The sequence below is a fragment of the Roseinatronobacter sp. NSM genome, from assembly GCF_052379845.1.
Lineage (GTDB): Bacteria > Pseudomonadota > Alphaproteobacteria > Rhodobacterales > Rhodobacteraceae > Roseinatronobacter.
Map to the genome: position 1 here is coordinate 55,884 of NZ_JBQTCF010000006.1, position 81,780 is coordinate 137,663.

Annotated in this window: 74 protein-coding genes and 2 tRNA genes (1 of these 76 cut by a window edge); 43 read left to right on the top strand and 33 right to left on the bottom strand. The window is 60.0% G+C overall.

Annotation, left to right across the window (positions count from 1 at the left end):
- From ACTZWY_RS04920 to ACTZWY_RS04940, 5 genes are all read left to right on the top strand, one after another.
- Positions 1-296, top strand: partial view of a hypothetical protein gene (locus tag ACTZWY_RS04920; RefSeq protein WP_444789577.1) — the end only. 364 nt of this gene lie to the left of the window's left edge; only the last 296 of its 660 coding nucleotides appear in the window; its start codon lies beyond the left edge, outside the window; the stop codon is at positions 294-296.
- 67 nt (positions 297-363) lie between these two features.
- Complete coding sequence (gene bcsA / locus ACTZWY_RS04925; RefSeq protein WP_444789646.1) at positions 364-2,757, top strand: UDP-forming cellulose synthase catalytic subunit; 2,394 nt, start codon at positions 364-366, stop codon at positions 2,755-2,757.
- Complete coding sequence (locus ACTZWY_RS04930) at positions 2,754-5,030, top strand: cellulose biosynthesis cyclic di-GMP-binding regulatory protein BcsB (protein ID WP_444789578.1); 2,277 nt, start codon at positions 2,754-2,756, stop codon at positions 5,028-5,030. The genes bcsA and ACTZWY_RS04930 overlap by 4 nt, the downstream gene beginning before the upstream one ends.
- On the top strand, positions 5,027-6,103 hold the full coding sequence (locus ACTZWY_RS04935; RefSeq protein ID WP_444789579.1) for a glycosyl hydrolase family 8: 1,077 nt from the start codon (positions 5,027-5,029) through the stop codon (positions 6,101-6,103). Before ACTZWY_RS04930 ends, ACTZWY_RS04935 begins: the two co-directional genes overlap by 4 nt.
- Entirely contained in the window at positions 6,100-7,515 is a 1,416-nt protein-coding gene (locus ACTZWY_RS04940; RefSeq protein ID WP_444789580.1) for a hypothetical protein, read from the top strand. Before ACTZWY_RS04935 ends, ACTZWY_RS04940 begins: the two co-directional genes overlap by 4 nt.
- 398 nt (positions 7,516-7,913) lie before the next feature.
- Here ACTZWY_RS04940 and phaZ read toward each other — a convergent pair whose 3' ends face one another.
- Positions 7,914-9,191 carry a polyhydroxyalkanoate depolymerase gene (gene phaZ, locus ACTZWY_RS04945; protein WP_444789581.1) on the bottom strand — a complete coding sequence of 426 codons (1,278 nt, stop codon included), beginning with the start codon at positions 9,189-9,191 and terminating at the stop codon, positions 7,914-7,916.
- Between the two features lie 114 nt (positions 9,192-9,305).
- Between phaZ and phaC the strand changes: the two genes are divergently transcribed.
- The 3 genes from phaC (at position 9,306) to phaR (ending at position 12,385) form a co-directional block, all read left to right on the top strand.
- Positions 9,306-11,108, top strand: coding sequence for a class I poly(R)-hydroxyalkanoic acid synthase (gene phaC / locus ACTZWY_RS04950; protein WP_444789582.1), 1,803 nt, complete (start codon positions 9,306-9,308; stop codon positions 11,106-11,108).
- Positions 11,109-11,249: 141 nt separating this feature from the next.
- A complete protein-coding gene (locus ACTZWY_RS04955) occupies positions 11,250-11,693 on the top strand; it encodes a phasin, PhaP (protein WP_444789583.1) in 444 nt (147 codons plus the stop codon).
- A gap of 140 nt (positions 11,694-11,833) precedes the next feature.
- A complete protein-coding gene (gene phaR / locus ACTZWY_RS04960; RefSeq protein WP_444789584.1) occupies positions 11,834-12,385 on the top strand; it encodes a polyhydroxyalkanoate synthesis repressor PhaR in 552 nt (183 codons plus the stop codon).
- On the opposite strand, the gene ACTZWY_RS04965 is transcribed toward phaR, so the two are convergent.
- The 9 genes from ACTZWY_RS04965 to rpsU form a co-directional block, all read right to left on the bottom strand.
- A complete protein-coding gene (locus ACTZWY_RS04965; protein WP_444789647.1) occupies positions 12,386-13,681 on the bottom strand; it encodes an NAD(P)/FAD-dependent oxidoreductase in 1,296 nt (431 codons plus the stop codon).
- Positions 13,678-15,033, bottom strand: coding sequence for a glutamine synthetase family protein (locus tag ACTZWY_RS04970; protein ID WP_444789585.1), 1,356 nt, complete (start codon positions 15,031-15,033; stop codon positions 13,678-13,680). Before ACTZWY_RS04970 ends, ACTZWY_RS04965 begins: the two co-directional genes overlap by 4 nt.
- 19 nt (positions 15,034-15,052) lie before the next feature.
- Complete coding sequence (locus tag ACTZWY_RS04975) at positions 15,053-15,757, bottom strand: type 1 glutamine amidotransferase (protein ID WP_444789586.1); 705 nt, start codon at positions 15,755-15,757, stop codon at positions 15,053-15,055.
- 63 nt (positions 15,758-15,820) lie between these two features.
- Entirely contained in the window at positions 15,821-17,140 is a 1,320-nt protein-coding gene (locus ACTZWY_RS04980; protein WP_444789587.1) for a glutamine synthetase family protein, read from the bottom strand.
- A gap of 3 nt (positions 17,141-17,143) precedes the next feature.
- Positions 17,144-17,995: an ABC transporter permease gene (locus ACTZWY_RS04985; protein ID WP_444789588.1), complete on the bottom strand. Its 852-nt coding sequence runs from the start codon at positions 17,993-17,995 to the stop codon at positions 17,144-17,146.
- Positions 17,992-18,873: an ABC transporter permease gene (locus ACTZWY_RS04990; protein WP_444789589.1), complete on the bottom strand. Its 882-nt coding sequence runs from the start codon at positions 18,871-18,873 to the stop codon at positions 17,992-17,994. The genes ACTZWY_RS04985 and ACTZWY_RS04990 overlap by 4 nt, the downstream gene beginning before the upstream one ends.
- A gap of 51 nt (positions 18,874-18,924) precedes the next feature.
- A complete protein-coding gene (locus tag ACTZWY_RS04995) occupies positions 18,925-19,662 on the bottom strand; it encodes a transporter substrate-binding domain-containing protein (protein WP_444789590.1) in 738 nt (245 codons plus the stop codon).
- Between the two features lie 28 nt (positions 19,663-19,690).
- Positions 19,691-20,464 (bottom strand): ABC transporter ATP-binding protein, encoded by a 774-nt coding sequence (locus ACTZWY_RS05000; RefSeq protein WP_444789591.1) that lies wholly within the window; start codon positions 20,462-20,464, stop codon positions 19,691-19,693.
- A gap of 224 nt (positions 20,465-20,688) precedes the next feature.
- Positions 20,689-20,895 (bottom strand): 30S ribosomal protein S21, encoded by a 207-nt coding sequence (gene rpsU, locus ACTZWY_RS05005; RefSeq protein ID WP_444789648.1) that lies wholly within the window; start codon positions 20,893-20,895, stop codon positions 20,689-20,691.
- A 119-nt stretch (positions 20,896-21,014) separates the two neighbouring features.
- Between rpsU and ACTZWY_RS05010 the strand changes: the two genes are divergently transcribed.
- The 7 genes from ACTZWY_RS05010 to ACTZWY_RS05040 all read left to right on the top strand — a co-directional run bounded on the left by ACTZWY_RS05010 (position 21,015) and on the right by ACTZWY_RS05040 (position 27,958).
- The gene (locus tag ACTZWY_RS05010) at positions 21,015-21,710 is read left to right on the top strand and encodes a COQ9 family protein (RefSeq protein WP_444789592.1); all 696 of its coding nucleotides are present in this window, start codon (positions 21,015-21,017) and stop codon (positions 21,708-21,710) included.
- A gap of 58 nt (positions 21,711-21,768) precedes the next feature.
- A complete protein-coding gene (locus tag ACTZWY_RS05015; RefSeq protein ID WP_444789593.1) occupies positions 21,769-22,632 on the top strand; it encodes a branched-chain amino acid aminotransferase in 864 nt (287 codons plus the stop codon).
- Between the two features lie 81 nt (positions 22,633-22,713).
- Positions 22,714-23,700 carry an NAD(P)H-quinone oxidoreductase gene (locus tag ACTZWY_RS05020; protein WP_444789594.1) on the top strand — a complete coding sequence of 329 codons (987 nt, stop codon included), beginning with the start codon at positions 22,714-22,716 and terminating at the stop codon, positions 23,698-23,700.
- A 198-nt stretch (positions 23,701-23,898) separates the two neighbouring features.
- Positions 23,899-25,008 (top strand): polyamine ABC transporter substrate-binding protein, encoded by a 1,110-nt coding sequence (locus ACTZWY_RS05025; RefSeq protein ID WP_444789595.1) that lies wholly within the window; start codon positions 23,899-23,901, stop codon positions 25,006-25,008.
- 72 nt (positions 25,009-25,080) lie between these two features.
- Positions 25,081-26,214 (top strand): ABC transporter ATP-binding protein, encoded by a 1,134-nt coding sequence (locus tag ACTZWY_RS05030; RefSeq protein WP_444789596.1) that lies wholly within the window; start codon positions 25,081-25,083, stop codon positions 26,212-26,214.
- A gap of 53 nt (positions 26,215-26,267) precedes the next feature.
- On the top strand, positions 26,268-27,158 hold the full coding sequence (locus tag ACTZWY_RS05035; RefSeq protein ID WP_444789649.1) for an ABC transporter permease subunit: 891 nt from the start codon (positions 26,268-26,270) through the stop codon (positions 27,156-27,158).
- Positions 27,158-27,958, top strand: a complete 801-nt coding sequence (locus tag ACTZWY_RS05040) for an ABC transporter permease subunit (RefSeq protein WP_444789597.1) — start codon at positions 27,158-27,160, stop codon at positions 27,956-27,958. The genes ACTZWY_RS05035 and ACTZWY_RS05040 overlap by 1 nt, the downstream gene beginning before the upstream one ends.
- A gap of 270 nt (positions 27,959-28,228) precedes the next feature.
- Here the strand turns inward: ACTZWY_RS05040 and ACTZWY_RS05045 are convergent, their stop codons facing one another.
- From ACTZWY_RS05045 to gltX, 5 genes are all read right to left on the bottom strand, one after another.
- On the bottom strand, positions 28,229-28,864 hold the full coding sequence (locus tag ACTZWY_RS05045) for a DUF1638 domain-containing protein (RefSeq protein ID WP_444789598.1): 636 nt from the start codon (positions 28,862-28,864) through the stop codon (positions 28,229-28,231).
- Complete coding sequence (mazG, locus tag ACTZWY_RS05050; RefSeq protein ID WP_444789599.1) at positions 28,851-29,681, bottom strand: nucleoside triphosphate pyrophosphohydrolase; 831 nt, start codon at positions 29,679-29,681, stop codon at positions 28,851-28,853. The genes ACTZWY_RS05045 and mazG overlap by 14 nt, the downstream gene beginning before the upstream one ends.
- Positions 29,682-29,714: 33 nt before the next feature.
- Positions 29,715-30,437, bottom strand: coding sequence for a hypothetical protein (locus ACTZWY_RS05055; protein WP_444789600.1), 723 nt, complete (start codon positions 30,435-30,437; stop codon positions 29,715-29,717).
- 96 nt (positions 30,438-30,533) lie between these two features.
- Complete coding sequence (gene gltA, locus ACTZWY_RS05060) at positions 30,534-31,829, bottom strand: citrate synthase (RefSeq protein WP_444789601.1); 1,296 nt, start codon at positions 31,827-31,829, stop codon at positions 30,534-30,536.
- Between the two features lie 87 nt (positions 31,830-31,916).
- Positions 31,917-33,320 (bottom strand): glutamate--tRNA ligase, encoded by a 1,404-nt coding sequence (gene gltX, locus ACTZWY_RS05065; RefSeq protein ID WP_444789602.1) that lies wholly within the window; start codon positions 33,318-33,320, stop codon positions 31,917-31,919.
- Between the two features lie 77 nt (positions 33,321-33,397).
- Between gltX and ACTZWY_RS05070 the strand changes: the two genes are divergently transcribed.
- On the top strand, positions 33,398-35,494 hold the full coding sequence (locus ACTZWY_RS05070) for a ComEC/Rec2 family competence protein (protein ID WP_444789603.1): 2,097 nt from the start codon (positions 33,398-33,400) through the stop codon (positions 35,492-35,494).
- 99 nt (positions 35,495-35,593) lie between these two features.
- On the opposite strand, the gene grxD is transcribed toward ACTZWY_RS05070, so the two are convergent.
- The 4 genes from grxD to ACTZWY_RS05090 form a co-directional block, all read right to left on the bottom strand.
- Positions 35,594-35,953: a Grx4 family monothiol glutaredoxin gene (gene grxD / locus ACTZWY_RS05075; protein WP_439561027.1), complete on the bottom strand. Its 360-nt coding sequence runs from the start codon at positions 35,951-35,953 to the stop codon at positions 35,594-35,596.
- Between the two features lie 24 nt (positions 35,954-35,977).
- A complete protein-coding gene (locus tag ACTZWY_RS05080; protein WP_444789604.1) occupies positions 35,978-36,220 on the bottom strand; it encodes a BolA/IbaG family iron-sulfur metabolism protein in 243 nt (80 codons plus the stop codon).
- A gap of 51 nt (positions 36,221-36,271) precedes the next feature.
- Positions 36,272-38,437 carry a phosphoribosylformylglycinamidine synthase subunit PurL gene (gene purL, locus ACTZWY_RS05085; protein ID WP_444789605.1) on the bottom strand — a complete coding sequence of 722 codons (2,166 nt, stop codon included), beginning with the start codon at positions 38,435-38,437 and terminating at the stop codon, positions 36,272-36,274.
- Positions 38,438-38,945: 508 nt separating this feature from the next.
- The gene (locus ACTZWY_RS05090) at positions 38,946-39,839 is read right to left on the bottom strand and encodes a LysR family transcriptional regulator (protein ID WP_444789606.1); all 894 of its coding nucleotides are present in this window, start codon (positions 39,837-39,839) and stop codon (positions 38,946-38,948) included.
- Positions 39,840-39,995: 156 nt separating this feature from the next.
- Here ACTZWY_RS05090 and ACTZWY_RS05095 point away from each other — a divergent pair, with 156 nt between their 5' ends.
- From ACTZWY_RS05095 to ccmE, 4 genes are all read left to right on the top strand, one after another.
- Positions 39,996-43,412: an indolepyruvate ferredoxin oxidoreductase family protein gene (locus tag ACTZWY_RS05095; protein ID WP_444789607.1), complete on the top strand. Its 3,417-nt coding sequence runs from the start codon at positions 39,996-39,998 to the stop codon at positions 43,410-43,412.
- 71 nt (positions 43,413-43,483) lie between these two features.
- Positions 43,484-44,296 (top strand): glutamate racemase, encoded by an 813-nt coding sequence (locus tag ACTZWY_RS05100; protein ID WP_444789608.1) that lies wholly within the window; start codon positions 43,484-43,486, stop codon positions 44,294-44,296.
- A 98-nt stretch (positions 44,297-44,394) separates the two neighbouring features.
- Complete coding sequence (gene argC, locus ACTZWY_RS05105) at positions 44,395-45,423, top strand: N-acetyl-gamma-glutamyl-phosphate reductase (RefSeq protein ID WP_444789609.1); 1,029 nt, start codon at positions 44,395-44,397, stop codon at positions 45,421-45,423.
- Between the two features lie 13 nt (positions 45,424-45,436).
- Positions 45,437-45,886 carry a cytochrome c maturation protein CcmE gene (ccmE, locus tag ACTZWY_RS05110; RefSeq protein ID WP_444789610.1) on the top strand — a complete coding sequence of 150 codons (450 nt, stop codon included), beginning with the start codon at positions 45,437-45,439 and terminating at the stop codon, positions 45,884-45,886.
- Between the two features lie 351 nt (positions 45,887-46,237).
- Here ccmE and ACTZWY_RS05115 read toward each other — a convergent pair whose 3' ends face one another.
- The 3 genes from ACTZWY_RS05115 to ACTZWY_RS05125 all read right to left on the bottom strand — a co-directional run bounded on the left by ACTZWY_RS05115 (position 46,238) and on the right by ACTZWY_RS05125 (position 49,521).
- Positions 46,238-47,017 carry an enoyl-CoA hydratase-related protein gene (locus ACTZWY_RS05115; protein WP_444789611.1) on the bottom strand — a complete coding sequence of 260 codons (780 nt, stop codon included), beginning with the start codon at positions 47,015-47,017 and terminating at the stop codon, positions 46,238-46,240.
- Positions 47,018-47,086: 69 nt separating this feature from the next.
- Positions 47,087-47,545 carry a cytochrome c-type biogenesis protein gene (locus tag ACTZWY_RS05120; protein ID WP_444789650.1) on the bottom strand — a complete coding sequence of 153 codons (459 nt, stop codon included), beginning with the start codon at positions 47,543-47,545 and terminating at the stop codon, positions 47,087-47,089.
- A gap of 2 nt (positions 47,546-47,547) precedes the next feature.
- A complete protein-coding gene (locus ACTZWY_RS05125) occupies positions 47,548-49,521 on the bottom strand; it encodes a heme lyase CcmF/NrfE family subunit (protein WP_444789612.1) in 1,974 nt (657 codons plus the stop codon).
- A gap of 188 nt (positions 49,522-49,709) precedes the next feature.
- Here ACTZWY_RS05125 and ACTZWY_RS05130 point away from each other — a divergent pair, with 188 nt between their 5' ends.
- The 4 genes from ACTZWY_RS05130 (at position 49,710) to thpR (ending at position 52,885) form a co-directional block, all read left to right on the top strand.
- Complete coding sequence (locus ACTZWY_RS05130; protein ID WP_444789613.1) at positions 49,710-50,624, top strand: AAA family ATPase; 915 nt, start codon at positions 49,710-49,712, stop codon at positions 50,622-50,624.
- 77 nt (positions 50,625-50,701) lie between these two features.
- Positions 50,702-51,961 carry a vWA domain-containing protein gene (locus ACTZWY_RS05135; RefSeq protein ID WP_444789614.1) on the top strand — a complete coding sequence of 420 codons (1,260 nt, stop codon included), beginning with the start codon at positions 50,702-50,704 and terminating at the stop codon, positions 51,959-51,961.
- Positions 51,962-52,007: 46 nt separating this feature from the next.
- On the top strand, positions 52,008-52,349 hold the full coding sequence (locus ACTZWY_RS05140) for an antibiotic biosynthesis monooxygenase family protein (RefSeq protein WP_444789615.1): 342 nt from the start codon (positions 52,008-52,010) through the stop codon (positions 52,347-52,349).
- Positions 52,346-52,885, top strand: a complete 540-nt coding sequence (gene thpR, locus ACTZWY_RS05145; protein ID WP_444789616.1) for an RNA 2',3'-cyclic phosphodiesterase — start codon at positions 52,346-52,348, stop codon at positions 52,883-52,885. The genes ACTZWY_RS05140 and thpR overlap by 4 nt, the downstream gene beginning before the upstream one ends.
- A 15-nt stretch (positions 52,886-52,900) precedes the next feature.
- Here the strand turns inward: thpR and ACTZWY_RS05150 are convergent, their stop codons facing one another.
- On the bottom strand, positions 52,901-53,626 hold the full coding sequence (locus ACTZWY_RS05150) for a M48 family metallopeptidase (protein ID WP_444789617.1): 726 nt from the start codon (positions 53,624-53,626) through the stop codon (positions 52,901-52,903).
- A gap of 121 nt (positions 53,627-53,747) precedes the next feature.
- Between ACTZWY_RS05150 and ACTZWY_RS05155 the strand changes: the two genes are divergently transcribed.
- The 6 genes from ACTZWY_RS05155 (at position 53,748) to ACTZWY_RS05180 (ending at position 59,707) form a co-directional block, all read left to right on the top strand.
- Positions 53,748-54,056 (top strand): TIGR02300 family protein, encoded by a 309-nt coding sequence (locus tag ACTZWY_RS05155; protein ID WP_444789618.1) that lies wholly within the window; start codon positions 53,748-53,750, stop codon positions 54,054-54,056.
- Positions 54,057-54,150: 94 nt separating this feature from the next.
- Positions 54,151-54,226: transfer RNA gene (locus ACTZWY_RS05160), tRNA-Ala, on the top strand.
- Between the two features lie 359 nt (positions 54,227-54,585).
- Entirely contained in the window at positions 54,586-55,836 is a 1,251-nt protein-coding gene (locus ACTZWY_RS05165; RefSeq protein ID WP_444789619.1) for a sarcosine oxidase subunit beta family protein, read from the top strand.
- 82 nt (positions 55,837-55,918) lie between these two features.
- Positions 55,919-56,206: a sarcosine oxidase subunit delta gene (locus ACTZWY_RS05170; protein WP_444789620.1), complete on the top strand. Its 288-nt coding sequence runs from the start codon at positions 55,919-55,921 to the stop codon at positions 56,204-56,206.
- Positions 56,203-59,154, top strand: coding sequence for a sarcosine oxidase subunit alpha family protein (locus ACTZWY_RS05175; protein WP_444789621.1), 2,952 nt, complete (start codon positions 56,203-56,205; stop codon positions 59,152-59,154). The genes ACTZWY_RS05170 and ACTZWY_RS05175 overlap by 4 nt, the downstream gene beginning before the upstream one ends.
- The gene (locus ACTZWY_RS05180; protein WP_444789622.1) at positions 59,147-59,707 is read left to right on the top strand and encodes a sarcosine oxidase subunit gamma; all 561 of its coding nucleotides are present in this window, start codon (positions 59,147-59,149) and stop codon (positions 59,705-59,707) included. Before ACTZWY_RS05175 ends, ACTZWY_RS05180 begins: the two co-directional genes overlap by 8 nt.
- A 7-nt stretch (positions 59,708-59,714) precedes the next feature.
- Here ACTZWY_RS05180 and ACTZWY_RS05185 read toward each other — a convergent pair whose 3' ends face one another.
- Positions 59,715-60,752, bottom strand: coding sequence for a GlxA family transcriptional regulator (locus tag ACTZWY_RS05185; RefSeq protein ID WP_444789623.1), 1,038 nt, complete (start codon positions 60,750-60,752; stop codon positions 59,715-59,717).
- Between the two features lie 62 nt (positions 60,753-60,814).
- On the opposite strand from ACTZWY_RS05185, the gene ACTZWY_RS05190 reads away from it, so the two are divergent.
- The 5 genes from ACTZWY_RS05190 (at position 60,815) to glnT (ending at position 65,967) form a co-directional block, all read left to right on the top strand.
- Entirely contained in the window at positions 60,815-61,474 is a 660-nt protein-coding gene (locus ACTZWY_RS05190) for a helix-turn-helix domain-containing protein (protein ID WP_444789624.1), read from the top strand.
- A gap of 146 nt (positions 61,475-61,620) precedes the next feature.
- Positions 61,621-62,517: a class II glutamine amidotransferase gene (locus tag ACTZWY_RS05195; RefSeq protein ID WP_444789625.1), complete on the top strand. Its 897-nt coding sequence runs from the start codon at positions 61,621-61,623 to the stop codon at positions 62,515-62,517.
- A 2-nt stretch (positions 62,518-62,519) separates the two neighbouring features.
- Positions 62,520-63,203, top strand: coding sequence for a GltB/FmdC/FwdC-like GXGXG domain-containing protein (locus ACTZWY_RS05200; protein ID WP_444789626.1), 684 nt, complete (start codon positions 62,520-62,522; stop codon positions 63,201-63,203).
- Positions 63,204-63,214: 11 nt separating this feature from the next.
- A complete protein-coding gene (locus ACTZWY_RS05205) occupies positions 63,215-64,558 on the top strand; it encodes an FMN-binding glutamate synthase family protein (RefSeq protein ID WP_444789627.1) in 1,344 nt (447 codons plus the stop codon).
- A 77-nt stretch (positions 64,559-64,635) separates the two neighbouring features.
- On the top strand, positions 64,636-65,967 hold the full coding sequence (gene glnT / locus ACTZWY_RS05210; RefSeq protein WP_444789628.1) for a type III glutamate--ammonia ligase: 1,332 nt from the start codon (positions 64,636-64,638) through the stop codon (positions 65,965-65,967).
- A 132-nt stretch (positions 65,968-66,099) separates the two neighbouring features.
- Here glnT and ACTZWY_RS05215 read toward each other — a convergent pair whose 3' ends face one another.
- From ACTZWY_RS05215 to hisF, 3 genes are all read right to left on the bottom strand, one after another.
- Positions 66,100-67,002, bottom strand: a complete 903-nt coding sequence (locus ACTZWY_RS05215) for an EamA family transporter (protein WP_444789629.1) — start codon at positions 67,000-67,002, stop codon at positions 66,100-66,102.
- Between the two features lie 62 nt (positions 67,003-67,064).
- Entirely contained in the window at positions 67,065-67,379 is a 315-nt protein-coding gene (locus tag ACTZWY_RS05220) for a phosphoribosyl-ATP diphosphatase (RefSeq protein ID WP_444789630.1), read from the bottom strand.
- Positions 67,376-68,137, bottom strand: a complete 762-nt coding sequence (gene hisF, locus ACTZWY_RS05225; RefSeq protein ID WP_444789631.1) for an imidazole glycerol phosphate synthase subunit HisF — start codon at positions 68,135-68,137, stop codon at positions 67,376-67,378. Before hisF ends, ACTZWY_RS05220 begins: the two co-directional genes overlap by 4 nt.
- A 111-nt stretch (positions 68,138-68,248) precedes the next feature.
- Between hisF and ACTZWY_RS05230 the strand changes: the two genes are divergently transcribed.
- A complete protein-coding gene (locus ACTZWY_RS05230; RefSeq protein WP_444789632.1) occupies positions 68,249-68,575 on the top strand; it encodes a TraR/DksA family transcriptional regulator in 327 nt (108 codons plus the stop codon).
- Between the two features lie 42 nt (positions 68,576-68,617).
- Positions 68,618-70,225, top strand: a complete 1,608-nt coding sequence (locus tag ACTZWY_RS05235) for a peptide chain release factor 3 (RefSeq protein WP_444789633.1) — start codon at positions 68,618-68,620, stop codon at positions 70,223-70,225.
- 101 nt (positions 70,226-70,326) lie between these two features.
- On the opposite strand, the gene lexA is transcribed toward ACTZWY_RS05235, so the two are convergent.
- The 6 genes from lexA to ACTZWY_RS05265 all read right to left on the bottom strand — a co-directional run bounded on the left by lexA (position 70,327) and on the right by ACTZWY_RS05265 (position 75,170).
- Positions 70,327-71,019: a transcriptional repressor LexA gene (gene lexA / locus ACTZWY_RS05240; RefSeq protein WP_444789634.1), complete on the bottom strand. Its 693-nt coding sequence runs from the start codon at positions 71,017-71,019 to the stop codon at positions 70,327-70,329.
- A 77-nt stretch (positions 71,020-71,096) separates the two neighbouring features.
- Entirely contained in the window at positions 71,097-72,269 is a 1,173-nt protein-coding gene (locus ACTZWY_RS05245) for a molybdopterin molybdotransferase MoeA (protein ID WP_444789635.1), read from the bottom strand.
- Entirely contained in the window at positions 72,266-72,745 is a 480-nt protein-coding gene (gene moaC / locus ACTZWY_RS05250) for a cyclic pyranopterin monophosphate synthase MoaC (RefSeq protein ID WP_444789636.1), read from the bottom strand. Before moaC ends, ACTZWY_RS05245 begins: the two co-directional genes overlap by 4 nt.
- 1 nt (position 72,746) lies before the next feature.
- Positions 72,747-73,553, bottom strand: a complete 807-nt coding sequence (trpC, locus tag ACTZWY_RS05255) for an indole-3-glycerol phosphate synthase TrpC (protein WP_444789637.1) — start codon at positions 73,551-73,553, stop codon at positions 72,747-72,749.
- A 16-nt stretch (positions 73,554-73,569) separates the two neighbouring features.
- Positions 73,570-74,592, bottom strand: a complete 1,023-nt coding sequence (gene trpD / locus ACTZWY_RS05260) for an anthranilate phosphoribosyltransferase (RefSeq protein WP_444789638.1) — start codon at positions 74,590-74,592, stop codon at positions 73,570-73,572.
- A complete protein-coding gene (locus tag ACTZWY_RS05265) occupies positions 74,589-75,170 on the bottom strand; it encodes an anthranilate synthase component II (RefSeq protein ID WP_444789639.1) in 582 nt (193 codons plus the stop codon). The genes trpD and ACTZWY_RS05265 overlap by 4 nt, the downstream gene beginning before the upstream one ends.
- A gap of 226 nt (positions 75,171-75,396) precedes the next feature.
- Between ACTZWY_RS05265 and ACTZWY_RS05270 the strand changes: the two genes are divergently transcribed.
- The 6 genes from ACTZWY_RS05270 to ACTZWY_RS05295 form a co-directional block, all read left to right on the top strand.
- Entirely contained in the window at positions 75,397-77,007 is a 1,611-nt protein-coding gene (locus ACTZWY_RS05270; protein WP_444789640.1) for a divergent polysaccharide deacetylase family protein, read from the top strand.
- Between the two features lie 128 nt (positions 77,008-77,135).
- A tRNA-Leu gene (locus ACTZWY_RS05275) sits at positions 77,136-77,222 on the top strand.
- Positions 77,223-77,568: 346 nt separating this feature from the next.
- Entirely contained in the window at positions 77,569-78,153 is a 585-nt protein-coding gene (locus ACTZWY_RS05280) for an alginate O-acetyltransferase AlgF (RefSeq protein WP_444789641.1), read from the top strand.
- A gap of 155 nt (positions 78,154-78,308) precedes the next feature.
- Entirely contained in the window at positions 78,309-79,544 is a 1,236-nt protein-coding gene (locus tag ACTZWY_RS05285; protein WP_444789642.1) for an MBOAT family O-acyltransferase, read from the top strand.
- An 11-nt stretch (positions 79,545-79,555) separates the two neighbouring features.
- Entirely contained in the window at positions 79,556-80,611 is a 1,056-nt protein-coding gene (locus ACTZWY_RS05290) for an alginate O-acetyltransferase AlgX-related protein (RefSeq protein ID WP_444789643.1), read from the top strand.
- Positions 80,608-81,780 (top strand): alginate O-acetyltransferase AlgX-related protein (locus ACTZWY_RS05295; RefSeq protein WP_444789644.1); only part of this gene is annotated, 1,173 nt, incomplete at its 3' end. The genes ACTZWY_RS05290 and ACTZWY_RS05295, both read left to right, overlap by 4 nt.

An 81,780-nucleotide genomic window follows, 5' to 3' on the forward strand; every position in this document is an offset into this window, starting at 1 on the left:
TGGAAGATGTGCTGCGCCAGTTCGGGGGCGCGCCTGCGCCTTTTGATGCCGTGACCGACAGTGGCTTGACCGCAGTTTCAGACCAGTATGGCGATATTACATATACCACGCGCGCGCCGGGTGGAGATGTGACATGTGTTCTGGCCTTCCGGCGCACCCAGATCGGGGCGCGCGCGCTGCCGCGCGGCGCGTCCGCGCTTGATATCATGCTTAGGAATTGTATTTCCGGCCCGACCGAACGCGCCCTTGCCCCGATAGGGCCGGGGGCGTTTGGTCTGGCCTCTCCTGTTTTTTAATAGCTATAACAGAAGGCATTTTTTAATGAGTATGTTGATAGCCAACAGGCGTCTGCGACCCGCTGAGGTGTTCTTGGCCTTAATGTGGGCCGCAGTTGTCGTTCCGCTGGCATTTCTGGCCAGCATTCCGACATCTACGGCTGTGCAAGGCGCGTTGGGGCTGTTTGCGGTGCTGATTGTGGCCGCGCTGAAACCGTTTACGATGAAATCCATCGTGGCGCGCTTCGCGCTTCTGGCCATCGCCAGCGCGATTGTCATGCGCTACTGGACATGGCGCTTGATGGAAACGCTGCCCGCTGCGGCCAATCCGCTGGAATATGCAATTGCGGTGTCGCTGTTTGTGGTCGAAACCTACGCGATTTGGGTTTTCTTCGTCAGTTCCTTTGTGACAGCCGATCCCATTGACCGCACCTTGCCCCCTAAGGTTGCCGCCCAAAGCCTGCCGACTGTCGATATTCTGGTTCCCAGCTACAACGAACCCACCGACATGTTGGCCGTCACCTTGTCGGCGGCCAAGAACATGCATTATCCCGCCAATAAACGCACTGTTGTTTTGTGCGACGATGGCGGCACAGATGAACGGTGCAACCACGAAAACCCCGAAATTGCCCGCAAGGCCCGTGCGCGCCGCAAGGAATTGCAGGCCCTGTGCGTGGAATTGGGCATTGTCTATTCCACGCGTGCGCGCAATGAACACGCCAAGGCGGGCAACATGTCCGCCGCGCTGGAACGTCTGGACGGCGAATTGGTGGTCGTATTTGACGCCGACCATGTGCCCAGCCGCGATTTTCTGGCGCGCACTGTCGGGTATTTTGTGGTCGACCCGAAATTGTTTCTGGTGCAGACCCCGCATTTCTTTTTGAACCCGGACCCGATTGACCGCAACCTTGGGTTGCGCGATGATTGCCCGCCCGAAAACGAGATGTTTTATCATCAGGGGCACCGCGGCCTTGACCGCTGGGGGGGCGCGTTTTTTTGCGGATCTGCATCGGTGCTGCGGCGCGCCGCGCTGGATGATGTGGGCGGGTTTGCGGGCGAAACCATTACCGAAGATGCGGAAACCGCGCTGGAAATTCACAGCCGTGGCTGGAAAAGTCTGTATGTCGATCATGCGATGATTGCCGGGCTGCAACCTGAAACATTTGTGACCTTCATCGAACAGCGCGGGCGCTGGGCGGCGGGTATGATGCAGCTTTTGATGTTGAAAAACCCGTTGCGCCGCAAGGGGATGAGCCTGAGCCAGCGGCTGTGTTACCTGAATTCCATGACCTTCTGGTTGTTTCCGTTGGTGCGGATGGTCTTTATTCTGGCACCGCTGGCCTATCTGTTTTTCGGGCTGCATATCTTCGTGGCCACGATTGAAGAAGTGCTTGTCTATATGGGCGCGTATATGGCCATCAGTTTCATGGTGCAGAATGCGCTTTATGCGCGGGTGCGCTGGCCGCTGATTTCAGAATTGTATGAAACCGCGCAGGCGCCCTATTTGTCGGGCGTGGTCATCAAGACCATTTTCAAGCCACGCGGCGCGAAGTTCAATGTGACGGCCAAAGATGAAGTGCTGATCGAGGACTATATCTCGCCCCTATACAAGCCGTTGCTGATTGTCTGGGTTCTGGCGCTGATGGGGGTTCTGGCGGCGGGTATTCGCTGGTTCATGTTCCCCGGCGACCAAACCATTCTGTCCATCGTCGGGGGCTGGGCCATTTTCAATTTTCTGATTGTCAGCGCATCGCTGCGCGCCATTGCCGAACGCCAGCAACGCCGCGGCGTGCCGCGTGTGGATATGAATGTGCCTGCTGTTGCCGCGATCGGACGCAATGACACTTACAGCTTTACGGGTGCCACGGTTCTGGATTCCTCGACCAGTGGCGCGCGGCTGTTGCTGCGTCCGGGGCCTGATACGGACATGGCCGAGTTTTCCGCGCTGGAGAAGGGATATATCTTTTACTTCACCCCGGAATTTCCCAAATCACCGCATCTGGAAAATGCCATTCGCGTGCAGGTTCAGAATGTCCAGCGCACCAATAGCGGGGTGATTGTCGGCGTGCGCTATGATCCTGAACAGCCTATGGTTGTGCGCGAAACCATCGCCCATTTGATCTTCGGGGATTCTGCCGTCTGGGAAGCCATCCGCGAAAGCAGGAACAAACCCAAGGGGCTGTTGTCGGGCTTCGGGTATGTGGTGTATCTGGCGTTTAGCGGTGTGTATCACACTATGGTCGCACTGGCCGGGGAACCCGCCCGCCGCAAACGCGCTGAAGAACGCGACCGTGCTGAAGTCGGCGTGACCCAAGCGCCTGCGCATATTCTGGCATTTGGCGAAGCGTTCGATCCCGTGGTGGTCAACCCGGACATGCCGCGCCCCTATTCGCCTGCCGCGCACCGCCAGATGTTGCATCAGATGGCGGCCACCCCAATGCCCGTAGGCCAGCCATTCCCCAACCCGGAGGGGCCAAGATGACCGCGCGCGCCAGCATGCGCGCGGTCTATGGTGCCCTCGCCACCGCGCTGTTCCTGTCGGTCATGGCCGGGGGGGCGGGTCTGCAGGCCCAGACATCGGGCGGGGGGCTTATCCTGTTGCCCGAGGATGACGGCCTTTCGGGCGGTGCAGAAAGCGTGGCAGGCACACGCGGGCCAGATGACGACCGGTTCGATCCGGCGCGGCGCGGGTTGGACAATGTTGCGCAAACTGGTGCACAGGGCTGGGTGTCGCCGTTGCGGTTGACTGATCTGCTGGTGCCCATGAACGGCACGGCGGCGCGCATCAGCGGGGAACGCCAGATTGTAGCGTTTGATCTTTATGTCAGTACGCCGTCATCGCACCGGCAATTGCAGCTGTTCACGCAATCCAGCATCGACCTGTTGCCAGAGCGGTCCTCGATGCGGGTCATGCTGAACGGGCAGGATATTGGTGTTGTCGGTCTGGGAAATTTCGAAGGGTTCGAGGGGGGGCGCGTTGATATCCCCGAGGGCGTTTTGTCGGTTGGGCGCAATCTTGTGCAAATCGAATTTCGGCAGGGGCATCGCATCTTCTGCGGGCCGGAAGCGTCTTTCGGGTTATGGACCGATATTGACCTTGCGCGCTCCGGCCTGCTTGTGCGCGAGACGCAAAACGGGATTGATGCTGACGATTTCATGATGGCCTTTGCCGCGCAGGCCGCCAGTGGCGACCCTGTTGAAATGCGCGGGCTGGACCGGCTGGGCCCGCAAGCCGCGGAATGGCGCCAGCACCTGATGCGCAGTTTCAACCAGACATTCCTGGGCAGTCCCGTCGCCTTCCGGTTCAGCGATTACTGGACCGTGGAACAGCATGATCGCGCACTTGCACGCATTACAATTCTGGCTGCACCCAGTGGGCGTGTCAGCTATGAAATAGGCGGCGATGGTGCCTATGTGATGGTGCTGGAAGTTGGCCCTGATACGCGGCCGCAAAATGTGCTGACCGCCATTGCGCAACTGGCCCCGCAACCCATGGCCAGCCGTGCCCCCTTGATTGCCCCCGAACAGGATGTGCCATTATCGGCGTTCGGCGTGCAAACAGAAAGCTTTTCGCAGCGTTATGCGCGGCGCGACTACCCGTTTCGCCTGCCGGATGACTGGCTGGTTCTGACAGCCGCGAAGGCACGTTTGAATTTTGACTACATCTATGCCGAGGGCCTGCCGAGGGAGTCGATGCTGTTGATCAGCGTCAATGGCGAGGCTATTCGCCTGTTGCCCCTGCGCGACGAAGGTGGCCAGTTGATTTCGAAATTTCCGATCGACTTTGAAGCGCGGCTTCTGCAACCTGGCAGTAACCGGATGACATTTGAACTTATGGTTCCTGGGGACCCGCCTGATTTGCCCTGTCCTGTGGTGGAACGCCCGTTCCTGCAGATTAGCGACACCTCGACCCTGAATGTGCCCTATAGCCCGTCGATGGCAATTCCGGATATGGACCTTGCCTTCGGGGCGCTGACGCCCGACAGCATCCGCCGCAACGAGATGACTGCGCGCGCCTTCAGTGACGCCGATATCCTGACGTTGTCGGCCGCGCTGGCACGGTCACACGCCGATATGCGCCCCGCCACGCTGCATCTTATTTCGGTTGACGATCTTGGGTCAGTGCCTGCGGGCAATCACCGGGCAGACCGGCGCTTGCTGGAAGATATTGTTCTGACAGTTCCAGAATTGCCCGGTGCGTCGGGTGATGCGATGGCCGGTGCCACAGATGACCCGTTTCAACGCCGCCGCCAGCAAGACAGCGGGCTAAGTGCGGGCTTTGGTCAGGCATTCAGCACCGCATGGGACAGGGTGTCTGACAGTCTGGCATGGGTGAAGGATCGCATATTCCCCAGTTCCGGCGAGCAACTTAACCAATGGCTGGCCAACCGGCGCGGTCAGGCCGTGCTGTTCCATCTGGACCCGGCGCGGCCAGATGAAATCTGGATGCTGCGCAGTCCCGACAGTGACATAAACGCAATCGCCCATGCTTTTGCCGCAGCGCGCGTCAGTGGCGCGGGGCCGCGCGGGCAGGTGTCGATACTGGGGCATCAGGGCGCGTGGCAAAACTGGATTGCGCCCGACCGCCGCCCGCTGCTGCTGGAACCATGGTCGCTGCGGAACTTTCGCTATGCGATGGGCAATTTTGTGTCGGCGCGGCCCATCTTCTTTACCCTGATGATCATTTTCCTTGCGCTGCTTTCGGCCGTAATTGCGCTGCGTCTGGTCATTTCAACAAGAGACACGAAGTCATGAACAGAAGAACACTGATTGCCGGGCTTGGCGTGTTTGCGGCTGCTGCGGGTGGCATGCCTGCCATGACCTTCGGGGCGGTTGATCTTGCGGTTTCCGCAAGGCCGGTCTGGGACAGTTGGAAAGCGGCGTTTCTGGGCAGTGACGGGCGTGTGATCGATGGGTTGCAGCGCGATGCGAGCCATTCCGAAGGGCAGGGCTACGGCATGCTTCTGGCGACTGTTTTTGACGATGCGGCCAGTTTCCAGTCCATGTATCAATGGACAGAACGCCATCTGGCCATCCGGCCCGACCCGCTTTTGGCATGGCGCTGGCTGCCGGGGCAGGCCAATCCGGTGCCCGACCGCAACAATGCGTCCGACGGGGACCTGTTTTATGCTTGGGCGCTGATGCGCGCGGCAACGAAGTTTGGCAATCGCGCTTATTTGCTGCGCGCCCAACAGATTGCGCAGGCGCTTGGGGAAACCTGTGTCGTCGCTCTGCCCGGATCGACCGACCAGACCGTGTTCCTGCCTGCCAGTTTCGGTTTCGTGCATGACACGCATATGACGATAAACCCGTCCTATTACATGCCACTGGCCATGCGCGAACTGGCGGCCGCCACTGGCGTGAGCCGATTGGCCATTTGCGCCCAGCATGGCGAGGCCCTGTTGAACCGGATCGCAGCTGAAGGGTTGGTGCCGGATTGGGTGGACATTCGCGCAGGTTCCGTCAGCGGGGCGCAATCATTGTCGTCCAACGCGGGCTATGAGGCGATGCGCGTGCCGCTGTTCATGATCTGGTCGCGCGTGCCGCAACACGCAGCTGTCCAGCGCATGGTTGCGGTCTATGAACGCACGGTGCAGCCTGGTGTCGGGGTGCCCACTGTGATTGAACCGCTGTCTGGTGTGGTGCTGGAAACCAGCGGCGACATGGGCTACCAGGCGCTGGCGGGGTTGACCATGTGTTCGGCGCAGAACCGGCTTGGCGCGGCCATCCCGCCATTTACCCCGAACCAGCCCTATTACCCTGCCACATTGCAGTTATTTGCAATGATCGCCGCAAATGAAACCCTACCGGAATGTGTGCCGCTATGACCAGTATCCCGAAAAAATTTCGTCCCCTGGCGCTTGCAGGAGTGTTGTTTGCGGCCTCGGCCACCGGGCTGATCGCACAAACCGCCAGTTATGATGATTTGCGCGCCTTGCGGTATTATTTGACGCAGAATGACGCCCCCGCCGCACAGGCCGAATTGCGCCGCCTGCGCGGGGCGTTTCCGGATTGGCGCCCGCCAACAGACCTGAATGATCTGCTTGCGGCCCCGCCCACCCAGTCGGGCGTGGATGAGGCCGAAATCTGGCGGCGCATCGAGGCACGGGATTATGCCGCAGCGCGCCGCCTGATCGATGATGGCCGCACCCGTGTTTCGGGCTGGACGCCGCCTGCGGATATGCTGCGCGTTCTGGAAATGAACGAGGCCCAAAGCAGTTTCGACGCTGCCGTGAGCAGCCGCGATGCGGGTCAGGCCATTGCCGTGGCGCGCCGTTCCCCCCAGATCATGACCTGCGAGCGTATTAACAATGCATGGCTTCTGGCCGATATGTATGTTCTGGCAGGGCAGGTGCCCGCGGCGCTGACGACCTATCGCAATTCCGTGCAGTCCTGCACCAGCTTCAGTCAGATGCAACCTACCTTGCAAAAGGCCAGCGCAGTGGCGTCGCCTGCGCAATTGCGCGAATTGTTCGCATCTGCGCGCGCGGCCAATAGCGGGGCGTCTGCGCAGCTGGATACGCTTTATGCGGAACTGACCGGTGGCGGCACTGTGCAACAGGCCGCAACCCCCGTGCCCGCTGCGCAACCGCAGACCGCGCCCGCGCCCGCCCCCGCACCACAACCCGCGCCCATGCCGCAGGCCAGTGCTGCGCCGACCAACCTGCCGTTGCAGGGCGACCCGCGCTTGGCAGAAGTGCGCCGCCTGAAAGAGCAGGAACAATTCGCGCGCTGCCTTGCATCCTCAGCCGCGCCAAGGTCGCTGGATCTGCTATATGAGCGTTCATGGTGCGCCTACAGCCATGACCGCCCCACCGAAGCACTTTTCGGGTTTCAACAAGCCGCGCGGGCAGGCGACAGGCTGGGGCCGAATGTGGGCCGCGATGCGACTTTCGGCATGGCGCTGTCCTATTTGTCGATGAATATGACCGAACAGGGGGCGCAGGTGGCGTCTCAGGTCAATCTGGACCCCACACAGCGCCGGGAGATTGAAAGCATTGTTCTGGACCAGCGCGGGGTTCGGGCCTACCGTTTGGGGGATTACGGCCACGCAATCGGGTATTTCAACGCCTTGGAGCAGGTGAATGGTGGTTTGCGCCGTGATCTGGCGATGCTGCGGGCCTATGCCTATTTGAATTCCGGCCAAAGAAGTGCGGCCCTTGAGCAGTTTGAACGGCTGCATTCGCAATTGGCGACGGCTGAAACCCGTCAGGGGTTGAATGCCTCTCGCGGTCCATAACCGCGGGGGGCGGGCGCGCGCAGTGTCGATGCCGGCCCATACTTGGCGCGCGCATGACCCATTGAACGGCGCTGTCGCTGTGTTGGGCAGCGGCTGCGTCGTGTGGTCCCTTTAACGTGTTCTGCAAAAGCGGAAACCAGTTTTGCGCAAGACGCTACACAACCACCCAAGTTGCGCGGCGCTACATGGCGCGCATACCCACACAGGTTCTGTATAGCGCGCAAGGCATTCTGCCCACGGAACATGCCGCGTTGCGGCTGATGGTAGCGATATGGTCCCGCGCGACAAGCCTGTGTTGCGCAACGCGTCTTTTGGATTGCGTGCCGTGCCAGTCACTGTTTCCCGAAGGGGGGGAAGCCCCCCCGCCGGGACTATCATCATGACCCGTCACACAGGGTCTATGCGTTTGACGCCACGGCCTTAAGCTGTGGCTTGCCGCCGCCCGGGCCTGAATGGGTGTCCATGAATTCCATGACCAGCGGTCTGATGTTGTTGCGCCATGATTTGCCCGCGAAGATGCCGTAATGCCCGGCGCCGGGTTCCAGATGGCTGGCTTTCAGGTCATCCGTCAGCCCTGTCAGCAGGCCCAAAGCGGCAAGGCATTGGCCGGGCGCGCTGATGTCGTCCTTCTCGCCCTCGACGATCTTGACGGCCACATTGGTAATCTTGCCGATATCGACCTTGTGCCCGTCGACGACGAAGGCATTGCGCGCAATTTCGCGGTCTTTGAAAATCCGTTCCACAGTGGAAAGGTAGAATTCCGCAGTCATGTCCATCACGGCCAGATATTCATCGTAAAAGCGGTTGTGTTTGTCGCTTTCGCCATCTTCCCCGCGTGCGGCGGCGGAAATCTTGTCAGCGAAGGCATTGGCGTGGCGTTCCAGATTCATGGAAATGAACCCGCCCAGTTGCAACAGCCCCGGATAGACCAGCCGCCCCACGCCGCTGTATTTGAACCCCACCCGCTGGATGGCCAGGTGTTCCAACTGTCCCATGGTCACACTGCGCCCGAAATCGGTAACTTCCGTGGGGGCCGCATCAGGGTCCACCGGCCCGCCCGTCAGGGTCAGGGTGCGCGGTTGCGCGGCCGGGTCCAGTTCGGCCAGATAGGCAGTTGCGGCCAGCGCCAGCGGCACCGGCTGGCAAATGGCCAGAACATGTGTGTCTGGCCCCATATGGCGCATGAAATCCACCAGATACAGTGTGTAGTCTTCAATGTCGAATTTGCCTTCGGACACGGGAATATCGCGGGCATTGTGCCAGTCGGTGACCCAGACTTCGCAATCCGGCAGCAGACTGCCAACGGTAGATCGCAGCAAGGTCGCGTAATGCCCGGACATGGGGGCCACCAGCAGCACGCGGCGGGGTTTTTCGGGGCGGTCATGCACCTTGAAGCGCAGCAAGTCCCCAAAGGGACGCGCAACCTCGACAACTTCTTCGACAACATGATCGCGGCCATCTTCGCCCACCACGGACCGGATGCCCCAGTCAGGTTTGATAACCATGCGCGCGAAGCTGCGTTCTGTCACACGGCCCCATGCGGACAGCGCCTTGAACATGGGGTTTGGAACCATGCCCCAGATCGGGTATGATGCAAAAGCGCGCGCCGATGCGCCCATCCACTCATTCGTGTTTCGGATGGTTTCCATCATATCATAGGTTGCCATGCCCTTCATACCAGTCCCTTTCAAGCTGCCCGGTTTTCCCGTGGCGATTCGAGTATACGCGACTTTACTTAACCATCAGCTACTTTATGCTGCACATGCGAAGGATAGGGGGGAAATCTTTCCATGACAACTTCTGAATATGATGACGACAAAAAAGCCGAACGTATGAAGGCAAATATGGCACGCATCGAGGAGTTGACTGCGCGCCTGACCACGGCCCTTGCGCACCGTGAACACCCGCGCAGCAGCCTGCAAGCACCGGATTCTGACATATTTGTTCAGGCGACAGCGGCATTCTGGACCGAAATGGTCAAGAACCCGTCAAAAATTCTGGAAAAACAGCTGGATTATTGGGGCAAGTCGCTGAAACATGTGGTCGAGGTTCAGGAAGCCTTGCGGTCGGGCAAGTTTCAGGCCCCCGAAGACCACACACCCGACGACCGCCGGTTTGCCAACCCGCTTTGGAAAACCCACCCGTATTTCAATTACATCAAGCAGCAATACCTGACGGCCAGTGAGGCGGTGCAGGACACTGTCATGGCGCTGGACACGATAACCCCGCGCGAGAAGAAACGCCTGCAATATTTCACGCAGCAGATCGTCGACATGATGGCGCCCACAAATTTTCTGGCCACCAACCCCGACGCGTTGATGAAGGCCGTAGAGACCGAGGGCGAAAGCCTGATCCGGGGATTGGAGAACCTTGTTAATGACATAGAGGCCGGCGGTGGTGAATTGCTGGTAAGCCTGGCCGACAAGGAAGCGTTCAAGGTTGGCGAAAATCTGGCAACAACCCCCGGCAAGGTGGTGTTCCGCAACCGCATGTTCGAATTGATTCAGTATGCCCCCACCACCGAACAGGTATACCGCACCCCTGTGGTGATTTTCCCGCCATGGATCAACAAGTTCTATATCATGGACCTGAAGCCGCAGAACAGTCTGATAAAGTGGATTGTGGATCAGGGCTACACATTGTTTGTCGTGTCTTGGGTAAACCCTGATGCCAGCTATGCTGATGTGGGCATGGATGCCTATGTCGAGGAAGGCTACCTTGAGGCCATCCGTGTGGCCAGGGAAATCACCGGCGAGGCGCAGGTCAATGCGGTTGGGTATTGCATCGCGGGCACCACGCTGTCGCTGGTTCTGGCATTGATGAGCAAACGCAAGGACAAATCCGTGCGCTCGGCCACGTTCTTTACCACGCTTACGGATTTTTCCGACCAAGGCGAGGTTGGCGTTTTTCTGGAGGATGATTTTGTCGACGGGATCGAGGCAGAATGCACTGAAAGCGGCTATCTGGACAGTTTTTTCATGTCGCGGACATTTTCGTTCCTGCGATCAAATGACCTGATCTATGCGCCCGCGATCCGCAGCTACATGATGGGCGAAGCGCCGCCTGCGTTTGATCTGCTTTACTGGAATGGTGACGGGACCAATCTACCGGGGAAAATGTGTGTCGAATATTTGCGCGGGCTATGCCAGCAGGACCGCTTTGCCGCCGACAGTTTTCGCATTTGCGGCGAGGATGTCAGCATCAAGGATGTCAAACACCCGCTATGTGCGATTGCCTGTGAAACCGACCATATCGCGGCATGGCGTTCCAGCTTTCGCGGAGTTTCCCGGATGGGCAGCCGGGACAAGACGTTCTTCCTGTCGCAATCAGGCCATATTGCGGGCATCATAAACCCGCCAACCAAAAAGAAATATGGCCATTACACCGGGGCCGCCCCCGATGGCAGCCCCGATGAGTGGAAAGCAGCCGCCGAGTTCAATGAGGGGTCGTGGTGGCCACGCTGGGATAATTGGCTGTCGCGCCGGTCTGGCGCAAAAATGGTGGCCCGCATTCCGGGTGATTCGTCCTTTCCTGCGTTGTGTGATGCGCCGGGGACATATGTTGTCAGTTCAAAAAATGACGATATGTCATAGAGTTGGTGTATTTCTCCGAAAAAATGCTGCGGTGCAGAAAGAATTATCTTGAAATGCTGCGCTGCAGCGCGCATATTGTTTCCAGACGCAGCGAAAGGGTGATCCTGAAACTGCAACCCAGATAAAACCAGGAGAGAGATTATGACCAAGACCGTTGATTACACCAAAATGATGAAAGACATGATGGGCGCATTCCCCATGGACACCACCGCCATGCAAGACGCGTTCAAATCGCAAGCCGCGCTGGCCGAGAAGATGAGCAAGGTTGCGCTGGAAGCTGCTGAAAAGTCCACCGAAGTGTCGACCAAGTGGACAAAAAGCACGCTGGCCAAAGTTGGCGATGTGTCCACCATCAAGGAAGATCCCGCAGATTATTCCAAAGCCATGACCGATTTCGCATCGGCACAGGCTGAAATGGCTGCTGAGCATGTCGCCGCTTTCGCTGAAATTGCGAAGAAAGTGCAAATGGACACAGTTGAATTGCTGATGGCCGCTGGCAAGGACATGCAGGAAGAGACCGCTGCGGCCGTGAAGAAAGCGACTGACACCGCGACCAAAGCTGCAAAAACCGCTGGCGCGAAATAAGCATCAGATCTGACTGCGAAGCGCATCGATGTCCTCCCCATCTGATGCCTTCAAAAAGGGCGAGCGTCATGCTCGCCCTTTTCTTTTGCAATTCGCTCGCCTAGTGTTGCTGCAATGCAAAACCCCAGGGAGGGACGCTCGTGGCCCAAGATGACAAACCGCTTTTGATCAAGCGCTACGCCAGCCGCCGGTTATACAACACCGAAACCAGTGATTATGTCACCTTGGAAGATATCGCCGGTTTCATTCGTGCCGGGCGTGAAGTGCAGATTGTGGACCTGAAATCAGGCGATGACCTGACGCGCCAGTATTTGTTGCAGATTGTGGCCGAACACGAAAGCCGCGGTGAAAATGTGCTGCCTTTGGATGTGCTGACCGACCTTGTGCGCAGCTACACCACCCAGGCGCAAAGTGTGGTGCCCCAATTTCTGGCCATGTCCTTTGAAATGCTGCGCGACGGGCAGTCGCATATTGTGGAGAATATGACGCGCGCCAATCCCATGGCGGCCATGCCGGGATTTGAAGAAATGCAGCGCCAGCAACAAGCCTTCATGAAAACAATGATGTCAGGCTGGCCCCCTGTGACTGGTACCACTGACCCCGAAGGTCAAAAATCCCCGTCAGATGAATTGTCCGACATCAAGCGCCAGCTGGCAGAATTGCAAAGCAAGCTGTCGGGGCTGGACAAGTAATCACCACCCCAGACGGTCCCGCAGCGCAAACCACGTCATCGCCAAGGCCAGAAGCGGGCTGCGCAGTGCGGGCCCGCCGGGGAACTGTGGCAGGTTCAGTGCCGCCATCAGATCGAATTGTTCGGCCTGTCCTGCGATGGTGTCTGCCATGATGCGCCCCGCCAGGGTGGCCATGCCGACACCCGCCCCTGAATAGCCAGACGCCGACAGGATATTTGGCGCGATACGCGCAAAATGCGGCATGCGGTTGACCGTGATTGCCAGCGTCCCGCCCCATGCATAGTCTATGCGCGTGTCGTGCAATTGCGCAAAGACCTGCAGCATGGGTTTGCGCACGGTTTTCAGAATGTCGGGAAAGCGGTAGCCGTAGCTTTCGCCCCCGCCGAATAACAGCCGCCCGTCCCGTGACATGCGGAAATAGTTGATGACGAATTTGCTGTCAGCTACCGCCACATCTTGCGTCAGCACAGTGCCTTGGGGCAGGGGGGCAGTTGCCACAATGAAATTATTGATGGGCATGACCCGTGCTGCGACCTGCGGGGCCCACCCCCCCAGATAGCCGTTTGCGGCCAGTATAAGGTATTTTGCGTGCACATGCCCGCTGCGGGTTCTGGCGCGAACCTGTGCGCCTTGTTCAATATCCTCGACAAGCGTGTTTTCGAAGATCTGCGCGCCCGCTGCCTGCGCCGCGCGCGCCAGTCCCAGCGCATAGGCCAGCGGGTGGATATGGCCCGCGCCCATGTCCAGCGTTCCGCCCTGATAGGCGTCTGAACGGATAATGGCCTGTATGTCGGCGCGGTTCAGCGGCTTGACCTGATCATAGCCATAGTCCCGCGCCAGCTTTTCGGCATAGGCATGGGAATGGGGCACATCGCGCGCCTGCCAGTCCGCGTGAATGACCCCGGGTCGAAAGCGGGTGCCCATGTCATGGGTCGCAATCAGCTGCTTGACAAGGGCCTTCGCGTCCTCGCCGATCTGCCACAGTTTGCGCGCGTCATCGCGCCCTACCATGCGTTCGATGGCGTCCTGTTCAATGCGCTGGCCCGAACTGACCTGACCGCCATTGCGCCCGGATGCGCCAAACCCTGCGCGGTGCGCTTCCAGCACTGCAACGCGGTAGCCCCGCTGCGCCAGATGCAACGCGGCCGACAGGCCGGTATAGCCCGCCCCCACAATGCACACATCCACCTTCACCGCGCCCGCCAGCGGCGGCATGGGGGGCAGCATGTCGGTTGATGCTGCGTAATAGCTGGGCGGGTAGGCGCCCGCCGCGTCATTGGCAAACAGCAGGTTCATACGTTCAACAGCAGATGTTCGCGTTCCCACGGGCTGATGACCTGCAAAAACTCGTTATATTCGTCGCGTTTGACGGCGCTGTATATCCGGCAAAACTCTGGTCCCAGGATTGTGTGCAGCTTCTGGGCATTGTCGAACATGTCAAGCGCGGCGCCCAGGGTCATGGGCAGTTCATTGTCGTCCATATAGGCGTTGGTCGTGCATTGCGCGCGCGGGTGTTGCTGTTCCTTCAGGCCCAGATACCCACATGCGAGAGAGGCCGCGATACCCAGATAGGGGTTGCAATCCATCCCCGCCAAGCGGTTTTCCACCCGCCGCGAGGACGGCGAGGATATGGGAACACGCAATCCCGTGGTGCGGTTGTCATAGCCCCATTCCAGGTTGATCGGGGCCGCGAAATCAGGCACATAGCGGCGATAGCTGTTCACATAGGGCGCAATCAGCGCCACCGCCGACGGCAGATGACGTTGCAGGCCCCCGATGAAATGCATGAACATTTCCGTGCTTTCGCCGTCTTGCGTGGAAAACAGGTTCTGGCCGGTTGCAACATCGATCACCGAATGATGAATATGCATGGCGCTTCCCGGCTCCCCTTCGATGGGTTTGGCCATGAAGGTGGCGAACATGTCGTGGCGCAAGGCGGCTTCGCGGATCATGCGTTTGAAAAAGAACACCTGATCGGCCAGTTGGATCGGGTCGCCATGGGCCAGGTTAATCTCAACCTGTCCGGCGCCACCTTCTTGCAAGATGCCGTCAATTTCCAGCCCCATGGCTTCGGCAAAATCATAGATGTCATCGATCACCTTGCCGTATTCGTCCACCGCTGACATGGAATACGCCTGCCGCGCTGCCGCGCGCCGCCCGGTGCGGCCCATGGGCGGGATGATGGGCATATTGGGGTCGGTGTTGCGCGCGACAAAGAAGAATTCCAGTTCCGGCGCGATAACAGGTTGCCAGCCTTCAGCGCGATACAGGTTCAGAACATGTTTCAGCACATTGCGCGGCGCAGTGGGGATGGGGGTGCCGTTGGCATCTTCTGCGTCATGGATGATCTGCAAGGTCCAGTCGGCGGTCCAGGGCGCGGCGGTCGCGGTCGAAAAATCAGGGCGCATGATCATGTCGGGTTCCAGATCCGCGCCGTCGCGGAATTCTGCCCAGCCGCCGGTGATTGTCTGCAAAAAGATGGATGTGGGCAGGTAATATGTCGTTGCGCCGTCAAACTTGAATGCGGGCATGGCCTTGCCGCGGGCCACGCCCGCCATATCGGCAATGATGCATTCCACCTCGTCCAGCCTGCGCCCGCTAAGATAGTCGCGTGCGGTTTGGGGGATCTGCTCTCTCCATTCGGCCATTGGCCCTCCTACAGGGGGTTCACGCGCAAGATGCGCTGCTGCGTTTTCTGTCGTGATGTTGAAAAAGTGCTACAATCTGGTCGGCAATAATATTGGAATCGCGCGGGCCCCCTTGCGCGGTGCGGGCCTGTTCCAGCAAGGGTTCAGGCACAACACCCTTGCCGCGCGTGTCAATCAGCCCCTGAATGAACCTGTCGGAAAATTCCGGATGGGCCTGCACCGAATACCCCAGATCGCTATAGGACAGCCCGGCATAGCGGCAGAATTCATTGCTGGCGATGATGCGCGCCCCATGCGGCGGGGTCAGCACCTGATCCTGATGCCATGCGTTCAGGGTCAGGGTTTTGCCTTCAAAATCATACGTCTGTGCACCAACGGCCCAGCCACCCTGATATTTCCCGACCTGACCACCAAGCGCCTGCGCCATGATCTGATGGCCAAAGCAGATACCGGCAACAGGCAGTTCTGCGGCAAAGGCATCGCGGATGAATTGTTCCAGCGGCGCAATGAAGGGATGGTGTTCATACACACCATGGCGTGACCCGGTAATCAACCATCCATCGGCTTCATGGACAGATGCGGGAAAATCCAGTCCTTCGACATGCCATGTCTGAAAAGTGAAATCGCCGCTTGAAAGCAGTCTTTCGAACATGGCAGGGTAATCCCCCAGTTCACTGCGCAATATTTCCGGGGATTGCCCGGTTTGAAGGATACCGATTTTCATTGTTGCGGACTTTCGGAATTTGGCCAAGGCTAGCAGTGTTGCACTGCGCGGGCAAGGATGCGGTCAGACAGTTTCCAGATACAGGTCCAGAACTTTCTGTGGCTCCAGACCTTGAAGCGCGGCCATTTCCTGACGTTTTGTGCGGATCATATTGTCCAGCAACATCGGGTCAAAGATACGGCGCATCGTGGCGGAGTCTTCAAATGACGCCAGCGCGTCGGACCATGTGGCGGGAATTTGCGGCAGGTCCTGCGCATAGGCATCGCCCTTGATGGGGGCAGGGGGGGCAAGCGCGTCTTCCAACCCCAAGGCCATGCCGCCCAGCACTGCCGCCATCACCAGATAGGGGTTCACATCGCCGCCCGCAACGCGGTGTTCCAGCCTGCGCGCGCGCGGCGCGCCCAAGGGAACGCGCACGGACGCCGTGCGGTTTTCATAGCCCCATGAAATGGCAGTGGGTGCATGCGCGCCGGGCACAAGGCGGTCATAGCTGTTGGCATGGGGCGCGAAGATCAGCGTAGCATCTGCCATGCTGGCCAGTGTGCCGGCAATGGCATGGTGCAGCGCCGCGCTGCCCTCGCGCCCGCCATTGTCAAATATGTTGGCCCCGTCGCGGTCCAGCAAGGATGCATGCAAATGCATCCCGCTTCCCGACGCGCCCGCATAGGGTTTGGCCATGAAGCTGGCGGCCATGCCGTGCTGGCGGGCCAGTCTGCGCACCAGCAGCTTGAACAGCCATGTGTCATCAGCCATTTTGAGGGGGTCGGACCCATGGTTCAGGTTGATTTCAAACTGGCCCGGCCCTGCCTCGGATGTGGCGGTGTCGGCGTCAATGCCCATCGCCTCGCAACCGTCATAAAGCGCATCGAAAAAAGCGTTGAATTCATCAAGCATGCGCAGCGACAGGGTTGCCGCCCCGATGGCCCGCCGCCCTGAAACCGGGCTGACGGGCGGCAGATATTCTGGCCCGCTGTCATCAATCAGGTAGAATTCCAGCTCCGTGGCCGTTACTGCCGTCAGGCCACGGGCCTGCAGGCGCGCGACAACCTGTGACAACGCATGGCGCGCATCCCCCGCGAAGGGGCGGCCATCATCATAATACATGCTCATCGGCAGCAGGGCCGCGTCTGGCCCGATCCATGGCATGGGCAATAGCCCGCGTTCCGTGGGGCGCAGAAAACCGTCCGCATCGCCGGTTTGGAACAACAGCGGGCTGTCCGCGATGTCATTGCCCCAGATATCAAGGTTCAGCGCCGAAAGCGGCATTTTCGCTTCGCCGCGCATCAGTTTTTCATATTGCACGGCTGGCACCCGCTTGGCGCGGGCCTGTCCGTTCAGGTCGGGAATGGCAATGCGGATATTCTGCACTTTCTGGGCGTCCATGTCCTAGCGGATGTATTGAGGGCGAAACCGCAGGCGCTGGCGGCGTTCGCGTGGAAGATGGCGGTTCAGGCGCAGATTGGCCAGTGCGAATATGCCAATGATAATCAAGGTCAGCGCCACGAAATAGGCCGCCACAATCGGATAGGCCACAAACGGGTTGAAGGTCTGGTCCACGAAATAGCGCGCGTAATAGAACGCCTCGCCGGATTGTTGGCGCGCGGGGAAGGCGGACAAGAAGACCAGCGTGGTGGAATGCGTCAGAAAGATCGCCTCATTGGTGTAGCTGGGCCATGCCAGCCGCAACATGGACGGAAAGACAACGCGCCGGAACTTGGTCAAGCCATGCATGCCGTAGGCGTCCGCCGCTTCCAGATCGCCCTTGGGGATGGACCGCAGCGCGCCGTAAAACAATTCGGCCGAATAGGCCGTGGTGTTCAGCACCAGCACCACCAGCCCGCCCACCTGTGCAGTGGTCAGCGCACTGGTATCAATGGTCAGGGTGGTAACGCCTAGCGGAATTTCCAGCCCCGTGCGGGGCAGCAGAATGAACAGCGCGTAGAAAAAGAAGAACTGAATAAACAGCGGCGAGCCGCGAAACACGAACACAAACGCAGATGCCGGGCGATTGACCCATGCGTTTTGACTGAATTTGGCCAGTGCCACACCCGTGGCCAGAAAGAAGCCCACGGCAATGGCGATGGCCGCGAAATAGATGTTCCAGATCAACCCGCTGCCGATCAGGAAAATCTGGTCGCATAGCGTGATGTCCAGACCGCGCGGCAACAGGTTTTCGCCATATTGTCGCCCCAGCGCGCGCAGCCCGTAGGCCTGGACGCTTTCCAGACAGGTCCTCATGGCGCGGCCCTTCGCTGGCGTTCGCCCGCCGCTGTGGCCTGTCCGCGCGACAGCTTGTCATTCAGCCGCGCGAAGGCGCGTTCGCTGGCCCATGTCAGCGTCAGGTAGAAACACAGCAGAACAAGGAAATACCACACCCGCCAATCCGGGTGCGGATAGGTGAACAGCGATGTTTTCTGCCCGCCCAATTCGCGCGCCCAATACACAATGTCCTGAATGCCCAGCAGGAACAAAAGCGGTGTGGCCTTGGTCAGGATCTGCCAGATATTGGACAGGCCGGGCAGCGCATAAACCCACATCTGGGGCAGGATAATCCGCCGAAAGGTCTGACGCTGCGTCATGCCGTAAGCCTCGGCGGTTTCAACCTGCGCTTGCGGAACCGCGCGCATGGCCCCGTAAAGCGTGTTGGCCACAAACGCGCCGAACACCAGCGCAAATGCCACCACGGCCATGAAAAACCCATAGATATCATACAGCCAGCGCGGCGAATTCACCGGCGGCACCTTCGCGTCACGGCATACGATGAAATCATTGCCCTGCCGGATGGGCTGGTCCCAGTCGGGGCAGTTGATCTGGTGCAGAACCCATTCAATCCCTTGCCCCAGTGCGATGGGCACGAACAGGAAAAACACGATATCGGGCACACCGCGCACGATATTGACATAGCCTTTGCCAAGCCAGTTCAGAGGCACGATGCGCGAGCGCAGCGCCAACGCCCCCGCCATGCCCATGGCAAGCGCGGCAGGCGCGGTGATGGCCAGCAAAAGCAGCACCACCCCGAAGGCGCGATAAAAATTCAGATGGGTTGCGCTTGTCAGATAACAGGCGAACCACTGCCAATCCGGCAGGCTGGACGGGTCGGTGCAAAAACTGAACATGTGCGCGCACAAGGCCACAGGCGGGGCGCACTGGCCCCGCCTGATGCAGGATCAGTCAAATTTCGGGTGTTCGTCGCCAAACCATCTGGCGATCATTTCATTCAGCGTGCCATCTTCCTTCATGCTGGCAATCGCGGCATCAAGGGTGTCGCGCAGGCTGTCATCGCTTTTGCGCAGGCCAATTCCTATTCCGCCGCCCAGCAACACGTCATCGCCCAGAAACACCAACTCGCCCCCTGAATCGCCCACATAGGGGGCCAGAAACGCCTTATCGGCCAGCACGGCGTCTGCTTCGCCGTTGCGCAGGGCGGAAATGGTTTCATCCGGGGTGGGGAATTCCAGCAGGTCTGCATCGCCTTCGGCAACATGGCCTGCCTGAATGGTGTTGGACTGCGCGGCAACCACGCCGCTGTCACGCACCGACACATCAGTTCCTGCCAACCCGATATAGGCCGACGGTTCGGGCAACAGGTAGTTCTGCGTAAAGGCAATCACTTCCATGCGGGCGTCGGTGATGCTCATGCCCGCCATGATGGTGTCATAGTTGCCCGACACCAGATTGGGGATAATCGTGTCCCAGTCATTGATGACCCATTCGCAATTCAATTCCGCGCGGCGGCAAATCTCGTCGCCCAGTTCGCGTTCATAGCCGTCCAGTTCACCAGTCGCATCATTGATGAAGTTATACGGGGGGTAGGCCCCTTCGGACCCCATGCGCACCACGTCTTGCGCCATTGCCCCGGATGTTGCGAGGGCCAGTGCCGCCAGTGTCAGGCTTGTTGTTTTCATGAAAATCTCCCTTATGGTTGGTTATGCCTCAGGCCGCTTGCGCATGGCTGAGGAATTGCTTGAGCCGCGCCGATTGCGGGGTCTTGAACAGCGAGTCCGGCGGGCCTTGTTCTTCTATCCGGCCATCATGCAGGAAAATGACGTGGTTTGACACATCCGCCGCCAGCCGCATGTCATGCGTGACAATCAGCATGGTGCGCCCTTCCTGGGCCAATGCCTTGATCACGCGCACCACTTCCTGTTCCAGTTCCGGGTCCAGCGCGGATGTGGGTTCATCAAACAGCAGTGCCGCCGGTTCCATGCACAATGCGCGCGCAATCGCTGCGCGTTGTTGCTGCCCGCCCGACATTTGCGCGGGAAACACATCGGCCTTGTCGCCAATGCCCACCTTGTCCAGCAGGGCGCGCGCGCGGGCCTCAACCTGGGCGCGGTCCTGTTTCAGGACATGCAGCGGCGCTTCCATGACATTTTGCAGCACCGTCATATGCGCCCAAAGGTTGAAACTTTGGAACACCATCGACAGGTTGGTGCGAATGCGCGTGACCTGTGCGCGGTCTGCAGGGTGGCGGCCCTGTCCCGTGCCGCGCCATCGCACGGGTTCGCCCTGAAACAGGATGTCGCCTTGCTGGCTGTCTTCAAGCAGGTTGCAGCACCGCAACAGCGTGGATTTGCCCGAACCGGATGATCCGATCAGCGAAACAACATCGCCCTTTTGAGCATTGATACTAACCCCCTTGAGCACGTCCAGCAGGCCATAGGATTTATGCAAATCGCGGATTTCTATTACGGGGGTCGTGGGCATGGGTCCTGTCGCGGTTTGTCTGTTGCGCGATACTAACACGCAAAACCACGATAAACGCAAGCCTGTGCGTCAGATCGGCGCAAATGTCCCTACGTCAACGCCGCACTTGCCCCGTGGGTGTGCGTATGCGGGGCGCACGGGCAAATAAAAACCCCCGCAGGACGGGCCTGAGGGGGTTCGCATTTCCGATATGGCCTGCGCCATAAGGGGGTGGTTCTGACGGATCAGACCATACCTTCGCGCTGCGCCTTCTTGCGCGCCAGTTTGCGCGCACGGCGGATCGCTTCAGCTTTCTCGCGGGCTTTCTTCTCAGAGGGTTTCTCGAAATGCTCTTTAAGCTTCATTTCACGAAACACACCTTCCCGCTGAAGCTTTTTCTTCAGCGCACGAAGCGCCTGATCGACGTTGTTATCACGAACCGATACCTGCATGTGGTTTTCACCACCTTTCCAAGTTAGAGTTGCATATAGTGCAGGAAGCGTTCGCATAGCAAAAACCCTGTGCTATGTCTAGATACAAGCAACCACGGAAAAGCAGGAGATGCGGCGCCATGACCGATAAATCTGACATATTGCTGGATGCAGCGCTGAACCATGTCCCTTTCGATGGCTGGAGTGATGACAGCCTGCGCGCTGCCGCGCGTGATGTGGGCATGGACGCGGCCCATGCGAAAGCGCTTTTCCCGCGCGGCGGTGTGGACCTGGCGCTGGCCTATCACCGGCGCGGGGACGGCCAGATGCTGGCGCGGCTGGCGGAAACCGATTTGCAGCAATTGCGGTTTCGGGACCGTATCGCCACTGCGGTGCGGCTGCGGATCGAGGCTTGCGAGGACCGCGAACTGGTCCGGCGCGGCACAACGCTGTTTGCGCTGCCCCCCTACGCCCCTGACGGCGCGCGTGCAATCTGGGGCACGGCCGATATGATCTGGACCGCCCTTGGCGACACATCGCGCGATGTGAACTGGTATACCAAGCGCGCGACCTTGTCGGGGGTGTATTCGGCTACAGTGCTGTTCTGGCTGGGGGATGACAGCACGGGCGCACAGGCAACATGGTCCTTTCTGGACCGGCGCATTGATGACGTGATGCAATTTGAACGGGTGAAGGCCGCGGCAAACCGTAACCCGCTGTTGCGCTCGGTGCTGGCCGGTCCGCGCGCAGTCCTGTCCTGTGTCAAGGCCCCGTCCCCCGACATGCGCGATGACCTGCCCGGACATTTGCGCCCCACGCCGCCCGCGCAGGGTTGACGCCCGCGCATTTGCGCCGCAGGTTGCGCCGGTTATCGGATGATGCGGGGAAAGCGGGATGGCTGTCGGAAAAGAGATTATAACCTGGTATGAAGGGCAGTGGCACAAGGGCAATGCCCCCATCATAGGGGCCGCCGATCATGCCGCTTGGCTGGGATCGCAAGTGTTTGACGGGGCGCGCCAGTTTGACGGTGCGCGCCCGGATCTGGACCTGCATTCGGCGCGCATTATCCGGTCTGCGCAGGCAATGGGGATGGTGCCGCCCGTGGATGCGGACACAGTTCAGGGACTGCTGGAAGAAGGCTGCAAACATTTCGCGCCCGATGCGGCGCTGTATCTGCGCCCGATGATGTGGTCGCGCGAATCTGCGCCCGGCATTATTGACGCTGTGCCCGACAGCACCGGATTTGCGATTTGCATCGAGGCGCTGGCCATGCCCGAACCGGGCAGTTTTTCGCTGACCGTCTCGCCCTTTTGCCGCCCGCGCCCCGATATGGCCCTGACGGACGCCAAGGCCGGGTCGCTTTATGCCAATAACGCGCGCATCATGGCCGATGCCCGCGCGCGCGGATTTTCCAATGCGCTGTCGCTGGATGTGGACGGGCATGTGGCCGAAACTGCGTCCACCAATGTGTTCATGCTGCGCGACGGGGTGGTGTTCACGCCTGTGCCCAACGGCATGTTCCTGAACGGGATCACCCGCCAGCGCGTTATCGGATTGCTGCGCGCGGAGGGGGTAGAGGTTGTCGAAACCAGCTTGACCCTGGACGATTTTGATGCGGCGGAAGAAATTTTTGTGACCGGAAACATTGCCAAGGTGATGCCGGTGTCGCGCTATCTGGACCGCGACATGGGTGCGCCGCGCATGGGGGAGCGGGCACGGCAGGTATACTGGGACTATGCGCTGAGCGCTACGGGATAAATCGAGCGGGGTTTGGGGGCGCTGCCCCCTTGCCCCCCGGAGTATTTGGGGCAAGATGAAACGGGCAGGAACAGGATGACCATGTCACATATGATGCGTGCGATCGAGATTTCGGCCCCCGGCGGGCCGGAGGTGCTGCGCGAAACTGTCTGTCCGGTGCCGGTGCCGGGCGCGGGGCAGGTGGTGATCCGGCTGGCCTATGCGGGCGTCAACCGTCCCGATGCGTTGCAGCGCGCCGGTGCTTATGACCCGCCTGCGGGCGCGTCCCCCTTGCCCGGGCTGGAGGGGGCGGGGCATATTGTGGCTGTGGGGGCAGGTGTCACGCGCTGGCAGATTGGCGATGCGGTCTGCGCATTGTTTCCCGGTGGGGCCTATGCTGAATATGCCGCAACGGATGCGGGACAGGTCTTGCCAGTGCCCGCGGGCATGTCCCTGAAGGCGGCGGCCTGTTTACCGGAGACATTTTTTACAGTCTGGTCCAATGTGTTCATGCGCGGGCGCTTGCAGGCGGGCGAGCGGTTTTTGGTGCATGGCGGATCGTCGGGTATTGGCACCACAGCGATTCAGCTGGCGCATGCCTTTGGCGCGCGGGTGTTTGCCACTGCAGGCAATGAAGGGAAATGCGCGGCCTGTATCCAGCTTGGGGCTGAGCGCGCGATCAATTACCGCGAACAGGATTTCGTGGAGGTTTTGCAAGCAGAAGGCGGGGCGAACCTGATTCTGGACATGGTGGGGGGCGACTATATTGTGCGCAACCTGAAGGCGCTGGCTGATGATGGGCGGTTGGTGCAGATTGCATTTTTGCAAGGCCCCAAGAGTGCCGTGAGTTTTGCACCGCTGATGATGCGCCGCCTGACCATAACGGGGTCAACCTTGCGCCCGCAATCCGATGCTGCCAAGGCTGCCATCGCCGCAGAGCTGGAAGCGAAGGTGTGGCCATTGCTGCGTGACGGGCGGCTGGCCCCGGTGATGGACAGCGAATTTGCGCTGGCTGATGCGGGCGCAGCCCATGCCCGGATGGAAAGTTCGGTTCATATTGGCAAGATTGTTCTGAAAGTCGGGGACTGACGTCGCCGAATATTCCGGCGTTGCGGGGGCCGATGCCATGCCCGCCGGGCGGGAATCCCGTCGATTTTGTGCCCGCATCACAATCGGTCTTGCCAAGGCGTGCTATTTTCTTGTGGAATGCAAAGAGATAAAGACGGGTGCTGCGCGGCCCTGTATAGCCGTGTTTGCGCAATATCTGTCCAGCACAGGGAGACCACAATGACGTCATTCAAAGGCAGTCCGAAGACCCGTTTCACCCTTGTCATGACTGCCGTGATGGCAGTTCAGGCAGGCGCTGCAACGGCCAACAGTATCAATGTTTTCAATTGGTCAGATTATATTGCACCGGACACAATCGAAAAATTTACTGCGCAAACAGGTATTTCGGTGAATTACGATGTGTTTGATTCCAACGAGACGCTGGAAGCGCGGATGCTGGCGGGGTCGTCGGGTTTCGACGTGGTTGTTCCGACATCGGATTACATGCAGCGCCAGATCATGGCAGGTGTGTATCAGCCGCTTGACCGCGACCTGTTGCCCAATCTGGAGAACATGGACCCCGACCTGATGGCACTGGCGGCGGCGTTTGATGCAGATAACGCGCATTCGGTGATCTATCTGTGGGGCACGACGGGCATTGGCTATAACACGCAGGCCGTGGCGGACCGTCTGGGGGAGGATTATGTGGTGGACAGCTGGTCCATCATTTTTGACCCCGAAAAGGCGGCGCTGTTTCAGGATTGCGGTATCGCATGGCTGGACACCGAAAAGGAACTGATTCCGCCTGCGATGCGCTATCTGGGGCTTGACCCCACTTCGACCGCCGAGGAGGATTTCAACGCTGCCGCCGAGATGCTGGTGCAGGTGCGCCCGACAGTGCGCTATTTCCATTCGTCGCAGTATATTTCTGATCTGGCCAATGGCGAGATTTGCTTGGCGGTCGGGTGGTCTGGCGATGTGTTGCAGGCGGCCGAGCGCGCGTCTGAAACCGGACAGAGCTTTGAAGTGGGCTATGCCATCCCCGATGAAGGGGCGCATTTGTGGTTCGATATGCTGACCATTCCTGCCGATGCGCCAAATCCCGAAGGGGCGCATGCGTTCATCAACTTCGTCATGGATGCCCAGATTGCGGCAGATATTACGAATTATGTGATGTTCCCCAACGCAAATGCCGCGTCTACGCCGTTGATTGACGAAGCGGTGCTGAATGATCCGACAGTCTATCCTTCTGAGTCTGCGCGCGCGGGCTTCTGGACATTGCAGCCCTATGACAACCGCACCGAACGCGTCAGCACGCGCCTGTGGACACGTTTGCGCACAGGCCAGTAACCCCGGCCACCGCGACAGCATTTCACATGTGGTCGCGGTGCATTTTTCATGGTCCTTCTTCGGGAATACGGCATGCCAAAACCAGCAATCGCGGCCGACACAAAACCCTGGCGCAAGGCGGGGTCGGTGCCGTTTATTTCCCTACAGGGGCTGGTCAAACAGTTCAGCGATTTTACCGCCGTGTCGGATGTCGATCTGGACATCTACAAGGGTGAATTGTTTTGCCTGCTGGGGGAGTCGGGGTGTGGAAAATCCACATTGCTGCGCATGCTGGCCGGGTTTGAAACCCCGACCCACGGGCGCATTGTCATTGATGGTGAGGATATGGCCCGCGTGCCCCCGGACCGCCGCCCCACCAATATGATGTTCCAGTCCTATGCGTTGTTTCCGCATATGAGTGTTGAAAAGAACGTGGCCTATGGGTTGCTGCGCGAAGGGCTGGGCAGGCGCGAAGCCTATGCCCGCGCCGGCGAGATGCTGAAAATGGTCAAGCTGGAAAAACTGGCGCGGCGCAAGCCTGACCAATTGTCGGGCGGCCAACGCCAGCGTGTGGCACTGGCCCGCGCGCTGGTCAAGCGGCCGAAGCTGTTGTTGCTGGATGAACCGCTTGGCGCGCTGGACAAGAAGCTGCGCGAGGAGACCCAGTTTGAGCTGATCAAGATTCAGGAAAGTCTGGGGGTGACCTTTATTGTCGTCACCCATGATCAGGATGAGGCGATGACCCTTGCAACCCGCATCGGGGTGATGAAGGACGGACTCATCAAGCAAATCGGCGAACCGCAGGAAATTTACGAACGCCCCAATTCCCGTTTTGTGGCCGATTTCATTGGCACAGTGAACCTGTTTGAAGGCAAGGTGGATGCTGTTGCCCCTGATTTGATGCGGATTGAAACTGCGGAACTGGGACCCGTGCTGGTGCCCCCGCAAACAGGGTTGACGCGGGGCCAGCAAGTCTGGGGGGCTGTGCGGCCCGAACGCTTTGCCCTGTCGCGCCAACGTCCCGAAGGCGCAGGCAACGCATGGGCCGGTGTGGTCGAGGAGATGGGCTATATTGGTCATATGACGCAATACCGTATCCGGCTGGAAAACGGCCGCCTTATTCGTGCCAGCCAGTCCAACCGGCTGCGCGACGAAGACCCCATTTCATGGGATGATCCCGTCTGGATCAGCGTGCAGCCCGCCGCCTTCAGGGTGCTGACGGAATGAGCGGGGGGAACGTCCTCACACGCTCAGTCCCGTGGCGCGGCACGGCATGGGCCATGGGAAAACTGGGCCTGTCGGGGCGCACGCTGGTGATTGCCATTCCCATGTTGTGGTTACTGGTGTTCTTTCTGGCGCCGTTCTTCGTTCTGGGGCGTATTTCACTGGCCGAGGCGATTATTGCCCGACCGCCCTATACGCCGCTGTTCGAACGTGGGCCTGACGGGTCGCTGGAAATCTTTGCCAGTCTGGAAAATTACCGCTTTTTGCTGACCGATGCGCTGTATCGCAACGCCTATCTGTCCTCGATCAGGATTGCGGCAGTTTCGACGATCTTCGCGCTGCTGATCGGCTATCCGATGGCCTATTTCATTGCCCGCGCCCCCGAGCCGCGACGGTCCTTGCTGTTGCTGCTGGTGATCCTGCCATTCTGGACCAGTTTCCTGTTGCGGGTTTACGCTTGGATGGGGTTTTTGCGCACCAATGGCGTGATTAACAATATGCTGATGGGGTTGGGGGTAATTGATCAGCCACTGGTGATGATGCAAACGGATTTCGCGGTCTATATCGGCATCGTCTATACCTATCTTCCTTTCATGATCCTGCCGCTTTACGCCAATCTGACCAAACTGGACGGCGCTCTTCTGGAAGCGGCCAGCGATCTGGGGGCGTCGCCCTTGGTTACGTTTTTCACGGTTACCTTGCCGCTGTCGCTGCCGGGCATTGTGGCGGGGTCCATGCTGGTGTTTATCCCCGCCATCGGGGAATATGTGATCCCAGCGTTGCTGGGCGGACCGGACACGTTGATGATTGGTCGTGTCCTGTGGGATGAATTCTTCGGCAGCCGCGACTGGCCGGTGGCGTCTGCGGTGGCGATTGTCATGCTGGTGCTGGTGGTCGCGCCCATTATGTGGCTGCAATCGGTGCAAAACCGGCGGGGGGCGGACTGATGCGGGGGTGGTTCCTGCCCCTGGCGGTGGTGCTGGGCTTCGTCTTTTTGTATGCGCCTATTATTTCGCTGGTGGTGTTTTCCTTCAACGAGTCGCGCCTTGTCACGGTGTGGGGCGGGTTTTCGACGCGGTGGTATGGCGAATTGCTCAATGACCGCCAGATCATGGGCGCGGCATGGGTCAGCCTGAAGGTGGCGTTTTTCAGCGCCACGCTGGCAACGGTGATCGGCACGCTGGGGGCGTTTGTCCTAACGCGCTTCAGCCGCTTTACGGGGCGTTTGCTGCTGACGGGCATGATTACCGCGCCGCTGGTCATGCCCGAAGTCATTACTGGCCTGTCGCTGCTGTTGCTGTTCATATCGATGGAACTGACGCTTGGCTGGCCCGCCGGGCGCGGGTTGGTCACGGTGATTATTGCGCATACGACATTTTGCGCGGCGTTTGTGGCCGTCATTGCGCAGTCGCGCCTGCGCAGTATGGACGAGTCGCTGGAAGAAGCTGCGCGCGATTTGGGGGCGGGGCCAGTGCGGGTGTTTTTCGATGTGACGTTGCCGGTCATTACGCCTGCGTTGGTGTCGGGATGGTTGCTGGCCTTTACCCTGTCACTGGATGATCTGGTGATTGCCAGCTTCGTGACCGGGCCGGGGGCATCCACCTTGCCGATGGTCATATTCTCCAAGGTGCGGCTGGGGGTCAGTCCGGATGTGAACGCGCTGGCAACCATCATCATCGGGTTTGTGTTCGTGGCGGTTCTGGGGGCCGCGTGGTTGATGCGCAAGCAGATGTCGAAGGGGCTGTAGGGGCGTGCCTGCGCGGTCATGGTCTGCAAAATCGAGGTTTCAGCTGGCCTGAAGCAGCCCTTCGCCCTTGTATGAAGCCCGCGCTATCGGCGGGCCGGGCTCTGCCGATCCGACGCCAGTGAAGTTCACTTTATGCCGGCGGCATACTCCGACTTTCAAGGCTTGGCGTGCCGCCAGAGTAATCGGCAGGCCGCGGGACGGCCCGCCGATGGCGCGGCGGCCTGCGGCCTTGATTCCGCGCCTTGGGGGGGCAGCTTCAGGCCAAACGCACTAATCCAGCCGTGCCAATTCCCGCGCCAGATCGCCGTATCCGGTATACCGCCGTTCATAAGCCAACCCCAGCCTGCGCGCGGCCTCTTGCGCTTTTGCATCAAGGGCAGGGTCGTCTGTTTGCGCCTGATAAATCAGTTTGGTGTAATTTCCGAACATCATCTGGATCAACTCGGGGTGGCGGTCAAACCCCATGGGGTTCCAGACAAAAGCATCAAACTGGCGCACCAGAAAATCGGTCAGGTAGAAGGCCGTCATTTCCTGTTCCGCGCGGGTGGCAAACGCGTCGACACCATCGAAAAACGCATAGCAATGCGGGCCGGGCACCATCTGCACCCCCAGCGCATCGCATCTTGCCTGCAGCAAGCCGCCTGTGCCGCAATCAGCATAGACCACGAATATGGTTTCATACTGTCCGCGGTGTTGGAATACGGCCTTCTCCACAGCGTCGGGAATGCGGTCCGGCCACAGGTGCAGATTGGCTGGCAGGCACAGCAAATCCATATGCGCCCAGCCATTGGCCGCTTTCAGGGCCAGTATTTCGCGTGCCAATGCCCCGCAGGCCAGCAACAGGATTGTGCCGCGCCCTTGTGCGGGTAACCCCTGTTCGGTCAGGGTTGTATCATTGGGCAGCATCGCGTTTTTCCCGGGCTTTGGCGTCATTCCAAAGGGCGTCCATTTCGTCCAGCGTGCTGTCGGCGGGGCTGCGCCCTTGGGCGGCAAGCGTGCGTTCGATGCTTTCAAACCGGCGGGTGAATTTGGCATTTGCGGCGCGCAAGGCTTCTTCGGGGTCCAGTTGCAGGTGCCGCGCCAGATTTGCCATGACAAACAGCAGGTCCCCGAATTCTTCCGCAACCTCGGCTTCGCTCAGCGTGTCGCGCGCTTCCACCAATTCGCGCGATTCCTCAAGTATCTTGTCCAGAACCTGATCAGTGGACGGCCAGTCAAACCCCACGCGCGCGGCGCGTTTTTGCAGTTTGACCGCGCGCATCAAGGCGGGCAGGCCAAGCGCCACATCATCCAGCACGCCGCCCTGTGCACGCGCCGCGCGTTCGGCGGCCTTCACGCGTTCCCAGTCCTGCACCTGTTGTTGGGCGCTTTTCTCGCGGTTTTCAGTGCCAAACACATGGGGATGGCGCGTCAGCATCTTGTCGGAAATGCCGCGCGCAATATCGCAAAAGGTGAAATGCCCCGCTTCTTCGGCCATCTGGGCGTGATAGATCACTTGCAACAGCAAATCGCCCAATTCGCCCTGAAGCGCGGGCCAGTCGCGTTTTTCAATCGCGTCCGCCACTTCATAGGCTTCTTCAATCGTATAGGGGGCGATGGATGCGAAATCCTGTTCAATATCCCACGGGCAGCCAGTTTCAGGGTCGCGCAGCGCGCGCATGATCGCGCGCAGCCGGGCCAGACTGCCATCGGGTTGAAAAATTATCGGGTCATGGTCTGGCATGTGCCACTCCGGTTTATGGCTTGCGTCCTTGTGTTACAGCGCGGCCTTGGTGTGTCCAGCCCAAAGGTTGCGTATTGCGGCACCAACAACGACCAGCAGTGCAGCGGCGGTTACGGCAAGGATGACGGGCGCGCCGCCCAGATTGGCCACCAGCACCCCGATGAGCGCCCAGATGACCGCGACACTGTAATCAGGGCTGTCGGGACGGCGCGCCAGCACCCATACCGCAAGCGCCGTGGCGCCTGCCAGCGCGATGATGGCCGCCCATAGCGGCGATGCCAGCCCGTAGCCCCCCAGCGACACCCCAAGCGAGACATGCGCCGCCGCCGTCAGCCAGCCCGCATACAGCCCGATCGGGGCCTGAAGCACCCAGCGATCCTGACTTGGGGCGCGCAGCAGCGCTTGAACGGCAAAAAACAGCATCCAGAAAATCAGCACTGTCGCCCCAATGGGCGAGAAGCCGGCAATCCACAACCACAACGCCCCCGGCCCAAGGCTAAGGATCATCGGGGCTTGCACGCGGTGCCAGCCCGCATCCTGCCGGCGCGCATAGACCCCCATGACGGCAAACACCGCCAGCCACAGATAGATGATACCCCAGATCGCAAAGGCGTAACCCGCAGGTTGCACCGGTGGGTCGAGTTGCGGGACGGGAAAACGCTGCGGGTCAAACCCGCTGAACGGGTCTGTCACATAGGGCGACAGCACGAAGGCGGCGGTGGCAAGCAGGGTCAGGGTGGGCAGGAGCTGTTTCATAATGGATGACCTAACCTTTTGCAGGCACGGATTCCAGTGGCACATATGAAAAACGCCGCCCCGATGGGCGGCGTCTGTATTGGAGCTGCGCAGCTATCACCGATTCTCGATCTCGGCATAGTCGCGGCGTGGTGCGCCAGTGTAGCGCTGGCGCGGGCGGCCGATTTTCTGTTCGGGGTCGCTGATCATTTCCTTCCACTGCGAAATCCAGCCAACAGTGCGCGACAGCGCGAATATGGGCGTGAACATCGATGTGGGGAAGCCCATCGCTTCCAGAATGATGCCGGAATAGAAATCGACATTCGGATACAGCTTCTTGCTGACGAAATACTCATCCTCCAGCGCGATGCGTTCCAATTCCTTGGCGACTTTCAACGTTTCATTGTCGTCGATGCCCAGCAGCCCCAGCACCTCGTCTGCGGATTGCTTCATCACCTTGGCGCGCGGGTCGAAATTCTTGTAGACGCGGTGCCCGAAGCCCATCAGGCGGAAGGGGTCGTCCTTGTCCTTGGCGCGGGCAATGAATTCGGGAATGCGGTCAACCGTGCCGATTTCGCGCAGCATTTCCAGACAGGCCTGATTCGCGCCGCCATGTGCCGGACCCCAAAGGCAGGCAATGCCCGCCGCAATGGATGCAAAGGGGTTTGCCCCGGAACTGGACGCCAGACGCACTGTCGATGTGGACGCGTTTTGTTCGTGATCCGCATGCAACATCATGATGCGGTCCATGGCGCGGCTCAGGATCGGGTCGACGACATATTCTTCTGCGGGCACCGCAAAGCACATGTGCAGGAAGTTGCCGGAATAATCGAGGCTGTTCTTCGGGTAAACAAACGGTTGCCCGACTGAATATTTATAGGCCATTGCGGCGATGGTCGGCATTTTCGCAATCATGCGGATCGCGGCGACTTCGCGCTGCCACGGGTCATTGATATCGGTCGAATCGTGATAGAATGCGGACATTGCACCCACAACCCCCACCATAATGGCCATCGGGTGGGCATCGCGGCGGAATCCACGGAAGAAATACTGCATCTGTTCGTGAATCATGGTGTGACGTGTCACACGGCTTTCGAAATCTTCCAGTTCGGCGGCAGTCGGCAATTCCCCATACAGCAGCAAGTAACAGCATTCCAGAAAATGCGATTTCTCGGCCAGTTGTTCGATGGGATAGCCACGATACAGCAATTCACCCACATCCCCGTCGATATAGGTGATGGTCGATGAACATGCCGCAGTCGAGGTGAAGCCGGGGTCATAGGTGAACACGTCGCCCTGCGCATACAGTTTGCGGATATCCAGCACATCAGGGCCTACCGACGGTTTCATGACCGGCAGTTCGATTTCCTTGTCGCCTATGATCAGCTTTGCAGATTCGGTACTATTCGCCATTGCGCATCCTTTCCCTGTGGCCTGCGGGCAGGGCGCCGCGCAGACAATCCCTGACTGGGGCTTCCGGGGCGCGATGGCCCTGTCGGCTCAAGTCGTTACATCCTGAATGCGGGCAAGCGATTCTTCGCGGCCCAGCACGATCATCATGTCAAAAACACTTGGACTGCTTGTCCGCCCTGCAAGCGCAGCGCGAAGGGGCTGTGCAACCTTGCCCAGGCCCAGTCCATGTGCTTCTGCCGTTTCCTTGACAATGTCTTCCAGTATAATCCGATCCCACGTAGCAGTTTGCAAGCGCGGCGTCAATTCCTTCAGTATACCACGGGATACATCATCAAGGGATTGCGCCGCTTTTTCATCTTGCACGATGGGCCGAGATGTCAGAATAAAATGTGCCTTTTCAATAATTTGTGTAAATCCCTTGGCCTTCTCCTTGACGAAGGGCATGGCGGCCGCCAACCCCGTGATCTGCGTATGTGTCAGGTCGGGCGCGTCTGTGGCCCGCAGGAACGCAAGAAGTTCTTGCAGCAGTGCAGCATTGTCCGCGACCGTCATATGTTGCGCGGTCAGGTGGTCCAGTTTCTTGAAGTCCAGCCGCGCCGGTGATTTGCCGATTCCCCCAAGGTCGAACCATTCTTTTGCCTGAGTATCGGTAAAGAATTCATTATCACCGTGCCCCCAGCCCAGCCGTGTCAGGTAATTACGCATCGCGGCGGCAGGGTAGCCCATGCGCTGGTATTCCTCGACCCCCAGCGCGCCGTGGCGTTTTGACAGTTTCTTGCCATCAGGGCCGTGAATCAGCGGAATATGCGCCCAGACTGGCACATCCCAGCCCATCGCATGGTAAACCAGCATCTGGCGGGCGGCGTTGTTCAGGTGGTCATCGCCACGGATGATATGCGTTACCCCCATGTCATGGTCATCGACCACCACGGCCAGCATATAGGTTGGCGTCCCGTCAGACCGCAGCACGATCATGTCGTCCAACTGGTCATTGCCAATGCGCACATTGCCCTGCACCTGATCTACAATCACGGTTTCCCCGCTGCGCGGCGCCTTCACGCGAATGACATAGGGCGCATCGGGATGGGTGGTCGCGTCCGCGTCGCGCCACGGCGAGTGATACAGCGTGGATTTGCCTTGCGCGCGGGCGTCTTCGCGGAACGCTTCTATCTGATCCTGTGTCGCAAAGCACTTATAGGCATGGCCGCTGTCCAGCATCTGATGGGCGACCTGCGCATGACGATCGGCGCGCGCGGCCTGACTGACGGGGTCCCCGTCCCAGTCCAGCCCCAGCCATGTCAGCCCCGTCAGAATCGCGGCTGTCGCCTCGGGGGTGGACCGGGCGCGATCAGTATCTTCTATGCGCAACAGGAACTTGCCGCCACGGCCACGGGCATAGAGCCAGTTGAACAACGCGGTGCGTGCACCCCCGATATGCAGAAAACCCGTGGGCGAGGGGGCAAAGCGTGTAACAACGGGCGCATCGGGCATCGGATTTTTACCTTTTGGTAACTATGTAAGGGCAGGATCACCCGTGGTTCTAGGCAAGGTCAGCGGGGGAAACAAGGGTGCATCTACTGACCTTTCCTGTTAGCGGACTTGCGGGGCCGTGGTCCTTCTTGTTTCGGGCAGTGGCACTGCAGCGCGGGCACCTGTTCTTGTTCGTGCCTGTCTGCCTTGCTGTTGGCATCGGGGGGTATTTTGCCCTGCCGCGCGACCCGACTGCGGGCGAATGGGTGGGGCTTGTGGTGTTTGCGGTGGCGTTATGCGCTGCGGTCCGCGCTGTGCCCGAAGATGCTGCGCCGTTGCTGCTGGCGGCGGTTTTTGTGGCCGCGGGCATGGGGCTGGCGGGTTTGCGCGTGCATCTGGTATCTGCGCCTGTGCTGACATACCGGTATTATGGCGCTGTGGAAGGGCGCATTGTCAAGATTGACCGTTCCGCCAGTGATGCCTTGCGCCTGACGCTGGACAGGGTCATTCTGGAAGGGGTTGACGTTGCGCAAACCCCTGCGCGTGTGCGCGTCAGCCTGCATGGGCAGCAAGGATATATCGACCCTGTGCCGGGGCTGCGCGTCATGTTGACCGGGCACCTGTCGCCGCCCCCCGCCCCGTCCGAACCGGGGGGCTTCGATTTTCGGCGCCTTGCGTGGTTCGAGAAGCTGGGCGCTGTTGGATACACGCGCAGTCCCGTTCTGACCCGCGCACCCGCCATTGAAGGGGCTGCCGGGTTGCGCATTCACCGGCTGCGCATGCAGATATCGGGCGCGGTACAGGACCGTCTGCCCGGCGATGCAGGCGGGTTTGCCAGCGCCATTCTGACCGGGGACCGCGCCGGCGTAAGCCAGCCCCGCATGGAGGAATTGCGCCAGTCCAACCTGGCGCATCTGCTGGCCATCTCGGGGCTGCATATGGGGTTGCTGACGGGGTTCATTTTCGGGCTGCTGCGGCTGCTGATGGCGCTTGTGCCTTGGGTCGCGTTGAGGGTGCCAACCCGCAAGCTGGCTGCGCTGGGCGCGCTGGGCGCGGGGGCGTTTTATCTGGCCTTGTCGGGGGGCAATGTGGCGACAGAACGCGCCTTCATCATGGTGGCGGTCATGTTCTGCGCCATCTTGCTGGACCGGCGCGCCATATCGTTGCGATCTGTTGCAATGGCGGCGATTGTCATTCTGGCCTTGCGCCCCGAAGCGCTGGTTCAGGCAGGCTTCCAGATGAGTTTTGCGGCAACTGTGGCGCTGGTGGCGGTTTTCCGTGTTCTGAGTGCGGAACGCGAATGGCGCCGGTCCATTCCGCGTTGGGTCTGGCCGGTTGTCAGCGTCATTATCTGTTCCATGGTGGCGGGGATTGCAACTGCGCCCGTGTCGGCGGCCAGTTTCAACCGATTGGCCGAATACGGGTTGATTGCCAATCTTGCCGCCGTGCCGCTTATGGGGGTTGTGATCATGCCTGCCGCTGTTCTGGCGGCCGTGCTAGCGCCGTTCGGGCTGGAATGGATCGGCTTGCGGGTTATGGAACCGGCCATTTTGTGGATTTTGCGGGTGGCCGAAACTGTCAGCGGGTTTGACGGGGCCATCATGCCGGTGGTGCAACCTGCTGCGTGGGTTCTGCCGCTGATGGCGCTGGGCGGCGTTTGGATGGTCATCTGGCGCGGGCGCGGCGCGTGGTTGGGGGCGGGTGCTATGGCACTGGCGCTGCTGGGCTGGGCGCAGGCCAGTGAGCGCCCGCATCTGCTGATTGCGCCGGATGGGGCTGTGTTGGGGCTTATGGGACAACAGGGGCGCATGATCAGCCGCGACAGGGCAGGGTCCTTCGCGGCGCAAAGCTGGTTGCAGGCAGATGGCGACATGGATGCGCAGGCGGATGCATTCGCGCGCACAGGGGGGACCGATCCGCGCAACCCCGTCGTGCATCTGCACCATAATGGGCTGGATGTCGTGCATCTGCTGGGGCAACGCGGGTTGGAGGCCTTGCCGGGGCTGTGCATCGCAGGGCGGGTTGTGGTGACATCGGCCCAACCCGAAAGCGCGGTGCAGGGCACCTGCCAGCTGATTACCCCGCGCGATCTGCGCGCCAGCGGCGCAATGGCGATGACGCTGCGCGATGATGGCACAGTGGTTGTGCAAACTGTGCATAGCGCAAGCGGTCAACGAAAATGGACATATCCGTGAGGTATAAGGCCAACAACGCCCCGGCGATGGCCCAACACGCGCGCGGAGCAATGACCATGGCGGCGCAATGGCGCTGCCATGGTCACATTCATCGAAGGATCAGGCGTTCGCTTCGCGAATTTTCTCGGCGGCGTCCTTGTCATAGGTCACGCCTTTGGCTTCGAACAACTGGTCCAACTCGCCTGACAGGGTCATTTCAGTGATGATGTCGCACCCGCCCACGAATTCGCCCTTCACATAAAGCTGGGGAATGGTGGGCCAGTCGGAATAATCCTTGATACCCTGACGAATGGCATCATCGGCAAGAACATTCACATCGGCATATTCAACGCCCATGAAGTTCAGAACGCCCGCCACGCGGCTGGAAAACCCGCATTGCGGCATTGTCTTGGTGCCTTTCATATACAGCACCACGTCATTGCTTTCGACGGTTTGTTTGATGGTGTCTTGCGCGCTCATGGTTTTGTGGTCCTTTGTCAAATGTCAGTCGGGGGCTTTGGTCGTCAGCGCAAGGGCATGCAATTCGCCGTGATTGCCATCCATCTTGCCTTTCAGCGCGGCATAAACCGCGCGTTGTTGCTGAACGCGGTTCAAGCCCCGGAAACTTGGGTCTATCACTTCGGCGGCGTAGTGGTTGCCGTCACCGGCAAGGTCCGTGATCGTTACTTTTGCTTCGGGAAAACCTTCTTTCAGAAGGGTTTCCAGTTCTTCGGCAGTGATGGCCATCTTGCTTCCCCGATTGTCTTTGGTTGAAGGTAATCCCCGCCCGTTCGGGAATCAAGCGTCCCCGATCGCGCGACCAAAGGCGGTTTGGTACAGGGCATCCAGTTCTGCCAGCGGCGCGCTGTCCTTGCCGAATGTCACGCTGTCGCCACCGAAGCGACCCATATGCGCAAGGGTGACACCGGCCTGACCGGCGGCCACCATCAGCGCTTCTGCCTGATCGAAGCTGCAGGCGACCAGATAGCGGGCCTGATCTTCGCCAAACAGGGTTTCAATGTCGTCAGTGTCCAGGGTGACGCCAAGCCCTGCGGCAGCGGCCATTTCAAATGCGGCCAGCGCAAGCCCGCCATCCGACAGGTCAGTTGCCGCTTTCACCAGTTGGCGGTTCCCGCGCAGGAAGTCACCGTTGCGCCGTTCCATGTCCAGATCCACATGCGGCGCGTCGCCCTGTTCCATCCCGAAGGCTTCTGCCAAAAGGGCGGACTGGCCCAGATGGCCCTGTGTCTGGCCGATGACCAGCACCAGATCCCCGTCTTCGGGCAAGCCTGCGATCAGATTGTCCACATGGTCAATCAGCCCCACTGCGCCAATGGTGGGCGTGGGCAAAATGGGCTGGCCGTCGGTTTCATTATACAGTGACACATTGCCCGACACGATAGGCATGTCCAGCGCTGCACAGGCTGCGCCAATCCCTTTGATGGCGCCCACGAACTGGCCCATGATTTCGGGCTTTTCAGGGTTGCCGAAATTCAGGTTATCGGTCGTTGCCAGCGGTGTGGCCCCCACCGCCGTCAGGTTGCGATAGGCTTCTGCGACGGCTTGCTTGCCGCCCTCGAACGGGTTGGCGCGCACATAGCGTGGGGTTACGTCACTGGTAAAGGCCAGCGCCTTGTCGGTTCCATGGACCCGCACCACACCCGCGCCAAGGCCCGGCGCGCGCACCGTGTCGGCCATGACCATGGTATCATACTGTTCCCATACCCACGCCTTATGTGCGTAGCTGGCCGAGGTGATCAGCGCGCGCAACCCGTCCAGTGCAGAGATTTCGGGAATATCGTCCAACGGAGCAGGGGCGGGCGTGTCAATCCACGGCCGGTCATATTCCGGCGCGCTGGAGGCAAGTTTCGACAGCGGCAGATCGGCGCGGGTTTCATTGCCCTGCAGAATCAGGAAACGGTCTTCGGCGATGGTTTCACCGACGATGGCGAAATCCAGATCCCATTTCTCGAATATCGCGCGCGCCTGCGCCTCCATGGATGGTTTCAGCACCATCAACATGCGTTCCTGGCTTTCCGACAGCATCATTTCATAGGCGGTCATGCCGGTTTCGCGGCACGGCACGCGGTCCAGTTCCAGCTTGATGCCAAGCCCGCCCTTGTCGCCCATTTCCACCGCGGAACAGGTCAGACCGGCCGCACCCATGTCCTGAATGGAAATCACTGCGCCCGAGGACATCAACTCCAGACAGGCTTCCAGCAGGCGTTTTTCTGTAAACGGGTCGCCCACCTGCACAGTGGGGCGTTTTTCTTCAATCGTGTCGTCAAATTCAGCGCTGGCCATGGTGGCCCCGCCCACACCGTCGCGCCCGGTTTTCGCGCCCAGATAGACCACCGGCATACCGACACCGCTGGCGGCGGAGTAGAAAATCTGATCTGCATCGGCCAGACCGGCGGCAAAGGCGTTCACAAGGCAGTTGCCGTTATAGGCGGGGTGAAAGCGCACTTCGCCGCCCACAGTGGGCACCCCGAACGCGTTGCCATACCCGCCCACACCTTCGACCACGCCGCGCACCAGATGGGGGGTTTTGGGGTGGGACGGTTCCCCGAAGCTTAGCGCGTTCATTGCCGCAATCGGACGCGCGCCCATGGTGAACACATCGCGCAAAATGCCGCCCACGCCAGTTGCGGCCCCCTGATAGGGTTCGATATAGCTGGGGTGGTTGTGGCTTTCCATCTTGAAAATCACGGCCTGCCCGTCACCAATATCCACGACTCCCGCATTTTCGCCGGGGCCGCAAATGACCTGTGGGCCAGTGGTGGGCAAGGTGCGCAGCCATTTCTTGGAGGATTTGTAGGAACAATGCTCGTTCCACATGGCAGAAAAAATGCCCAATTCTGTGAATGTCGGTTCACGCCCGATAATGTCCAGAATGCGGTCATATTCATCAGGGCTAAGGCCATGCGCGGCAATCAGGTCGGGGGTGATGGCAGGTTCGGTCATATCAGGGCACCTTCGGGCAGGGCAAAAACACGAGGCCCGCGCCAGTGCCGGACCGTTGCATCCCCTTACGGCAAAGGGCCGCGATGGGAAAGAGGGCAGCTACGCTATGTCTGGCGTCACGTCGTCAAACTGTGGCGCATGCGCCAAAATACACGCATAAAGTGAAAAGTGACCCCGCAGGCGGCGGATGACCCGCGCTGATGAAGTGCTGTGCATGGCGTGCGTTTTCTTGGCAGTTTGAAATCTTTATGGGCTTCGTTGGTAGGGCGCTGGTGCGTGGTTGGCCTGCCAGAGGGCACTGAATCACTGCGAAAAACGCAAAAAAAAGGGCCGAGCGCGAAGCTCGGCCTTAGTCCAACAGGGAGGTAAAGGCGCGGGCATAAACCCAAACGCCTTGTCCATTAGATAGGTTATTGCCCATACATTACGCAAGTTAAATTGCCTTGCGTCGGGCACAATGCCGTCATGCGTTGCGAACATGTCTCATGTTGGACAGGGCGCAAATTCCTTAGACTTGCCGCGCGCGCCTGTAGGCCACGATTTCTTCGACAACGAAATCGCGGAAGGCCGATATGCGGCGCGAATGGCGCAATTCTTCAGGATAGGCCAGAAACACCGGAATATCCCCGCTGGCAATGTCGGGCAGAACATGGACCAGTTCGGGAAAATCCTCTCCGACGTAATCGGGCAGCACGCCGATTCCCAGATGGTTCAACGCGGCCTGAAGCACGCCAAAGTAGTTGTTTACAGTAAAGCTTGACCGCGTGGGTTGTGCAGTCAGTTCGCGTATCAGTTGCGCGCCTGCGCTGACCTGAGCAGAGGTGATGTTCTGCGACACAAGGCGAAAATCCTTCAGGTCCTCCAGTTTCTGGGGGGTTCCATGGGCGCGCAAATATTCCGAACTGGCGAAAAGACGCATGTTGACCGTCATCAGGCGCTTGCGGATCAGATCAGCCTGACTGGGTTCTTTCATCCGTATGGCCACATCGGCTTCGCGCATGGGCAGGTCCAGCACGCGTTCTTCCAGCATCAGGTCAATGCGCAGGTCGGGGTATTGGGCATAAAGCGATGTCAGGCGCGGTGCCAGAAACAGCGTTCCGAAGCCGGTTGTGGTGGTCACGCGCAAATCGCCATAGACTTCATCCTCGGCGTCGCGGATGCGCGCGGATGCGGTTTCCAGTTGCCTGCTCATGGCTTTGGTGGCGTCAAACAGCAATTCGCCCTGTTCCGTCAGAATCAGCCCGCGGGCATGGCGGTGGAACAAGACAGTGTCCAACCCTTCTTCAAGCGAGCGAATCTGGCGGCTGACGGCAGATTGGGACAGTTGCAGCGTGTCGCCGGCATGCGTCAGGCTGCCCGCGTCCGCAACGGCGTGAAATATTCTTAGCTTGTCCCAGTCCATACCAACAGTTCCATACAGATGTTTGCGCAAAAGCAGATGATTCGTTCTACGGGCTTTTATCTGATCACAAAAGCGCTGATTTACCCAGTTTTCACTTTGTAGGTCAGAAATATTGACCTATGATTTATTTATACGCAACAGTGCTGGGAGGTGCAGATGGGGCGGCAGGATATTTCGTTGAACGACCGGTTCGACATGAAAAAGACACCCGTTTTGCTGAATGGAACGCAAGCTATGGTGCGGCTGATGCTGCAACAGGCCGCGCGCGACCAACAGGCGGGCGTGACCACTGCGGGTTATGTGACGGGCTATCGCGGGTCCCCCCTTGGGGCGGTTGACCAGCAGATGAACCGGGCGAAAGCGTTGCTGGACGCCGCGAATATCGTCTTTCAGGAAGGGCTGAACGAAGACCTGGCCGCAACTGCGCTTTGGGGCAGCCAGCAGGCCGAATTGCGCGGTGAAGGGCGCTATGACGGTGTGTTCGGGCTGTGGTATGGCAAGGGGCCGGGCGTGGACCGCAGCGGGGATGTATTTCGCCATGCCAATATGGCGGGCACGTCACCGCGTGGCGGGGTGCTGGTTGCGATGGGGGATGACCACACGGGCGAATCATCCACCACATTGCACCAATCCGACTGGGCGATGGTGGATGCCTATATTCCCGTATTGTCCCCGGCGGGCGTTCAGGAAGTGCTGGATTATGGCCATTACGGCTATGCATTGTCGCGCTTTGCGGGGGTCTGGGTCGGCCTGAAGACGATGAAAGACACGGTGGAAGCCACCGCCGTGGTCGATGGCAACCCGCACCGGATGCAGTTTGTCACGCCGGACCTGATCTTGCCTGACGGGGGCTTGAATATCCGGCTGGTGGACACCCCTGTGGCGCAAGAAGCGCGCATGATAGACCACAAGCGGTTCGCCGCCGAAGCGTTTTCGCGCGCCAATCGTATGGACCGCCGCATCCTTGGCAAACCCGGTGCCAAAATCGGCTTTGTTGCGGCTGGCAAGAACTGGCTGGACCTTGTGCATGCGCTGAACCTGTTGGGCATTGGCGCAGATGAAGCCGCGCGTCTGGGCCTGACCACCTATAAGGTCGGGCAGGCATGGCCGCTGGATATGGAAAGCTTCCATGAATGGGCCGAGGGGCTGGAGCTGATTGTCGTTGTCGAGGAAAAGCGCAAGCTGATCGAAGTTCAGGTCAAGGAAGCGATTTTTGACGACCGGCGCGGGCGCCGTGTCTATGGCTGGCACAAGGGCGACACATGGGAACACGGGCGGCAGGTGGAACTGTTCCCCACCCGCTATGCGCTGGACCCGATCATGATTGCCGAACGTCTGGGCGCGATATTGATTGAAGAAGGGCGCGGCACCGAGCGTGTGAAAGCAGGCCTTGCCCTGCTGGCTGATGCGCGCCGCGCTGACAATGCCCCCGATCTGGCCGCGCGGCTGCCCTATTACTGTTCGGGCTGTCCGCATAACACATCGACCCGTGTGCCAGATGGTCACCGTGCCTATGCCGGCATTGGCTGCCATTACATGGTGCAATGGATGGACCGCAACACTGTGGGCTTCACCCAGATGGGCGGCGAGGGGGCGAACTGGATTGGTGAAGCCCCGTTTTCCAACCGCACCCATATGTTCCAGAATCTGGGTGATGGCACCTATAACCATTCGGGTGTGCAGGCCATTCGCGCGGCGCTGGCGGCAGGCACGAACATCACCTACAAGATCCTGTATAATGATGCAGTCGCCATGACGGGCGGACAAAAGAACGAAGGCGGCTTGTCGCCGCACCAGATTGCGCATGAACTGGCCGCGATGGGCGTGCGCAAAATCGACGTGGTGTTTGACGAAAAGGAAGAACCGCGCCGCGCGGATTTCCCGAAATCCGTTGGCTGGCACCCGCGCGCGGATTTTGACACCGTGCAACGTGATTGCGCCACCCATCAGGGTGTTTCCGCCATTATCTATGTGCAGACCTGTGCTGCCGAAAAACGCAGGCGGCGCAAACGTGGCGAATTTCCGGACCCTGACCAGCGCGTGTTCATCAATACCGACATTTGCGAAGGGTGCGGGGATTGTGGCGTGCAGTCGAACTGCGTGTCCATTGTGCCTGTGGAAACCGAATTCGGGCGCAAACGCGCGATTGACCAATCGTCGTGCAACAAGGATTTCTCCTGCCTGAAGGGGTTCTGCCCGTCCTTTGTCACGCTGGAAGGCGCGAAACCCCGCCGCGCGGCATCCCAATCAGTCGAGTTGCCGAAACTGGCAGACCCCGCGCTGCCTGAAATCCGTGGCACGCATAACATTGTCATCACCGGTGTGGGCGGCACGGGCGTTGTGACGATTGGCGCAATCGTGTCGATGGCCGCGCATATTGACGGCAAGGGTGCGGGCATGATCGAAATGGCGGGTCTGGCCCAGAAGGGGGGCGCGGTGCATATCCATTGCCGCATCGCCAACACGCCTGAAGATATCAGCGCCATTCGCGTGGCGGTGGGCGAGGCGCATTGCGTCATTGGCGGCGATCTGGTGGTGACGGCAGGCGCGAAAACACTGGGCCTGATGCGCAGTGGTCAGACTGGGGCGGCGGTGAACACCCATGAAATCATCACCGGCGACTTCACCCGCAACACCGAATTCCGCATTCCGGGCGCTGATCTGCAAATGGCGCTTCAGGCACGGCTGGGCGACAATCTGCACCTGTTCGACTACTCGGAACTGGCCAGACGGCTGTTGGGTGACAGCATCTATTCCAACATGATTGCGCTGGGCGCAGCGTGGCAAATGGGGCTGGTGCCCCTGTCCGAGGGCGCGATTCTGCAGGCCATCACCTTGAACAAGGCGGCGGTGGACGGCAACACCCGCGCGTTTGCGCTGGGGCGCTGGGCGGTGGTTCACCCGAAGGCCGCTGCAAAAACGCTGGCGGACACTGTGGCGCAGATGCCGAAATCGCTGGATGAGATGATCGCGCAGCGCGCAGACCATCTGGCGGCCTACCAGTCAAGGCGCCTTGCCAAACGCTACCGCAAACTGGTGGATATGGCCCCCGATGCGCAACTGCGCGAAGCCGTCGCCAAGGGCTATCACAAGCTGCTGTCTTATAAGGACGAATATGAAGTGGCCCGCCTGCATTTGCACACGCTGGACAAGGCGCGTGCAGAATTCGACGGCGATTTCACGCCCCGCTTTCATCTGGCGCCACCGCTGCTGTCGCGCATGGGGCCGGGTGGCCGTCCCGTCAAGCGCAGCTTCGGGCCACGGATCATGCGCGTGTTTGCCATTCTCGCACGGTTCAAGGTGCTGCGCGGCACAATGCTGGACCCTTTCGGCACCACCGCGGAACGCCGTATGGAACGGCAGTTGATCCGCGAGTATGAGGCGCTGATGCCGCGCATTCTGGCCCAGGTGACACCGGACACGCATGATATCGCGGTGGACCTCGCGCAATTGCCGCTGCAAATTCGCGGCTTCGGGCCGGTCAAGCACCGCAACGCGGATGCGGCTGCACGGCGGCGCGCCGAATTGCTCGCGGCATTTGACGCGCCTGCTGCCCGCATTGCGGCCCAATAGGTGCGAACAGGCTGGATTTCTGCCTGCGCCAGACGTATGCAGGGGGAAATCCTTGACTTTGGGGCAGGTGCATGGCGGTTGGCGTATTCGATTCGGGTTTGGGTGGATTGACCGTTCTGGGTGCATTGACCGAACGCATGCCGGACGTGCCTTTTGTCTATCTGGGCGATAACGCGCATACCCCTTACGGCGTGCGCGATGCTGAAGACATATACGCGCTGACCTGCGCGGGCGTGGAACGCCTGTGGCAGGATGGCTGTGATCTGGTCATTCTGGCGTGCAACACTGCGTCGGCGGCGGCGCTGAAACGGATGCAGGAAACCTGGGTGCCCGAAAACAAGCGCGTGCTGGGTGTCTTTGTCCCGCTGATCGAGGCATTGACTGAACGTGGCTGGGGCGACAATTCCCCACCGCGCGAAGTGGCGGTCAAGCATGTGGCCTTGTTTGCCACACCCGCCACTGTGTCAAGCCGCGCCTTCCAGCGCGAACTGGCCTTTCGTGCCATCGGTGTCGATGTCGAGGCGCAGCCCTGCGGCGGTGTGGTGGACGCCATTGAACAAGGCGATATGCAGCTGGCCGAAGCGCTGGTGCATTCCCATGTGGAGGCACTTTTGCGCCGTATGCCCCGCCCTGAAGCCGCTGTTCTCGGCTGTACCCATTACCCGCTGGTCGAACATGCGTTTCGCGAAGCGCTGGGGGCGGGGGTCGATGTCTATTCGCAACCCAATCTGGTGGCCGCCAGCCTTGATGATTATCTGACCCGCCGCCCCGACATGATCGGACCCGGCAAGGACAGCGCCTTTCTGACCACGGGTGATCCGCTCAATGTCTCGCGCAAGGCCACGCAATTCTTGCGACGACAAATCACCTTTCGGGCCGCATAACCGCGCCCGCTTTCATCTTGCCCCAAATACTCCCGCGCGGAGCGCGCTTTTTCCCAAACGCCCGCACCCGCACCCCCACTGTACAGGGAACCAGACCCATGACCAAATCCATCGCCATTCTGGGCGCATCCGGCTATACGGGCGCCGAACTCGTGCGCCTGATCTCTACCCATCCGCATATGAAAATTGCCGCGCTGACAGGCGAACGCAAGGCAGGCCAGTCCATGGCGCAGGTGTTTCCATTCCTGCGCCATCTGGACTTGCCGGACCTGTGCCGGATCGAGGATGTGGATTTTTCTGCCATTGATCTTGCCTTCTGTGCGCTGCCACACGCAACATCGCAGGCCGTGATCAAGGAATTGCCGCGCTACCTGAAAATCGTTGACCTGTCTGCCGATTTCCGCCTGCGCGATGTGGCGGATTATAAAAAATGGTATGGTCAGCCCCATGCCGCCCCGGATATCCAGCGCGAGGCCGTCTATGGCCTGACCGAATTTTACCGCGATGAAATTCGCGCCGCGCGTCTGGTGGCTGGTACGGGCTGCAATGCGGCAACAGGGCAGTATATCCTGCGCCCGTTGATCGAAGCGGGGGTCATTGATCTGGACCGCATCATTCTGGATTTGAAATGCGGGGTCAGCGGGGCAGGGCGGGCGCTGAAGGAAAATCTGCTGCATGCGGAATTGTCCGAAGGGACGCAGGCCTATGCGGCGGGGGGCACACACCGGCATTTGGGGGAATTTGATCAAGAATTCAGCCGTATCGCGGGACGTCCGGTCCATATCCAGTTCACGCCGCATCTGCTGCCAATGAATCGCGGCATTCTGGCCACTGCATGGCTGGACGGGGACGCCACGCGCCTTCACGAAGTTTTGCAGGCCCGATATTGCGCTGAATCAATGCTTCATGTGCTACCTTTTGGCACAACACCCTCAACTCATGATGTGCGGGGGTCGAATTTCGTGCATATCGGGGTTGTCGGGGATCGCGTTCCCGGTCGGGCCTTGGTGGTTGCTGCACTGGATAACCTGTGCAAAGGATCATCGGGGCAGGCCATTCAGAACGCGAACCTGATGCTTGGTCTGGAAGAAGGGGCTGGCCTTATGGGCGCACCGCTATTCCCATAAGAATGAGGTTACGATGAAAAGCCTGAAGAAGACCCGCCGGATACAGATCATCATGGTCGCGGCTGTGGCCTTGGCGTTTTCGACGGCGCTGATTGGGTATGCCATGCGCGATGGCATCAATTTTTTCCGCTCTCCGTCAGAAGTGCTGGCCGCGCCGCCCCCCCCGAACGAGGTGTTCCGTATTGGCGGGCTGGTCGAGGCCGGATCGATCATTCGCGGGCAGTCAGACACGGTTATTTTTCGCGTAACCGATGGCCCTGCCTCGGTCGAGGTGCGCTATCGCGGCATATTGCCTGACTTGTTCACCGAAAACGAAGGCATGGTGGGCACTGGGCGGCTTGTGGATGGTGTGTTTCAGGCCAGCGAGATCCTGGCCAAGCATGATGAAACCTACATGCCGCGCGAGGTGATGGAAGCCTTGAAGGAGTCAGGCGAATGGAAAGGGCCAGACCCGCAAAGTTAGTATCTGATCCGAACTGCGTAAAATAGTAAGCGTGGGTGCTGTTGGCCTTTTGCTGCCCTTCAGCTTTGGACTAAGCCCGCGCTGTCGGCGGGCCGGGGTCTGCCGATCCGACGCCAGTTAAGTTCACTTTATGCAGGCGGCATATTCCGACTTTCAAGGCTTGGCGTGCCACCAGAGTAATCGGCAGGCCGCGGGACGGCCCGCCGATGGCGCGGCGGCCTGCGGCCTTTGCCCCGCACCTTGGGCATCCCCCAATGTCCACAACAGGCCAGAAGCGACCTGGGTTTTTTGCATCTGGCGTGACCCATCCGGGCATCGCTGGCGCAGGGGTGCGGCCCCAAAGCCCCCCACTTATCGCCCTTCAAACTCGGGCGGACGTTTTTCCAGAAATGCCAGTACACCTTCCTTGAAATCGCGGGTCTTGCCGGCCTCTGCCTGAAGCTGGGCTTCAAGGGCCAGTTGTGCATCAAGGCTGTTGGACAGGCTTGCGCGCAGGGCCCTTCGGATATTGCGGTAGGCAATTGTTGGACCGCTGGCCAAGGCACTGGCACGCGCCATCCATGTGGCCTGAAACACATCCTCAGGGACCGCTTCCCAGATCATGCCCCAGTCAGCGGCCTCTCGCGCGGAAATGCGGTCGGCAAAGAGCATGGCCCCCATGGCGCGGGCAAACCCCACCTGACGGGGCAGGAAATAGGTGCCGCCTGCATCCGGGATCAGCCCTATGCGGGTGAATGCCTGGATAAACACTGCGCTGTCGCAGGCAATCACCACATCTGCAGCCAGTGCCAGATTGGCCCCCGCCCCCGCAGCCGCCCCGTTGACCGCCGCAATGACAGGCACCGGCGCGTCATAGATGGTGCGCAGCAGCGGTTCATATTCTTCGCGCAAGGTGCGTTCCAGATCAATCTGCGCAGCATTGCCGCCATCGCCCAGATCCTGTCCTGAACAAAATGCCCGCCCTGTCCCGGTCAGGACCAGCACGCGTGCATTCGGGGTCACTGTCTTGATGGCGTGGGTCAATTCGGCGCGCATCTGCTTGTTCAGCGCATTCATCATTTCAGGGCGCGCCATGGTCACTATGGCGATGCCGCTTTCGTCGATGCTGGCTGTCAGCGTGTCATACTCCATTGCGTCCCCCGTCTGATTTTCCACGCCATCTTAGCGCAGTCCAGAACGGGTAAAAGCCCGAACCACGCGTCACTCTTTCAGCAATTCCGCAAGGCGGCGTTTTTCATCATCGTTCAGCCCTGCCTTGTCGGCTTCGGGGGCCTTGTCGCGTTGGCGCAGGTAAACTGCCGCCGACCCCAGCGCGATCAGAAACATGATGGGCGCAGCCACCCACAAGATGATGTTCGCCCCGGCCGTAGTGGGGCGCAGCAACACATATTCGCCATACCTGTCAACGATAAAGGCCACAGCGGCTTCGTTGCTGTCGCCTGCGACCAGCCTTTCGCGCACCAGAAGTCGCATGTCGCGCGCCAGATCGGCATTTGATTCGTCGATGGATTCGTTGCGGCACACAAGGCAGCGCAACCCTGCCGAAATGTCGCGCGCACGCGATTCTAACACGGGGTCATCCAGTATTTCATCAGGCTGGACAGCCCATGCAGGGCTGGCCAAGGCCACACACAGGGCCACCAGAAGGGGGCGCAACATGGTCATTCTGCCGCCACCGCATCCACACGGGTTTTCCCTGCGCCTGCAGCTACACGGTAGCGCCGGTCGCTCAGGCTGAAAATGCCGCCAAGCGCCATAAGGATGCACCCGAACCACAACCAGTTTGCGAAGGGCTTGATATAGGACCGGATGGCCCAGCCGCCGTTATCCTGTGGATCCCCCAGCGCCAGATACAGGTCACGCGTCACACGGTAATCAATGGCCGCTTCGGTCGTGGGCATGCCGGCAATCGGATAGAAACGTTTTTCGGGTTGCAGGTTGGCTATGAACCGCCCGTCACGACGGGCCTCGATTGTGGCCATGGTTGACACGTAATTCGGCCCCTCAACCCGGTCCACGGCGGTCAGCGTCAGCTCATACCCGCCGTAACTATACGTCTCCCCGATCTGGACCACGCGGATATCCTCGGATTCCCAGCCCACAAGGGCGGCAACCGCAAATACGCTGATCCCCATGCCCGCATGGGCGGTAAATTTGCCCCAATCCGCGCGCGGCAGGCGCGTGATGCGCCCCAGACGCGCACGCCAATGGCCACGTCCCGTGCGCGACCAAATATCGACGACGGACCCTAAAACCACCCACAGCCCCAGCGCCAGTCCCACAGGAACAAGCATGGAATGCCCGGTCTGCAAGGCCCATGTCAGTGCGCCCATGGCCACTGAAAACACCGCCAGTCCCCAAAGCGGGCGCATGGTTCGGCCCAGATTGCCCCGTTTCCACGGCAGCATTGCGCCAATCGGCAACACCATGGCCAGCGCGACCATGAAGGGTGTGAAGGCCATGTTGAAAAACGGCGGACCAACGGACAGCACCCTGTCAAACAGCATTTCGGCAATCAGCGGCCACATTGTGCCGATGAATACCACGAAGGAGGACACCGCCAGCAGGACATTGTTGATCACCAGCGCCGACTCGCGGCTGACTGTGGCAAACACGCCCTTGGCTTCCAGCACGGGGGCGCGGATCGCAAACAAGATCAACGCCCCGCCCATGAATGCCGCAAGGATCATCAAAATGAACACCCCGCGTTCAGGGTCCATCGCAAAGGCATGCACCGATGTCAGCAAACCCGAGCGCACAATGAATGTCCCCATCAGCGAGAAGCCGAACCCCAGAATCGCCAGCAGGATGGTCCAGCTTTTCAGCGTTTCGCGCTTTTCCACCACGATTGCCGAATGCAGCAGGGCGGCAGCGAACAGCCACGGCATAAGGCTGGCGTTCTCAACAGGGTCCCAGAACCAGAAGCCGCCCCAACCAAGCTCATAATAGGCCCACCATGACCCCGTTGCTATACCGATGGTCAAAAACACCCATGCCGCCAGCGTCCAAGGCCGCACCCAGCGCCCCCATGCTGCATCCACGCGCCCCTCAATCAGGGCTGCCACGGCGAAACTGAACGCCATAGACAGGCCCACATAGCCCAGATACAGAAACGGCGGATGAAACGCCAAACCTGGGTCTTGCAACAGCGGGTTGAGGTCTGTGCCGTCAAAGGGCGGAAAGGCCAGCCGCGTAAACGGGTTGGACGTGAAAATGGTGAAGGCCATGAACGCCGCCGTGATGGCCGATTGCACTGCCAGCACCCGCGCTTGCAGGCTGGCAGGCAGGTTGCCCCCGAACCACGCCGCAGATGCGCCAAAAAGTGCCAGAATCAGCACCCATAGCAGCATTGACCCCTCATGGTTTCCCCAAACACCTGATATCTTGTAAATCAGCGGCTTCAGGGTGTGGGAATTGTCCACCACCAGCTTTACGGAAAAATCCGACACCAGAAACGCATAGGTCAGCGCGGCATAGCTGAAGGCCACAAGCCCGAATTGCAAGCTGGCCATGGGATTGGCCACCAGCATCCAGTCGCGCCAGCCTTTGTGCGCGCCGATCAAGGGAATGGCCGCCTGCGCAAGCGCAACAGCAAAGGCCAGCATAAGGGCGAAATGTCCAAGTTCTACAATCATGCGTACAGCAATAAACCAAACCCGCGCGCGCGCAAAGCCCTCTCAACGCGCAAATGCGCGACCGGACGTCACAGGTCAGTGCGCGTTGCGCTTATTGTCCTTTGGTGCAAGATGCCCGGTTTGGTCTTGACCCTTGCGCGCCGGCACGACAGCGTGGCGCAATAGATCACCACAAAAAGGGGCCGCGCATGACCAGCGACTTGTCCGATATTGACACGGTTCAGGCCGTTTTGCGCGACCATGCCTATGTCGCCGACCGCGCACTTTCGACTGTCGTGTTTCTGGCCCTCACCCTCAAACGCCCGATTTTCCTCGAAGGGGAACCGGGCACCGGCAAAACCGAAATCGCGCGCACCCTCGCTGCCGCTCTCGGGCGGCAGTTGATCCGACTGCAATGCTATGAGGGGCTGGATGCGTCCTCGGCGGTATATGAATGGAATTTCGCCGCCCAGATGCTGGCCATCCGCACCGCTCAGGTCACCGACACCGCTGCCGCGATAAAAGACACCTTGTTTGGCCCTGAATTCCTGATCGAACGCCCGCTTCTGCAGGCCATGCGCTCCCATTCCGGCGGCGCGCCGGTCCTGCTGATCGATGAGATTGACCGCACAGACGAACCCTTTGAAGCTTTCCTGCTGGAAGCGCTTTCTGATTATCAAGTCACCATCCCCGAACTTGGCACCATCGCAGCAGATGACCCGCCCATCGTCATCGTGACCTCGAACCGCACCCGCGAAGTGCATGACGCGCTCAAGCGGCGCTGCCTTTATCACTGGGTGGATTATCCGTCCTTCCAACGCGAACTCGACATCCTGACCGCGCGCGCCCCCGAAGCTTCGGCCACGCTGTCGCGCGAAATCGTGGCCTTCGTGCAGCGTCTGCGCACCGAAGATCTGTTCAAAAAACCCGGTGTCGCCGAAACCATTGACTGGGCAAAATGCCTGCTTGCGCTCGATGTGCTCGAACTCTCCCCCGAAGTGATTTCCGACACTTTGGGCGCAATCCTCAAATATCAAGACGACATTGCCCGCCTGCAAGGACTGGAAGCCAAACGTATTCTTGACGAGGCCCGCGCCGCGCTGGCCCCATCCGAACAGTCATGACCTTCATTCTGGCCAAAATATCCTGGGGTGAATTGGCGCAGCCAAGAGGGGCAACGCCCCTTGACCTTGTGTGATCCATGGCGCGCTACGCTGACATTCCTATCCCCGAGAATGGCAAACTCCTCGACAATATCACCCATTTCGCGCGGGCCTTGCGCCGTGCGGGCCTGCCCATCGGGCCGGGCCGGGTGCGGCTGGCCATTCAGGCGGTTGCCGCCGCAGGGTTTGATCGCAAGGCGGATTTTTACTGGACGCTGCATGCGGTCTTTGTGAACCGCCCCGAAGAACGGCAGGTCTTCAACCAGATCTTCCGGCTGTACTGGCGTGATCCGCGCTATCTGGATCATATGATGTCGCTGATGCTGCCCGCGATCCGCGGTGTTTCGGAAGAAAAAGCCGCCGATGCGGCAGCCAAGCGCGCGGCCGAAGCGCTTTTGGACGGCGCGCAGGCACCAGAGTCGCCACAGTCTGGTGACGACAGCCAACCGCCCGAAATCCAGATTGACGCCTCGCACACCGCCTCGGCCGACGAACGGCTGCGACATCTGGATTTTGAACAGATGTCCACGCAAGAAGTGGCAGCAGCCAAGCGCATGCTGGCGCAATTGTCGCTGCCGGTCAAACCGCTTGCGACCCGCCGTCTGCGCCCCAGCCCCATGGGCCGGACGCCGGACTGGCGCGCCAGCATGCGCGCGGCCCTGCGGCAGGGTGGCGAGATGACGCGCATTTACCGCCGTGCGCCCGCCACACGCTGGCCCGCGTTGGTTGTGTTATGCGACATATCGGGGTCGATGTCGCAATATTCGCGCATGGTGTTGCATTTCGTCCATGCTGTTGCCAACCAGCGCGGACAGGGCTGGGCGAAGGTGCATACCTTCACATTCGGCACGCGCCTTACCAATATTACCCATCATCTGCGCAGCCGCGATGTGGATGCGGCGCTGAATGCCGCGGGCGCGCAGGCACAGGACTGGCAGGGCGGCACGCGTATCGGCCAATGCCTGCGCAGCTTCAATGTGGACTGGTCGCGGCGGGTGCTGGGGCAGGGCGCGGTTGTGGTGCTGATTTCGGACGGGCTGGACCGCGATGATCCCGCCCTTCTGGCGCGCGAAATGCAGCGGCTGAACCTGTCCTCGCGCCGGTTGATCTGGCTGAACCCCCTGCTGCGCTGGGACAGTTTCGCGCCGCGCGCGCGCGGGATCCGCGCCATGCTGCCGCATGTGGACAGTTTTCGCGCCGGGCATTGCGTGGCGTCACTGGACGCCCTGGCGCGCGCGATTTCAGACGCACACGATAGTGGCGAGAAAGCGCGCCTTATGGCGATGCTGAAGGATTGATCCCGCGCCCGCTTTGCGTCACCATACCGCGCAGGAGGGGCCAATCATGCAGATCACTGCCCAGACTGACGGCCAGACTGTCATCAGCACGTTTGAAATGACACCGGGGACCTGCGCGGATGTGCTGGACGCGCTCAGCGATGCCTATGACAAGGTTATCCGGTTTCAACCCGGTTTTCTGGGGGCGGCGATTCATGTAAACGACGCCCAGACCCGCATTTCCACCTATTCACGCTGGCGCACGCGCACGGATTTTCAGGCCATGCTGCGCACGCCCGCGATGCGTGAACGCAACCGCGCTATCGCGCAGCTATGTGCGCGTTTTGAACCGGTAATGTATGATGTGGCCGCCGTCATCACCCCCGGCCCAGACGCAGCGCCAAAGTGATTCGCGCGTTTCTGGCGCTGGAGCTGCCCGCGCATATTCGCAGCCAGTTGGTGTTGCAGCAGTATCTTTTGCCGGTTGATCGCCGGGTCCCGCCAGAGAATTTTCACATCACGCTTGTGTTTCTGGGCGACAGCCCCGTGCACCAGTTGGAAGAATTGCACCTGGCCCTAAGCCAGTTCCCCATCCCCCCGCTGCAGCTGCAGATCAAAGGGTTGGGATTGTTCGGCAAGGACAAGCCGCATAACCTGCATGCGGTGGTGGCCCCTGATGCGGCGTTGTCGCGGTTTCAGGCCAAGCTCATGACGCTGGCGCGTGGCTGTGGGTTTGCCCTGCCGTCCAGACGTTTTCGCCCGCATGTGACATTATCTTATCTGCGCGCAGGCAGTTTTGACCGCATTGAACTGGAATCCGCAATCGTGCGCGATGCCCAGTTCAGAACCGACCTGTTTGAGACGCGTGAACTGGCCTTGTTCCGGTCGGTGTTGCGCCCCGATGGCGCGGAACATGATGTTCTGGAACGCTACGGTTCGGTGTAGTAGGCAAAGGCCAGATCAGAACCTGTAGCTGTGCAGTTGCGCGCCGTTCTGGCGCAGCCATGTGCGATGACGCTGATACGCGGGCATCAAATCCGCCACACAGGCCCAATAGGCGCGCGAATGGTCCATATGGCGCAAATGCGCGGCCTCATGGGCGGCAACATAGTCCAGCACCACAGGCGGGGCCATGATCAGCCGCCATGAAAACATCAACCGCCCGTCAGCGGTACAAGAGCCCCAGCGCGACCGCGTGTCGCGCAAGCTGATGGATGTTACCGCCTCTCCCAGCGTGTGCGCATAGGCACGCGCCGCCGGAACAAGCGCCCTGCGCGCATGCTCTTTCAGAAATGCCGCAACGCGCGCGGGGGTCTTGTCCCCCTCGGAGTCCGGCGGCACCAACAGAGTGTCGCCTTCAAGATGCATGCCCCGCGTGGGGCCGCTGGCGATATGCAGGGGCAGCCCCTTGAAGGCAATGGTGCTGCCAATCTGCACTGGCGTTTGCGTGGGCACGCGCTGCAGCGCCCCGCGCAGCCACTCCGCCTTCTCAGCAAGAAACCCCAGCGCAGCGGCCTTTGGCACTGTTTTGGGAATCGACAGGGTTACGCGCCCGTCAAGGCCCGACACCCGCAGACTCATTCGGCGCGCACGCGGACAACGGCGCATCGTGACCTGTATGGAAGGCGCACCCTCCAGCGCAATCACCTCGGTCTTGTCCGTCATCTTGTCAGGCTGTGCAGGCATGGCAGGGGTGTTTCATCTGATGGCCTGTGCATTCCAGGCGTGGATAGGGGGCTTTACAGGCCGCATCACTTATGGCACGGCAATTGGCTTGAAGGAAGGCACGCGAATAAAGGAAAACTCGATGTCCAATCCAGAATGGGGCGTGAAGCGCGTCTGCCCAGAAACCGGCAAACGGTTTTATGACCTGAACAAGAAACCGATCATCAGCCCTTATACCGGCAAGGAAGTCCCGATTGAAACCGTGGAACGCCGCGAGTCGGTTGTCGCGGCCATGGCAGAGAAGTCCAAGAAAGCAGTCAAGGATGACGATGATCTTCTGGTCGATGACGATGACACGGTAGATGTCGATGATGAATTGCTGGAAGACGAAGACGACGACACTGTCGCGCTGGATGATCTGGCCGACGTGGCCGGCGATGATGACGATTAAGCCCGCAATTTTTTGACGATACCGGATTTTCCTATTGCGTTGGCGGATTTGCTTTCGTAATAGGCGGTCATTGTCAGGAAGCTGGCAAAACGGTGGGGCCATAGCTCAGTTGGGAGAGCGCTTGAATGGCATTCAAGAGGTCAGCGGTTCGATCCCGCTTGGCTCCACCAAATAAAACAAAGACTTAGCGAGAAACAGTCCCGCCAGTGCGGGGCTTTTTCGTTTTGGGAAATACTGCGTCAGCGCGCTTGTGGAAATTGCCCTGTTGGTTTCCAGACATGTTGTCATCACGCACCCATCCTTCTACAGGCGCGATGTCATAGTTTTGTGATATTGTGGGTCCACGCAGTGCAGAACGGGTACCCCCTTTTTGCCACCACATGCCTGCACCTGCGCGCGCCGCAGATATACAGCAGCGCGCGCACATAAAATTCTGGAACGAGAGTCGTATTTGAACGCAAGCTTGTCCGATTTCACGACAAAACGGCGCCCACGATGCCGTAATTGAAGGCGGGAAGGAGTGTTCTGCATGCGCTATTCCGGTTTCAAAATTCTGAAAGAAGCCCTGAGCGGCCATAAAGGCTGGACGCCAGCATGGCGTGATCCCGACCCGAAGCCGCAATATGACATCATCATCATTGGCGGGGGCGGTCATGGGCTTGCGACGGCCTATTATCTGGCGCGCCAGTTTCACCAGTGCAATGTCGCGGTCCTTGAAAAAGGCTGGATCGGGGGCGGCAATGTGGGGCGCAATACCACCATCATACGGTCAAACTATTTGCTGGACGGAAATGAACCCTTCTACGAATTCTCCCTTAAACTCTGGGAAGGGCTGGAACAGGACCTGAATTACAACGCCATGGTCAGCCAGCGGGGCATTTTGAACCTTATCCATTCGGATGCGCAGCGCGACGCGTTCATGCGCCGCGGCAACGGGATGATCCTGCATGGCGCAGATGCGGAATTGCTCAGCGCCGATCAGGTCCGCCGCGAATACCCGTTCCTGAATTTCGACAATGCCCGCTTTCCCATCAAGGGCGGGTTGGCGCAACGGCGCGGGGGCACCGTGCGCCATGATGCAGTGGCCTGGGGCTATGCGCGCGGGGCTGACAGCCACGGCGTGGACATTCTCCAGAATTGCGAAGTGACCGGCTTCCGTATTGAAAACGGCAAATGCCTGGGGGTGGACACATCGCGCGGCTTCATTGGCGCGGGCAAGGTTGGCGTTGCGGTGGCGGGCAATTCCTCGCGCATCATGGCGCAGGCAGGAATGCGCCTGCCCATCGAATCCCATGTCCTGCAAGCCTTCGTCTCCGAAGGGCTGAAGCCCGTTCTGCCCGGCGTGATCACTTTCGGCGCGGGGCATTTCTACTGCAGCCAGTCCGACAAGGGCGGGCTCGTCTTCGGTGGCGACATCGACGGCTATAACTCCTACGCGCAGCGCGGGAACCTGCCTGTCATCGAGGATGTTGCGGAAGGTGGCATGGCACTGTTTCCGGGCCTTGGCCGTGTCCGCCTGCTGCGTATGTGGGGCGGCGTGATGGATATGAGCATGGACGGCTCCCCCATCATCGACCGCACCCATATTGATGGCCTCTATTTCAACGGGGGCTGGTGCTACGGGGGCTTCAAGGCCACCCCCGCATCAGGGTGGTGCTTTGCGCATCTTCTGGCCACGGACACCCCGCATGCCGTGGCCAAAGCCTATCGGTTCGACCGCTTCCGGCGCGGCCGCATGATCGATGAAAAAGGGATGGGCGCGCAGCCCAACCTGCATTGAGGGGCACCATGCAAGCTTCATCTTGCCAAAAATACTCAAATACGACGGCCTCGTTCAGGACCACCCGCCAAAGGGGGCGCGCATGATCATCACCCACCCGCTTCTTGGCCCCTGCGATGCGCAGGAATTCACCTATCTGGGCGATGCACGCCTGATCGACCGCCCCGATGGCATGACGGACGGGGCCGAAGATGCTTTTTATGATTATGCTTATCTGCGCGACAATCCGGCAGGACAGCACCGTGAATTATGGTTTCACGAAGCAGGGGACCGCAGTTGGCTGGTGGTCACGCGCGACACGCTGACCCATGAAATCCTGTCAGTGGAACTGGCGCGCGATGTGGCACGCAAGCAGGGGCGCAGCATATGAGCAGGCTATCCACAGGCGGGCAGATTGACCGCACAACGCGGCTGCGTTTCACCTTTGACGGGCTGCCCTATTATGGGCATGCAGGTGACACACTGGCCTCGGCATTGCTGGCCAATGGGGTGCGGCTGATGGGGCGGTCGTTCAAGTATCACCGCCCGCGCGGCGTGCTGTCTGCAGGCAGCGAGGAACCCAACGCGTTGGTGCACTTGCGCAAGGGCGGGCGGCAGGAACCCAACACGCGGGCCACAGTGGCGGAATTGTTCGACGGGCTGGAGGCCGCATCGCAAAATGCGTGGCCCAGCCTGAAACTGGACGCGCTGGCCATCAATGACCGGCTGTCGAATTTCCTGACAGCGGGGTTTTACTATAAAACCTTCATGTGGCCGGCGGCGTTCTGGGAAAAGCTGTATGAACCCATCATCCGGCGCGCGGCGGGGCTGGGGTCCATCACCACAGACCCTGATCCTGACAGCTATGACAGGGGTTTTCTGCATTGCGACCTGTTGATCATCGGCGCGGGGCCTGCAGGGCTGGCGGCTGCGCTGACTGCAGGGCGCGCGGGTGCGCAGGTCATTCTGGCGGATGAGGATTTTCGCATGGGGGGGCGGCTGAATGCCGAAACCCATGCCTTGGGCGACCAGTCCGGCGCCGATTGGGCGGCGGGCGCTGTCGCGGAACTGGCCAGCCTGCCCAATGTGCGGCTGCTGGCGCGCACCACAGTTCTGGGGGCGTTTGATCACGGCATTTACGGTGCAGTGGAACGCGTGGCCGACCATCTGGCGCAGCCCGCACCGGGCAAGCCGCGCCAGATCTTGTGGCGCATCTATTCCAAACGCGCGGTTTTATGCGCGGGCGCTATAGAACGGCCCATAGCCTTCGCCAATAACGACCGCCCCGGCATTATGCTGGCAGGCGCATTGCGCGCCTATGTCAACCGCTGGGCGGTGACGCCTGCGCAAACTGTGGCCGTGTTCACCAATAATGATGACGGCCACCGCACCGCGCGTGACCTGCGGGCCGTGGGTGTTGACGTGGCCGCGATCATTGACACCCGCGCGGATGCACCTGCCTGTGACGGCGTGCAGGTCATGGCGGGCGCGCAAGTGGTGGACAGCGCGGGGCGGCTGGGGCTGAAATCTGTCACAGTGCGGCAGGAGAACGGCCAGGAACACCGCATCAGCATCGGTGCGCTGGGCGTGTCGGGCGGCTGGAACCCGAATGTCGCGCTAAGCAGTCACCAACGCGGGCGGCCAGAATGGAATGATGCCATCGCCGCCTTTGTGCCCGGCGGCACGCTGCCACAGGGCATGCGCAGTGCAGGCGCAGCCGCTGGCCAGTTCAGCACGCAGGGCGCGCTTGCGGCCGGGGCAGGGGCCGCCATACAGGCCCTGTCGGATCTGGGCAAAACTGCGCAGGCCCCCGATTTGCCTATGGCCGAAGACGGGGCAACCCGCATCACGCCGTTTTGGCATGTGGGTGGCACGAAAGCGCGCGCATGGCTGGATTTCCAGAATGATGTGACCGTCAAGGACGTGACACTGGCCCATCAGGAAGGGTTCCGCGCTGTGGAGCACCTGAAGCGCTATACCACGCTGGGCATGGCCACGGATCAGGGCAAGACCTCGAATATGGGGGGGCTTGCGGTCATGGCCGAACTGACAGGCAAAAGCATCACGCAAACCGGCACAACCATATTCCGCCCGCCCTATACACCAGTTGCCATGGGCGTGCTTGCAGGCCGGTCAGTGGGGCGTGATTTCCGCCCCACGCGCCTGACCCCCAGCCATGACTGGGCCGTGGAACAGGGCGCGGTCTTTGTTGAGGTCGGAATGTGGCTGCGCGCGCAATATTTCCCCCGCGCGGGGGAATCTGACTGGCGTCAATCCGTGGACCGCGAAGTGCGCGCCACACGCGGCAGTGTGGGCGTGTGCGATGTCACCACGCTGGGCAAGATCGACGTGCAGGGCCGTGACGCGGCGGCATTCCTGAACCGCATCTATTGCAATGGCTTTGCCAAGCTGGCGGTCGGGCGCGTGCGCTATGGCCTGATGCTGCGCGAAGACGGCATTACCATGGATGACGGGACCGCCGCGCGTATGGCGCACGATCATTTCGTCGTCACCACCACAACGGCCAATGCCGTGGCGGTGTTTCGCCATATGGAATTCGCCCGCCAGTGCCTGTGGCCCGACATGGATGTGCAGCTGATTTCCACAACCGAAGCATGGGCGCAATTTGCCGTGGCCGGGCCAAAATCCCGCGCGTTGTTGCAAAAGATTGTGGACCCTGAATGTGACCTGTCCAATGACGGTTTCCCATTCATGGCCTGCGGGGAAATTACCGTGTGCGGCGGGTGCCCTGCGCGGTTGTTCCGCATCTCCTTCTCGGGCGAGTTGGCGTATGAAATTGCCGTGCCCACACGCTACGGTGATGCGCTGATGCGTCGATTGATGGATGCGGGCCGGGAATTCGATGTCACCCCCTACGGGACCGAGGCCTTGGGCGTCATGCGCATTGAAAAAGGCCATGCCGCCGGAAATGAACTGAATGGCCAGACCACAGCGCTGAATCTGGGCATGGGGCGTATGGTCAGCGACAAGAAAGACAGCATTGGCGCGGTTCTGTCGCGCCGCGAAGGGTTGCAGGACGAAAACGGCCTGCGGCTGGTGGGGTTCCTGCCCAAAAACCCGCAAGAGCGTGTGATGGCAGGCGCGCATCTGCTGGACAAGGGGGCCGATTTGCGCGCGGCCAATGATCTGGGCTATGTGACGTCAGCGTGCTATTCCCCCACGCTGAACAGCTATATTGCCATCGGTTTTCTGAAATCGGGCGAGACGCGCCTTGGCGAGGTGGTGCGCGCGGCGTCGCCCCTGACGGGCCATGATACCGAAGTCACAGTCGTGTCGCCGCATTTTGTCGACCCAAAGGGAGAACGCCTTCGTGCATGATCTTGTCCCCCTGACCGCGCTGGGGTCCAGTGCGCCGCAAACCGACACAATCGGCCCTGTCACCATAACCGAAAACCCTGATATGGCGCTGGTATCTGTTGCCGCGCGTCTGGGGCAGGAAGCGGCCTGCGCCAAGGGCCTGGCGGCCATTCTGGGCATATCTGCCCCCGATGTGGCGCGCTATGTCCAAGGCCCCACGCTGGGCGCCTTCTGGACCGCGCCGCAGTGCTGGATGGTGACAGGCCCCGACGACCCGCAATCAGCCCTGTTCGCCCGCCTGAAGGCTGAACTGGGGGACATGGCCAGCATAACCGACCAAAGCGGCGCTTGGGTGCGGTTTGATGTGCAGGGCGACCGGGTGGCCACGCTGTTTGAACTTCTGTGCAATCTGGACATGGCCCGCATGGCAGGTGGCGGCGCGCGGCGCACGGTCATTGACCATCTGGGCTGTTTCATGCTGTGCCATGGCGGCGGGGTTACAGTTTACGGCCCCAGATCGGGCGCGCGCAGCTTGCATCATGCCTTGATAACCGCCGCAAAGGCCGTGTTCTGACGGCAGGTCACGCCGATGGCACAGACCTGTTGTCCTGTACGCGGAACACGTTGATCTTACGACGTTCTTCTTCTGGGGGCAGGCCGTAGGTTTCCTGATACCGCTGCCGGAACGGACCCGCCGAGGAATAGCCGATTGCCAGCGCAACCTCTCGCATGGATTTGTTGGAATACAGCACCAGTTGCCGCGCCGCTGCCAGCCGCAGATTGCGGTAATAGGCCAGCGGGCTTTTATCTGTCAGCTTCTTGAATACCCGTTCCAGATGGCGCGGGGACATGTCGATCTGGTCGCAAATATCGGCAATGCTGATCGGATCTTCCAGATTTTCAGACATGATGCGCACGGCGCTGGCCACGGGTTCGGGCATCATATCGGCGGTGGCGGCCGCGCGCAGGGCTGGAATGCGCTGCCGGGTCCCTGCGCCGCGCCCCGGTTGGTGCTGGAACCAGCAGGCCACTTCGGTCATGACTTCCGGACCAAGGCGCGCGTCAATCAGCATCAGCGACAGATCGAACGCCGCCGCAGCGCCCGACACCGTCACGCGCCGCCCGTCGGTCATGATTACATCGTCGGTGTTTGCGTGGTCGGGGAATTCATCCGCGAAGGCCGCAGCATAGCACCAATGCACCGAACTGACGCGCCCCGCCATGACCCCCGCGCGCACCAGCGGAAACACCCCCCCGCTGACGGCACCAAGCACGGTTCCGTGGCGTTCCAACATGCGCAAGGTGGCGTTCCCGTGGCGGGGGTTGTCGAACTGCGCATTGGGGGGGCTAAGGATGATAAGATACTCCAGCGCGCCCGTTTGCGACAGGCTGGCCTGCGGGTGAAAGGTGACTTGCGCGCTGCTTTCAACGGGGGACCCGTGTTCTGATATCAGTGTCCAGCGAAACGCCTTTTGGCCTGCAATTTCATTGGCCGCGCGCAGCGGTTCAATCAGCGATGTCAGACATGCCATCGGAAACCCCGGAAAGATCAGGAAACCCAGATGGATATTTTCATTTCCGGTTGTCAAATCTACACTGTGGTGAAACATGGCGGTCATGTCCTGATCCTTTCATTGGGTGTTTGTGACGTGCGCTGTTCTGCAGTCAAGGAGGAATTCGCGTGACCGAGTCGCAATCTGCACCCCGCAAGGACATCAAGGCGCCGCTGTCGCAAAACCCCCATCTGGTGCGCGAGGAACGCGAAAAGGTGCTGGAAGTGGCCATCGGGCGCGAGGTGCGCGGCTACCGGCACCAGAAAGGTATGACCGTTGCCGATCTGGCGCAGGCCACAGGGCTGTCTATTGGCATGTTATCCAAGATTGAGAATGGCAACACATCGCCGTCGCTGACAACCCTGCAAACCCTGGCCAATGCGCTGAGTGTGCCGTTGACATCATTCTTCCGCCGCTTTGAAGAACACCGCGAAGCCGTGCATACCAAAGCGGGTGCCGGGGTCGAGATTGCGCGCGCGGGCACGCGGGCAGGGCACCAATATAACCTTCTGGGGCATATCGGGGGGAATGCCAGCGGTGTGATGGTGGAACCTTACTTGATTACGCTAAGCACCAGCGCTGACATTTTTCCAACATTCCAGCATGGCGGGATTGAGACGATTTACATGCTGGAAGGGGAATTGCTGTATCGGCACAGTGACCAACTGTACCATTTGCAACCTGGGGACACTTTGTTCTTCGATGCGGATGCGCCGCATGGTCCCGAAGGGCTGGAAAAACTGCCCGCGCGGTATCTGTCCATCATCGCCTATCCGCAGAACGGCTGACTGCGCTGCACTGTGGCGCGCAGGTGTGAGATTGCCTAAGTTTTCATCGATGTCGTAACTCTAGGGAAAAATATATTCTTCACAGTTGATTCTGGCGCAAGCGCTTGTTAGCTTTTGGTCAAGCGCAATTTGCAAGGGAATGGGTGATGTGCGGAATAGTCGGGCTGTTTTTGAAGGATCGGTCGCTGGAACCGAAGCTTGGGGCGATGCTGACGGATATGCTTGTCACAATGACCGATCGCGGCCCCGATAGCGCGGGCATTGCGATTTACGGGGCAGGGCAGGCCGGGCACGCCAAGCTTACGGTCCAGTCGGACACGGCCGATGCGGATTTTGCCACCTTGGCCGATGATCTGGGGCAGGCGCTGGGGGCCAATGTCACGCTGCGGCGTGCAGATACCCATGCAGTCCTGACCCTGCCCGCCGCACAGGCGCAGGGCGCACGCGATGCGCTGGCCAGGTTGCGCCCCGGCCTGCGCATCATGAGCGATGGTCAAAGCATTGAAATATATAAGGAAGTTGGCCTGCCGCGTGAAGTTGCCGCGCGTTTTGACCTTGCATCCATGTCGGGCAGTCACGGAATTGGCCATACGCGCATGGCGACCGAATCGGCGGTGACAACCCAAGGCGCGCATCCTTTCTCAACCGGGGCCGACCAATGCCTTGTGCATAACGGGTCGCTGTCCAACCACAACAACCTGCGCCGGACCCTGAAACGCGCGGGCGTGCGTATTGACAGCCAGAACGACACGGAAGTGGGCGCGGCCTATGTGACGTGGAAAATGCAACAAGGCGCAACCCTGGGGCAGGCGCTGGAAGGGGCGCTGTCAGACCTTGACGGGTTCTTTACCTTCGTGGTCGGCACCAAGGACGGTTTCGGCGTGGTGCGCGACCCGATTGCGTGCAAACCCGCTGTCATGGCGGAAACCGACCAGTATGTGGCCTTCGGGTCTGAATATCGCGCGTTGGTCAATCTGCCGGGCATTGACGCTGCCCGCGTCTGGGAACCCGAACCCGCCACTGTTTACTTCTGGAGTCACTGATCATGCAAACCATTGATCTTGCTACCCAACCCTTGCGTGAACTGAACAGCACGCTTCAGGCGCAGTCAGCGCAGACCAATGCCACCGCATGGGAAGTGCTGAACCCGCGCGGCGCGCATGCCATTGCGGTGGGGCTGGATGCCCCTATCGAAGTGACCGTGCGCGGTGTGACCGGCTATTACTGCGCGGGCATGAACAAACAGGCGCGTATTCATGTCACCGGGTCTGTCGGCCCGGGTGTGGCGGAAAACATGATGTCGGGCACAGTTATCATTGATGGCGATGCCAGCCAATATGCAGGGGCCACGGGGCGCGGCGGCCTGCTGGTGGTCAAGGGCAACGCCTCATCGCGCTGCGGCATTTCCATGAAGGGCATCGACATCGTGGTGCATGGCAATGTGGGCCATATGTCGGCCTTCATGGCGCAGGCGGGCAATCTGGTGGTGTGTGGCGACGCGGGCGATGCGCTGGGCGATTCCATCTATGAAGCGCGCCTGTTCGTGCGCGGGTCCGTCAAAAGCCTGGGCGCGGATTGCGTGGAAAAGGAAATGCGCCCGGAACATCTGGAAATCCTGCGCGATTTGCTGGATCGCGCGGGCGCTGATGCGAAGCCAGAGGAGTTCCGGCGCTACGGCTCGGCCCGCAAATTGTATAATTTCAACATCGATAATGCGGCTGCATATTGAAGGACATGACGATGACTGACCATGACACCCGCATTCCCCGGACCGTTCCCATCCAGTCGGCAACTTTCACAAACCCGATAAATGCCGAAATCCGGCGGGCTGCCGCGACAGGTATTTACGACATTCGCGGGGGCGGGGCAAAACGCAAGGTGCCGCATTTTGACGACCTGCTGTTTCTGGGCGCGTCCATCAGCCGCTACCCGCTGGAAGGCTACCGCGAAACCTGTGACACGCGTGTGACCCTTGGCACGCGGTTTGCGAAAAACCCCATTGAGCTGGACATTCCCATCACCATTGCGGGCATGAGTTTTGGCGCGCTGTCCGCGCAGGCCAAGGAAGCGCTGGGGCGCGGGGCATCGGCTGCGGGCACATCCACCACCACAGGCGACGGCGGCATGACGCCGGAAGAACGCGGGCATTCCAGCAAGCTGGTTTATCAATATCTTCCATCGCGTTACGGCATGAACCCCGATGACCTGCGCCGTGCTGATGCGATTGAAATTGTCGTGGGACAGGGGGCGAAGCCGGGCGGCGGGGGTATGTTGCTGGGCCAGAAGATTTCGGACCGGGTTGCGGAAATGCGCACCTTGCCCAAAGGGATTGACCAGCGTTCGGCCTGTCGTCACCCTGACTGGACGGGACCTGATGATCTGGAAATCAAGATCCTTGAATTGCGGGAAATCACCGGCTGGCGGGTGCCGATCTATGTGAAGGTTGGCGGGACGCGGCCCTATTATGACACGGCGCTGGCGGTCAAGGCGGGCGCGGATGTGGTGGTTCTGGATGGCATGCAAGGCGGCACGGCCGCCACGCAAGATGTATTTATCGAACATGTGGGCCTGCCGACGCTGGCCTGTATCCGCCCCGCTGTGCGTGCGTTGCAGGATCTTGGGATGCACCGCGAAGTGCAGCTTGTCATCTCTGGTGGTATTCGCACCGGGGCGGATGTGGCCAAGGCGTTGGCGCTGGGCGCGGATGCGGTAGCGATTGGCACGGCGGCATTGATTGCACTGGGCGACAATGACCCCAAATGGGAATCCGAATACCAGAAGCTGGGCACCACCACGGGCGCGTATGATGACTGGCACGAAGGGCGCGACCCTGCCGGTATTACGACCCAGGACCCCGAACTGGCCGCGCGTCTGGACCCGGTGGAGGCAGGCCGCCGCCTGCGCAATTACCTGAAGGTCATGACGCTGGAAGCGCAGACCATCGCGCGCGCCTGCGGGCACAACCATTTGCACAATCTGGAACCCGAAGACCTGTGCGCGCTGACCATGGAAGCGGCTGCCATGGCGCAGGTGCCGCTGGCGGGCACGGACTGGTATCCGGGCAAACCGGGGTCTGGCTACTGAAACTTTTGGCGCGGGTCGGACGGGGGGTCGGCCCGCGCAGTCACTTAAAAAAACACGCGACCAACAGGGACAAGAAAATGACACTCGATCTTGCAAGCTTTGCAGCGGAACGCGGCATCAAATATTTCATGATTTCGTTCACGGATCTGTTCGGTGGGCAGCGGGCCAAACTGGTGCCCGCACAGGCCATTGCCGACATGCAGCAGGCGGGCGCGGGATTTGCCGGTTTCGCCACATGGCTGGACCTGACACCTGCCCATCCCGACATGCTGGCGGTGCCCGACCCGTCATCGGTCATTCAATTGCCATGGCAACCGGATGTGGCATGGGTGGCGGGCAATTGCATCATGGAAGGGCAGGATGTGGCACAGGCCCCGCGCAATGTGTTGCGCCGCCTGATTGATGAGGCCGCAACCGAAGGACTGCATGTCAAAACCGGTATCGAGGCCGAATTCTTCTTGCTGACCCCGGCAGGCGACCAGATTTCAGACCCGTTCGATACAGCCGCCAAACCCTGCTATGACCAGCAGGCCGTGATGCGCCGCTATGATGTGGTGCGCGAAATCTGCGATTACATGCTGGATCTGGGCTGGGGCCCCTATCAGACCGACCACGAAGATGCCAATGGCCAGTTTGAAATGAACTGGGAATTCGATGATGTTCTGGCCACGGCTGACAAGCACAGTTTTTTCAAGTTCATGACCAAATCCGTGGCCGAAAAGCACGGCTTCCGCGCGACATTCATGCCCAAACCCATTGAGGGGTTAACCGGCAACGGGTGCCATGTTCATATCTCGGTCTGGGATGGCAAGGGCAAGGACGCGACAGCCAATGTTTTCGCCAGTGACAAGGGGCAGGGCCAGACGGGCGAGTTGGGCTTGTCGGACAAGGGGCGCGCGTTTCTTGGGGGGATCATGAAACATGCATCCGCCCTTGCGGCGATTACAAACCCCACTGTGAACAGCTACAAGCGCATCAATGCGCCGCGCACTATTTCCGGGGCCACATGGGCACCCAATTCCGTGACCTGGACAGGCAATAACCGCACGCATATGGTGCGCGTACCCGGCCCGGGGCGGTTTGAATTGCGCCTGCCGGACGGGGCCGCGAACCCGTATCTTTTGCAGGCGGTCATCATTGCGGCCGGGCTTAGCGGCATTCGCACCAATGCCGACCCCGGCAAGCGCTGGGATATTGACATGTATGCTGAAGGTCACAAAGTTGAAGGCGCGCCAAAACTGCCGCTGAACATGCTGGACGCGCTGCGCGCCTATGAGGCTGACAGTGACTTGACACAGATGATGGGGGCGGAGTTTTCCAGCGCCTATCTGAAGTTGAAGAAACAGGAATGGAATTCCTTTGTGTCGCATTTCAGCCGCTGGGAACGGGAACACACGCTGGATATATGACGCCGCGCTTTGGGGCGTTCTGGGCGCGCGTTGGCGCATGTCGTGCAAAACTGGGAACCGGTTTTTGCAAAAAAACATGCGAAAACATGCGGTTAGAGTGGGTCGCGTGACTGCGAATGAACGCGACACGCTTTAGCGGCCCAGTTCCACCACCACAGCGCCCAGTGCAATCAGCACCATCAGTGCCAGTTTGCGCGGGCCGACGCGTTCGCGCAAGATGAACCAGCCGATCAGCGCTGCAAACACTGTGGAGGTTTCGCGCAGAATTGCCGCCTCGCCAACCTTGCCCACCAATGTGGCAATCATCACGCCCCCGAAACTGATATAGGCAATCAATGCCCCCGCCAGCCCGCGCAGCAATAACGGCGCAGGGCGGGGCGGGTGCGTCATGCGCCGGTAGCGCGCCCATGCCAGTATCGGAAAATCCAGCGCTGTAAGGAAAAAGAACCACGCTAAAAAGCTGAACGGATCGCCTGACAGTCGGATGGCCCACGCATCATAGGTGGTATAGACCGCCACCATCACCCCGCCCGCAAGCGCCCATCCCAACCCCAGTTTCAGCGCGCGCAGGTCAATCTGTTCTTCCGACAGGTTGCGCAGCGCCAACAGCAGAATGCCGCCCGACAAGCAGGCAACGCCCAGCCATTGCAGAACTGTGTAGCTTTCGCCAAAAATTGCCATTGCGGCAATCACGGTGATAACCGGGCCGGTGCCCCGCACAACCGGATAAACCACTGTATACGCAGCCTTTTCATAGGCCAGTGCCATGGCCAGCTTATAGATGAAATGAATGACAATCACGCCCAGCAAGACCGGCCACATTGCGGCACTGGGCCAGTTCACGAAGAACAGCGCGATCGGGGCCGACAACACCGCCAGCCACATGTCAATGGACCCGCGGGTAAGCCACGGGTCATGCGCGCCCTTTTGCAACGCGCCGAAAACCGCATGGGCCAACGCAGATGTCAGCGCAAGGATCGTGGCCAGCCGCGCGCCCTCGGGCGTGCCAACAAGCGAAAGTAGCCAGTCACCCATTTAAGTCTGCCTAAAATATTAACCTGTTCAGGATATACCCTTGCCCCCATGGCGACAAGGGGTCAGCGGTCGCGCCCGGCCTTTTCCGCAAGGCCAGACACCCCTTCGCGCCGGGCCAGTTCAGCGTCGATCTGCGCAAGCGTCACCCCGCGCGCCGCGCACATGACCAACAGGTGGTAAATCACATCCGCCGCCTCTGATGTCAGGCGGTCGGGGTCACCCTTGACGGCCTCGATCACGGCCTCGATGGCTTCCTCACCGAATTTCTCGGCGCATTTTTCTGGGCCTTTGGCCAGTAATTTAGCAGTCCAACTGCTGTCGGCGTCTGCTGCCGCGCGCTGCGCGATTGTGGCGGCCAGCCGGTCCAGCGCGCTCATGTCAAGCGCACCGGTAGGCCAGCGGCGGCCATATGCGCCTTGGCCTGCCCTATTGTGTATTCCCCGAAATGAAAGATGGACGCCGCCAGTACCGCAGATGCCCCGCCCATTGTCACCCCCTCGACCAGATGATCCAATGTGCCCACCCCGCCGGACGCAATAACCGGCACGGGCACAGCGTCCACAATGGCGCGTGTCAATGGCAGGTTGAAGCCCGCGCGCGTGCCGTCGCGGTCCATGCTGGTCAGCAATATCTCGCCCGCGCCCTTGGCCGCGACAGTGCGGGCAAATTCCACCGCGTCAATGCCCGTGGGTTTGCGCCCGCCATGCGTGAAAATTTCCCATTTGCCGGGGGCAACAGTCTTCGCGTCAATCGCCACGACAATGCATTGGCTGCCGAACCGGTCTGCGGCCCGCGCCACCACGTCAGGGTCTGCCACAGCGGCAGAATTGAAGCTGACCTTGTCGGCCCCTGCCAGCAACAGCGCGCGCACATCTTCAACACTGCGCACCCCGCCGCCCACGGTCAGCGGCATAAAACACTGCTCGGCGGTGCGGGTAACAAGGTCGAACATGGTGCCGCGGTTTTCATGGGTCGCGTGAATGTCCAGAAAGCACAATTCATCCGCACCCGCCGCATCATAGGCGCGCGCGGCTTCCACCGGGTCGCCAGCATCGACAAGGTCAACGAAATTCACGCCTTTGACCACGCGGCCATCAGCGACATCAAGGCAGGGGATGATGCGTGTTTTCAACATGTCGCCCTTTTAGCGCCCCGCGCGCCGCGCGAAAAGGGGCATTTGACAAGGATCAAGGACGCGCGGCGCAATTTGCACCACAATGGGGGTCAACTGGAAGGAATCCATCCCATGACTGACCTTATCCCCCTTGAAACGCGCAAGGCGCAGCTGACTGAACGGCGGCTGGAATTGATGGCGCGCATGAATTTTGTTGATCAGGAATTGTCCAATCCCGGCAGCCCTGATTGGGAAGAAAACGCGACCGAGCATGAAGAAGATGAAACCCTAAATGCCCTGGGCCAGTCCGCACAGGCCGAATTGCGCATGATCGACGCGGCATTTGCCCGTCTGGCACAGGGCGACTACGGGTTTTGTACCATCTGCGGCGCGGAAATCAGTGCTGCGCGGCTGGACCTGCTGCCTGCAACTCCGTTTTGCAAGCGGTGCGCGCAGTAACATCATCTTGCATGGGCACGCGCCAGCGCATATACGCGCGCCATGTTGGACCATGCCCCGAACCGCCCCGCTTTGCCGCCCGAAATCGCGCGGCGCAGAACCTTCGCCATTATCTCGCATCCTGATGCGGGGAAGACGACGCTGACCGAGAAATTTCTGTTGTTCGGGGGCGCCATCCAGATGGCAGGGCAGGTCCGCGCAAAAGGCGAGGCGCGGCGCACAAGGTCGGATTTCATGCAGATGGAAAAAGACCGTGGCATCTCGGTGTCCGCGTCGGCGATGTCGTTTGATTATGGCACATACCGCTTCAATCTGGTGGACACGCCCGGCCACTCTGATTTCTCGGAAGACACATACCGCACACTGACAGCTGTTGACGCTGCCATCATGGTCATTGACGGGGCAAAAGGCGTGGAGTCGCAGACCCGCAAACTGTTCGAGGTGTGCCGCCTGCGCGACCTGCCCATCTTGACCTTTTGCAACAAGATGGACCGCGAAAGCCGCGAAACTTTCGATATTATTGACGAAATCCAACAAAACCTTGCGATTGACGTGACCCCGGCAAGCTGGCCCATCGGGCAGGGCGCGGATTTTCTGGGCTGCTATGACCTGCTGCACAACCGGCTGGAGCTGATGGACCGTGCCGACCGCAACAAAGTCGCGGAAAGCGTTGTGCTTGACGGGTTGAATGACCCCAGAATGGCCGATCATGTGCCCCCGCATTTACTGGCGCAGTTGCGCGAAGAAGTTGAAATGGCGCGCGAATTGCTGCCCCCGCTGAACCCGAAATCCGTCATGGAAGGGCATTTGACCCCGATCTGGTTCGGGTCCGCGATCAATTCCTTCGGCGTCAAGGAGTTGATGCGTGGAATCGCCGAATACGCCCCCGAACCCCAGCCCCAGACCGCGCAATCGCGCCAGATTGCGCCCGAAGAAGACAAAGTGACGGGCTTTGTATTCAAGGTTCAGGCGAATATGGACCCCAAGCACCGCGACCGCGTAGCCTTTGTGCGGCTGGCCTCAGGGCATTTTGAACGCGGCATGAAATTGTTGCACGTGCGTTCCAAAAAACAGATGACGGTTGCAAGTCCGGTCCTGTTTCTGGCCGCAGACCGCGAATTGGCAGAGGAAGCCTGGGCCGGCGACATTATCGGCATTCCCAACCACGGGCAGTTGCGTATCGGGGATGCGCTGACCGAAGGCGAGGCCCTGCGTTTCAGCGGTATTCCGTCCTTTGCGCCCGAATTGTTGCAGGCGTGCCGCGCGGGTGACCCGATGAAGGCCAAGCATCTGGACAAGGCGCTGACGCAATTCGCTGAAGAAGGTGCTGCAAAGGTGTTCAAGCCGGTCTTCGGGTCAGGCTTTATTGTCGGGGTTGTGGGCCAATTGCAGTTTGAAGTTCTGGCCAGCCGCATAGAGCTGGAATATGGTCTGCCTGTGCGGTTTGAACCAACCCAATTCACATCCGCCCGCTGGGTTGCAGGCGACAAGCTGGCCGTGGAGGCATTCACTGCCGCCAATAAGCAACATATGGCGACCGATAGTGACGGTGACCCTGTGTTCATGACCCGGCTGCAATGGGATATTGACCGTGTCGGGCGCGATTACCCTGATATTCGCCTGACTGCGACCAAGGAAATGATGGTCTGAACCGCGCCTGTTCCGTTGTCTGGCGATATGTCATATAACAACGGCGTGTTTCGCAAAACACATCCTTTGCATCAGCAGGGGACGGGCGCGGGCAGCCTGCGTTAGTAGCTGCGGATAAGCCCGACCAACCTGCCTTGTACCTGCACCTGATCATCGCGCAGCAGGCGGGTTTCATAGGCCGGATTGGCGGCTTCCAGTGCGATCATGCCATTGTGCCTGCGAAAGCGTTTCAGTGTCGCTTCATGCCCTTCGACGAGTGCCACGACAATATCACCGTTATCCGCGGTATCCTGTTCCCGGATGACCACTATATCCCCGTCATTGATGCCAAGATCGATCATAGAATCGCCCTGCACCTCCAGGGCGTAATGCTGTTTGCGCCCGTCCAGCATGGACCCGGGCACAGCGACATTGCGCACCACTTCGCTGATGGCTTCAATCGGGGTGCCTGCCGCGATTTTACCCATGATGGGCAAGGTCATGGCCGATGCTTCCACCGCCATGGACGCAAGGGGGGGGGCGGGTTTATCCTGCGCGCCACCATCGACCACCTGTGCCACAAACCCGTCGCGCGACAGGGCGTCTGGGAGTTTGAGGACTTCAATAGCGCGGGCGCGATGGGGCAGGCGGCGTATGAAACCGCGTTCTTCCAATGCTGTGATCAACCTGTGGATGCCGGATTTTGACCGCAGGTCCAGCGCATCCTTCATTTCGTCAAATGAGGGTGCGACCCCGTCCTGTTCCATCCGCTTATGGATCAATGTCAACAGGTCGATCTGCTTTCGTGTCAGCATGGGGGCCCCCGTCAGGATGTGAAATGCAGGTATTCACCTTATGTTCTACACGCGTTCCCCGAATGTGTCAACCGATGTTACAGCATTATATAGCGCATCGGCTCGCCCGCCTTGCGCGGCCCCTCACCGGCAGGGTGCACCAGCAACGCATCAGCGCCTGCCAGCACCGTCAGAAGCGAACTGTCCTGATTTCTGACTGGCGCAATTGTTGGCCCCGGCCCAAGTGTGGCGCGCATGTAATGCGTGCGCGGTCCGTTCGCAGGCAGGTCACAGGCAAGCGCAGCGGTTGCCGTGGGCAGTGGCCATTCGCCCAGCCCTTGCATCGCGCGCAGGGCAGGGCGCATGAACAAATGGGCGCAAACAATTGAAGACACGGGGTTTCCGGGCAGGCCAAGCAGAAGGGACTGGCCCAATGTGCCAGCCATCAGCGGTTTTCCGGGGCGCAGCGCAATCTTGTAGAAGCTGCGTTTGGCCCCCAGCATGTCGGCCACAGGGCCGACCAGATCGTGATCCCCGACCGACGCCCCACCGATGGTGACGATCATATCCGCCCCTGCCGCCAGTTCAAACACGGCACGCAAGGATGTTTCAGTGTCCGATGCAATGGGCAGGATGCGCGCGCGGGCCCCTTCGGCTTCGGCCAATGCCTTGATGGCAAACGCATTTGACGCAATGATCTGGTCCGCCCTTGGCGTGCCACCGGGCATGACAAGTTCATCCCCCGTCGCAATGATTGCCACATCCGGGCGGCGGCTGACCGTGACATTCGGGCAGTTCATGGACGCCAAAAGCGCCAGTGCAACAGCGCTAAGCCTGCGCGGGGCGGTGACAATGTCGCCTTGCGTGAAATCCACGCCCCGCGGGCGAATATGCGTGGCGTGGTCCAGTTTCCCCGGCAGGGTGACCCAGCTTTCATTGGTTGTGACGTCTTCTTGCAGCACCACGCGCCCCACGCCGGAAGGGATGGGCGCGCCGGTGAAAATGCGCACAGCCTCGCCGGTGGCCACTGTCCCCGAAAACGCATGTCCGGCGGCGGCTTCGCCGATAAGGCGCAGGTCGGCCCCGGCCTGCGCGTCGGCGGGCACCCCGTATCCATCCATGGCAGAGGCCGCGAAGGGGGGCTGGTCTCGCTGCGCGCAGACGGCTTCGCGCAACACCCGCCCCGCGGCATGTTCCAACGGCAGGCTTTCTGTGCCCAGCGGTTGCACCAGCGCGAAGACGCGGGCCAGGGCTTCCTCGGGGGGGATCATGTGTCCACCTCATAGCGGCCAGATTTGCCGCCATCTTTCAGCACCACGCGCGTGTTGGTGATGGTCATCGACTTTTCAGCGGCCTTGAGCATGTCATACACGGTCAAGGCTGCAACTGATGCGGCGGTCAGCGCTTCCATCTCCACCCCGGTCTGGCCGGTGGTGCGCACTTCCGCGCGGATGCGCACGCCGGGCAAGCTGCTATCGGGGGTCAGCTCCACGCTGACCTTCGTAATGGGCAAGGGGTGGCACAGCGGGATCAGATCCGCGCAGCGTTTTGCCCCCATGATGCCCGCCAGCCGCGCAACACCCAGCACATCGCCTTTCTTGGCGCGGCCTTCGGTCACCAATGCCAGCGTTTCGGGCAGCATTTGCACGGTGCTTTCTGCCACTGCCACCCGCGCCGTATGGGACTTTTGCGACACATCGACCATATGCGCGTGGCCATCAGCGTCAAAATGTGTCAGTTTTTCCACATTACACCTTTTCGCAGGGGATAGGGGCCAGCAAGTCGCGCGTGGCCGCTGCTACATCGGGCTGGCGCATCAGGCTTTCGCCAATCAGGAAACTGCGCGCGCCATATGTGGCCAGATCTGCCAGATCGGCGGGCGTGTAAATCCCACTTTCGGCCACCAGCAGCTTGCCATCCGGCACCAGTTTCGACAGGCGGCGCGTGGTGTCGAGTGTCACCTCGAATGTGTTGAGGTTGCGGTTATTGATGCCCAGCAGGGGCGATTTCAGCGCCAGTGCGCGGTCAAGTTCATCCTCGTCATGCACTTCAACCAATACATCCATGCCCCAGCTGAAAGCCGCATCTTCCAACTCCTGCGCCTGCGCATTACTGACGGACGCCATGATGATCAGGATACAATCGGCATTGAGTGCGCGCGATTCAGCGACCTGCCATGTGTCATACAGAAAATCCTTGCGCAGGGCGGGCAGGGCCACAGCATTGCGTGCCGCCAAAAGGAAATCATCGGCGCCTTGAAAACTGGGCGTGTCGGTCAGCACACTTAAACATGTGGCCCCGCCATCGGCATAGGCGCGCGCCAGTGCGGGTGGGTCAAACTCTGCGCGGATCAGGCCCTTGGACGGGCTGGCCTTCTTGATTTCGGCAATCAACCCGTAGCCGCCGCGTTGCGCATGGGCCAGCGCTTGGGCAAAACCGCGCGGCGCGCTGGCGCTGCGGGCGGCTTCTTCAACCTGCGCCAGCGGGCGTTCGGCCTTGCGCGCGGCAACATCTTCCAGCTTATAGGCTTTGATCTTGTCCAGAATGGTGGCCATGTGGGGTCCCTTCGTTTCACTCTTTCGCAGGGCTGATTTTCGCCAGCGCGTTGACTGTCCGCATGGCCGCACCTGATGCAATGCTGTCGCGGGCGCGTTCCACGCCCTCGGGTAGGGTGGTGGCCCTGTCGGCAACGACAAGTGCCGCCGCCGCGTTCAGCAACACCGCATCGCGGAAGGCAGCGCGCCCGGCGCCTTGTAACATGGCCAGCAATTCCACGGCGTTTTCCTGCGGACTGCCGCCCAACAATTCCTCAAACGCATGGACGGGCAGGCCGGCTTCTTCGGGATGCAGGGTAAATTCGCGCAAGCTGCCATCTTCCAGCGCGACAACCCGGCTTTCGGCTGCAATAGACAATTCGTCGGTGCCATCCCCGCCATGGACCAGCCACGCCTTGTCCGACCCAAGCGCGCGCAGCGTTTCGGCCATGGGGCGCAGCAGGTCGGGGGAAAACGCCCCTGTCAGCTGGCGTTTGACATTGGCAGGGTTGGTCAGCGGACCCAGAATGTTGAAAATCGTGCGCGTGCCAAGTTCCGCACGCACCGGCCCGACATGGCGCATGGCGGGGTGGTGCATCGGCGCCATCATAAACCCTATGCCCACCTCGCGCAGGGCGCGTTCCACCACTTGCGGTCCCACCATGACATCAATGCCAAGTGCGCCCAGCGCGTCTGCGGCCCCGGATTTCGATGACAGGTTGCGGTTGCCATGTTTGGCGACTGGCACCCCTGCCCCCGCCACAACGAAGGCCGTCGCCGTGGAAATATTCAGCGTGCCCTTGCCATCGCCGCCAGTGCCTACAATGTCCATCGCGCCATCAGGGGCATGGACCTTGACGCATTTGGCGCGCATCACACTTGCGGCAGCGGCATATTCATCAACGGTTTCGCCACGGGTGCGCATGGCCATCAGGAGCCCGCCGGTTTGCGCGGGCGTGGCTTGCCCTTCAAACAGCAGGTTGAAAGCGGCCTCGGCCTCGGGGCGGGTCAGGGGGCGGGTGGCGGCAATGCCGATCAGCGGCTTCAGGTCATCCATCACGCGCCGACCTTCGCCATGTCCAGAAAATTGCGCAGCATCGCGTGCCCGTGTTCCGAGCGTATGCTTTCGGGGTGGAACTGCACCCCTTCAATAGGCAAATCGCGGTGGCGCAGGCCCATGATCAGCCCGTCTTCCAGCCAGGAAGTGATTTCCAGACAGTCGGGCAGGGTGTCCCGATCGACCACCAGCGAATGATAGCGTGTCGCATTCAAGGGCGATGGCAGGCCCGCGAACACCCCCGTGCCGCCATGATGCATCGCGCCCAGCTTGCCATGCACGATCTGGGGCGCGCGCACGACCTGTCCGCCAAACGCCTGCCCGATGGTCTGGTGGCCCAGGCACACACCCAGCAGGGGCACCCGCGCATCTGCCGCCGCCAATGTCAGCGGCAGGCACACCCCAGCCTGATCGGGGTCGCAGGGACCGGGTGACAGCACAATCGCGGACGGGTTCAGCGCCATGGCCTGTTGCACATCCAGCGCGTCATTGCGGTGCACAACCACATCTGCGCCCAACTCGCCAAAATAATGCACAAGATTATAGGTGAAGCTGTCGTAGTTATCGATCAATAGCAGCATGGGCGGGGCCTTGACGGTTGGGGTGGGCGGCCTGACTTTCGGGCACCCGCCCTACATGCCCGCCCGTGGGCCAGAAGGTCAAGCCTGCAGGGCGCAATCTGTTTGATCACAGGGCGCTTTTGTGGAAAGGATGGCATGTGCGGCAGGGCTGGTGCCGAGGATGACTGCGTGACAGCGCAGGCGCCTATCGCGAACAGCACTGTTTCAGTTAGAGTGGGGAATTCGCGTGAACAGCATTGGTGTTGCGGGCTTTGGTCTTGGGCTGGTCATTGCTGCGGTAGGGGTTCTGGGGCTTGCAGTGGCGTTCCCGCCGCAAGTGTCGCCCCCCGCACCAATGGCCGTTATTGACAGCGAAAACCCGACAGAGGGGGAACCCTTGATCGCGGCTGACGGGGGTGGTCCCGAACTGGTGTTGTCCGATGCTGTGGACCAGCCGCCCGCAGTCTCCGCGCAGACTATGCAAACAGACGGCGCTGACGCAGACCGGCCCGTAACAGCGGCTGTGCCTGAGTTGCCGCGCCATGACCAGACCCGCCCACAGGATGCGGTTGCCCCGTCCGCCCCGGCCGATGACCGGCTTGCCCCCATCGCCGACGGGGCCGGGGACGTGGCCTCGATGGCGCAGATTCCGGACCTGTCCGCGCCCGTGGTGCAAGCTGTCCCAGACCGCCCCATGGCAGCGCGCCCCCCTGCCGCGCTTTCGCCCGATGCAGGCACCACAGCTGATATGCAAGCGGACATGCCCGCCGACGCCCCCCCCGCGCCAGTCCGGCAGGACGCGCGGATTGAACTGTCCCCCGTGGCGCAGGGAACGGGCCGCGCGCCGGGGGCAGGGGATGATATGCCCCCCTCGTTGCCTGCGCCATTGCCCGCCCAAACCAGGGGGGCAAACACCGATGCTGCGCCCCTGCCAGACACGGATCAACCGCAGCCCGCCCCGCCGGCAACGCAAACCCCGCCCGGTGACGCCGCCGACCCCGTGCCGGTCCCTGCCGACGCCCCTGATGGTGCTGCGATGCCCGGAACCCGCGTAGCGGGCCTGCCCGGCCTGCCGCCATCGCCGCGCGCGCCCGTGTCCGCGCTGCCTGTTGCCACTGATGACGCGGGTTCAGACGACACGGAAGCGGATGACATGGACACGGGCGCCCCCGAACTGGCGGGCACCGCGCTGGAACGCAACGCCATTCCAGTTGAGGGCGCGGCGGACCAGCCCTTTATGGCGATCGTGCTGAATGATCCCGGCTTGCCCATGCCGTTGCGGCGGGATCTGGCGGCGCGTGATCTGCCCTTCACCGTTGCGCTGAACCCCATGGACCCAAGCGCCACGGAAGCTGCGGAATTGTATCATGGCGCTGGCAAGGAAGTGTTGATTCTGGCCAATGGCATTCCCGCGGGGGCCACGGCGTCCGATATTGATGTCACGTTCGGGGCCTATTTCGACAATGTGCCGCTGGCTGCGGGCGTCATCGATTTGCCGCGCGATGGTTTCGTGCGCAACACGCGGCTATCCTCCGAGGTGATGAAAGTTCTTGCGCGCGACGGCTACGGGCTTGTGACTTTTGCAGGCGGGTTGGGGCAGGCGGCGCGCAGCGCTGCCGCGATGGGCGTGCCCCATGCTGAAATATTCCGCACCCTTGACGCCGAAGACGAAAGCGCGCTTACCATCCGGCGTTTTCTGGACCGCGCGGTGTTTCAGGCCAGTCAGGTCGGGTTTGTGATGGTTTTTGGGGAAGCCAGCACCCAATCAACGCTTGATGCGCTTGATTTGTGGCAATCCGAAGGGCGTGTTGATCAGATTAGCCTTGTTCCGGTATCCGCCATCCTGCTGCGCCAGTAAGACGCGCGACGCACCGGACGCATGCTGCCTGAACAGGCAAAGCCAAGATGACAATGTCTGGCCCGGAACGGCCAGGGCAGGAATTTCATCTTGAGAAATATGATCGTTATGGATAGAGCACAGCTTCAGGCCCCTTGCTGGAACTGGTAGACAGACCAGACTTAAAATCTGAGGCTCGTATGGGCGTGAGGGTTCGAGTCCCTCAGGGGCCACCATTCCACAGTTACCCGACCTGCAATGCAGTGCTGTGGGCAATTGGGGGGCGTGTGGGCGCACGCCGCTGGTTTGGCAGGAAACCAGTCTGCACCCCGCTGCGCGGCAACGCGCTGTGCCCAATAGGGGCGGATACCACGCATTATGTGGGGGCATTTCATCATCACCCTTGCCGCAAGACGGGTCACGATGACCAGAACCGTAGTTCGATCTGCCTGAATTCAGGCAGTTTGGCAGAACCTGATGCGCCGGAAGGCGAAAACACTGATCTCCTCGTCAAGTATGGCTTTATCCGGTCAGTAATTTGAAAATAGCTTGGCCAGTCTTGGCAGCAGGGGAATTTCAGCCATGATGCGACGCTTGTTCGTTTCGATCCTAGTGTCCTTTAGTTTCGGTGGCGTGCCCATTTCCGCGCAAGAAGAAGCGCTTTATGACGCGCCTGTTCCAGATGATGCCGCCTTCGTGCGGTTCATTGCGGTTGACGCGCCCGCCGCTGTGTTCGGGATTGAGGTGTCAGGTGATGATCTCTCCAGTCCGGCCTACCGGGTGGTGCGGGCCACTGGCCTTGACGGTGCCGAAGCGGGGGCATCCTATACCGTTCTGGGCGGGCAGTCAGATGGAACGACCTTGATTCAGGAACCCGCGCGCGACCCTTCCCGTGTGACATTGGCACTTGTGAACCTGACAACTGCTGACATCAGCTTAAAAACATCAGATGGCAGCATAGAAATTATCGGGGCCACGGGCCCGCGCCAGATGGGCTTTCGGGAAATAAACCCTGTTCAGGTGCCAGTTGCCGTCCATACGGGGGGCGGACAATTGGGCGACGTGATCGCTTTGTCCTTGCGTCGGGGGCAGAACCCCGCCCTTGTTGTAACTGTTGACGGTGTTGAATTGATTCAAAGCGAATTGATCTCGGAGCCGCTCAATTGATTTTCTCGACAAGCTTGTTTGTTTTCCTTTTTCTTCCCCTGTTTCTTGCTTGCTATTATCTTACGCCACTTCGTTTCCGATCCCTGCTTATACTGTGTTTCAGCTATGGTTTTTATGGCTGGTGGCGTTATGAATACCTGCTTGTCATCTTCGGTATGTCGCTGGTCAGCTATTATGCGGCCCAGGTCACGGTTTGGTCATCTGATGAACGGGTGCGCCGCTGGGCTGTTGGCGTGGGGGTCGGGTTCGATCTGGCGGCACTTGCATATTTCAAATACACAACCTTTCTTCTGACCAATATTTCCGCCATGTCAGAAATGTTCATGGGCCGGGAAATCCATGTAATTGATGTTTTGCTGCCCATCGGCATTTCCTTTCATACATTCCAGTCGATCAGCTATGTCATCGATATATACCGCCGCGATGCGCCGCCTGCGCGAAACATCATTGATTTTCTGGCCTTCAGTTCGCTTTTCCCGCAACTAATTGCGGGTCCGGTGCTGCGCTACAAGGATTTGGCGGCGCAGTTCGTTTCGCGCACCCATTCGCTGGAACTGTTTGCGGCGGGTGTCTACCGCTTTGTGCTGGGTCTGGCGATGAAGGTGCTTGTGGCCGACAGCGTGGCACCGCTGGCGGACCGAATATTCGCCTTGACCGACCCGACATTGGCCGAAAGCTGGCTGGGCGCGCTTGCCTATACGGTGCAATTGTTCTTTGACTTTGCGGGGTATTCCGCGATGGCAATTGGCATTGGTCTGATGATCGGGTTTCGCTTCATCGAAAACTTCAATGCGCCATATGTCAGCCGGTCCATAACCGAATTCTGGCGGCGTTGGCATATCAGCCTGTCGACATGGCTTCGGGATTATCTGTATCTTCCGCTGGGCGGCAACAGAAAAGGCCCGGTGCGCACCTATGTGAACCTGATTGTCACAATGGTGTTGGGCGGGTTCTGGCACGGTGCGAACTGGACATTCCTGTTATGGGGGGCATGGCATGGCGGGTTGATGGCGCTGGAACGGGCCATGGGCGTCAAGAAGCGGCAGGTCTGGCCTGGGTTGATTGCCTTGCCGCTGACATTCACGTTTGTCGTGATCGGTTGGGTGATGTTCCGCGCAACCAGTGTCGGTGCCGCATTGAACATGTATGCGGGCATGATTGGCCTGAACGGGGTGTCCATCCGCCCCGAAATTGCGTGGCAGATCACCCCGAGCGAGGTGCTGATGCTGGCTGTGGGCCTTGGCATAAGCTTTTTTCCGGTGCTGTCGCGGGGCCGGGATGTCCGCCCCAGTCCGGCGTTGCGGTCAACTGCTATGCTGATGCTTGCGATCTTGTCCATCAGCCGGCTTACAGCGCAGTCTGACAGCCCTTTTCTTTATTTTCAGTTTTAGGACGCGGGTTCATGGAAAAAGCGTCAAGTCTGGCAATCATGGTGACAATCGGCTGCATCGGCACTGTGACATCGGCGGTGACGCCGTGGCGCGCAGCGTTTGAAGGGCCAGTGACGGACGGGGTCATCCAGCCCGCGCTGGAGGCCGCTTTTGACGAAGCCGTGGTCATCCGCGATGGTGCCATTCATGCCTGGCAGGCATTTCTGTTCGGTGTCTTTGGCCAGATGTCAGACGGGGCACTGGCTGGCGAAGGGGAATGGTTATTCACCACCGAGGAGTTTGAGACCCATCCCGATTTCGATGCGCAGTTCAATGCGCAGATTGCGCGCATCCTGGATGTGGAAGCTGCCCTGCGCGCGCATGGTGTGGCGCTTCTGGTCGCCTTGATCCCCGACAAGGCCCGCATCATGTCCGCATATTTGCCGCGCGCGGACCGTGGCGCAGCGATTGGCGCACGCTATGACGCGGCACTTGGCGCGCTGCAGGGGGGCGGTGTCGCGGCGCCGGACCTGCGGCCCGTCTTGTCGGCGATGCTCGGCAGCGGGGACACCCCGTTCTTGCGGACAGATACGCATTGGACGCCAGAGGGGGCGCGCGCTGCGGCTTATCATCTTGCCTTGCTGGCCGAGGGTCAGATCAGCGCCCCAAGCGAGTTTGTGACCCTCACCACCGGAACTGAACCGCATACCGGGGACCTGATGCGCTTCGCAAATACCGGGCCTTTTGCCCCGCTGGTTGGTCCCCATCCTGAAGATATTACTACTTATTCTACGGTGTCAGGGGCAGTTGCGGGCGATTTTCAGGCGCTTTTTGGCGAACAGCAAATCCCTGTTGTGCTGGTCGGCAGCAGCTATTCTGCCAACCCCAGATGGAATTTTGAGGGATTTCTTAAAACATCCTTCAGTGCCGACATCCTGAATGTCGCGCAAGAAGGGCGCGGCCCCTTTGCCCCTATGGAGCGCTGGCTTCAGGATGTGGACCTGACAACACGCGCGCCGGATCTGGTGATCTGGGAAATCCCCGAACGGTATTTGACCCTTAGCACACTGAAAAGGTTGGAAGAATGAATTTGCGTTATACTTGCACAGCGCTGCTTCTTGCTGCGGCACCCGCGTCCTTCGCGGCCGCACAGGACGTGCCGCTTTATTGCGATGCCATGGCGGATCCAGAGGCGTATGCTGGTATCTTGTCAAATGCATTGATGCCATTGCGCATAGATCCTGAAAGCGGTTTTGTATACACAAATCGAGATTTTATTGAAAATTATACATTACCTGAGGAAGCCATAGCGCTTTTGAACCTGATCAATCAGAATGTCAGAGATAATGAAACAGGTCTTTATATGATAGTGCTTCCTCCAAGGGTTGCGATAAGCACTCTGCCGGATTTTGATAGACTGTTCCCCGCAGCACCAATCTTTGACTTATCGGCAGCACTCGCCACATTCTCGGACAGCATATCACGGTTGAACTCCTCTGGAATTGTTACACCAAACCTGTTTCAGCATTTAATCGATACCCCTCATTTGAAAGAGGGATATTATATTTCAGGTGACAATCATTGGTCGCCGACCGGCGCATTTGAATCAATTGCTGCGCTTGCCACGATGGGTGTCAATTTTTCATATTCATCTGAAAAGAATAAGTATCAGGTTCGGGATACGGTAAGCCGTTCGACCGGTGGTTCATACCGGAAAGCTATTGCACAAATATGTGGCACGGAGATATATGAGGACAATTTCTCTTTCTCTCGTTTTGAAATTAACACTGAAGGTAGCACTGTACAGGATCAACTTTTTGGTAGCATATCAAGTGATTCAAACAAAATTTCTCTTGTTGGAACAAGTAATTCTAATGGCGGGTTTAACGATTCTTTTCTAGCCGCAGATGCACTGTCATATCATTTTCAGACCGATGTTGAAAATTTTGGTGTGAATGGCGGTGGACTAGTTCTCTCGATCGAATCTTACTTTCATGACAAGCAGGCCCGGGAAAGTAAGATTGCCCTGATCTGGGAAACATTTCACACTGAACTTTTAAATATGAATCGTTCTACTCTCAGTCAAATCTACGGTGCGGCCTTGCCAGCCTGTGAGCCGGGACCCTTGACTTTGACCGATCAAACGACTCTCGATGACACTTGGAAAGATCTGACTTTGCACGGCTTGTTCTTACAAGATGTTCTGGAGCTTTCTATCCCGGATATGAAGACGGGGAATATCTCAATTGAAGCGACT

What these genes read in the sequence shown, in the direction of transcription:
- ACTZWY_RS04930 (WP_444789578.1), top strand. Translation starts at nt 2,754, where the DNA reads ATGACCGCGCGCGCCAGCATGCGCGCGGTCTATGGTGCCCTCGCCACC.
- ACTZWY_RS04935 (WP_444789579.1), top strand. Translation starts at nt 5,027, where the DNA reads ATGAACAGAAGAACACTGATTGCCGGGCTTGGCGTGTTTGCGGCTGCT.
- ACTZWY_RS04940 (WP_444789580.1), top strand. Translation starts at nt 6,100, where the DNA reads ATGACCAGTATCCCGAAAAAATTTCGTCCCCTGGCGCTTGCAGGAGTG.
- phaZ (WP_444789581.1), bottom strand. Translation starts at nt 9,191, where the DNA reads ATGAAGGGCATGGCAACCTATGATATGATGGAAACCATCCGAAACACG.
- phaC (WP_444789582.1), top strand. Translation starts at nt 9,306, where the DNA reads ATGACAACTTCTGAATATGATGACGACAAAAAAGCCGAACGTATGAAG.
- ACTZWY_RS04955 (WP_444789583.1), top strand. Translation starts at nt 11,250, where the DNA reads ATGACCAAGACCGTTGATTACACCAAAATGATGAAAGACATGATGGGC.
- ACTZWY_RS04965 (WP_444789647.1), bottom strand. Translation starts at nt 13,681, where the DNA reads ATGAACCTGCTGTTTGCCAATGACGCGGCGGGCGCCTACCCGCCCAGC.
- ACTZWY_RS04970 (WP_444789585.1), bottom strand. Translation starts at nt 15,033, where the DNA reads ATGGCCGAATGGAGAGAGCAGATCCCCCAAACCGCACGCGACTATCTT.
- ACTZWY_RS04975 (WP_444789586.1), bottom strand. Translation starts at nt 15,757, where the DNA reads ATGAAAATCGGTATCCTTCAAACCGGGCAATCCCCGGAAATATTGCGC.
- ACTZWY_RS04980 (WP_444789587.1), bottom strand. Translation starts at nt 17,140, where the DNA reads ATGGACGCCCAGAAAGTGCAGAATATCCGCATTGCCATTCCCGACCTG.
- ACTZWY_RS04985 (WP_444789588.1), bottom strand. Translation starts at nt 17,995, where the DNA reads ATGAGGACCTGTCTGGAAAGCGTCCAGGCCTACGGGCTGCGCGCGCTG.
- ACTZWY_RS04990 (WP_444789589.1), bottom strand. Translation starts at nt 18,873, where the DNA reads ATGTTCAGTTTTTGCACCGACCCGTCCAGCCTGCCGGATTGGCAGTGG.
- ACTZWY_RS04995 (WP_444789590.1), bottom strand. Translation starts at nt 19,662, where the DNA reads ATGAAAACAACAAGCCTGACACTGGCGGCACTGGCCCTCGCAACATCC.
- ACTZWY_RS05000 (WP_444789591.1), bottom strand. Translation starts at nt 20,464, where the DNA reads ATGCCCACGACCCCCGTAATAGAAATCCGCGATTTGCATAAATCCTAT.
- rpsU (WP_444789648.1), bottom strand. Translation starts at nt 20,895, where the DNA reads ATGCAGGTATCGGTTCGTGATAACAACGTCGATCAGGCGCTTCGTGCG.
- ACTZWY_RS05010 (WP_444789592.1), top strand. Translation starts at nt 21,015, where the DNA reads ATGACCGATAAATCTGACATATTGCTGGATGCAGCGCTGAACCATGTC.
- ACTZWY_RS05015 (WP_444789593.1), top strand. Translation starts at nt 21,769, where the DNA reads ATGGCTGTCGGAAAAGAGATTATAACCTGGTATGAAGGGCAGTGGCAC.
- ACTZWY_RS05020 (WP_444789594.1), top strand. Translation starts at nt 22,714, where the DNA reads ATGTCACATATGATGCGTGCGATCGAGATTTCGGCCCCCGGCGGGCCG.
- ACTZWY_RS05025 (WP_444789595.1), top strand. Translation starts at nt 23,899, where the DNA reads ATGACGTCATTCAAAGGCAGTCCGAAGACCCGTTTCACCCTTGTCATG.
- ACTZWY_RS05030 (WP_444789596.1), top strand. Translation starts at nt 25,081, where the DNA reads ATGCCAAAACCAGCAATCGCGGCCGACACAAAACCCTGGCGCAAGGCG.
- ACTZWY_RS05035 (WP_444789649.1), top strand. Translation starts at nt 26,268, where the DNA reads ATGGGAAAACTGGGCCTGTCGGGGCGCACGCTGGTGATTGCCATTCCC.
- ACTZWY_RS05040 (WP_444789597.1), top strand. Translation starts at nt 27,158, where the DNA reads ATGCGGGGGTGGTTCCTGCCCCTGGCGGTGGTGCTGGGCTTCGTCTTT.
- ACTZWY_RS05045 (WP_444789598.1), bottom strand. Translation starts at nt 28,864, where the DNA reads ATGCTGCCCAATGATACAACCCTGACCGAACAGGGGTTACCCGCACAA.
- mazG (WP_444789599.1), bottom strand. Translation starts at nt 29,681, where the DNA reads ATGCCAGACCATGACCCGATAATTTTTCAACCCGATGGCAGTCTGGCC.
- ACTZWY_RS05055 (WP_444789600.1), bottom strand. Translation starts at nt 30,437, where the DNA reads ATGAAACAGCTCCTGCCCACCCTGACCCTGCTTGCCACCGCCGCCTTC.
- gltA (WP_444789601.1), bottom strand. Translation starts at nt 31,829, where the DNA reads ATGGCGAATAGTACCGAATCTGCAAAGCTGATCATAGGCGACAAGGAA.
- gltX (WP_444789602.1), bottom strand. Translation starts at nt 33,320, where the DNA reads ATGCCCGATGCGCCCGTTGTTACACGCTTTGCCCCCTCGCCCACGGGT.
- grxD (WP_439561027.1), bottom strand. Translation starts at nt 35,953, where the DNA reads ATGAGCGCGCAAGACACCATCAAACAAACCGTCGAAAGCAATGACGTG.
- ACTZWY_RS05080 (WP_444789604.1), bottom strand. Translation starts at nt 36,220, where the DNA reads ATGGCCATCACTGCCGAAGAACTGGAAACCCTTCTGAAAGAAGGTTTT.
- purL (WP_444789605.1), bottom strand. Translation starts at nt 38,437, where the DNA reads ATGACCGAACCTGCCATCACCCCCGACCTGATTGCCGCGCATGGCCTT.
- ACTZWY_RS05090 (WP_444789606.1), bottom strand. Translation starts at nt 39,839, where the DNA reads ATGGACTGGGACAAGCTAAGAATATTTCACGCCGTTGCGGACGCGGGC.
- ACTZWY_RS05095 (WP_444789607.1), top strand. Translation starts at nt 39,996, where the DNA reads ATGGGGCGGCAGGATATTTCGTTGAACGACCGGTTCGACATGAAAAAG.
- ACTZWY_RS05100 (WP_444789608.1), top strand. Translation starts at nt 43,484, where the DNA reads ATGGCGGTTGGCGTATTCGATTCGGGTTTGGGTGGATTGACCGTTCTG.
- argC (WP_444789609.1), top strand. Translation starts at nt 44,395, where the DNA reads ATGACCAAATCCATCGCCATTCTGGGCGCATCCGGCTATACGGGCGCC.
- ccmE (WP_444789610.1), top strand. Translation starts at nt 45,437, where the DNA reads ATGAAAAGCCTGAAGAAGACCCGCCGGATACAGATCATCATGGTCGCG.
- ACTZWY_RS05115 (WP_444789611.1), bottom strand. Translation starts at nt 47,017, where the DNA reads ATGGAGTATGACACGCTGACAGCCAGCATCGACGAAAGCGGCATCGCC.
- ACTZWY_RS05120 (WP_444789650.1), bottom strand. Translation starts at nt 47,545, where the DNA reads ATGTTGCGCCCCCTTCTGGTGGCCCTGTGTGTGGCCTTGGCCAGCCCT.
- ACTZWY_RS05125 (WP_444789612.1), bottom strand. Translation starts at nt 49,521, where the DNA reads ATGATTGTAGAACTTGGACATTTCGCCCTTATGCTGGCCTTTGCTGTT.
- ACTZWY_RS05130 (WP_444789613.1), top strand. Translation starts at nt 49,710, where the DNA reads ATGACCAGCGACTTGTCCGATATTGACACGGTTCAGGCCGTTTTGCGC.
- ACTZWY_RS05135 (WP_444789614.1), top strand. Translation starts at nt 50,702, where the DNA reads ATGGCGCGCTACGCTGACATTCCTATCCCCGAGAATGGCAAACTCCTC.
- ACTZWY_RS05140 (WP_444789615.1), top strand. Translation starts at nt 52,008, where the DNA reads ATGCAGATCACTGCCCAGACTGACGGCCAGACTGTCATCAGCACGTTT.
- ACTZWY_RS05150 (WP_444789617.1), bottom strand. Translation starts at nt 53,626, where the DNA reads ATGCCTGCACAGCCTGACAAGATGACGGACAAGACCGAGGTGATTGCG.
- ACTZWY_RS05155 (WP_444789618.1), top strand. Translation starts at nt 53,748, where the DNA reads ATGTCCAATCCAGAATGGGGCGTGAAGCGCGTCTGCCCAGAAACCGGC.
- ACTZWY_RS05165 (WP_444789619.1), top strand. Translation starts at nt 54,586, where the DNA reads ATGCGCTATTCCGGTTTCAAAATTCTGAAAGAAGCCCTGAGCGGCCAT.
- ACTZWY_RS05170 (WP_444789620.1), top strand. Translation starts at nt 55,919, where the DNA reads ATGATCATCACCCACCCGCTTCTTGGCCCCTGCGATGCGCAGGAATTC.
- ACTZWY_RS05175 (WP_444789621.1), top strand. Translation starts at nt 56,203, where the DNA reads ATGAGCAGGCTATCCACAGGCGGGCAGATTGACCGCACAACGCGGCTG.
- ACTZWY_RS05185 (WP_444789623.1), bottom strand. Translation starts at nt 60,752, where the DNA reads ATGACCGCCATGTTTCACCACAGTGTAGATTTGACAACCGGAAATGAA.
- ACTZWY_RS05195 (WP_444789625.1), top strand. Translation starts at nt 61,621, where the DNA reads ATGTGCGGAATAGTCGGGCTGTTTTTGAAGGATCGGTCGCTGGAACCG.
- ACTZWY_RS05200 (WP_444789626.1), top strand. Translation starts at nt 62,520, where the DNA reads ATGCAAACCATTGATCTTGCTACCCAACCCTTGCGTGAACTGAACAGC.
- ACTZWY_RS05205 (WP_444789627.1), top strand. Translation starts at nt 63,215, where the DNA reads ATGACTGACCATGACACCCGCATTCCCCGGACCGTTCCCATCCAGTCG.
- glnT (WP_444789628.1), top strand. Translation starts at nt 64,636, where the DNA reads ATGACACTCGATCTTGCAAGCTTTGCAGCGGAACGCGGCATCAAATAT.
- ACTZWY_RS05215 (WP_444789629.1), bottom strand. Translation starts at nt 67,002, where the DNA reads ATGGGTGACTGGCTACTTTCGCTTGTTGGCACGCCCGAGGGCGCGCGG.
- ACTZWY_RS05220 (WP_444789630.1), bottom strand. Translation starts at nt 67,379, where the DNA reads ATGAGCGCGCTGGACCGGCTGGCCGCCACAATCGCGCAGCGCGCGGCA.
- hisF (WP_444789631.1), bottom strand. Translation starts at nt 68,137, where the DNA reads ATGTTGAAAACACGCATCATCCCCTGCCTTGATGTCGCTGATGGCCGC.
- ACTZWY_RS05230 (WP_444789632.1), top strand. Translation starts at nt 68,249, where the DNA reads ATGACTGACCTTATCCCCCTTGAAACGCGCAAGGCGCAGCTGACTGAA.
- ACTZWY_RS05235 (WP_444789633.1), top strand. Translation starts at nt 68,618, where the DNA reads ATGTTGGACCATGCCCCGAACCGCCCCGCTTTGCCGCCCGAAATCGCG.
- lexA (WP_444789634.1), bottom strand. Translation starts at nt 71,019, where the DNA reads ATGCTGACACGAAAGCAGATCGACCTGTTGACATTGATCCATAAGCGG.
- ACTZWY_RS05245 (WP_444789635.1), bottom strand. Translation starts at nt 72,269, where the DNA reads ATGATCCCCCCCGAGGAAGCCCTGGCCCGCGTCTTCGCGCTGGTGCAA.
- trpC (WP_444789637.1), bottom strand. Translation starts at nt 73,553, where the DNA reads ATGGCCACCATTCTGGACAAGATCAAAGCCTATAAGCTGGAAGATGTT.
- ACTZWY_RS05265 (WP_444789639.1), bottom strand. Translation starts at nt 75,170, where the DNA reads ATGCTGCTATTGATCGATAACTACGACAGCTTCACCTATAATCTTGTG.
- ACTZWY_RS05280 (WP_444789641.1), top strand. Translation starts at nt 77,569, where the DNA reads ATGATGCGACGCTTGTTCGTTTCGATCCTAGTGTCCTTTAGTTTCGGT.
- ACTZWY_RS05285 (WP_444789642.1), top strand. Translation starts at nt 78,309, where the DNA reads ATGTCGCTGGTCAGCTATTATGCGGCCCAGGTCACGGTTTGGTCATCT.
- ACTZWY_RS05290 (WP_444789643.1), top strand. Translation starts at nt 79,556, where the DNA reads ATGGAAAAAGCGTCAAGTCTGGCAATCATGGTGACAATCGGCTGCATC.